This window comes from Pseudomonas sp. R11-23-07 (assembly GCF_003852295.1).
Taxonomy (GTDB): domain Bacteria; phylum Pseudomonadota; class Gammaproteobacteria; order Pseudomonadales; family Pseudomonadaceae; genus Aquipseudomonas.
Window position 1 is genome coordinate 4,398,187 of sequence record NZ_CP027761.1, and the last position, 114,537, is coordinate 4,512,723.

Below are 114,537 nucleotides of genomic sequence, written 5' to 3' on the forward strand. Positions count from 1 at the left end.
CGTTTCTGCCAGTCGGCCTTGATCTGGGCGATCTGTTCAGGGGTCGGATTGTCGAGCGAGGCCACTTCCACTTCCCAGTTGCCGCCCAACAGGATGTCGGTACCACGACCGGCCATGTTGGTGGCGATGGTCAGCGCGCCGGGGCGACCGGCCTGGGCGATGATCTCGGCTTCTTTTTCGTGGAACTTGGCGTTGAGCACCTTGTGCTCGATGCCTTCCTTGTTGAGCAGGTTGGACACGTGCTCGGACGTCTCGATGGTCGCGGTACCCACCAGGATCGGACGGCCCTTGGCCAGGCCGTCCTTGATGTCATTGATGATCGCCGCGTATTTCTCTTCGGCGGTCAGGAACACCAAGTCGTTATAGTCTTTACGCGCCAGTGGCTTGTTCGGCGGGATGACCACCACCGACAGGCCATAGATCTGATGGAATTCGAACGCTTCGGTGTCGGCCGTACCGGTCATGCCGGACAGTTTGTTGTACAGACGGAAGTAGTTCTGGAACGTGGTGGACGCCAACGTCTGGCTTTCGGCCTGGATGTTGAGCATTTCCTTGGCTTCGATGGCCTGGTGCAGGCCTTCGGACAAGCGACGACCGGGCATGGTACGGCCGGTGTGTTCGTCGACCAGGACGACCTGGCCGTCCTGGACAATGTATTCGACGTTGCGGTGGAACAGCTTGTGGGCGCGCAGGCCGGCATATACGTGGGTCAGCAGGCCCAGGTTGTGAGCCGAGTACAGGCTTTCTCCTTCGGCCAGCTCACCGATCTGGGTCAGCATTTCTTCAACGAACTGGTGGCCGGCCTCGTTGAGTTCGACCTGGCGGGTCTTCTCGTCGATGGTGAAGTGACCTTCTTTGGTCACCACGCCTTCGACTTCCTCGATGTGCTGCTCAAGGCGCGGGATCAACTTGTTGATCTCGGTGTACAGGCGCGAGCTGTCCTCGGCCTGGCCGGAGATGATCAGCGGGGTACGGGCTTCGTCGATGAGGATGGAGTCGACTTCGTCGATCACGGCAAAGTTGAGTTCGCGCTGGAATTTTTCATCCATGCTGAACGCCATGTTGTCGCGCAGGTAGTCGAAACCGAATTCGTTGTTGGTACCGTAGGTAATGTCGCAAGCGTAGGCGGCGCGCTTTTCTTCGGGCGGCTGGAACGGCGTCACTACGCCGACGGTCAGGCCGAGGAATTCATACAGCGGGCGCATCCAGTTGGCATCCCGGCGAGCCAGGTAGTCGTTCACCGTCACAACGTGCACGCCCTTGCCGGACAGTGCGTTGAGGTAAACACCCAGGGTTGCCACCAGGGTCTTGCCTTCACCGGTACGCATTTCGGCAATCATGCCTTCGTGCAAGGTCATGCCGCCGATCAACTGGACGTCGAAGTGGCGCATGCCCATGACGCGCTTACCGGCTTCACGGGCGACCGCAAAGGCTTCGGGGAGCAGCTTGTCGAGGGTTTCACCTTTGGCTATGCGGGCCTTGAACTCTTCGGTCTTGGCGCGCAATTGCTCATCCGACAGGGCAACCATCTGCTCTTCGAAGGCATTGACCAGCTGCACCGTCTTGAGCATGCGTTTGACTTCGCGCTCATTCTTGCTTCCAAAAAGTTTCTTTAACAAAGGCGCAAACATATCGGCAGGTTCTTCCACACATAGGGATGGAGGGCGCACCGTGAGTGGCCCGAGCAGCCCTCACGGCCGCATGCGAACGCGCATTCTACCCGGAATCGTGGGTGAGGAAAGTGGCGTTGTTCCCCGATGCGGGCACGGCGCTGTGAGAGGGCTTGTTTAAAATAAGGGCTTTTGGCGGAACTTCAACCCATGAAAGGCAGAAGTTACTTATTGATTTCATGAGAAAAGCCCTGCCCTTGCAGGGTCTCGGGGCTCACCGGCGCTTTCTGCTAAGATGACGGCTCTGTTACTTTAGGTGTCTAGACATGGCATTTCGCCCTCTTACAGCCCGCGCTCCCGGCGTGTTGCTTCGCGAAGCCAAGCCGCTGAAAGCCATCTTTGGCCACGCGCAACGCCTGGCGCATTTGCAACGCCTGCTCGAAAGCCAGCTGCAACCGGCCGCACGCGAACATTGTCATGTGGCGTCCTGGCGCGAAGGCAACTTGCTATTAATTGTCACTGACGGGCATTGGGCCACCCGTTTGCGTTATCAGCAAAAACGCTTGCAGCGCCAATTGATGGTGTTTGATGAGTTTGCCGGTCTGACGCGCATCCAGTTCAAAGTGCAGCCGCCTACCGTGCTGCGAAGCCCGGCCGGGCATACGCTGGACCTGTCGGAACAGGCAGCCGAAACCCTCCAGGCCACCGCCGAAGGGATCAGCGATCCGGGTTTGCGCGCGGCACTGGAGCGGCTGGCCGCCCATGCCAGGCCCAAACCCTGAGCCTTACTTGCGCTTGCTGCCGCCCAGCAACGAGCCCAACAAGCCGCGCACCAACTGCCGCCCCATCTGATTGGCGGCTTGCTGCATGGCGGATTTCAGCGCCTTGCCTGCCGTGGTGCCCAGGAAAGCACCGGCTTTGTCGGTGAAGCTGGGTTCTTCGGTCGCCGGCTTGGCCTCCTCGGTCGGCCCCAAGTCTTTACGCGCCATCAGCACTTCGTAGGCTGACTCGCGGTCAATCGGCTTGTCATAGCGGCCCTGCAACGGCGAACTGGCGACCAATGCCGCACGTTCGGCCTCGGTGAGCGGCCCGATCCGCGACTGTGGCGGTGCGACCAATACGCGCTGGACCACCTCCGGCGTGCCTTTTTCCTGCAAGGTACCCACCAGCGCCTCACCGGTGCCCAACTCGGTCAGCACCGCCAAGGCATCGAATGTCGGGTTGGGGCGGAAACCGTCCGCCACCGCCCGCAGGGATTTTTGCTCTTTGGTGGTGAATGCGCGCAGGCCATGCTGGATACGCAGCCCCAGCTGCGCCAGCACCGTGTCAGGCAAATCTCCCGGAGACTGAGTGACGAAGTACACCCCCACCCCTTTGGAGCGAATCAACCGCACCACCTGCTCCAGACGGTCCTGCAACGCCTTGGGCGTATCGGCGAACAACAGGTGCGCCTCGTCGAAAAACAGCGCCAGCAGCGGCTTTTCGGCATCACCGCGCTCCGGCAACTGCTCGAACAGCTCCGCCAACAGCCACAGCAGGAACGTGGCATAGACCTTCGGCGCGTCATGCACCAGGCGGCTGGCGTCCAGCAGGTGGATACGGCCGCGCCCGTCGCTGGCGGGCTGCAGGATGTGCTCGAGCTGCAGGGCCGGCTCGCCAAACAGGGCTTCGGCACCCTGCTGCTCCAGCACCGCCAGGCGCCGCAACAACGCCTGACTGGAACCGGTGGTCATCAACGCCGCATCGTCGCCCAGCAGTTCAGGGTGATAACGCAGGTGGTTGAGCAGTGCCTTGAGGTCTTTCAGGTCCAGCAGCAACAGGCCTTCACGGTCGGCCACCTTGAAGGTCGCGTACAGCGCCGATTGTTGGCTGTCGGTGAGTTCCAGCAGGCTGCCGAGCAACAACGGGCCCATTTCGCTGATGGTCGTGCGCAATGGATGACCGGACTGCCCGTGGATATCCCACAACGTAACCGGATAAGCCTTCGGTGCGTAATTAAGGAAGGGCATCCCGGCAATGCGTTCGGCGACTTTGCCCTGGGGATTGGCCGCTGCGCCCAGGCCGCACAGGTCACCCTTGATGTCGGCGGCGAATACCGCCACGCCGGCATCACTGAAGGCTTCCGCCAGGCGCTGCAAGGTGACGGTCTTGCCGGTGCCCGTGGCGCCGGCGATCAACCCATGCCGGTTGGCCAGGCGCATGGGCTGGGCGATGGGCTGGCCGTCTGGGCCGGCACCGATAAGCAGTTGTGTGGAGTCAGGCATTTCGTCACCTTTGGTTAATCTTTAATGCAGCCAGGTCGATACAGACACTGTGAGACCCACAAAATCTAAAAACAGGACAGATATTTCCCACAGAGCCCCCTGGCGCCAGCACCAGAAGTATCACACCTTTTTTTGACGCTGCCATTTTTGCGCATCCCCTAAAGACGCGCCTCGGATATCAAGACCTTAGCGGACCCTACAAGCCATGAATAAAAACCTGCGCTTCAGCCATAAAATTTTGCTTGCAGCCTCCCTTATCGTCATCGCCGCCTTCGCGTTATTTACCCTCTATAACGACTACCTCCAACGCAACGCGATCCGTGACGACCTCGATAATTACCTGCATGAAATGGGCGACGTCACCGCCGGCAGTATTCAGACCTGGCTCACCGGGCGCATCGCCCTGGTAGAAAATGCCGCGCAGAATATTGCCCTCAACCCCGAACCATCGGTGGTTGCCAGCCTGCTGGAACAGAAAGCGCTGACATCGTCGTTCATGGCAACCTACGTCGGCGACAGCCAGGGCACCTTCACCATCCGCCCTGACACCAAGATGCCCGACGGTTTCGACCCGCGCGTTCGCCCCTGGTACAAAGGCGCCCAGACCAGCAACGGCTCGACCTTGACCGAACCCTATATCGACGCGGCAACGGGGCAACTGATTATTTCCATCGCCACTCCGAGTGCCAAGGCCGGCCAGAGCATCGGCGTGGTGGGCGGCGATCTGAGCCTGCAAACCCTGGTGGACAACATTGGCGCGCTGGATTTCGGCGGCATGGGTTACGCATTTCTGGTCAGCGCCGACGGCAAAGTACTGGTGCACCCGGACAAGGCCCTGGTGATGAAGACTCTGGCTGACGTGTACCCGAAAGACACACCGAAGATCAGCGCTGCCTTCAGCGAAGTGCAGGCCAATGGCAAGACCAATATCGTCACGTTCACCCCGATCAAGGGCCTGCCTTCGGTGAACTGGTACCTGGGTATTTCGGTGGATAAGGCCAAGTCGTTCGCCATGCTCAGTGAATTTCGCACCTCGGCGGTCATCGCTACCATCATCGCCGTGGTGATCATCATCGCCTTGCTGGGCATGTTGATCCGCGTATTGCTGCAACCGCTGCACGTGATGACCCGGGCCATGCAGGACATCGCCGACGGCGAAGGCGACCTGACCCGACGCCTCACCATCCAGAACAACGACGAGTTCGGCACTTTGGGTACTGCGTTCAACCGTTTCGTGGAGCGCATTCATACCTCGATCCGCGAGGTGTCGTCGGCTACCGAGCAAGTCAATGAAGTGGCACTGCGGGTGGTCAGCGCGTCCAACTCGTCGATGGTCAATTCAGACGAACAGGCCAACCGCACCAACAGCGTCGCCGCGGCCATCAACCAACTGGGTGCTGCCGCCCAGGAAATCGCCCGCAACGCCGCGCAAGCCTCCAATCAGGCCAGTGATGCACGGCATTTGGCCGAAGACGGCCAGCAGGTGGTCGAGCGCAATATCAAGGCAATGACCCAGCTGTCGACCATGATCAGCGCCTCCAGCACCAATATCGAGGCGCTGAACAGCAAGACGGTGAATATCGGCCAGATTCTTGAAGTGATCACCAGTATTTCCCAGCAAACCAACTTGCTCGCGCTCAACGCTGCCATCGAAGCCGCGCGTGCCGGTGAGGCCGGCCGCGGCTTCGCGGTGGTGGCCGATGAAGTGCGCAACCTGGCGCATCGCACCCAGGAATCGGCGCAACAGGTGCAGAAGATGATCGAGGAGTTGCAAGTCGGCGCCCGGGATTCGGTGAGCACCATGAGTGAAAGCCAGCGCCACAGCCAGGACAGCCTGGAGATCGCCAACCTGGCCGGCGAGCGCTTGAACAGTGTGACTCAGCGCATTGGCGAGATCGACGGCATGAACCAGTCCGTGGCCACCGCCACCGAAGAGCAGACCTCGGTGGTGGAGTCGATCAATATGGACATCACCGAAATCAACACCCTCAACCAGGAAGGCGTGGAAAACCTGCAATCGACTCTGCGCGCCTGCTCGGACCTCGAACGGCAAGCCGCACGCTTGAAGCAAATGGTGGGCAGCTTCCGCATCTGAGGCGATGGTGGGAGGGGGCTTGCGCCCTCCCACAGCCAATCCCGATCGAACATCTATCCTTAGCTCAGGTCCACGTTAAGAGAGCAATGGATCGGAGGGATGTTCATCGTGCATATCGCTGACATAACCATGTTCTACGCCCCGGCCAGCGGTGGCGTACGCACTTATCTGGACGCCAAGCACCGGCGCCTGGCGCTCAAGCCCGGGATTCGCCACAGCCTGTTGGTGCCTGGCGCCCATTTGAGCGAGCGGGACGGGATTTTCGAGGTGCCGGCACCACCGCTGCCCTTCGGCAAAGGTTATCGCTTCCCCCTGCGCCTGGCGCCTTGGCGAAACGTCCTGCACGATTTACAGCCTGATCTGATCGAAGTCGGCGATCCGTACCTGACCGCCTGGGCCGCCCTCGACGCACGGCGCCAGCTGGATGTGCCAGTCATCGGTTTTTACCACTCCGATCTACCGCTGCTGGTGCGTAACCGCATGGGCGCCTGGTTTACCCCCAACGTCGAAGCCTATGTCAGCAAACTCTATGGGAATTTTGACCGAGTACTGGCCCCCAGCCAGGTGATGGCCGACAAACTCACCGGGCTTGGGGTGAAAAACGTCTTCGTACAACCCCTGGGCGTCGACCTGCAAACCTTCACCCCCGCCGTGCGCGACCCCGGCCTGCGCGCCGAACTGGGGATTGCTGAAGACACCCGGCTGCTGATTTTCGCCGGGCGTGGTTCCAAGGAGAAAAACCTGCCGGTGCTGCTCAATTGCATGAAACGCCTGGGTGAGGGTTACCACTTGTTGCTGGTGGGCTCCGGCATGCCGGCCAGCGTGCCGGACAACGTCACCGTAGTCGATGGCTTCGTACCGGCCAATCATGTTGCCCGCTTGATGGCCAGCGCCGACGCGTTGTTGCACGCTGGCGACCAGGAAACCTTCGGCCTGGTGATTCTGGAAGCCATGGCCTGTGGTATCCCCGTGATCGCCGTTGCGGCGGGCGCCTTCACTGAGATCGTCGACGAGCGCTGTGGCCTGCTCTGCGCGCCCAACAACCCCAAGGCGATGGCCGATGCGGTACGCGAACTGTTCGGCGCCGACAGTCGCCGCCTCGGGGAACAGGCTCGGCGCCATGTCGAACAGCAGTACGCGTGGGATGCGGTGGTGGACAGCCTTTTAGGGCACTACCACGCCGTGCTGGGCACGCACAAACCGATGCTCGCCCATGGCTGAACGTTCGGTCATGCTGGTGCTGCACGATGTGGCGCCGAACACCTGGGCCGATTACCGGCCTTTTGTCGAGGCCGTCGATGCCATCGGCAATATCCCTATCACTTGGCTGGTCGTCCCGGACTTCCATCACCATAACGCCCTGGGCGCCCACGGTGACTTCCGGCGCTTGCTTGATAGTCGCGTAGCCAGAGGCGATGAACTGACCTTGCACGGTTACTACCACTGCGACGAACAACCCCGGCCGCGCACGCCAAAAGAATGGTTCATGCGACGCATCTATACCCATGAGGGCGAGTTCTACCAGTTGTCCGAGGCCGAGGCGTTGCAGCGCCTGACTGACGGCATTGAGGTATTCCAGCGCAATGAGTGGCCGCTGAAAGGGTTTGTCGCACCCGCCTGGCTGATGAGCGAAGGCACCCGGCTGGCGTTGCGCCAGTTGCCGCTCGGCTATACCAGCGACCCGCAGCATTTGTATCGGCTGCCTGACTTCACACGCATCCATGCCCCGGGCCTGGTGTGGAGCGCGCGCAGTGCGTGGCGCCGTGGCCTGTCCAAAGTGCTCAGCGACCGCCGCGAACAGCGCTGGCAGACGGCCCCGGTGATTCGGCTCGGCTTGCACCCCGTGGACATGCGCCACGGGTTTTCCCGTCATTATTGGCTGCAAACCCTGCAGCGCCTGCTCGACGACGGACGCACGCCACGGACCAAGGCCGCCTGGCTGTCGACGCTGCCATGCGCCGACTGATCTGGCTGGTGCTGGCGCTGATAGTCGCGCTGGTGATTCCCGTGTGGCTCGGGGGCGGCGAAACCGTTGCGCGCCTGCGGCAGTTCCCCCTGCCCCAGTTACTGGCGATGTTTGCCATGATCATCGGCTGCTGGTTGATCAACAGCCTGCGCCTGCGCTTGTTGCTTGGCGAACAGCGCGGCCGGTTGGGATGGCGTAAAAGCCTGGGCGTGGTGATATCGACCGAGTTCGCGATGTGTGCGACGCCTGGGGGCAGCGGCGGGCCACTGACGTTGATGGGCCTGCTGGCACGCAATGGCATACGACCCGCCCACGGCAGCGCGGTGTTCGCCATGGACCAACTGAGCGACTTGCTGTTTTTTCTCTGCGCACTGGTGGGCATCGTGCTGTATGCGCTGTTCCACAGTCTCAGCCCGCGCCTGGAATGGCTGCTGGGGCTCAGTGCCGTGTCGATGGTGGGTGGCGTCGTCGTTGGCCTGCTGGTGGTGCGCTTTCATCGTCGGCTGATTCGCCTGGCCGGGTTGGCACTCAAAGCCTTGCACGTGCGTGTCAGCACCCGTCGGCGCTGGGCTCGCCGGTTGCTGCGCTTCCTGGCGGCATTCACCCAAACCCTGAAATTGCCCTGGCACACGCTGCTCGGGGTGTTTGCGCTGACCAGCCTGCATTGGCTATTACGCTATAGCGTGTTGTACCTGGCGCTGCGCGGCCTGGGGGGTGATGTGCAGTGGGCCTGGAGTTTCCTGATCCAGATGCTGTCGTTGACCGCAGGGCAATTCAGCCTGTTGCCAGGCGGGGCCGGGGCGGCGGAGTTGACGTCGGCGGCATTGCTGGCGCCGATGGTGGGCAAATCCACGGCGGCGGCGGCAATTCTGATCTGGCGGGCAGTGACCTACTACTTCTATCTGCTGGCCGGTGCGCCAGTGTTTTTGCTGATGGTGGGCAAACCGCTGCTCAAACGTCTTTTTCAGGGGCAGGAGGCGCCTTCTCAGGTGCCTGTAACTGCTCCCACAACTGGGCAGCGCCAGGAAAGTCAGTACCATCATCGGCACCCAGCGCGTCCGGGTCGTAGCGACTCAGACACCCCTCGCCCAGGGTAGCCGGTGGCCTGGAAGTCGCCTTATCGAGTGGGTCGGTCATGGTCGCGTCCTGAAATAAAAAAGGGCCCGAAGAGTTTTACTCCCGGGCCCCCGCTTATTCAATCAACACGCGTCGATCAGAACACCACGGTCTTGTTGCCGTGCACCAACACGCGATCTTCCAGGTGATAACGCAGGCCGCGCGCCAGCACCATCTTCTCGACGTCACGCCCGAAACGCACCATGTCTTCGATGCTGTCGCTGTGGCTGACGCGTACCACGTCCTGCTCGATGATCGGACCGGCGTCCAGTTCCTCGGTGACGTAGTGGCAGGTCGCTCCGATCAGTTTCACGCCGCGCAGGGACGCCTGGTGATAAGGCTTGGCCCCCACGAACGAAGGCAGGAAGCTGTGGTGAATGTTGATCACCTTCCCGGCATATTCGCGGCACAGTTCCGGCGGCAGGATCTGCATGTAGCGCGCCAGCACCACCACATCGGCGTTGTGCTGCTTGACCAGGCGCGACACCTCGGCGAACGCGGGCTCCTTGTCCTGCGGGTTGACCGGCACGTGGTAATACGGGATGCCGTGCCATTCGACCATGCTGCGCAGGTCATCATGGTTGGAGATCACACAGGCGATCTCGCAATCGAGCTCATCGCTGTGCCAGCGGTGCAGAAGGTCCGCCAGGCAGTGGGATTCACGGCTGGCCATCAGGACGACACGTTTTTTCTGCTCCGTGTCGGTGATGTGCCAGGTCATCGAAAACTCTTCGGCGATCGGCGCAAACGCCTCACGAAAGGCTTCCAGACCAAAAGGCAATGTATCGGCACGAATTTCGTGACGCATGAAGAACCAACCGCTGAGATCATCCGAGTGATGGCTCGCCTCGGTGATCCAACCGTTATGAGAAGCCAGAAAGTTACTGACCTTGGCAACGATGCCTACCCGGTCCGGGCAAGCAATCACCAGCCGAAAAGTGCGCATTAGGGGGAAACTCCAGAACTTCGCAAAGGCCGCCATTCTAGCGATTGCGCAGAAAAACTGCAGTACTCCTTGCGGCTTATTCTGAGCCCCGGCCGTGGCAACAGCCCTTAATAGCGTAAGGTTTTACCACCGCTATATGTACGTGCACGGCTAAGCTCAGCACTTAGCCGCATTAAGCTGATTATTCTCAGCCACTCACCTGATAATTAACTCGACTGCAGCGCATTGCCACAAACATTCAATGTAATTCACATAAATAGCTGCTTAAATGTTTACTTGGTGAAATTGCCTGACTATTATTAGGCCACTCACCCTGTCAATCAGCGTTCTACATAAGGTAGTCCACATGTCCCTGATCAACGAATACCGCGCCACCGAAGAAGCTATCAAAGAGCTGCAAGCCCGTTTGAAGAACCTGTCGCAAGACGACAAGCTGAAAACCGAGCTGGAATTCGAAGGCAAACTGCGCACCCTGATGGGCGAATACTCCAAATCCCTGCGTGACATCATCGCACTGCTGGATCCGGAATCGAAAGTTAAAGCACCTCGCGGCGCTGTGAAAACTACCGGCACCAAACGTGCTCGCAAGGTCAAGCAATACAAAAACCCGCACAACGGTGAAGTGATTGAAACCAAAGGTGGCAACCACAAGACGCTGAAAGAGTGGAAAGCCAAGTGGGGCGGTGACGTGGTTGAAGGTTGGGCGACCCTGCTGGGCTAAGCCTGGTCGGCGTCACACCCGATACGCGATACATTAAAAACGCCAGCTTGCTGGCGTTTTTTATTGTCTGGATGTTTTGCAGTTATGCAGCTACAGACTCAGGCGAGCCGCTAAAGAGTCGGCATAGTCTTGCCATTCACCCAGTACCTGGCACTGAAACGCTGTCGCATTGTTTTGCAACTCCTGGCGCGCCGCCTTAAATGCCGACAGGGTATTGGGTGCGCCCCACACCGGGTCTGACAAACGTTGCTGACAGAAAAGTCTCCAGCGCTGTTGTTCCTCATTGTTCAAGGTTTCAGGAAAGTTACGCGCGCGGTAGCGAAATAATAATTCCGGCAACCGATGATCATCGAAAGGCCATTGCTGACGCCCTAGTTGCAGCGGCTCTGCCAGGCGAACTTGTTCACATAAGCGTCGGTCACGGTCGCCGATAAAACCCTCGTAGAGCTGCTGCTCCGGATCGGCATTCGGCGCAAATTCCTCCTCGGCGTAAACGCTCGCCAACTTGTCACGCCAAACTTCCTGTGCGTCAGTTAGTCGCAGCGCCCGCGCCTGATAAACGTCCATATCCAATTGCAGGCGCTCGCGATCTTGCGCGCGAAGCACCTTCAAGGGCGCGACGACCGGGCAGCGGTTGATGTGCAGCAACTTCAGGGGCACCGGCAGCTCACCTTCCGCCAGTTCATCACGCCGCGTATAGAGGCGCTTGCGCAACGTGTCGGCATCCAGTTCGAGCAGGCCCTGCGGGTCGAGCCCCAGGTCACAGACAATCAATGCATTGCGATTGCGCGGGTGCCAAGCCAGAGGCAACACTACACCGAGGTAATGGCGCTCGGCGCTGAAGCGTCCGGAAATGTGCACCAGCGGCTGCAGCAATCGCACCTCGTCCATCACCCGTTGCTTGCTGCGCAGCTGGAACAGCCATTCATACAGTCTGGGTTGTTTCTCCCGCACCAATCGCGCCAGGGCAATAGTTGCACGCACATCAGACAATGCATCGTGGGCCTGGCCGTGGTCGATGCCATTGGCTTGGGTCAAGCGCTCGAGCTTGAGCGTCACGCGCCCGTCCTGCTCGGGCCACACAAGCCCTTCCGGGCGCAGGGCATAGGCGGTACGCATCACATCGATCAGATCCCAGCGGCTGTTACCGCCTTGCCATTCGCGCGCGTAAGGGTCGAAAAAGTTGCGGTACAGGCTGTAGCGCGTCATTTCATCGTCAAATCGCAGGGTGTTATAACCCGCGCCGCACGTACCGGGGGCAGACAGTTCGGCATGCACCCGCGTCATGAAATCCGCTTCGGCAAGGCCCTTCTGCGCCAGGACCTGCGGCGTGATACCGGTGATCGCACACGCCGCCGGGTGGGGCAGGATATCGTCGCCTGGCTGGCAATAAAGATTGATCGGCGGACCGACCTCGTTGAGCTCGAGGTCGGTACGAATGCCGGCCACCTGCAGCGGGCGATCGCTGCGTGGGTTGATCCCGGTGGTTTCGTAGTCGTACCAGAAAATAGAGGTCACGGGCTGTTCCTGTGCTGAAGACCGGCAAAGTCTAGGCGCTGCAAGGTGTCAGGGGCCAGCGATACCTTACTGGACAAACATCCAGCAAAAGCTTGAAGGGTTGCTTCCAGCCTCGACACTGCTAGCATCCGTCTCTCTCAGTCGCTTTGCACTGCCAAGGATCGCAATGCCAACAGCTCCTCTGGATACCTGCTACCAGATCGAGACCCCCGAGGGTATCGACCTGCCCTTGCGCCCTGCCGGCCTGCTGCCAAGGGCCGTGGCCTTTGCCTTCGACCTGCTCGTGCGCGGCGTGATCATGAGCGTCCTGCTGGTGCCCCTGGCGCTGCTTGGCAACCTCGGGCTCGGCTTGGGCTCCCTGCTGCTGTTCCTGGTCAGCTGGTGGTACATGGTGCTGTTCGAAGTGTTCAATCAGGGCTGCTCTCCCGGCAAGCAGGTCATGGGCCTGCGGGTGGTACAGGACGACGGCACCCCCATTGGCTGGTCGGCGTCGCTGATCCGCAACCTGCTGCGCTTTGTCGACATGCTGCCCTTCGGCTACTTCTTCGGCGCCATCAGTTGTCTGCAACATCCACACTTCAAGCGCCTCGGCGACCTGGCAGCGGGTACGCTGGTGGTCTACCGCGATCAGGCGTCGGCCCGCCCGCGCATCCCTCAGGCAGCCGCCCTGCGCCTGCCCTTCGCACTGGAGCTGAGCGAACAGCGGGCCATACTCGGTTTCGCCGAACGCCAGGCTGAATTGTCTGCCGAGCGGGTCCATGAACTGGCTGCCATCCTCGCCGCGCCCTTGCAGGTGTCTCCGGCTCGCGCCGTGGAGCAACTCAACGGTGTGGCCCACGGTTTGTTGGGGCCGACATGAAGCAGAGCCTTTTTGAAAGCCGCCACCAGCAGCAATGGCAAACCTTCGCCGAACTGCTCAAACAGGTAGAGCAAGGCAAAGCCTGCGAGGCAACCGACTTCCCTTATCAATATCGACGCCTGTGCCAGCACCTGGCCCTGGCCCAGGCGCGCGGCTATAGCAGTTACCTAGTGGACCACCTGCAACAACTGGCGCTGCGTGGTCACCAACAACTGTATCGCCATCGCAGTCAAACGACAGCCAATATACTGGCGTTCATCCTCGCCGGTTTTCCGCGCCTGGTACGCGAACAATGGCGCTTCGTACTGATTGCCAGCCTGTTGTTCTTCGGTAGCCTGCTGGGCATCGGGTTACTGGTGTACCTGTTCCCCGAGCTGATCTACAGCATCGTCAGCCCGCAACAAGTGGCCGAGATGCAAAGCATGTACGACCCCGCCGCCAGCCGCCTGGGGCGCGCGGCCGAACGGGCTTCCAGTGAAGACTGGATGATGTTTGGCTATTACGTGATGCACAACATCGGCATCGCCTTCCAGACCTTTGCCGCCGGCTTGCTGTTCGGCCTGGGCAGCGTGTTCTTCCTGGTATTCAACGGCTTGATCATCGGCGCGGTTTCCGGGCATCTCAGTGAAATCGGCTACGGCCAGACGTTCTGGTCGTTCGTGATCGGTCATGGCGCCTTCGAACTCAGCGCCATCGCACTGGCCGGTGCAGCAGGCCTGCAACTGGGTTGGTCGCTGATCGCGCCCGGGCCCCTGGCACGTAGCGAATCCCTGCGCCTGGCGGCCCGCAAAAGTGTGCAGATGCTATGCGGGGTCATGTTATTGCTGCTGATCGCAGCATTCATCGAAGCCTACTGGTCATCCACCACGAGCATTGCGCCCTGGATCAAATACCTCGTGGGCAGCGCACTTTGGCTGTTCGTGGCCGCCTATCTGATCTTCGCCGGCAGGACTCGCCATGCGCCTGACTGACTCCAGCGTGGTCATCCGCCCCCGCACCTCCTGGGAAGCCATGGACCTCGGCGTACTGATGGCCCGGGAACATCGTCTATTGCTGATGAGCAGCTGGGCGCTGGTCAGCCTGCCGGTGTTCGTGCTGCTCACTGCGCTGCTGTGGCAGTACCCGTCCTACGCTATCTTCTTGTTCTGGTGGCTGAAGCCGGCCTTCGAGCGCTTGCCGCTGTACATTCTTTCCAAGGCGCTGTTTGGTGAAACGCCAAGCCTGAAACAAGCTGTTCGCCAATGGCCGCGCCTGCTCAAGGGGCAACTGCTCGCCAGCCTCACCTGGCGCCGGCTGAGCCTGAGCCGCAGCTTCGTGATGCCCGTGAGCCAGCTTGAAGGCCTGGAGGGTCAAGCGCGTCAACAGCGCCTGGGCGTACTGCAACAGCGCAACGCGGGTGGCGCGCGCTGGCTGACGATCATCGGGGTGCACCTGGAAATCGGCCTGTGGTTCGGTTGCATGGCGCTGTTCTATCTATTCATCCCGGAGCAGGTCGAACTGGATTGGGACTGGCAGCGGCTGGCATTGGCGACCGGCCCGCAGGGTCTATGGCTGGAGCACCTGAGTAATGCCTTCTATGCGCTGATCCTGGTGTTCTGGGAACCCATCTACGTCGCCTGCGGTTTCAGCCTGTATCTCAACCGTCGCACCGTCCTGGAGGCTTGGGACCTGGAGCTGGTGTTTCGCCGATTGCGCCAACGCCTGAGCAGTGTCGCGCCGCTGTTGCTGCTGGTCGTCGGGCTGACGCTGGCGCAACTGAGCCCAATGGCGATGGCGGATGAACCGGCTGATCCAAAGCCGCTCAGCACCCAGGCGGCCAGCCAATCGATCAAGGCATTACTGGAAAAACCGCCGTTCAAGAATCCGCAAACCGTCACCCGCTATCGTTTTGGCGAAGAAAAACCCGCCACTGCCCCCAAAGCCCAGGGCGGCGACGGTAAGCTACCTGGCTGGCTCCAGCACTTGCTCGACAACCTCAACAGCAACACCTTCAAGCACGTGGCCCAAGGCCTGGAGATACTGCTATGGGGCTTGCTGATCGGCGGGCTGGCCTGGGTGGTGTGGCGCTACCGTGAATGGCTGCGCACGTTTGTCAGCCGCAGGCGGCAACCTCGCCCCAACGCCGCAAAACCTGCGCCTGCCCAGTTATTCGGGTTGGAGCTGGGGGTCGAGACGTTGCCCGACGACATCGCCAGCACCGCCGAACAACTGTGGCCCACCCAACCGAGGGAAGCCCTTGGCCTGCTGTATCGCGGCCTGCTCAGCCGGCTGCTGCATGAGTTCAACCTGCCGCTCAAAAGTGCCGACACCGAGGGCCAGGTACTGGAGCGCGTCCATCAGTTGCAGCAACCGCAGTTGCTGGCATTCAGTCACGAGTTGACCCGGCACTGGCAAAACCTCGCCTATGGCCACCGGCTGCCTCCCGGCGCAGCCCAGCAAAAGCTCTGCAGCGACTGGCGCGCACTCTTCAGTGGGGGGGCCAGCCAATGAAGCGACCCTTACTGTGGATGGCCCTGCTGCTGGCTTGCCTGTTGGGAGTGGGCGGTCTGTATGCCTGGCACAAGGCAATTCCCTATGAGGAGGTTGTGGATCACGGCCCGGCGCCGGACGCGCTGGCTAATCCTTACCTCGCGGCCGAGCATTTCCTGGGCCAGCAAGGTTTGACGGTAGCGCATGCCAACGGCCTTGAGCGGCTTGCCGACCTGCCTGCCCCAGGCCATAGCCTGCTGTTGCTGGGAGAACGCGGCAACATGACCCCACGCCAGGTCGAACAGTTGCTGGCCTGGGCCAAAGCCGGGGGCCACCTGCTACTGGTGGCCGAAGCGTTATGGGATGAAGAAACCGGCAAAAGCGGCGACCTGCTGCTTGATCGTCTCGAGCTTCGCCAGGCCTTGAGTGATGACTTCGACGAGCCGGCGCCACCGCGCAAAAAGAGCGCGCCAGACCTCACCAAACTGTATGTCGACAATGAAACCAAGCCGGCCTATTTCAGTTTCGATACCGACTTCAACCTTATCGACCCCCGGCACCTTGCGCAGTTTTCAGCCAACAGCGCCAAGTCCAGCCACCTGATGCAACTGGACCTGGGGCTGGGCCGCGTCACGGTGATCACCGACAGCGACCTGTGGAAAACCCCGAGCATCGGCAAACACGACAACGCCTGGCTGCTGTGGTACCTGAACCAGGGTACCGACGTCACGCTGCTGTTCAACAGCGACGTGGACAACCTGTTTACCCTGCTGATCCGTTACTTCCCCCAGGCCCTTGTCGCGCTTGTTGCACTGATTGCCCTGGCCCTCTGGCAAGCCGGCATGCGCCAGGGCCCGATTCGGGCACCCGTGCCCAAGGCGCGTCGACAGCTGCAAGAGCATTTGCGCGCCAGCGCCGACTTCCTGCTACGCCGCAACGGCCAGGGTGCATTACTGCAGGCCTTGCAGCACGACCTCCTGCGCACCGCCCGACGACGCCACCCCGGCTTTGAACACCTCGACACGGCAGAACAATGCCAGGTGCTGGCACTTCTGACGCGACAACCTTCCCCTATCATCAGCCAGGCACTCGGCGCACCTGCGCTGAAACGGCTGTCCAGCGCCGACTTCAGCCGACAGGTGGCGTGCCTGCAAACCCTCAGGAATGCCCTATGAGCGACTCTCCAATGGCCACAGCCCTGAACGCCGAAAAAAACGTTCAATACGCCAGCCAACAGGCCCAGGCCCTGCGCGTTGAATTGCGCAAGGCAGTCATTGGCCAGGACGCGGTGATCGATGACGTACTCACCGCATTGATTGCCGGTGGCCATGTGTTGCTCGAGGGCGTACCCGGCCTTGGCAAAACGTTGCTGGTGCGTGCGCTGGCCCGTTGTTTTGACGGTGATTTCGCCCGCATCCAGTTCACCCCGGACCTGATGCCCAGCGATGTCACCGGCCACGCGGTGTACGACCTGCAGACCGAACAGTTCAAGCTGCGCAAGGGGCCGTTATTCACTCACCTGCTGCTCGCCGACGAAATCAACCGCGCCCCGGCCAAAACCCAGGCGGCACTGCTCGAAGCCATGCAGGAGCGCCAGGTCACCCTGGAGGGCGAGGCATTGCCCATCGGCGAGCCGTTCATGGTGCTGGCCACCCAGAACCCCATCGAGCAGGAAGGCACCTACCCATTGCCCGAAGCCGAGCTGGACCGCTTCATGCTCAAGGTGCGCATGGACTATCCCGAGGCGCAACAGGAAGTGGATATGGTGCGCGAAGTGACCCGCTCGTCCAGGGCCGACATGCTCGATGTGCAGCCTTTGCGCACCGTGCTGCAAGCCGAAGACGTGGTGCAGATGCAGCAGATTGCCAGCGGCATGCCTCTGGATGAACAGGTCCTCGACTATGCCGTGCGCCTGGCGCGGGCGACGCGCAGTTGGCCGGGCCTGACCATCGGTGCCGGTCCACGAGCGTCTATCGCCCTGGTTCGCGGCGCCCGTGCGCGGGCGCTGTTGCGCGGCGGCGAATTCGTGATCCCGGATGACGTCAAGGGTTGCGCCCTGGCGGTACTGCGTCACCGAGTGCGTCTTTCGCCGGAGCTGGATATCGATGGTTTGGAGGTGGACCAGGTGATCAAGCAGTTGCTCGACCAGATCGCGGCCCCCAGGCAGTAACGCCGGCATGAAACCGACCCGTCTGCTCCTGACCTGGCTGGGTGTTCTGATGGCCCTCGATATCCTGCTGGGCGCGTCGGCGGCGTTGCAGTTCAAGGTGCCTGATACGTTGCACGCAATCGCCTGGGGCCTGCTGTTGGCCCTGCTGTTGCTGGCGATGCTGGATGCCATGCGCTTGCGCCGCCGCCCTTCGGCACGTGTACAGCGGATGTTGCCCGGTAGCCTGGCGCTGGGGCGCTGGGGAGAAGTGCGCCTGTCACTGGAACACGATTATCCACAGCCGCTGACCGTGCTGGTGTTCGATCACGTGCCCGAAGGACTGGTAGTGGATAACCTGCCGCAATCCATCTCACTGCGCCCCGGTGAGCGCGGCGAGTTGGGCTATCGCGTGCGCCCCCTGCGACGTGGGCATTTCAATTTCAGCCGCTGCGAAATCCACTTGCCCAGCCCCTTGGGGCTGTGGTCGGCGCGACGCTGGATCGAAGCCTCGGATGCCACTCGCGTGTATCCGGACTTCGCGCGTTTATCCGGTGCCCGGTTGCAGGGTGTGGATAACTGGCTGAGTCAACTGGGCGTACGTCAGCACCAGCGGCGCGGACCAGGCCTGGAGTTTCATCAATTACGCGAATTTCGCGACGGTGACAGCCTGCGTCAGATCGACTGGAAAGCCACGGCACGCCAGCGCACGCCGATTGCCCGCGAGTATGAGGATGAGCGCGACCAGCAGATTGTATTCATGCTCGATTGCGGCCGACGCATGCGCAGCCAGGACGACGAGTTGTCCCACTTCGACCACGCGTTGGACGCCTGCCTGTTGCTGAGTTATGTCGCCTTGCGCCAAGGCGATGCAGTCGGGCTCTGTACCTTTGCCAGCGACCAGCCGCGTTACTTGGCGCCGGTCAAGGGCAGCGGCCAATTGAACGTCTTGCTCAATGCCGTCTATGACCTGGAAAGCACACGCCAGACCGCTGACTATGAAGCCGCCGCCAGCCAATTGCTTGCTCGGCAAAAGCGCCGCGCCTTGGTGATCGTGGTGACCAACCTGCGCGATGAAGACGATGAAGCACTGATGAGTGCCATCAAGCGGATCGGTCGACACCATCGGGTACTGGTCGCCAGTCTGCGAGAGGAAGTACTCGACCAACTGCGCCAGGCCCCGGTACAAACCCTACCCGAAGCACTGGCTTACAGCGGCGCGATTGACTACCTCAACATGCGCAACCAACTGCATGATCGCCTGGGCGCTCATGGGTTGTCGGTGTTGGATAGCCTGCCGTCAGAGTTGGGCGCCGCGTTGGTGACACGTTACCTGCACTGGAAAAAAGCCGGGGTGTTCTGACGGCAAGCGCACGGCCACGGTAGACACAGGTCCCCCATGGCCGACTGCAGATGATAGTCAAACGGGGGCCTGTAAAGGATCGAAACTGAAGTAATGCAACAAGGCGCTGATCAGTTGCGCGTATTCTTCGCACGCCTGACGCACGCGGAACCCCGAGTCGTAATGCTGCGGGTTGACATCTTCACGGCTCCACAAACAGGTCGCGGTAAGGTCAACAGCCTGGAACTCGCCGTCCGGCCCTGGAATCTTCAGGCGCAGCTCAAAATCTGCGCCGATCATCATTGGCAACTGACTGATCAGCATCAGCCCTTCTTCAGAAACGTCGCCCAGATAGCCGATTGGCTTGTCCGTAAGCCGATTGAACACCTGCAGGAAATAAGGTAGCTGATGCCGTTCGATCCGTCGTTCGATAAACATGGTGAGGTCGCCATCCAATAAAGCCAGTGATTCGGAACAAGCCCATCGCTCGCTCTCCCTGGATATCGGTGTGACAAGAAATCGTTGCCACGAGACAGCTGCCGAATCCGGGCATTACATTCTTTTGAACAGAAAGTTGTACAAACATCTATTCAAAGAATAACCCAAGACTGGAAAGAGGCCAGTTATGAAGCGACGAATGCCATCATAAAGACGCCGGCCGTGGTTGCGCCGCGGTCACGCCAGAGAAATGCCCCAGCTGGCGCAGGGTATCGAGCCGGGCTTGGGCTCGGTAAGCGTACTCGCTTGATGGGTATTGGCTGATGATGAATTGGTAGGTTTGCGCAGCATCGACGAACAGTTTCTGGCGCTCCAGGCACTGCCCGCGCAACATCGAAACCTCGGGCTGCACATAGCGGCGGGTGCGGCTTTCACGGTCTACCTGGGACAATTCCAGGGTGACCCGTGCGCAGTCACCCACCCCATAGGCGCGGTAAGCGTTGTTCAAATGATGGTCCATCGACCAGCGGGTGCAGCCGACAACACTGACGGCCAGGGCAGCAACGAGCAAAATTCGCATGGGGTTCTCCTGTCTTGTGCAGTGTATCGACCTATCGTCCAAAATCTTCAAGGGCGTTCACCTTTCCACTGCAGCAAAAACAAGCCGATCGTCGATAAGTAGTGCAAACGAACAATGACTACAACGAAAGAGCATAGTAGCCTTCCCCAGCGCTTGAACTCAGGAGTCTGTGCATGTCCGTCCGTCGTACCAAAATCGTCGCCACCCTTGGCCCGGCCAGCAACTCGCCGGAAGTCCTCGAACAGCTGATTCTGGCTGGTTTGGACGTTGCCCGTCTGAACTTCTCCCACGGCACCCCGGACGAGCACAAGGCTCGCGCCAAGCTGGTGCGGGACCTGGCCGCCAAACACGGCCGCTTCGTGGCGCTGCTGGGTGACCTGCAAGGCCCGAAGATCCGTATCGCCAAATTCGCCAACAAGCGGATCGAGCTGAAGATCGGTGACAAATTCACCTTCTCCACCAGCCATCCGTTGACCGAAGGCACCCAGGACGTCGTAGGCATCGACTACCCGGATCTGGTCAAGGACTGCGGCGTCGGCGACGAACTGCTGCTGGACGACGGTCGCGTGGTAATGCGCGTCGACACCGCTACCCCGACCGAACTGCATTGCACCGTGATCATCGGCGGCCCGCTGTCCGACCACAAAGGCATCAACCGTCGCGGCGGTGGCCTGACGGCACCGGCCCTGACTGAAAAAGACAAGGCCGACATCAAGCTCGCCGCCGAAATGGAAGTCGACTACCTCGCCGTGTCCTTCCCGCGCGACGCCGCCGACATGGAATACGCGCGTAAACTGCGCGACGAAGCCGGTGGTACCGCCTGGCTGGTGGCCAAGATCGAACGTGCCGAAGCCGTGGCTGATGACGAAACCCTTGACGGCCTGATCAAGGCTTCCGACGCCGTCATGGTTGCCCGTGGCGACCTGGGCGTGGAAATCGGCGATGCCGAGCTGATCGGTATCCAGAAGAAGATCATCCTGCACGCACGCCGCCACAACAAAGCGGTGATCGTTGCGACCCAGATGATGGAGTCGATGATCCAGAACCCGATGCCGACCCGCGCCGAAGTGTCCGACGTGGCCAACGCCGTGCTCGACTACACCGACGCCGTGATGCTCTCGGCTGAAAGTGCCGCTGGCCCGTACCCGCTGGAGGCCGTCCAGGCCATGGCGCGTATCTGCGTCGGTGCTGAAAAGCACCCCACCAGCAAGACCTCCAGCCACCGCATCGGCAAGGTATTCGAGAGCTGCGACCAGAGCATCGCGTTGGCCGCCATGTACACCGCCAACCACTTCCCAGGCGTTAAAGCGATCATCGCCTTGACCGAAAGTGGCTATACGCCGTTGATCATGTCGCGCATCCGCTCGTCGGTGCCGATCTACGCGTTCACCCCCCACCGCGAAGCCCAGGCCCGTGCGGCGCTGTTCCGTGGCGTCTATACCATTCCGTTCGATCCGGCTTCGCTGGCCCCGAACGAAGTCAGCCAGAAAGCTATCGACGAGTTGGTCAAACGCGGCGTCGTCGAGAAAGGTGATTGGGTCATCCTGACCAAGGGCGACAGCTATCACACCACCGGCGGCACCAATGGCATGAAGATCCTGCACGTGGGCGACCCGCAGTTCTGAGTGACACGCTGAAAAAACAAAAGCCCTGCCATGAGAATGGCGGGGCTTTTTTGCATTTCAAATGCCGGTTGAGGTGTTGAACCATCAGGCCTCATCGGGGCATAGGTATCTACACAACTTTGTAGCAGCCAACAGTAACCACGATGCGAAGCGAGCCGCTCTTGATCTTGCTCTTGATCTTAAGCGCCCCGTTAAACCACGCTGGCCGGAATTCGACAGTGATTTGGGGGGTAAACCGGCAGGGATGCCGGTTTAGCCGCCCCGCGCCATGGATGGCGCGTGGCGGCGGCCCCCCAAATCGCTGTCGGATTACGGGCACACCGAGCCTAAGCGAGGTGCCGAGTGGTGGGGCAAGAGCGTTTTGCTTACTTTTGCGCTTTTCAAATCGGCATAGGGGGCGGCCATCTGGCCGCTCCCCTGCCACACCACCCGGCATGCGGGTCCGCACCGGGCGGTTCGAGAAGTTCAGGTTAACTGAGGCGGGGAAGCCCCAGCCGATCAAACCACGCGACCGTCAGAACGCTATGAATCAGCCCGGCGCTGTTGTGCCAGATCCTGTGGCTATCCACCGCTATTTGCGCAGCTAGATCCGGGGTCGCCCCCATCCTGCACAGCTCACGATAGGTCGTCCTGCCGGTCTTCCACTGCTTGAGCTGGATTGCCCTGAGTCTTCGACGTATCCATCCATCCAGCCGTTTCCACATCGCTATGGTTTGCGACAGGCAGAAATACGCCTTCCAGCCCAGTAGGTACGGCCTCAATCTTCCAATGACCTGCTCCAGGCTTCGACCGCCGTTACGCGAAGTCAATTCCCGGATGCGTTGTTTGAAAGCCTGGAGTGCCTTGTTTGTTGCCCAGCGCCTGATCTTTCCGTCGGGTGTCAGCCAGAAGCCGTACCCAAGGAATTTTCGACCGAACACACTGGCAACTGCGCTCTTGCCTTCGTTCATGCGCAACCCAAGGCGACCGTAGAGGCGTTGGAGCACTGCCATCACCCGCAGGCCGGCTTTGGGGCTGCGTACATAAACATTGGCATCGTCCGCATACCTGACGAAGCAATGACCTCTTCGTTCCAGTTCCTTGTCCACTTCATCCAGCACCACATTCGCCAACAGCGGTGAAAGCGGGCCGCCTTGCGGCGTCCCCTGCCTGTTGATCACTACGTCTTTTCCGATCAACGTCCCGCAGTTCAGGTAGGCCCGGATCAGGCACAGTACGCCCCGATCAGTCACCCTCCTGCTCAGTCGGGCGATCAGCAGGTCATGGTTGACGCAATCGAAAAACTGCTCGATATCGACATCCACCACAACCTGACGCCCCGAATGGATATATTGCTGCGCCGCCAGAACGGCCTGGTGAGCGCTGCGCCCCGGACGAAAGCCGTAGCTGTGTTCACTGAAACCAGGATCCAGCAACGGCTGGAGAACCTGCAATAGTGCCTGCTGAATGAGTCTGTCCGTGACCGTCGGGATGCCAAGCTTGCGCTCGCCACCATCCGGTTTCGGGATCAGGACCCTGCGCACGGGAGCAGGCCGGTATTCACCTGCCAGTAACTGGCTGCGTATTCCCGGCCATGCCGTTTTCAGGTGTTGCACGGTTTCGTCGATCGTCAGACCGTCCACACCCGCAACACCTTTGTTAGAACGCACCCGTTTGAGGGCAAGCAGTAAGTTTTCTTTGCTAAGGGCTGCTTGTAGCAGCCCCTCTCCTGTGGGGTTTGGATCATGTCGCGGACAGCCAGCTTCAACGCTGGACGCGCAGCTTGGAGATTCACCCTTCGCCGTCGCTTCCCGCCCCGGTTGCCCGGGCATCTGTTGCATGGCCTGCTGTATCGTCATGTCAAACCGCTTTTCTTCTCGTTTGGTCCTTCACTGCCAAGCAGCTACTACGACCTCTGCTGACTTCTCGCTCCGGCTCACACCGTCGCCCTTTCAGGCATGAGGCGAGATCTCCCCGGGTAAGAACGCCATCCTTCACCTCACAACCGCCGCATTTACGTATCCGGCCTTTAGGCCACAAGAGCTTCGCAGGCACTTGGCTGCTCGCCCTGACCGAATCCGCCTCAGATGCGATTCGTGTACCTCGGCTCGAGGTTTATGCTCCACGCTTCCTCCCCACAGTCGGTCACCCTTCTGCAGTTGCGCTTCGCTTCGTTCGCTGTGGCCAGCTTACGAGAGGACTTTCACCTCCAAGATGGCGCCCATGCCGGGCGCACAAGTGAGACGCCGTAAGGGCGGAACCCATAGCAGCCGTTACCGCAGCAACGGATATGTACTCGCCCTGATCCAGCATCCTGGTCGGCTGTCAGGCCGCCATCGGGAGCAAGTCGAATCGTCGCACCGCCCCTCCCACATTTGGATCGCGCGGCATCAGTCAGATAGCTATAGGCCGCCAGGTCGCCACGGGAGCAAGCTCCCTCGCCACAGGTTCAGGGCTACGCCAAAGTTGTGTAGATATCTATGCTCATCGGGGGCAAGCCCCCTCCCACAGGTAATCGCGTACACCCGCAAAGCATGTGCTCGACTGTCAGTCGTTCAACCACGAGGCAGGAACACATCGGCCAGCAGTTGATTGCGCGGCAGTCCTGCCAGAAACAAGCGCTTGGAAAGGGCTTCGACGCTGTCAGGATGCCCGCAGACTAAGGCCAGCGTTTGCCGCGAAATAAGCCGTAGTTGCCCCAATGCCTGGGCCAACTCATCTGCGGTCCACAACTCCACCTTAAGGTTCTGATGCTGCGCGGCCAGCGCCGTCAGGGGTTCGGCCAGGTAGTGAGCCTGGGCATCATGAGCCAGGTGAATGACGCGGATCGCACCTTGGTGATCCTGGCGCAACGCTTCACGCAACACCCCCCACAACGGACCCAGCCCAGTGCCGGAGGCCAGCAGCCACAGCGGCCGGGCTTGCCAGTCGGGATCATACTGCAGCGCCCCGCCCCGTAACTCACCCAGGTTTAAAGCATCACCGATCTTGAAGTGGCGAGCGGCATCACTGAATGCCCCGGGTTGACGGCAATCGATATGAAACTCCAGGTACGGGTCCTGCTGGGGCAAGCTCGCCAGGGAATAGGGACGTGCCACCTGCCCTGCCCACAACACCAGATGCTGCCCGGCGCGGTACCTCAGGCCACGCTCGGGTTGAAGGCGCAGGCGCAGCACCGTCGGACTCAGCCAATCCGCACCCACCACCTGTGCCGCCATGCCGTCGCGCAGCGGGTCAAAGGCTTCGACCCGAAGGTCGCCGACCACCCGACACTGGCACGCCAGGCGCCAGCCGTCCTGGCGTTGCGCCGGGCTCAACGCCTGAGGTTGCTTGTCTTCAACCTCGCCCTGGCAACGCACCAGGCAGGCATGGCAACTTCCGGCGCGGCAACTGAAGGGCACGGCCACCCCCGCCTGGTTCAAGGCGTCCAGCAGGTTGCTGCCGGTAGTCACCGGCCAATGGCGTTCGCCGACGTACAGTTCAGGCATACAAGGACTCAATCACAAGGGGCGCGCACAGGGAATCATGCCTGCGACAGTTTGACCATAGTCAGGTGTATCAGCCACCGTGCCGGGTTATACTGCCGCGCCTTTTTAGCGTCGCGCCTGCACCAGTGGCGTGCCTTGGAAAGGTGGTTTCAGCCGACCGATGCACCCTCACTGAAGCCACCTTATTGAATGTTCCCTTATAGAGGAGCGCGACTCATGACCGTGATCAAGCAAGACGACCTGATTCAGAGCGTTGCCGACGCCCTGCAATTCATTTCCTACTACCACCCCGTTGATTTCATCCAGGCGATGCACGAGGCCTACCTGCGCGAAGAATCGCCGGCCGCCCGTGACTCCATCGCCCAGATCCTGATCAACTCGCGCATGTGCGCCACCGGCCATCGCCCGATCTGCCAGGACACCGGTATCGTGACCGTGTTCGTGCGCGTGGGCATGGATGTACGTTGGGATGGCGCCACCATGGGCCTGGACGACATGATCAACGAAGGCGTGCGTCGCGCCTACAACCTGCCGGAAAACGTCCTGCGCGCTTCCATCCTTGCTGACCCGGCGGGCGCGCGCAAGAACACCAAGGACAACACCCCGGCGGTGATCCACTACTCCATCGTCCCGGGTAACACCGTGGAAGTGGACGTGGCCGCCAAGGGCGGTGGTTCCGAGAACAAGTCGAAAATGGCCATGCTCAACCCGTCCGACTCGATCGTCGACTGGGTGCTCAAGACCGTTCCGACCATGGGCGCCGGCTGGTGCCCACCGGGCATGCTCGGCATCGGCATTGGCGGCACCGCCGAGAAAGCCGCGGTGATGGCCAAGGAAGTGTTGATGGAATCCATCGACATCCACGAGCTGAAAAAGCGCGGCCCGCAGAACCGCATCGAAGAGATGCGCCTGGAGCTGTTCGAAAAGGTCAACCAACTGGGCATCGGCGCCCAGGGCCTGGGTGGCCTGACCACCGTGCTCGACGTGAAGATCATGGACTACCCGACCCACGCCGCGTCCCTGCCGGTGTGCATGATCCCCAACTGCGCCGCCACCCGCCACGCGCACTTCGTGCTCGACGGTTCGGGCCCTGCATCGCTGGAAGCGCCACCGCTGGACGCCTACCCGGAAATCGTCTGGGAAGCCGGCCCATCGGCCCGTCGCGTCAACCTCGATACCCTGACACCCGAAGAAGTGCAGAGCTGGAAGCCGGGCGAAACGGTGTTGCTCAACGGCAAGATGCTCACGGGTCGCGACGCGGCGCACAAGCGCATGGTCGAGATGCTGAACAAGGGCGAAACCCTGCCGGTGGACCTCAAGGGCCGTTTCATCTACTACGTCGGCCCGGTTGATCCGGTGCGCGAAGAAGTGGTTGGCCCGGCGGGCCCGACCACTGCGACGCGGATGGACAAGTTCACCCGTCAGATCCTCGAGCAAACCGGCCTGCTGGGCATGATCGGCAAATCCGAGCGCGGTCCGACCGCCATCGAAGCGATCAAGGACCACAAGGCCGTGTACCTGATGGCCGTGGGCGGCGCCGCTTACCTGGTGGCGCAGGCCATCAAGAAATCGCGCGTCGTCGCTTTCGCCGAACTGGGCATGGAAGCGATCTACGAGTTCGACGTGAAAGACATGCCGGTCACCGTTGCGGTGGACAGCAAGGGCGAATCCGTACACATCACCGGTCCTGCGATCTGGCAGAAGAAGATCAGTGAAAGCCTGGCGGTGGAAGTTCAGTAAGTAAGGGTGGGAGGGGGGCCTTGCTCCCTCCCACACAAGTTTCGGGCAGCCCATGCTATGGTGCTCGCCCCCACTGCGCCTGTTCATCCTCGTATGATCGCAATCCCTCGCCCCCTGCGCCTGACCTTCTATTCCCTGCTGATCGTCGCCGGTGCGGTGCTGGCTGCGGCTCTGGCCACGCGCCATGCCGAACGCCAGGCCTTGGTGGACGACGCCGCCCGTGCCAATCAACAGCTGGCGCTGTATGCCAACTCGCTGCACACCCTGATCGAACGCTACCGTGCCCTGCCCGCCGTGCTGGCGCTGGACTCGGAGATGATCAACGCCTTGAAAGGCCCGCTGGATGCCGCCACCCAGGACCTGCTCAACCGCAAGCTGGAACGCATCAATGGCGCCGCCCAGTCTTCCACCCTCGAATTGATGGACCGCACCGGCCTGGCCGTGGCCGCCAGCAACTGGAACCTGCCCACCAGTTATGTGGGGCACAACTATGCGTTTCGACCGTATTTCAGCCAGACCCTGAGCCAGGGCACCGGGCGCTTTTACGCGGTGGGGGTGACCACCGGCATACCGGGTTACTTTCTTTCCAGCGCCGTGGTCGACGAACACGAGCAGTTCCTCGGCGCCATGGTGGTCAAGCTCGAATTCCCTGAGCTTGAGCGTGAATGGGCCCAGGGTAACGACCTGTTGCTGGTCAGCGACGCGCGCGGGATCGTGTTCATCGCCAACCAGCCGGGCTGGCGCTACCGCAACCTGCGTGCGCTGTCGGCCAGCGACCTGGCCGAACTCAAGGCCACCCGCCAATACGACAAGAAACACCTGCAGCCGCTGGAGACCAGCACCTTGCAGCGCTTCGGCGACAACAGTCACCTGATGCGCGTCAACGGCCCCGACGGCAACGCCAACTACATCTGGGAATCGCTGCCGCTCAAAGCCGAAGGCTGGACCCTGCACCTGCTGCGCAAACCTCAGTTCCCGTTTGAAGACCAACGCAACGCCGGCCTGGCCGCCGCCGGATCCTGGCTGGCATTGGTGTTCCTCGTGCTGTTTTTGAGCCAACGCTGGCGCCTGGCGCGTCTGCGTCAACGCAGCCGTGAAGAGCTCGAGCAATTGGTCGAGGAACGCACCCGGGCCCTGCGCACCGCCCAGGATGGCCTGGTGCAGTCGGCGAAGCTGGCGGCACTGGGGCAGATGTCCGCTGCCCTCGCCCATGAAATCAACCAACCGCTGACCGCCCAGCGCATGCAATTGGCGACCCTGCGGCTGTTGCTCGACCACGGCCGCGTGGACGATGCCTACAAGGCACTCACACCGCTGGATGACATGCTCACCCGCATGGCCGCGCTGACGGGCCATCTCAAGACCTTCGCGCGTAAAAGCCCCAGCGGCCTGCGCGAACGCCTGGACCTGGCCACCGTGGTCGATCAATCCCTGCACCTGCTCGACGCACGCTTGCGCGATGAAGCCATCGGCGTGGTGCTGGACCTGACCCGCCCCGCGTGGGTACGCGGCGACGCGATCCGCCTGGAACAAGTGCTGATCAACCTGCTGCGCAATGCCCTGGATGCCATGGCCGACAAGCCGCGCAAACGCCTGGAAATCCGCCTGCACGCCGACCAGCAGCTCTGGCAGTTGAGCGTCAGCGACAGCGGCGGCGGGATTGCCGAAGAACACTTGAACAATGTCTTCGACCCCTTCTTCACCACCAAGCCGGTGGGTGACGGGCTCGGCTTGGGGCTGGCGGTGTCCTACGCTATCGTGCATGAACTGGGCGGACGCCTGATCGCCGGCAACCGGGGCGACGGCGCGATATTTACCCTGACCTTGCCTGTCGCGCTGGAGACGCCCGACCTATGTTGAACGCGGTGATTGTGGTGGATGACGAAGCCAGCATTCGTACGGCCGTCGAACAATGGTTGAGCCTGTCCGGGTTTGCGGTGCAGTTGTTCAGCCGTGCCGAGGAATGCCTGGCGCAGTTGCCCAGGGACTTTCCCGGCGTGATCCTCAGCGACGTGCGCATGCCCGGCCTCAGCGGCCTGGAGCTGCTGGCCGAAGTGCAGCGGCGCGATGCCGACTTGCCGGTCATCCTGCTCACTGGCCACGGCGACGTGCCGATGGCCGTCGAAGCCATGCGCGACGGCGCCTACGACTTCCTGGAAAAACCCTTCAGCCCGGATGCGCTGCTCAATAGCCTGCGCCGCGCGTTGGATAAACGCGGGCTGATCCTGGAAAACCGCCGCCTGCATCGCCAAGCCGATCATCGCGCCCAGCTGGAATCCAGTCTGCTCGGGGTATCCAAGAGCCTGCAAACCCTGCGACGCCAGGTGCTGGACCTGGCGACGCTGCCGGTCAATGTGTTGATCCGCGGTGAGACCGGCAGCGGCAAGGAGCTGGTTGCGCGCTGCCTGCATGATTTCGGCCCGCGGGCGAAAAAGCCGTTTGTCGCGCTCAACTGCGCAGCGATCCCCGAGCAGCTGTTCGAAGCCGAGCTGTTCGGCCATGAAAGCGGCGCATTCACCGGCGCCCAGGGCAAGCGGATCGGCAAACTGGAATACGCCCATGGCGGCACGCTGTTCCTCGATGAAATCGAAAGCATGCCCTTGGCCCAGCAGGTAAAACTGCTGCGCGTGTTGCAAGAGCAGAAGCTGGAGCGCCTGGGTTCCAATCAGAGCATTCATGTGGATTTGCGCATCATCGCGGCCACCAAGCCGGACCTGTTGGAAGAGGCCCGCGCCGGGCGCTTTCGCGAAGACCTGGCGTATCGTCTCAACGTCGCGCAACTGCGCCTGCCGCCGCTGCGCGAGCGCCGCGAAGACATTCCGCTGCTGTATGAACATTTTGCCCAGGACGCTGCCCAGCGCCTGGGACGCAGCGCCGAACCGCTAAGCGGCCCCGCGCTGGGACGCCTGCTCAGTCATGACTGGCCAGGCAACGTACGCGAACTGGCCAACGCGGCCGAACGCCAGGTGCTGGGGCTTGGCGAGCCGGAACCGGAGGGCATCGAGGCCGGGCAATCCTTGGCGGCGCAGCAGGAAGCCTTCGAGGCGCATTGCCTGAAAGCTGCGCTGACCCGGCATAAAGGCGATATCAAGGCGGTGCTGGCCGAACTGCAACTGCCGCGCCGGACCCTCAATGAAAAGATGCAGCGGCATGGGTTGGCAAGGGAGATGTTTCTCTAGCGGCCTTCCGATCGCCATCGGGGGCAAGCCCCCTCCCACAGTGGACCGCGTTTATTCAGGAACAATGAGGTCAAAATGTGGGAGGGGGCTTGCCCCCGATGGCGCCAGCAGCCATAAGCGGATTTCCGCTCACCACCTGAAAACCATCAGCAACATTCCGCTCAAAAAAATCCTGAAACCCTTCTAAACCGGGCCTTCACCCACCTGGCACAGCTTCTGCTACAGCCCAAGCCAGGCAGTGCTCAGGCACGCTCCATAAAAACAACTAGATGAAGGATCCTTCAATGGATAACTCCAACACCTTGCCTCTGGGGTCGGCGGCTGCGCCGGCAAAAGAACGCACAACCTCCAGCCGGATCAGATCGATCTTCAGCGGCTCCGTCGGCAACATGGTCGAGTGGTACGACTGGTACGTCTACGCCGCTTTCTCGTTGTACTTCGCCAAAGCCTTCTTTCCCAAAGGCGACACCACCGCCCAATTGCTCAATACCGCCGCGATCTTCGCCGTGGGCTTTTTGATGCGCCCGATCGGCGGCTGGCTGATGGGCCTGTACGCCGACAAGGTCGGGCGCAAGAAAGCCCTGATGGCCTCGGTCTACCTGATGTGCTTCGGCTCACTGTTGATTGCCCTGAGCCCAGGCTATGAAATCATCGGTATCGGTGCGCCCATCCTGCTGGTGTTTGCCCGCCTGCTGCAGGGGCTGTCGGTCGGTGGCGAATACGGCACCTCCGCCACTTACCTCAGCGAGATGGCGACCAAGGAGCGCCGTGGTTTCTATTCCAGCTTCCAGTACGTCACCCTGATCTCGGGCCAGCTCATCGCCCTGGCGGTGCTGATCGTGCTGCAGCAAGTGCTGACCACCGAGCAACTGTATGCCTGGGGCTGGCGCATCCCGTTCGCCATCGGCGCGCTGTGCGCAGTGGTTGCGCTGTACCTGCGGCGCGGCATGGAAGAAACCGAGTCGTTCACCAAGAAGGAAAAAGCCAAGGAAAGCGCGATGCGCACCTTGATGCGCCACCCCAAGGAACTGCTCACCGTGGTCGGCCTGACTATGGGCGGCACCCTGGCGTTCTACACCTACACCACCTACATGCAGAAATACCTGGTGAACACCGTCGGCATGAGCATCTCCGACTCCACCACCATCTCAGCGGCGACGCTGTTCCTGTTCATGTGCCTGCAACCCCTGGTGGGCGGCCTGTCGGACAAGATTGGCCGTCGACCGATCCTGATCGCCTTCGGCATCCTCGGTACCCTGTTCACGGTGCCGATCCTCACCACCCTGCACACCATCCAGAGCTGGTGGGGCGCGTTCTTCCTGATCATGGCGGCGCTGATCATCGTCAGCGGCTATACCTCGATCAACGCAGTGGTGAAAGCCGAGCTGTTCCCGACCGAAATCCGCGCCTTGGGCGTAGGCCTGCCGTATGCCCTGACCGTGTCGATCTTCGGCGGCACCGCTGAATACATCGCGCTGTGGTTCAAGAGCATCGGCATGGAAACCGGCTATTACTGGTACGTGACCGCGTGTATCGCGGTGTCGTTGGTGGTCTATGTGACCATGAAGGACACACGCAAACACTCGCGCATCACCACCGACTAACTGGATGATGAGATAAAACCTGTGGGAGGGGGCTTGCTCCCGATAGCGGTGGGTCAATCAATATATTACTGACTGACACCCTGCTATCGGGAGCAAGCCCCCTCCCACATTGGGTATGATGTTTGCCCCGAAACCGAGAGCAGAACTGGCCCATGTCCGACGATATCCACTTCTACGAACCCGCCAACGGCCACGGCCTGCCCCATGACCCGTTCAATGCCATCGTCGGCCCACGCCCGATCGGCTGGATCTCATCCCACGACCGCGAAGGCCGCCTGAACCTGGCGCCCTACAGTTTCTTCAATGCGTTCAACTACATTCCCCCGATCATTGGATTTTCCAGCGTGGGGCGCAAAGACAGCCTGAACAATATCGAGCAGACTGGCGAGTTCGTGTGGAACCTGGCGACCCGCCCACTGGCCGAGCAGATGAACCAGAGTTGCGCGGCCGTTTCGCCGGACGTGAATGAATTCGAGTTGTCCGGCCTGACGCCGGTGGCGTCGAAAGTCGTCGGCGTACCGCGAGTAGGCGAGAGCCCGGTGTCGTTCGAATGCAAGGTGACGCAGATTATCCAGCTGCAACGCGCCGACCAGCAGTTGGTACCCAGCTGGCTGGTGCTGGGCGAAGTGGTCGCGGTGCACATCGCCAAATGGCTGCTCAAGGACGGGATCTACGACACCGCCGCCGCCGAGCCGATTTTGCGCGGTGGCGGCCCGGCGGATTATTTCCAGCTGGGGCCGGAGGCGCTGTTCAAGATGTACCGCCCAGGCGCCACAAAGCCCTGACTGAAATGCAATAAACATGTGGGAGGGGGCTTGCTCCCGATAGCGGTGTGTCAGTCAACTAATGTGTAGCTGATACACCGCTATCGGGAGCAAGCCCCCTCCCACATTTGGATCGTCGGTGGTCTTTAGTTGGAGGCAGTTGCCCAGGCAAGTTGACCGTCTGCGTCCACATCGACCAGGCATTCAAGCTGCACCGCCGCCGCATCATCGGCGTCGGAAGCCGTCTTGAACGTCTGCCCATCGAGAATCTTGTGAAAACGCGGTGCGCCCATGCCGTCCAGTGCCTTGACGGCGACGGCGGCGCTGTAGCCGCCCTCTCCCGGTACTACGGCGGAAACGGCTTCGTGGCGGGCGAATTGTTTACGTGCCATGTTTGAACGTCCTGGCCAATGAAAAGTCGGCCATTCTAACGTTCTAGCCGGCCAGTTGCAGGTACTCGCCGTAGGCTTTGACGGCGGATGCATCGGTGAAGGTCTGGAAGTCCATGCTGCGCACGACCATGTCGTTCAGCAACTCGGTGAAGATCATCAGGGCCGGGGAATTGAAGTAGGCGCTCATCGCCTGCTCGCTGCTCCAGAAGCCCGAGATCAGCCATACATCGGGGTCGGTCTGGGAATGCTGCACGGTAAATTGCAGGCAACCCTGGGCCTGTCGGCCCGGTTCGATCAAACTGCTCAAGCGTGCACCGAGTTCGGTGCTGTACCCGGTACGGGCACGGACAAAGGCCATATGGCTCGCGGGAATGGGGGTGGACATGTTCGACTCTCCCGTTGAGAAGTGATGCTCGGCAAGCACTGTGAGGGCGTGTTGCCACAGGATCAAAGATAGCGGCGCCGGTGTGGGCACGGTTAGTCAATTCCTGCAGGCTTATTGCACAATCCTGCGAGAAGCGTAGGCAGGACGTTCCAGCGCTGGATTTATTCCAGCCCCGAACGGCATATTTCAGGGAGATGACAGCCGCCTTGCTTGCCTGATTCACGCTAAGCCGCAGGATCAGGCAAGGATTGTGCAGAATCGACGTAACACTTTTTGAATACCCACCACTAAGCTGAGCACCATTCAACCAGTGTGTAGAGGACGCCCCATGTCGTCGCCCGACCTCAAGTCCATGCCCCTCGATGCCGAGATGGAAAAGCAGCGTGCCGAACTGGCCAGCATCGTGCACCGCCATACCTGGGAAGATGGCTCCTACGGCACGGCGATCACTTCGCTGTACCTGAACCGCCACAACACGCCGCGTGACTTCATGCCGGTGCTGGTGGAGCCGGCACTGTGCATCCTCGCCAGTGGCAGCAAGGAAGTGCGCCTGGCCGACGAAATCTTTGCCTACGACCCCCTCAATTATCTGGTGTTCTCGGTGGCCATGCCGGTGGCCGGGCGAATTATCGACGCCACCCCCGAAGACCCCAACCTGTCGGTTCGCATCAATATCGACCCGGCCCAGCTCACTGCACTGATTGCCGAAGCCGGCCCGATGGGCGTGCCGTCACGTCCGACATCCCGAGGCATGTACGTCGACCGCATCGACCATCAATTGCTTGATGCCGTGCTACGCCTGACCCGCCTGCTGGATACGCCCAAAGATATCGCGATGCTCGCCCCGCTGATCAACCGCGAAATTCTCTACCGCTTGTTGCGCGGGCCCCAAGGCTATCGCCTGTATGAAATTGCCGTGGCCAACAGCCAGAGCCACCGGGTGAGCCAGGCGATCAAGTGGTTGAACGGCAACTACGAACAGCCGCTGCGAATCGATGACTTGGCGCGGGAAGTGAACCTGAGCGTCTCGACCCTGCACCACCGTTTCAAGGCGATCACCGCCATGAGTCCGCTGCAATACCAGAAACAACTGCGCTTGCAGGAAGCTCGGCGGCTGATGATTGCCGAAGGGCTGGAGGCCTCGGCGGCGGGGTATCGGGTGGGATATGAAAGCCCGTCGCAGTTCAGCCGGGAGTACAGCCGGTTGTTTGGCGCGCCGCCTTTGCGCGACTTGGCCCGGTTACGCCAAAGCATCTGATGCAATGAAGATCAAAATGTGGGAGGGGGCTTGCTCCCGATGGCGGTGTATCAGCTACACATCAGCTGACTGACACACTGCTATCGGGAGCAAGCCCCCTCCCACATTGGGTCCTGCGTATGTTCAGTCGAGGCCGCGGGGCAGCTGCAGGGTCACCCGCAACCCACCCTCGCGCAAATTCTGCAAACTCACCTCACCACCATGGCTATGGGCGATATTGCGTGCAATCCCCAACCCCAGCCCATAGCCCTGCTGCTGCCCGGCCAGGCGAAAGTGCGGTTCGAACACCTGCTCCAACCGCTGTTCCGGCACGCCGGGGCCTTCGTCGTCCACATGCAGGATGAACTCGGCGCCATCGTCCTCGATGTGCAAATGCGCGTTCTGCCCGTATTTCAGTGCGTTGTCGATCAGGTTGCCGATGCAGCGCTTGAGCGCCAGCGGCTTGCCCGGATAGGTGGTCAGGGCCTGCCCATGCTGGGTCACCCGCCCATTGCCGTTGGGCGCAAGGTAGGGTTCCACCAGGCATTCGAGCACGTGGTTGAGGTCCACCGGCTGGATGTTCTCGTGGATATCGGTGTCTTTCACGCATTGCAACGCGCCCTTGACCAGCAATTCCAGCTCATCCAGGTCGCGGCCGAATTTGGCTTGCAGGTTTTCGTCTTCGAGCAATTCCACGCGCAGGCGCAGGCGTGTGATGGGTGTGCGCAGGTCGTGGGAAATCGCGCTGAACAGCTGGCTGCGCTCGGTGAGGTAACGGCTGATGCGCTCACGCATTGCGTTGAACGCACGGCCGACTTCCACCACTTCACTGCCGCCGCCTTCGGCCACCGGCTCAACATCCGCCCCCAGGGACATGTCCCGCGCCGCCCGCGCCAGGCGCTTGAGCGGGCGGCTCTGCCAATGCACCAGCAAGCCGATGAACAGCAGCAGGAAACCGCTGGTCAACACGATAAACCACACCTGCTGGGCTGGCAGGCCTTGCTCTTCAAGGCTGGTATAGGGTTCGGGCAACAACGAGGCGATGTACAACCATTCACCGGGAGCGAGCTGGATCTGGGTGACCAGCACCGGCGGGTTGACCGGCTCGAGGGTCAGCGCGTAGTGAGCCCAGGAGCGCGGCAGTTCGTCGAGCTTAAGCCCGGCATTGAAAATGCGCAGGTCTTCGGCGCTGACGAATTCCACCGAGATATGCACATCGGCGCCGAGGGTCTGGCGCAGCACGTCGTCCACGGCCACCAGCACCGCCTGCTTGCGCGGGGTTTCGGGCAATACCTGCATATCCAGCGGGCGATCGTTGAGGGTCACCACAAAACGCGTGCCGCCCATGCTGCGCAACTGGTCGAGCACCAGCGGGCGATAGGCCACTGGTAATGAACGGAAGTAACTCACGCTGGCGGTCATCGAATGCGCCAGGCTACGGGCAGCCGTCACCAGGCCTTCAAGCTGGGTAGCGCGCAGTTGCGACACCCAAATCACGCTGGATAACGCCTGGGCAAACAGCACCGCCAACAGGGTCAGCAGTAACATCCGCCCCAGCAGCGAACGCGGTACCGGGATCCGCCGGCGTAGTTCACGCAGACGTTCAGTGGGCATTGCCGGCAACCACGCTGGCTGCCAGTTGATAGCCGCTGCCGCGCACGGTGCGGATCAGACGGGGTGGTTTTTCGGTATCGCGCAGACGTTGGCGCAGGCGGCTGACGGCCATGTCGACAATGCGGTCCAGCGGCATCAGGTCGCGGCCCCGGGTGGCGTTGCCGATGGTGTCGCGGTCGAGGATCTGTTGCGGGTGGTCGAGAAACAACTTGAGCAAGGCAAAGTCGGCGCCGGAGAGGATCACCTCTTCGCCGTCCACGTGAAACAGGCGATGGCTGATCATATCCAGGCGCCATTCATCGAACGCCAACACCTCGCCGCCATTGCTGCGCTCCTGGCCGAACTGGCAGCGCCGCAGCAGCGCCTTGATCCGCGCCTGCAGTTCGCGGGGGCTGAACGGCTTGCCGATATAGTCATCGGCGCCCAGTTCCAGGCCGATCACGCGGTCGGCTTCGTCGGAACTGGCGGTGAGCATGATGATCGGCACCTGCGCCTGGCGCGGGTGCTGGCGGATCCAGCGGCAAAGACTGAAACCGTCTTCATCGGGCAACATCACATCCAGGATGACCAGGTCGCACGGCGCCTCGTTCATCGCCTGGCGGAACCCCGCGCCATCAGCCACGCCACGGACCTGGAAGCCGGCGCGACTGAGGTAGGTTTGCAGCAATTCGCGGATTTCCTGGTCGTCGTCGACGAGGAGAATCGATTTACTGATTACGCTCACGGGGTCCTCCTTGTTGTTATGAGGCCGTCACAGCCTAAGCAAATGCCTGCTCAAGCGCCACACCCGCACCGGTCAAGCCGGAATACGGCGCGGTCACCAGCCACACCGGGATGCCTTTGAAGTAGTCACTCATGCAGCCTTTGTCGGCAAAACTCCTGGCGAAACCGCTGCGGATAAAGAAGTCGGCAAACCTCGGTATCACCCCGCCCACGATATACACACCGCCACGCCCGCCCGTGGTCAGCACATTGTTGCCGGCCACTCGGCCCAGCCAGATGCAGAACTGGTCGAGCACTTCCAGCGCCACCGGATCGCCCGCCAGGCCCGCCGCCGTGATGGCCTCGGGCGTGTGCAGCACCGGGGTGTGCCCGTCCACCGCACAGATCGCCCGGTACAGGCGCGGCAAACCGCCACCGCTCAACGCGGTTTCAGCGCTGACGTGGCCGATCTCGCTGTAGATGTGTTGCCACAACTGCGTTTCACGCGGGCTGCTCAGGGGCAGGTCGACATGGCCGCCCTCCCCCGGCAACGCCGCCCAACGGCCTGCGCCGAGGTCCAGCAAGGTACCGACGCCCAGGCCGGTGCCCGGGCCGATCACCACGGCCGGGCGCAACGGCTCCGGGATACCTTCGCACACCACGCGAAATTCATCGGGCTGCAAGCGGGTCATGCCCAGGGCCATGGCCGAGAAGTCATTGACCAGCAGCAGTTCGTCTACCTGCAACGCCTGGCAGAAAGCCGTCTTGCTCAAGCGCCAGTGATTGTTGGTGAACTTGAATTCATCGCCGCTCACCGGGCCGGCCACCGACAGGCACACCGCGCCAATGTCACCCAGCGCCAGGCCTACCTCCCTGAGATAGACCTTGATGGCCTCCTCAGGGCTTGCGTGATCCACCGTGGCCTGCACGCGGATCGAATGCAGTGCCTGATCCCGCCACAACGCAAAACGGGCGTTGGTACCCCCGATGTCACCGACCAGCGCTAACTTCACTTAAGCGTCTCCAAGGCACAGGTAAAGGCGCTGGCGCCTTGCTCTGCGGAGCTTGCGGCCAAGCGCATGAATGCAAACAACTCGCGACCGGCGCCCACGTTATTGCCCAGCAGGCCCGTGGCCGGCGTGCGCGCGGCAAATTCTTCGGCGTCCACCTTAAGCTCCAGGGTGCCGGTAACGCCATCGACGCGAATGATATCGCCATCCTGGACCCGCGCCAGCGGCCCGCCGCTCTGGGCTTCGGGGTTGACGTGGATCGCGGCGGGAATCTTACCCGAGGCGCCGGACATACGCCCGTCTGTCACCAGGGCGACTTTGAACCCACGGTCCTGCAACACGCCAAGGAACGGCGTCATTTTGTGCAATTCGGGCATGCCGTTGGAGCGCGGGCCCTGGAAGCGCATCACCGCGACAAAGTCTTTTTCCAGCTGGCCTGCCTTGAAGGCATCGGCCAGGTCCTGTTGATCCTGGAACACCACCGCCGGCGCTTCGACCACTTGGTGCTCGGGCGCTACTGCCGAGACTTTCATCACGCCACGGCCGAGGTTGCCTTCCATCACCCGCAGGCCGCCTTCCGGCGAAAACGCACGGGCCACGGGGCGCAGGATGGTTTCATCGAGGCTTTCGATGGGGCCGTCGCGCCAGATCAGTTCGCCGTCGACCAGGAACGGCTCCTGGGTGTAACGGCTCAAGCCCTTGCCCGCCACGGTGTTGACGTCCTCGTGCAGCAGGCCGGCTTCGAGCAGTTCGCGGATCAGGAACGACATGCCGCCCGCCGCCTGGAAGTGGTTGATGTCAGCCTTGCCGTTCGGGTACACGTGCGACAGGGTCGGCACCACTTCGGAGAGGTCGGCCATGTCCTGCCAGGTCAGGATGATGCCCGCCGACATGGCGATGGCCGGCATGTGCAGGGTGTGGTTGGTGGACCCGCCCGTGGCGTTGAGGGCGACGATGGAATTGACGAGTGACTTCTCGTCGACGATCTCGCCGATCGGCGTGAAATTACCGTTGGCCTTGGTCAGGCGTGTGACCTGGTGCGCGGCCTCGCGGGTGAGTGCATCGCGCAGCGGCGTATACGGGTTGACGAACGAAGCGCCCGGCAGGTGCAGGCCCATCACTTCCATCAACAGTTGGTTGGTATTGGCGGTGCCGTAGAAGGTGCAGGTGCCAGGGCTGTGGTAGGACTTCATTTCCGATTCCAGCAGCTCTTCGCGGGTGGCCTTGCCTTCGGCGTAGCGCTGGCGCACATCGGCTTTCTGCTTGTTGGAGATGCCCGACGGCATTGGCCCGCCGGGCACGAAGATCATCGGCAGGTGGCCGTAGCGCAGCGCGCCCATCATCAGCCCGGGGACGATCTTGTCGCAGATGCCCAGCATTAACGCAGCGTCGAACATGTTATGGGACAGCGCGACCGCCGTGGACATGGCGATCACTTCACGGCTGAGCAGGCTCAGCTCCATGCCCGGCTCGCCTTGGGTCACGCCATCGCACATGGCGGGCGTGCCGCCGGCGAACTGGCCGACCGAGCCGACTTCGCGCAGGGCTTTCTTGATTTGTTCAGGGAAATGTTCGTACGGCTGATGCGCCGAGAGCATGTCGTTATACGAAGAAACAATTGCCACGTTGGCGGCATTCATCATGCGCAGGCTGTTTTTGTCTTCGGTGCCGCAACCGGCCACGCCGTGGGCGAAGTTGGCGCACTGCAGCTTGCCGCGCATCGGACCGTCGCTGGCTGCGCCGCGAATGAGCGCAAGGTAAGCCTCGCGGGTGGCGCGGCTGCGGGCGATAAGCCGTTCGGTGACCTCAAGGACGCGGGGATGCATGTATAGAACTCCAGGCTAACGGATGTGGCGACCTGAGTGTCTATGCTGATCAAACGCCCGCAGCGCATGGATGGCAGGCAGTCGTTTGGATCATCGGACCAGTTGATTCAGGTCACTCGTTGTAGATTGAACAAAATATTGCCACTAAAAAGGCTTGTTTTCTATTTTTATGCGAATAATCTTGTAATTCTTACAACAAATCGACGATAGGCACTTTCCAATGACTCTACGTATCGCAATCAACGGTTTTGGCCGTATCGGCCGTAATGTTCTGCGCGCACTGTATACCCAAGGCTACCGCCAGGATTTGCAGATCGTCGCCATCAATGATCTGGGCGACAGCTCGATCAATGCCCACCTGCTCAAATATGACACCGTGCATGGCACATTCGAAGCAGAGGTCGCCCACGATCAGGAAAGCCTGACCGTCAATGGCGACCGGATCGCCGTGAGTGCCATTCGCAACCCGGCCGACCTGCCGTGGGCCGCGCACAAGATTGACGTGGTGTTCGAATGCACCGGCCTGTTCACCGATCGTGACAAGGCCGCCGCCCATATTAGCGCCGGTGCGCGCAAGGTGATCATCTCTGCCCCGGCCAAGGGCGCGGATGCGACCGTGGTCTACGGCGTAAACCATGACATTTTGCGTCAATCGCACCAGATCATCTCCAACGCGTCGTGCACCACCAACTGCCTGGCGCCGGTGGCCCAGGTGCTGCACCGCGAACTGGGCATCGAAAGCGGCCTGATGACCACGATTCACGCCTACACCAACGACCAGAACCTCACCGACGTCTACCACACCGACCCGTACCGTGCGCGTTCGGCCACCCAGAACATGATCCCGAGCAAGACCGGCGCCGCTGAAGCCGTCGGCCTGGTATTGCCGGAACTGGCGGGCAAGCTGACCGGCATGGCGGTGCGCGTGCCGGTGATCAACGTGTCGCTGGTGGACCTTACCGTGCAGCTGAAAAAAGAAGCCACGGCCGATGAAGTCAACGCGCTGTTGAAGCACGCCAGCCAGCACTCGAAGATCCTCGGCTACAACACCCTGCCGCTGGTTTCCAGTGACTTCAACCATAACCCGCTGTCATCGATCTTCGATGCCAATCACACCAAGGTGAGCGGCAAGTTGCTTAAAGTGCTGGCCTGGTATGACAACGAGTGGGGCTTCTCGAACCGGATGCTGGATAACTGCCTGGCGCTGTGTAACGCCGAGTAATCCCATTTGGAATGGGGCTCGTGTGGGAGGGGGCTTGCTCCCGATGGCGGTGTGTCAGTCAGCCTGTTCATGACTGATACACCGCTATCGGGGGCAAGCCCCCTCCCACATTTGAGCGGTGCAAGGCTGCAGAAATAGCCACTTGCCATTTCAGTTGATGATAAGCATTATCATTAACTGCAAATCGGTCTGGTATCACTGTGAGCCAATCTCGCTTCAACCACGTCTTTCTCACCCAACGGGTGATTCTGCTGCGCACGCTGCAACGCATGGTGAATAACCACAGCACCGCCGAGGACCTGTTGCAGGAAACCTACCTGCGCGTGACCCGGGCCCTGAGCGAGCGGCCGATCGACCACCTTGAACCCTTCGTCTACCAGACCGCGCGCAACCTGGCGCTGGATCATTTGCGTTCGCGCAGGATCCAGGCCCGCACCCTGCAGGAAGATGTCCCGCTGGATATCCTGCAAAGCGTTGCCGCCCCGATCAGCACACCCGAAGACGCGACTCAGGCCGAGCAGTTGCTCGAGCACCTGAGCGTCAGCCTGGGCCAGTTGAGTGCTCGCCAGCAGCGGATCTTCATCCTCAGCCGCCTGCACGGTTGCAGCTACCAGGAAATCGCCGATCAGCTGCAGGTGTCCTTGAGCACCGTACAAAAGGAACTGAAGTTGATCATGGCCATCTGTGTAGGTGTGGCCGAACGGCTGGATCAGCCTTAAGCTTCACGCCGACAGAAGTGTCGATCCAGGCTGTAGGAAAAATGAATAGAACGTGGCGAAGACCCGAGGAACACCGTGACGGACCCGAATAAACTGCGCCCCCACGAGCTGGCTCACGAGGTGCTGCAAGACACGGCCATGGACCAAGCGCTCGATTGGCTGATCGCCTTGCAGTGCGCGCAACCCGGCCAGCAAGCGGCATTTCAAGCCTGGCTGGCCGAGGACCCCGCGCACGCCCACGCCTTCAGCACAGCCCAGGCCGCCTGGGGTAGCGCGCCCGTGCACAGCGCCGCCGTGGCTCTGGCCGCGCCACGCAAACCGAGCGCCTGGCGCCGGATCAAACCGCATTGGAAACCCTTGGCCACCGCCGCCGTGCTGCTGCTCGGTCTGTTCAGCTTCAGCAACCTGCCGGTACGCCTGCAGGCCGACCACCTCACCGTGGTCGGTGAACGCCAGCGTCTGCAACTGGACGAGGGCGCCAACGTATTGCTGAACACCAATTCGGCGTTTTCCAGCCGCATCAAGGACCACCAACGCATCGCCCGCCTCTACCAGGGCGAAGCATTTTTCGACATCGCCCCCAGCCGTGGCCTGCCGCTGGAAATCGACGCCGGCCCGGTGCGCGCCAGCGTGCGCGACACCGCGTTTGCCGTGCGCTATCTCGACGGCGAAGCCCAGGTGCAAGTGCAGCGCGGTGATGTCGACCTGAGCAACACCGTCGACGACGCCCGGGTGCGCCTGAGGGCCGGTGAAAGTATCCGCATCGGCCCCAAAGGCTTTGGTCAGCCGGCCAAGCTGGACGCCGGCAAGGACCTGGCCTGGGTCCAGGGCCGGCTGGTGTTCGAAAACTGCCCGATGGGCGAAGTGCTGGCGGAGCTGCGTCGCTATTATCCGGGCTGGATCGTCAACACCAACGACAGGCTCGCCAGTGTCGCCGTCACCGGTAACTATCGGCTCGACCAACCGCTGGACGTGGTGCGTTCCCTGGCCCACATCACCTCGGCCAAGCTGTCGGAATACCCGGCGCTGGTGATCTTGAACTAAATGAGAATTATTTTTACTCGATGCTGAACGGCGATACGTCTCGTTATAGCCAATGCAACTGATTCCTATTTGGTTCGGTTCGCAACTATAAGATTCGTATCTCCGGAGCGCTCTCGATGTCCTCTCGTTTCAACCGCCGGTCTTGTTCGCCCGTCCTGTCTCTGCTGACCGCCGCCATACTGATGGCCGGCGTGCCGGCAATGGCCGCCACTGCCGCCGAACCCGCACCGCGCAGCCAAGGCACCTACACCTTCAGCATCGAACAGCAACCCCTGGTGTCGGCGTTGAACGCTTTCACCGGTGTGACCGGCTGGCAAGTCGGGCTGCCGGCTGAGTTGGGCCAGGGTGTGTCGTCCCCTGGCGTGCGCGGTACGTTGTCGCCGGAGAAGGCGCTGGAACGGCTGTTGGTGGGGACCAACCTGAGCTATCGCAAGCTGGGCAACAACAACATCGTCCTGGAGAAACGTGCCGCCGGCAGCGCCCTCAACCTGCAGCAGGTAACCATCAGTGCCACCCGTACCGAGCAGGATGTGAACAGCGTACCGAGCATGGTCAGCGTGCACGACCGCCAGGAACTGGACCGCCAGAACGTCAACACCACCCGTGAGCTGGTGCGCTACGAACCGGGCGTGTCGGTGGGCGGCGCCGGTACGCGCTCGGGCAGTGCCGGCTATAACATTCGCGGTATCGACGGCGATCGCATTCTGACCCAGGTCGACGGCGTGGAAGTGCCCGACAACTTCTTCAACGGCCCCTACGCCAAGACCCGGCGCAACTACGTCGACCCGGAAATCGTCAAGCGCGTGGAGATCCTGCGCGGGCCGGCCTCGGCCCTGTACGGCAGCAGCGCCATTGGCGGCGCGGTGAGCTATTTCACCCTCGACCCGGATGACATCATCGCGCCCGGCCAGGACGTCGGCGCCCGCCTGAAGACCGGCTACAGCTCCGCCGACGAAAGCTGGCTGACCTCCGCCACCGTCGCCGGCCGTGTGCAGGACGTCGACGGTTTGCTGCACCTGAGCCAGCGCAACGGCCACGAAACCGAGTCCTATGATGGCAACAACGCCACCGGCCTGGCCCGCACCGGCGCCAACCCGGAGGACGCACGCACCACCAACGTGCTGGCCAAACTGGGTTGGAATTATGGCGACGCTAACCGCCTGGGCCTGACGTACGAGAAGTACAAGGATGATCGCGACATCAACCTGAAGAATGCGGTGGGCGGCCCGTTCATTGGTGGGCGCGGCTTCAACCTTTACCGTGACCGTCGCGGCAACGACACCATTACCCGTGAACGTTTCGGCCTGGAAAACAGCTTCGCCCTCGACTCGCCGATGGCCGACCGCATCAAGACCAGCCTCAACTACCAGATCGCCAAGACCGACCAGACCACGGCTGAAATCTATCAGTCGGGCCGTCGTGTACTGCGCACCCGCGACACCCTGTACGAAGAAAAGCAGTGGGTCTTCGATGCGCAGCTGGACAAGGCCTTCAGCCTTGGCGACACCGAGCACCAGGTGACCTACGGCACCACCCTCAAGCAGCAGAAAGTCACCGGTTCGCGTGAAGGCAGCGCCACTTGCCTGGCGGTCGGCAGCGGCTGCACCGCCATTGGCGCGCCCAGCCCGTCGGCCGGCGACAGCGTGAAGAAATCCAGCGACTTCCCCGACCCGACCATCAACACCTATTCGCTGTTCGCCCAGGACCAGATCAGCTGGAATAAATGGACCTTCCTGCCCGCCGTACGCTACGACTACACCCGGCTCAAGCCCAAGCTGACCGAGGAATTCCTCAGCACCGTGAACCCCACCGGTGAATATGCGGTCGACGGCAAGGACAAAACCTGGCACCGCGTCACGCCCAAGTTCGGCCTGACCTACGCCCTGACCGATCAATACACCTGGTTCGGCCAATACGCCGAAGGTTTCCGCACACCTTCCGCCAAAGCGCTGTACGGCCGCTTCGAAAACCTCAATCTGGGCTACACCGTGGAGCCCAACCCCGACCTCAAGCCGGAAACCAGCAAGGGCATCGAAACCGGACTGCGCGGCAAGTTCGACGAGGGCTCGTTTGAAATCGCGGTGTTCTATAACAAATACCGCGACTTCATCGACGAAGACAACGCGGTGGTCGGCGGCACCGTCGAGCAGTTCCAGGCGGTGAATATCAAACGCGCCACCATCAAGGGCGCCGAAGCCAAGGGCCGCCTGAACCTGGATGCCTTCGGTGCGCCGAAAGGCCTGTATACCCAGGGAGCGGTGTCCTACGCCCATGGTCGCAACGACGACAACGGCCAGCCGCTCAACAGCGTCAACCCGCTCAAGGGCGTCTTCGGCCTGGGCTACGATCAGGACAGCTACGGCGGCCTGCTGAGCTGGACCCTGGTGAAAAAACAGAATCGCGTCGATAGCAGCACCTTCCACGCCCCGGACGGCGACACCAGCGGACCGTTCAAGACGCCGGGGTTCGGCATTCTCGACCTGAGCGCTTACTACAAGGTCTCCCACGACGTGACCATCAACGGCGGCGTCTACAACCTCACCGACAAGAAGTACTGGAACTGGGACGACGTGCGCAGCTACGACAGCGTCGGCGAAGCCGCGGTGACCGGCCCGGCCAACCTCGATCGCCTGACCCAGCCGGGTCGCAACTTCGCGATCAATGTGATCTGGGACATCTGACGCCGCCCGCTGCATCTCGCCGCGATGATCGAGCGGCGAGATGCGGAATTTTTACTGTGCCGCGTCTTCCTGTTCGTCTAGTTGATAACCGCTCTCTTCAGAGCCAGAAAGGCGCTTCCCTTCTCAAGGACTTTTTCATGACCGCTTCTCCTACCGCAGAACGTCCAAGCCTGCGCTCCCAGCGCCTGAACCAGATCACCCACGCGCCACACACCAGGCTCGACGCGTTGGTAAAGGCCCACGCCCCGTTTGCAACCCAGGCCAACTTCGCCCGCTTCGTGGTGGCGCAGTACCTGTTCCAATCGGAGTTGGTGGCGCTGTACAACGATGCCGAACTGAACCGGATCATCCCCAACCTGGCCGAACGCTGCCGCGCAGACGCCGCCAGACTCGACCTGGGCGACCTCGACACCGACGTGCCGCCCCCAGTTGCCGGGGCGGTGAACAACCCGGGTGTGGCCGAAGCCCTGGGCTGGCTGTTCGTCTCCGAAGGCTCCAAACTGGGCGCTGCCTTCCTGATCAAACGTGCCGTGGGCCTGGGCCTGAGCGAAACCTTCGGCGCCCGTCACCTGGGCGAGCCGGCGGGCGGCCGTGCCGAAGGCTGGAAAAGCTTCACCCGCACCCTCGATGCAATGCAATTGAGCGCCGAGGAAGAAGCCGCCATGGATAAAGGCGCCATCGATGCGTTTGTGCGCTTCACCGTCTTGCTGGAACAGGCGTACGCTAGCGCCCCTGAACTGGCCTGATTGCGACTTGATCCTGAATTGAAATGCAATCAACTGTGGGAGGGGGCTTGCTCCCGATGGCGGCGTATCAGTCGACACATTCAGTGACTGACACGCCCTCATCGGGAGCAAGCCCCCTCCCACACTTTGACCCTATTTCAAGCTGATTTCTTGTGACCTCCTGATTGCACACACCATGACCGGCAAAACCCAATCCACCTCGAAAATCGCGCAGATCCTCTACGGCCTGCTGGCCTATGTCAGCCTGGGGATCGGCTTGGTGGCGATTGTCATACCGGGTTTGCCCACCACCGAATTCATCCTGCTTGCCGCCTGGGCCGCGACCAAAAGCTCGCCACGCCTCAGCGCCTGGCTGGAAAACCACCGCCTGTTCGGGCCGATCCTGTTCAACTGGCGCAATGGCAAGATCATCGCGCGCCGGGCCAAAGTCAGCGCCACCGTCAGCATGTTGCTATGCGCCGCCCTGATGCTGGTGATGCTCGATCATGGCTGGCCGATCTACCTGGCAATCGCCGGCATGAGCCTGGGCAACCTGTGGATCTGGTCACGCCCCGAGCGGCTTGCACGGCCCGTATAACGCTGTGTGTAGGGGTTTTCCTACCGCTTATCGCCTGTCACTCATGAATTGATTTGTTACGCCGATGTTTCAGACATGGCGCCGAATGGACTTGGCTCTGCGCATCTCAACAAGTCCATTTGTGAGTGAACCTATGTTCGACACCCTCTCTATCCGCTTGAAAATCGTGCTGCTGTCCGGCCTCTGCCTGTTAGGGGTGATCGCACTGGTGGTCGGCATCAATATCTACACCACCAACCAGAACGATCAGTTAGTCAGCGACTCAAGCTCACAAATGCTGACTGCCAGCGTAGAACAGCTGCTGCAAGCCAAGGCGGCCGAACAGTCCGTGCAGTTGCAGAAGACCTTCAACGAAAACCTGCTGGTGGTCACCGCTCTCGCCGATCAAGTCAAAGACCTGCGCACCCTGGGGGCCAAGCGCTCGCTGGACGCGGGTGCCCTGCGCGAAGACATGAACCAGAGCGTAAAAACCGCTTTTGAGCGTAACACCAAGGTGCTGGGCATCTGGCTGTCGTTCGAACCCAACGGACTGGATGGCAAGGACAGCGAGTTCATCGACGACAAAGCGCGCGTCTCCAACGAAAAAGGCCGCTTCTCCAGCTACTGGAGCCGGGCCGGCGGCGACAGCCTGAACACGATCATGGTTGAAGATGACCTGACGAAAACCAGCCTCAACCTCAGCGGCACGCCCTACAACATTTGGTACACCTGCCCACGAGACACTCGGACTACGTGCCTGTTGGACCCCTACGAAGACACGGTGGCCGGCAAACCCGTGCTGATGACCACCATCTCCCTGCCTTTGATCGTGGATGGCAAGGTTATCGGCGTCGTCGGTGTCGATATCGCCCTCAACGCCCTGCAAGCGGTCACCGATGCGGCGCAGAAAGACCTGTTCAACGGCGCGGCGCACTTGGAGGTGCTGTCCAGCACCGGCCTGATCGCGGCCTACAGCGGTGAACCGGCCAGAGTGGGCAAGAACCTGATCGACACGCTAGGCGCCGAAGGCAAGGAGATCGTGCAGCTGCTCGCCAGCGACCGCCCCATGATCCGCGAGCAGGACGAGACCATTCGCGCCGTGTACCCCGTCAAGCCGATACCCGACGCCAAATCCTGGGGCGTGGTGATCAAACTGCCCAAAGCGGTGATGCTGGCCGATAACGTGAAGCTGCAAGGTGTGCTTGATGACGCACAGGCCACAGGCACCCTCAAGGCCTTGCTGGTAGCGGCTGCCGCCGCCCTGGTAGGCCTGCTGCTGATCTGGCTGACGGCCACCGGCGTAACCCGCCCGATCAACAGCGTGGCGGCCATGCTCAAAGACATCGCCAGCGGTGACGGCGACCTTACCCAGCGCCTGGCCTACAGCAAAAAAGACGAACTGGGCGAGCTGGTGAACTGGTTCAACCGCTTCCTCGACAAGCTGCAACCGACCATCGCGCAGATCAAACAAAGCATCACCGAAGCGCGCGGCACTGCCGACCAATCCTCGGCCATTGCGCGCCAGACCAGCGAAGGCATGCAGGTGCAATTTCGCGAAATCGACCAGGTGGCCACCGCGTCCAACGAGATGAGCGCCACCGCCCATGACGTCGCCAACAGCGCCTCCAACGCCGCCAGCGCGGCACGCGGTGCGGATCAGTCGGCCCGCGAAGGCATGTCGATCATCGAACAAAGTACTCGTGATATCACCACGCTTGCTGAAGAAGTCAGCAAGGCCGTCGGCGAAGTCGAAGCGTTGGCCGTCAACAGCGAACAGATCGGTTCAGTCCTGGAAGTGATCCGCAGCATCGCCGAACAGACCAACCTGCTGGCGTTGAACGCGGCGATCGAAGCGGCGCGCGCCGGGGAAAGCGGACGTGGTTTTGCGGTGGTGGCCGATGAGGTGCGTAACCTGGCCAAGCGCACCCAGGATTCGGTCGAGGAAATTCGCCTGGTGATCGAACGTATCCAGAGCGGCACCCGTGGCGTGGTGGCGACCATGCATTCGAGCCAGCACCAGGCCCAAAGCAATGCCGGGCAGATCCACCAGGCCGTGCAGGCCCTGGGCAAAATCAGCGACGCGGTGACGGTGATCAGCGACATGAACCTGCAAATCGCCAGCGCCGCCGAACAGCAAAGCGCGGTGGCAGAAGAGGTCAATCGCAACGTCTCCGCGATCCGAACCGTCACCGAAACCCTCACCGGCCAAGCCACCGAATCGGCAGCCATCAGCAGCCAGCTCAATGCTTTGGCCAGCCAGCAAATGAAGTTGATGGATCAGTTCAAGGTCTAAATAACACCACACCTCACTGTGGGAGGGGGCTGGCCCTCGCTCAATCCTTTCCCAGTGTTGGTATCGCAATGCGGCTACTGGACTTGACTTCACGCAAAGCCAGGCTGGACTGGATGGACGCAATCCCCACCTGACGCCTGAGCACCTGCTCGACGAAGTCGCTGTAGCTATCAAGATCCTTCGCCAACACCTGCAACACATAATCGGCATCGCCAGTGATCTTGTGACAGGCCAACACCTGCGGTAATTGCGCAATCACTGCCTCAAAGGCGTCGGGCGCATGGTCGGCGTGGGTCGAAAAACGGATATGCACAAACGCCATGATATCCAACCCCAGCATGCGTCGATCAAGGTTGGCTTGATAGCTCGTTATGACGCCCGCCTCCTCCATTCTCTTACGCCTTCGCCAACAAGGCGTCAGGCTTGACGACAGTCGTTCACTGAGCTCGGCGTTGGAAATACTCGCATCCTCCTGCAGCAGCTCAAGGATAGCGAGGTCGGTTTGGTCGAGGCTGATGCGTTTGGAAATTTTTTTCTGCATAACGCCATTCCTGAGTAAAAACACCCGATAAATCTACTAATCATCGAAAACAAAGCAAAGAAATCGCCTCCTGGCCAGAACAGAATATTTGCACTGGCTCACATTAACGGATGCGCAGAATGTTTACAGTTTTTAGTGATTCCCACCGTTTGCACCACGGCACAGAATTAAAAGACGGCGTACTCAAACCGTCGTTCGAACAGCCCAGTCGAGCCGATACCGTCCATGACCGCGTCAAGCAGGTCGGCCTTGGCCAGATCATCGAACCGCGCGCATTTGACCGATCGTGCTACGTCAACGCGCACAGCGAGCGCTATGTCAGTTTTCTGGAAAGCGCGTGGACACAATGGTGCGCAACCGGACGTACTCACGATGCTTTGCCGCTGGTATGGCCCGTGCGCGACCTGGCCAATGATCAAGTACCGACCTTCATCGACGGCAAGCTGGGTTTCTACGCCATGGATGCCGGCTCCCCGATTACTGCAACCACCTGGCAAGCCGTAAAAACCAGTGCCGATATCGCCCTCACCGGCCTTGCCCTGATCGATGAAGGCCACGACAGCGCTTTCGCACTGTGTCGCCCGCCGGGACATCACGCAGCGCGCGAATACATGGGTGGCTACTGCTACCTCAATAACGCGGCCATTGCCGCACAGCAAGCCATTACCCAAGGCGCCAAACGTGTCGCGGTATTGGATGTCGATTTTCATCATGGCAATGGTACACAGAACATTTTTTACGACCGCAGTGACGTGATTTTCGTCTCGCTGCATGGCGAGCCGGCCGTTTCCTATCCCTACTACTCAGGCTTCAGCACCGAAGTCGGCGCCGGCCTCGGCGAGGGGTTCAACCACAACTACCCCTTGCCCAAAGGCACCACCTGGGAAAGCTACTGCAACGCCCTGCTCCATGCCTGCAAGAAGCTCCAGCACTTTGCGCCAGAGGTGCTGGTGATTTCACTGGGAGTCGACACATTCAAGGACGATCCCATCAGCCACTTCCTGCTGGAAAGCGAGGATTTCATCGGGATCGGAGAGCTTATTGCCAGCGTTGGCTGCCCCACCCTGTTCGTGATGGAAGGGGGTTACATGGTCGATGAAATCGGCATCAACGCCGTCAACGTGCTGCACGGATTCGAGAGCAAACGCAACTGAGCCATTCCTCGCTCAACGGCCTTCAATTCTGCAACGGAGAATAAAAACATGACGCTGTTTATAGATGTCGATGATGCTGCACGCCTGTTCACCCAAGTAGGCATCCGACGCGCTATCCGCGACATGGCGACCTACATCAACGCCGACTACGCACGCTGGTCGCAATTTGATAAATCGCCACGCACCGCCAACCACTCGGCAGCAGGTGTCATCGAACTGATGCCCACCGACGATGGCCAGCAGTATTCATTCAAATACGTGAACGGCCACCCGCACAACGGCCAGCAGAACCTGCTGACGGTCATGGCCTTCGGTGTTCTGGCCGAGGTGCAGAGTGGCTATCCCACCCTGCTCAGCGAACTGACCTTGACCACCGCCGTGCGTACCGCCGCAACGTCCGCGCTGGTGGCGCAATCGCTGGCTCGCTCGAATGCGACCTCGATGGCTCTCATCGGTAACGGTGCCCAGAGTGAATTTCAGGCGCTCGCTTTTCATGAAATGTTGGGCATCAGCGAAATCCGCATCTTCGATATCGATCACGACGCGTCCCTCAAGTTGAAGCACAACCTCGCGATGTTCCCGGACATTGAAGTCATTCTGGCCAGCTCCGTGAAGGAAGCGGTCAAAGGCGCGGATATCGTCACCACGGTCACCGCCGACAAAGCCTATGCAACGATTCTGACCCCCGACATGATCGAGCCCGGCATGCACATCAATGCGGTCGGCGGTGACTGCCCGGGTAAAACCGAACTGCATGCCGATATCCTGCGCAAAGCTCGGGTCATCGTCGAATTCGAGCCGCAAACACGCATTGAGGGCGACATTCAGCAACTGGAAGCCGATTCCCCCGTGATCGAATTTTTCCGGATTGCGCAGGGCGAAGTGGCCGGACGCGAAAACGATGTGCAGGTGACTGTCTTCGATTCGGTGGGCTTTGCCCTGGAAGACTTTTCGTCACTGCGCTACCTCAATGATCTGGCTCAGGCACAGCAAATCGGTCAACGCATCCACCTGGTACCGACGCCGGCCAACATCAAAAATCTCTTTCAACTGCTGGATCCGCAACCGGCCAAAGCCTCGCGTCTGCGCACCGTCAACTGATCGGTAATGACCGCCCCCAGCCACTTGGCGAGGGGGCCATTCACCCTCCAGGCATGTCTGTGATTGGCCGCTGCCTTTCTAACAAGAACGCCCGACACCTACTTTCTGCCAAAACTCAAAAACATAAAATCAAGAGGTTTTGCAATGAAATCGAATCCCTCCGGGCTGCTTGAACAGCCCGCGCTGCAGCGCACGCTGAGCAATCGTCACATCCAGTTGATGGCCATGGGCGGTGCCATCGGTACCGGCCTGTTCATGGGCTCCGGGAAGATCATCGCCCTCTCCGGGACGTCGATCATCCTCATCTACATGATCATCGGACTGTTCGTGTTTTTCGTCATGCGTGCCATGGGCGAAATGCTCCTGTCCAACCTCAACTTCAAAACTTTCGCCGACTTCGCCGGTGCCTACCTCGGCCCGCGCGCGGCATTCTTCCTCGGCTGGTCGTACTGGCTGAGCTGGAGCGTGGCGGTGATTGGCGATGCCGTCGTGGTCGGCGGATTTTTCCAGTATTGGTTTCCCGACGTACCGGCGTGGATACCCGCCGTCGGGATGCTGGCGACCCTTTTCGCGCTCAACGTGTTGACGGTCAGGTTGTTCGGTGAGGTGGAGTTCTGGTTCGCAATCATCAAGATTATTGCGGTGGTGACCCTGATCAGCGTCAGCAGCGTGCTGATTGCCAACTCCTTCGTTTCCCCCAGTGGCGTCACCGCGTCCCTGAGTCACCTGGTGGATAAACAGGCGGCGTTCCCTAACGGCTTGTTCGGCTTCTTCGCCGGCTTTCAAATGGCGATTTTCTCCTTCGCTGGCACCGAGTTGATCGGCACAGCCGCCGCCGAAACTCGATCTCCGGAGAAAACCCTGCCCAAGGCAATCAACTCGATTCCGCTGCGGATCATCTTGTTCTACGTGCTGGCCCTGATCTGCATCATTGCTGTGACGTCCTGGCAGCAGGTGTCTGCAATCAAGAGCCCCTTTGTCGAGCTGTTTCTTGTAGCAGGGTTCCCCGCAGCAGCCGGTATCGTCAACTTTGTGGTACTGACTTCTGCGGCATCATCGGCAAACAGCGGCGTATTTTCATCGAGCCGTATGCTGTTCGGGTTGGCCAACCAAGATAACGCACCACGAGTATTCCGACGGCTATCGAGTAACAGCGTGCCTCTGTTAAGCCTGGCGTTCACGACGTTGCTGATGCTGGTGGGTGTATTGGTGCTGTTCGTCGTTCCGGAAGTCATGACAGCATTTACTATCGTCTCTACCGTGTCGGCGATCCTGGTGATTTTCACTTGGTCGACGATCCTTGCGTCTTATATTGCCTATCGCAAAAAACGCCCTGACCTGCATGAAAAGTCGGCTTACAAGATGCCTGGCGGGGTGCCGATGGCCTGGTTTTCCCTGGCGTTCCTGGGCTTTGTGCTCTGCCTGCTGGCGTTGCGACCTGATACCCGTATCGCCCTGATGGTCATGCCGGGATGGTTCGTGTGGCTGGCAATTGCTTATCAGTTGACTCGCGCCTTGAAGCCAACGTCTGACGCTGTTCCTGGCAGGCAGAACGCGACAGTCGCGCAGCCCTAGTGAAACTCGGACTCACCAAGGGCTGCCTGGTATGTACCCGCGCTATCGGGAGCCAACCCTAATACTTGTAGGAGCGAGCTTGCTCGCGAAAAACGCCCAGACAACGCGTTCATTCTGGATAAACGGGTGGGCCCTGAGTTCTTCGCGAGCAAGCTCGCTCCTACAAAAACCTTAGAGACCGGTCCAGGCTTGGACGAACGGAGTCAGGTCTTCCTTCGGCGCGGTGCGCGGCGGGTTCTGGGGGGTGCCCAGGTAGAGGAAGCCAATCACTTCCTCGCCGGGTACCAGCCCCAGGCCTTTGGCGACGTGGGCCGAGTAGGACAACTCACCCGTGCGCCACACCGCGCCAATTCCCTGGGCGTAGGCCGCCAGCAGAATGCCGTGGGCCGCGCAGGCGGCTGCCAGCAGTTGTTCGGATTTGGGCACCTTGAAGTGCTCCTGCAGACGGGCAATCACCACCACTACCAGCGGCGCGCGCAACGGGCCGTTCTGGGCTTTGTCGATGGCGGCTTGCGGGGCGTCGGCATCCTGCAGGCGCGCAGCTTCGGCGAGCAGCGTGCCCATCCGCTCACGGGCCGTGCCTTCCACGGTGAGGAAGCGCCACGGGCGCAGTTGGCCGTGGTCGGGCGCGCGCATGGCGGCGGCGAACAGCACGTCGCGCTGCTCCTGGGTCGGCGCCGGTTCCAGCAAACGCGGCACGGAAACACGGTTGAGCAAAGCGTCGAGAGCCTGCATTGGCCACCTCCAGAAAAAAATGTGCGCTCATTCTAGCGGAATGAATCGGGATGCCACCAAACGATAATTGCTCTTATTCAAACTGCCCCGCCCTGTTAGACTTTGCCCCCACATTTTCCGCCTTCGTTCAGGAAACTCGATGTTCCGTTCGCTACTTCACCTGTGCGCAGCGTTGATGGCCCTGGGCCTGACCGCCTGCGACGACGCCCCGCAGTTTACCCAGGCCGAGCCGGGTGAAGCGCGCGCCGGCGGTGCCACCACGGTGAACAAGCGCGACCAGAACGCCTTCTCCCTGCCCTCAGCCAACCTGGCGCCCACCCGCCGCCTGGACTTCAGCGTCGGCAACAGTTTCTTTCGCAGCCCCTGGGTGATCGCGCCCTCGACCACCACCGCACGTGACGGCCTGGGCCCGCTGTTCAATACCAACGCGTGCCAGAACTGCCATATCAAGGACGGCCGGGGCCACCCGCCGCTGGCCGATGCGCCCAATGCCGTGTCGATGCTGGTCCGCTTATCTATCCCGGATGCTGCACCTTACGCCAAACTCATCGAACAGCTCGGCGTAGTGCCCGAGCCGGTCTACGGCGGGCAACTGCAGGACATGGCCGTGCCCGGCGTGGCGCCGGAAGGCAAGGTGCGGGTCGATTACACACCGGTCAACGTCCAGTTCAAGGACGGTACGGTGGTCGAGTTACGCAAGCCCGACCTGCAGATCACCCAGCTCGGCTACGGCCCGATGCACCCCGACACACGTTTCTCTGCACGCATCGCCCCGCCGATGATCGGCCTGGGGCTGCTCGAAGCCATCAGCGACGCCGATATTCTGCGCAACACCGACCCGAAAACCGCTGACCGTGAGGCCATCGTCGGCCGGGCGAATCGGGTGTGGGATGACGCCGCGCAAAAAACCGTGCTGGGGCGATTTGGCTGGAAAGCCGGGCAACCCAACCTCAATCAACAAAATGTTCACGCGTTTTCTGGTGATATGGGCCTCACCACCTCCCTGAGACCCTTCGATGACTGCACCGACGCCCAAGTCGCCTGCAAACAGGCACCAAACGGCAACGGCCCCGAAGGCGAGCCGGAAGTCAGCGACAACATCCTGCGCCTGGTGCTGTTCTATACGCGTAACCTCGCCGTGCCGGTGCGCCGCGACGTCGATGCGCCGCAGGTGCTGGCCGGCAAAAACCTGTTTTACCAGGCCGGCTGCCAGGGCTGTCATAAGCCGACGTTCACCACGGCCGCCAACGCCGCCGAACCTGAGCTGGCCAATCAAGTGATCCGCCCCTACAGCGACTTGCTGCTGCACGACATGGGCGAAGGGCTTGCCGACAACCGTACCGAATTCAAGGCCGGTGGCCGCGACTGGCGTACCCCGCCGTTGTGGGGCATCGGCCTGACGCAAACCGTGAGTGGTCACACCCAGTTCCTGCATGACGGCCGCGCCCGCAACCTGCTCGAAGCCGTGCTCTGGCATGGCGGGCAAGCGCAAGCGGCGCAGCAGCATGTGTTGTCGTTCAACGCCGAGCAGCGCGCCGCGTTGCTGGCATTTCTGAATTCTCTATAAGCTTTGCCCCAATTACAGAAGGGAGCTCGACATGTTCCGTCCCAAGTTGTTGTTCACCAGCCTGGCCGCCCTCGCCCTCGGCGCCTGCTCGCCCCAGGACCCGCAAGCGGTGACTTCGGCGGCCATCGCCAAGCAAGTCATCCTGCCCACTTACAGCCGCTGGGTTGAAGCCGACCGCCAACTGGCCGTCAGCGCCCTGGCCTACTGCCAGGGCAAGGAAAGCCTGGACACCGCCCGTGCCGACTTCCTCCACGCGCAAAAAGCCTGGGCCGAGCTGCAACCGCTGCTGATCGGCCCGCTGGCTGAAGGCAACCGCGCATGGCAAGTGCAGTTCTGGCCGGACAAGAAAAATCTGGTGGGTCGCCAGGTCGAACAGTTGGTCGCCAGCCAGCCACAGATCGACGGCGCCGCCCTCGCTAAATCCAGCGTGGTGGTGCAAGGCCTGTCGGCCTACGAATATATCCTCTACGACGCCAAGCCTGACGTCGCCGACGAAGCCCAGAAAGCCCGTTACTGCCCGCTGCTGATGGCCATCGGCGAACGCCAGAAAGCCCTGGCCGAAGAGATCCTGGCCAGTTGGAACAGCACCGACGGCATGCTGGCGCAGATGAGCAAGTTTCCGAACCAGCGCTACGCCGATTCCCACGAAGCGATTGCCGACCTGCTGCGCGTGCAAGTGACCGCCCTGGATACCCTGAAGAAAAAACTCGGCACGCCGATGGGCCGCCAGACCAAGGGCATCCCGCAACCGTTCCAGGCCGATGCGTGGCGCAGCCAGTCGTCCCTGCAGAGCCTGGAAGCCAGCCTCGCGGCGGCCCAGACCGTATGGGTAGGCGTCGACAACAAAGGCCTGCGCGGCCTGTTGCCGGCCGATCAGAAAGCCCTGGCCGACAAGATCGACGCCGCGTATGCCGCGTCATTGAAACTGTTCGCCAGCAACCAGCGCTCCCTCAACGAACTGTTGAACGATGACGCCGGGCGCCAGCAGCTCAATGATCTCTACGACAGCCTCAACGTGGTCCATCGCCTGCATGAAGGCGAGTTGGCCAAGGCGCTGGGCATCCAACTGGGCTTCAACGCCAACGACGGTGACTGATGATGCTCAGGCGACAGGCTTTGGCGGTAGGCAGCGTGCTGCTCAGTGCATTGACGTTGGGCGGCTGGACGCTGTTCAAGCAGAAAGACAAGAGCCCCCTGCTGCTGTCGGCGCGCGATGACGCCGACGGCAAGCACTACGCCGTCGGTTATCGCCTGGACGGCACGCAGGTGTTCGCCACCCAGGTCGGCCAGCGCTGCCACGACATCGTCAACCACCCGACGCTGCCGATCGCGCTGTTCGTCGCCCGCCGCCCGGGCACCGAGAGTTACCTGGTAGACCTGCGTGACGGCGCGCTCCTGCAGACCATCACCTCGAACCCCAATCGCCACTTCTATGGGCACGCGGTGATCCACAAGAGCGGTGACTGGCTGTACGCCACCGAGAACGACACGTCCGATCCCGGCCGTGGCTTGCTCGGGGTGTACCGGTTCGAAGGCGAGCGGCTGGTGCACAGCGGGGAAATCTCCACCCATGGCATCGGCCCGCACCAGGTCTCCTGGATGCCCGATGGCGAAACCCTGGTGGTGGCCAACGGCGGCATTCGTACCGAAGCCGAAAGCCGCGTGGAGATGAACCTCAATGCCATGGAGCCGAGCCTGGTGCTGATGCACCGCGACGGCAGCCTGATCAGCAAGGAAACCCTGGGCCAGCAGATGAACAGCGTGCGCCATATGGGAATCGCCAGCGATGGCACCATCCTCACCGGGCAGCAGTTCATGGGGCCGTCCCAGGAGCGCTCCGAGCTGCTCGCGATCAAGCGTCCGGGCCAGCCATTCGTGGCCTTTGCAGTGGCCGATGCGCAGTTGCAGGCGATGGGGCACTACACCGCCAGCGTCGCGGTGCACAGTGAGCTGCGGCTGGTGGCGTTGACGGCGCCGCGTGGTAATCGGTTTTTTATCTGGGACATGGACAGTGGCGAGTTGCGCCTGGACGGCCCGCTGCCCGATTGCGCCGGGGTCGGCGCGGTGGCGGACGGCTTTGTCGTGACCTCGGGCCAGGGGCGCTGCCGCCTATACGATTGCCGTCAGAAACAGCCGGTAGCGACGCCGCTGACCTTGCCTGCAGGGTTATGGGATAACCACCTGCACCTTATGACGTAACCCCCCGCCTCGATCTCAAGGCTCCTGCGCCGACGCCAAGGAGCCTAGCCGCCGACAACCACCAACGCCTGGCACATCGCCTACGCAGTCTGTGGAATTGCTTCTCATCCGAGAGACTTGTCCCACAACAACTTGCGAAGCTACCCCTTATCCCCTTCCTTGTTCTGACGAAGACTGCGGCGCTCAGCGCAGTGCCGCCTGGTCGTGCGTGCTCGCGCTTCGTTAACCCTGCACACGTCTTCACAAGGACTCCATTATGACCATGCCGGGCCGCCGGATGATTATCATGCTCAGCCTCGTTCTGTCAGTCGTGCTGATGCTCGCCGGCTACAAGACGTACTGGGTTTATCAGCAACTGCAGCTTTTGCATGGGCCAACGCCACCCGTCAGTGTGGCGACGTCCAATGCCTTTGAAATCCCCTGGCAGCGCCAAATGCCTGCCGCGGGCACGCTCAAGGCGTTGCAAGGTATCAACCTGAGCACTGAGGTGCCCGGTGTCGTCACACAGTTGCACTTTGAGTCAGGGCAAAGGGTCGAGGCTGGACAGACCCTGCTGCAGCTCGAGCACCAAACCCAACAGGCAGAGTTGGACGTGGCAAAGGCCGACCAGCGCCTGGCCCGTCAGAACTTTGAGCGCGGTCGAAAACTGGTGGACATCAGCGCCATCTCCAAAGGCGAATTCGATCGGCTCGGTGCTGAACTCAACCGCAACACTGCCCTCGTTGCACAGCGCACCGCAGCGCTGGAAAAGAAACACATCACCGCCCCTTTCACCGGCACCATCGGCATCCGCCAGGTCAACGTGGGTGATTACCTGCAAAGTACCCAGGTTATCGCCAGCCTGCAGGACACACGCCGCCTTTACGTGGACTTTTATGTGCCCGAGCAAGCCGTTCAACTGATCAGGATCGGGCAGCCGGTTCAGGTTGAGGTCTCGGCACGCCCAGGCACCTTCAGCGTCGCCGAGGTGAGCGCCATCAACCCGATCGTCGATGACAGCACGCGAAATGTGCTGGTGCGCGCGACGCTGCCCAACCCACGCGACGACCTGCTCCCGGGAATGTTCGCCCATTTACGGGTGCTGCTGGACGAACCGACTGCGCAAACCGTGATCCAGGAAAGTGCGATCGCCTTCAACCCTTATGGTCAGTACGTTTACGTGATAACCCGAGGCAACAACGGCGAGCCGCAGGCCCCCGATACCGGCGATACACCGCAACTGATAGCCGAGCAGCGCTTGATCGAAACGGGCGAGCGTCGCAATGGCCTGGTGGTGGTTTCCAAGGGGTTGAACAAGGGCGAACAGGTGGTCACCGCCGGCCAGCTCAAACTGAAACACGGCACCCCCGTGCGTATCAGTATTGACCGAAGCCAGCCGGATGGGCGACCGATGCCACATCAGGAGGGCGCACAATGACCTTCACCGACCGGTTCATCCGTCGCCCGGTACTGGCCGTGGTGGTCAGTCTGTTGATCGTGCTGCTGGGCTGGCAGGCCTACGAAAAACTGCAGCTGCGCCAGTTTCCGCAGATGCAGAACGCGCTGATCACTGTCACCACCGTCGCCCCGGGTCTGAGTGCGCACACTATCCAGAGTTACATCACACAACCCTTGCAACAAAGCCTGGCCAGCGCACAAGGCATCGACTATATGACGTCTTCCAGTCGCCAGAATATCTCGATTATCTCTATCTATAGTCGGCTCGACGCCGACAGTGACCGCTTGTTCACCGAGCTGCTGGCCAAGTCCAATGAAGTCAGGAACCAGTTGCCCAGCGGGATTGAGGATCCGGTGCTGAGCAAAGTTGCAGTGGACAGCACCGCGCTGATGTACCTGAGTTTTTCCAGCAAAACCATGAGCAATGCTCAGATCACGGACTACCTGCAGCGCGTGGTCCAGCCGCGACTGGTGACACTGCCGGGCATGGCGCAAGCGCAGATCATCGGCAGCCAGAGCTTCGCCATGCGCCTGTGGCTCGACCCGATAAAACTCGCAGGGTTTGGTCTGAGCGCCGCTGACGTGACCCAGGCAATCAGACGCTACAACGTACAATCTGTCGCGGGGGACCTTACCGGCGAATATGTCGTCACCAGTGCGACCACCAACACTGAACTGCAATCGGCCGAGGGGTTCAGTGCGATTCCCGTGAAAACCGACGGCGACAATCAGGTGCGCCTGGGAGACGTCGCACGCGTGGAGCTGGGCTCGCAAAATTACGACAGTTTCAGCACCTTCAATGGCACCCCTGCGGTTTATATCAGTATTCAAGCCACACCCGACGCCAACCCCCTGGAGTTAGGCAAGCGTGTCCGCGAACTGATCCCACACCTGCAATCGCAGCTCCCGCCCGACTTGCATTCGGATATCGCTTACGATTCGACGCTTTACATCAATGCCTCGATCGACCAAGTGCTGTCCAGCCTGGTAGAAGCCGTACTGATTGTAGTGTTGGTGGTGTTTTTGTTCCTGGGCTCCTTGCGCTCGGTGATCATTCCCGTCATCACCATTCCGCTGTCGCTGATTGGCACCTTGTTCCTCATGCAGCTGATGGGCTATTCCATCAACGTCCTGACGCTGCTGGCCATGGTCCTGGCGATCGGCCTGGTGGTCGATGACGCCATCGTGATGATGGAAAACATTCACCGCCACATCGAACAGGGTAAATCCCCACTTGAGGCCGCGATCAAGGGGGCAAGAGAGGTTTGCATCCCGGTGGTGTCGATGACCATCACGCTGGCCGCAGTCTATACACCCATCGGTTTCATGCAGGGCCTGACCGGGGCGCTGTTCAAAGAGTTTGCCCTGACCCTGGCCGGCGCTGTGGTGATTTCCGGGATCGTGGCGTTGACGCTGTCACCGATGATGTGTGCCATTTTGCTTCGCCCTGAAACACAGCCACAGGGCCTGACGCGGGTGCTGGACCGATTCTTCAACGCGTTGAAAACGCGCTATCAGCGCCGTCTGCACCAGATCATGCAAGCGCAGTCCGTAGTAGTGGTATTCGCCGCGCTCGTACTCTGCCTGATCCCAGTCATGCTCACATTCACCCTCTCGGAGTTGGCGCCCGACGAGGACAAGGGCCTGATTTTTATCCTGTCCAATGCGCCCCAACCGACCAACCTGGCGTACCTGAACCGCTACACCCAGGACTTTATCGAACCGTTCAAAACCTTTCCCGAATACCAGGCATCCTTCCAGATCAACGGCCTGGACGGCGTACATTCAGGCGTTGGCGGCTTCCTGCTCAAACCCTGGGAGGAACGTGAACGTACACAGATGAGCGTCCTGACAACCTTGCGTGAAAAACTCGACAACAACCCCGGCCTGCAAGTCTTCGCGTTCAACCTGCCTTCCTTGCCAGGCACAGGTGAAGGGCTGCCCTTTGGCTTTGTCATCAGCTCCCAGCAGGACCACAACTCGATGATCGGCGTGGCCGAGCGCATCAAACAACGCGCGATCGACTCAGGAAAGTTTGCCTACGTGGATATCGACCTGGCCTTCGACCGACCTGAAGTAACGGTCGAAATTGACCGGACCAAGGCCGCCCAGATGGGCGTGTCCATGGAGGATCTGGACCTGACCTTGAGCACCCTGCTGGCTGAAGCGGAAATCAACCGATTCAGTATTGACGGTCATCTCTACAAAGTGATTGCTCAAGTGGAGCGCAGCTATCGGGACAACCCAGCCTGGCTGAGCCAGTACGCAGTCAAAAACGCCAAGGGTCAATTACTGCCCTTGTCGACGCTGACCACAGTCTCCAGCCCACAGGTTCGGCCACGGCAGTTGAATCAGTTTCAACAGCTCAATTCAGTCACGGTGTCGGCCTTTCCGATTGTGGGTATGAGCAACGCACTGCAGACCCTGCAAACCATCGCCCAGGAGGAGGCGCCAGCGGGCTATACCTTCGATTACCGCAACGCGACACGTCAGTTCGTGCAGGAGGGAAATGCGCTATGGGGCACGTTTGGCCTGGCGTTGGCATTCATCGGCCTGGTATTGGCGGCGCAGTTTGAAAGCCTGCGCGATGCCCTGGTGATACTGGTGACGGTACCGCTGTCGGTATGCGGTGCATTGATCGCACTGTTTCTGGGTTGGTCCACCCTGAATATCTACACGCAAATCGGGCTGGTCACGTTAATCGGCTTGATCAGCAAGCACGGCATCCTGATCGTCGAGTTCGCCAATCAACTGCGCAAGGAAAAAGGCCTGTGTGCGCGCGCTGCGGTCGAACAAGCGGCTGCGATCCGCCTGCGGCCGATTCTGATGACGACGCTGGCAACGGTAATGGGCGTCGTCCCGCTGATTTTTTCCAGCGGTGCGGGTGCGGTCAGTCGGTTCGATATCGGCATGGTGATCGCCACCGGCATGTCGATTGGTACCCTATTCACCCTGTTCGTCCTGCCGACGGTGTACACGGCGCTGACCAAAGCTGACAACGTGCCCCTTCAATAGCGTGATCGGTGAGTGCGCCTTCAGTTCACTGCAGTGACTTGCGCTCACCCGATTGCCCCCGCTGAGTCCCAAAAAAAAGGGCCTCGCATCGCGAAGCCCTTCCTGGGGGGTTCAATCGTTTCAACTCTGCGGCCTCATCGCTTGAGACATCCCGAACATGAATAACAGCAATTCATGATCGGGCTTGGCCGCCACACTGACCTTGGCGACACGTGGCTGCAGGCATAGCCCACCGCCTTGCGCCGCACTGAGTACCTGTGTGCGAGGCTGTTCCCACGCAGCCAGGGCGAGGGCTGCAATGCCCAACGCCCCGACCAGGAACACACCTCGTGCTATTTCTAGCTTCATTTGGTTAAACCCTTGATAGCGCTGCCAAACGCCGTCTCATAAAAGTAGCTGAGTTTTTTCCAGTCGGTGTCGTTCCACGACGAATGGCGGCGCAATTGCAGCATGTCGTGGGAGGCGGCCCGATAAGCGGTCAGACGCTGGCGACATTTTTCAAAGTCCAGCAACGCCACTTCCACGGTCACCGCATCGCCCTCGCCGGTGACCCGTACGAAGATGTGCTTGATATACAGGCAACCATGCTGCCAGCGCCCTTTGTGCATGCGCGCCAGGGTCCCGGCCAGCTCCTTGAGCAGGCGTTCATGCACCTCCTCGCCGTATTGCTCGCGACCACCGGCGGCGTACCAGTTTTCGATCTCGTCGAAACCGTCCAGCGAAGCGGTCACCAGTAAGGCTTTCCATTGATGTTCGGGGTCGCGTCGCGCCTCGCAGAACACCATCTCCGGCACCCGTACATCGAGCAAGCGCAGGCCCCTGAGCGCATCACGTTCACGCAACACGGTCGGACGTCCAAACGGATGCAGCCAACTGCGGTAGATGTGGCCGGTCTGGCGCTTGCAGTAGAGCAAACGGCCATTGGCACTGACCACCCGCTGTACGCCACTTTCACCGCCACGCCGACGATTGGGCTCTTCTACCCATTCGCCCTGCTGGCGCCAGAAAAAATCAAATCGTTCTTCGGGAGCTACATGACTGCCGACTACGCACTCAACTGCCATCCTGTTACCTCTTACGCAATACATAGACTCGCCACATGGCGTAGAGCGGCATGAAGTCCAGGGATTCCTGAACCCGGAAACCGGCCTGCTCGAATTCTGCCTCGACAGTAGCAGCCGGTAACACAAACCGGTTTTGGTAACCTTCCTGCTCACCTTTCTTACGACGACGCACTTCGGCGCGCTTACGCTTCCAAGCCTTGAAATTGCCATCCACCCACAGCGAGATAATCACGCTGTCACGGGTAACACGTTGAAACTCCCGCAGTATTGTCATCCTGTGCGCTGGGTCACCGATGTGGTGCATCAAGCGCATGCAGAAAATACTGTCGACCGAATTATCTGGCAAATCGATATCAAAGGCAGATGTCTGCAAAGGACGTACCCGTTTCACCACTTCCGGGGGTTGGGCCACCGTGGCGACCTTCAACATCGACGCCGAATTGTCGGCCCCGATAATCACGCGGTTGGGTTTCTCGGCCAGCAACGGCCAAAACCGGCCAGCACCACACGGCAGGTCTAACACCAGGCTTGGCTCACCGGCCATGGCCAGCGCCGCGCGCGCCAGCTGCTCGTCGCGTTTGTGGGACCACCGGCGGGCCAGATTGTCCTGATGCTTGAGCAAATAGCGGTGAGCGTGGTTATCGTCGTACTTTTCAGAAAACTCTAACTTGATCGGCGAAGGCATCTTACATCTCCAATTACTGATGCCTACAACCCTAAGCAGCGAACTGTGATCAACAAGTCAACTCGTTGTGAAAAACTTGTCCTGTCCAATTGCATACATTTCAAGACTTTACAGAAACATTCAGTAGCATCGGGCCATCTTCGCTGAAAAACCGGCGTCGTGCAGCAGCAAATTGTCAGACTAAGCGGTCAGGTTTTGACTTGATCCAATTCGACATGAAAACGGCAACCATTGGGCTCCATGGTGCTCAGGGTCACGCTCCAGCCCTGGTTCTCACAGATGCGCTGCACCAGCGACAAGCCCAAGCCCAGCCCCTCGCCGCGCTTCTCGCTGCCCCGCACAAACGGCTCGAACATCGCCTCACGCTTGTCTTCAGGAATGCCCACGCCGGAATCCTCCACCACAAAACCGCTGGGCTCCAGGGTGAGGCGGATAAACCCTTGCTCGGTGTAATGCAGTGCATTGCGCAACAGATTGCCCATCACCGCATGCAGGAAGGTGGTGTTGTAGCGGGTATCCAGCGGATTGCCTGGGCAGTAGATCAGTTCAAGGCCCTTTTGCTCGATGGGCCCGCGCCAGATCCCGAGCAGGTCCTCAGCCACCTGTGTCAGGTTGACCTGGGCCGACATGGCGGCATCGTCATGCTGGGCACGGGCCAGCATCAGGAAGGTCTGCACCAACTCGCGCATTTCTTCACAGGCCCGGGCGATTCGCTGGACCTGGTTGCGCCCCCGTTGATCGATTGCCGGGTTCTCCAGCAGCAGCTCGCAGGAACTGGCCAGCACCATCAAGGGTGTGCGCAATTCATGGCTCACATCGCTGGTAAACAACTGCTCGCGAGACAGCGCCTGGCGCAAGCGACCCAGGGTGGCATCGAACGCCACCGCCAACTCGCCCACTTCGTCGGCCGCATAATCCGGTGCCAGTGGCGGCGCAAGCCCGAGCAACTGGTCGCGATGGCGCACCTGGCGCGCCAGCCGTACCACCGGCGCCATCACCTTGCGCGCCAGCACCCAGCCGAGAAACACCGCCAACGCCAGGCTGAGCACGAAGCCCACCAGCACCACGGCAAACAGGACGCGCTCGCGCTCTTCGAAATCGCTCTGGTCCTGCAGCAGCACATAACGCCGGCCATCGATCACCTCGACCATGGCGTGGTATGACAGCGACTCGCGAAACACTTCATGAAAGCCTGGGTCCAGATGCCGCAGGTCCTTGGGCAGCTCGAAATCGCCGGGGCCGCCGCTGAAATAAAACAACTGGTCAGGCTCCGGCCGGTGTCGCCAGTCTTCCATGCTGTCCATCAACAGCAGCCGTTGCAGATCGCCGCCCAGGCCCGCCGAAATCAACTTCTCTTCCACCAGGTGCACCGTCGCGACGATGCCCATGGCGAAAGCCCCCGCCACCAACGCGCTCATCAAGGCAAAGGCGATGATGATCCGCTGGGCAAGGCTTTGCTTAAACTCCATCACGGCCCTCGGCGAGGCGATAACCCACACCGTGCACCGTTTGCAGCAGCGGCTTGGCGAAAGGTTTGTCGATCACTTGGCGCAATTGGTGGACGTGGCTGCGCAAGCTGTCGCTGTCCGGGCAATCATCGCCCCACAAGGCTTCTTCGAGAATTTCCCGACGCAATACGTGCGGGCTTTTCTGCATCAATACTGCCAGCAGCTTCAGGCCGACCGGGTTGAGCTTGAGCATGCGCCCTTCGCGCGTGACCTCCAGGGTGTCGAGGTCGTAATGCAGGTCGCCCACTTGCAACACACGCCGCCCGCCACCCTGGGCCCGGCGCAGCACCGCTTCGATGCGCGCGGCCAGTTCGGACAAGGCGAACGGCTTGAGCAGGTAGTCATCGGCCCCGGACTTGAAGCCCTGCAGCCGGTCATCCAACTGGTCGCGGGCGGTGAGCATGATCACCGGGGTGTCGCGGCGTGCATCTTCACGCAGGCGTTTGCACAGGGTGTAGCCATCGATGCCGGGCAGCATGATGTCGAGCACGATCAAGTCGTAATGCTCGGTGGCGGCCAGGTGCAGGCCCGACAAACCGTCCTGCGCACAGTCCACTGTGTAGCCTTTGAGCCCCAGGTAATCGGCCAGGTTGGCCAGAATATCGCGGTTGTCTTCAACCAATAAAATTCGCATGGGCAGTGTCTCCGTACGCGGTAACGGCCGTGTTGGCTCGCGCAGCTTAAGGCCAAGTGCGGCTCAGGGATAGAGCGGCGAGGCCCGTCGATAAAGGTTTTCAACTGATTGGGCAGCCAAACGAGTTTTTCACTATAGCTTCACAAACTGACTACAGTGTCAGCGTGAAGATCGCCGCCATTGATAAAAGGAAATTTGACATGGGGCTCCCCAAAACCGCGCCTGTGCGCTATTTGCTGTTGATAACCGGCGCCTGGCTGGTTGTTTTCCTGCTCACCCGTAGCGTGCTGCTCATCACTCACCTGGATGAAGTCGGCGGTAACCTGCTGCCGGTGTTCGGCGTGGGTCTGCTCTACGACCTCGGCTTCCTGGCCTATGCGGCGTTGCCGCTGGGGCTGTACCTGTTGCTGTGCCCGCCGGCGCTGTGGCGCCGTCGCGGTCATCGCTGGTTCCTGCAAGCGCTGCTCACGGTGAGCCTGTTCGCGATGCTGTTCACGTCGGTGGCCGAATGGCTGTTCTGGGATGAATTCGGCGTGCGCTTCAACTTCATCGCCGTTGATTACCTGGTGTATTCCGACGAGGTGTTGAACAACCTGCTGGAGTCCTACCCGATCGGCAAGCTGCTCAGCCTGCTGGCGATGCTCGCGCTGATCCTCAGCGTGGCCCTGCGCAAGCCCTTCAACGCCGCGATGGCCGCGCCCCTGCCGGCGCTGCGTGGCCGGTTGGTGAATGCCGTGGCCTTGCTGGTGGTCGCCGGCCTCAGCCTGCAATTGATCAGCCAGGACAGCCCGCGCACCCAAGGTGGCAACGCCTACAACAACGAACTGGCCAGCAATGGCCCCTATCAGTTCTTTGCCGCGTTCCGTAACAACGAACTGGACTACACGCAGTTCTACAAAAGCCTGCCAACCGATGTCGTCGCCAAGCAATTGCGCGCCGAACTCAGTGAGCCCAACGCCCGTTTCATCGACCAGGACCCCCTGGATATCCGCCGCGCCATCACCAACCCAGGCACGCTGCGCAAGCCCAATATCGTGCTGGTCACCATCGAAAGTTTCAGCGCCAAATACATGGGCAGCAACGGCGACGAGCGCCACCTCACGCCCAACCTCGATGCGCTGCGCCAACAGAGCCTGTACTTCAATAACTTCTATGCCACCGGTACGCGTACCGACCGTGGCCTGGAAGCCATCACCCTGGCAGTTCCTCCTACGCCTGGGCGCTCTATCGTCAAGCGCATCGGCCGCGAAAGCGGTTTCGCCAGCCTGGGGCAGCAGCTTTCCGCCATTGGCTACGACAGCGTGTTCGTCTACGGCGGGCGCGGTTACTTCGACAACATGAATGCGTTTTTCAGCGGCAATGGCTATCGCGTCGTCGACCAGAGCAGTGTGCCCGAAGCGCAAATCTCGTTTAAAAACGCCTGGGGCATGGCCGACGAGGACCTGTACAAACAAACCCTGAATCTGGCCGATGCCGACTACGCCAAGCAGCAGCCGTTTTTGCTGCAGTTGATGACCACCTCCAACCACCGTCCCTACACCTATCCGGACGGGCGTATCGATATCAAATCCGGCAAGGGCCGTGACGGCGCGGTGAAATACACCGACTACGCCATCGGCCAGTTCCTCGACGCCGCGCGTCAGAAGCCCTGGTTCGATAACACGATCTTCGTGTTCGTCGCCGACCACACCGCCGGCAGTGCAGGCAAGGAAGACTTGCCCATCACCAACTACCAGATCCCCCTGTTCATCTATGCACCGAAGCTGATCGACGCCCGGGAAACCGCGCAACTGGCCAGCCAGATCGACCTGGCGCCCACGCTGCTGGGCTTGATCAACCTGAGCTACGAATCGACGTTCTTCGGCCGCAACCTGTTGCAAGACAACCCGCTGCCACCGCGCGTGGTGGTCGGCAACTACCAGCACCTGGGCCTGTTTGACGGCACGAACCTGGCGATTCTCAGCCCGCGCAAAGGCCTGCGTCGGCATGACCAGGCGCTGGGGGACAGCCAGGAACTGCGCGTCGGCAGCGACGACCCGTTAATCCAGCGGGCGATCACCTATTACCAAGCCGCCAGCTACGACTACAAGCAACAACTGCTGAGTTGGAGAGCCCCCAAGGAAGAGGCCCCAGCCCTGAGCACACGCTAATCAAAACGTCCCGTGCGGGTGAGTACGGGACGTTTTTTACCAAGGTCCGTCATGAAGCCCCCCGCCTCCCTACCCGTTTCTAAACCGCTTAATTTTTGGCTGTGTCTGGGCCTCCCCGTCGGCGCCGCATTGGTCTTGCTGCTTCTGCAGCTGACCTCGCTGGACATGGACCTGGCCAAACGCTTCTACGATGCCGAGCAAGGCGGCTTCATCGGCCGCTATAGCTTCTTTCTCGAAGACATCCTGCATGATCGCGCCAAGCAACTGGTGATCCTGTTTTCGGTACTGGCGATTCTCGGGCTGGTCGGCAGCTTCATCCTGCAGCGACTCAAGCCCTACCGCCGCGAACTGGTCTGCCTGGTGCTGTCCCTGGCAATGGCGACGGCTTTCGTGGCGCCGTTGAAGACCATCACCGCCGTGCAATGCCCCTGGAGCCTCAAGGAATTCGGTGGCCAGGAAATTTACAGCGAACTGCTTAGCCCTCGCCCGCCGACCGATAAACCCGGTCGCTGCTGGCCCGGCGGACATGCGGCAACCGGGTTTGCCTTGTTCGCCTGGTTTTTTGCCCTGCGCGATCGCCGGCCACGCATGGCGCGCAACGCGTTTATCTTTGCGCTGGGCTTGGGCAGCGTGTTTTCAGTGAGCCGCATGCTGCAAGGGGCGCACTTTTTTTCCCACAACGTGTGGACGGCGATTTTCTGCTGGCTGATCTGCCTGGGCATGTATTGCCTACTGTTGTACCGGCCATCGAAGCCCGCCACGTCCCGTTGACGGCTTGCGCAACACCCATAAAAAAACCCCGCCTGCATCGCTGCAGGCGGGGTTTTTTAACTAGCCGGGTAAGGCTGGCTTACATCATGCCGCCCATACCACCCATGCCGCCCATGTCTGGCATACCGCCGCCAGCGCCTTCAGCCTTAGGCTTGTCGGCGATTGCAGCTTCGGTGGTCAGAATCAGACCGCCGATGGAGGCTGCCGCTTGCAGCGCGGAACGCGTCACCTTGGTTGGGTCCAGGATGCCCATTTCGATCATGTCGCCGTAGACGCCAGTCGCAGCGTTGTAACCGTAGTTACCTTTGCCGTTCTTGACTTCGTTGACCACAACGCTTGGCTCATCGCCGGAGTTGGCAGCGATCTGGCGCAGCGGTGCTTCAACGGCACGACGCAGTACAGCGATACCGACGTTCTGGTCAGCGTTGTCGCCGGTCAGGTTGGTCAGGGCTTCCAGAGCACGGATCAGCGCAACGCCACCGCCAGGTACCACGCCTTCTTCAACGGCTGCACGGGTTGCATGCAGGGCGTCTTCAACGCGGGCCTTCTTCTCTTTCATTTCGACTTCGGAACCGGCGCCAACCTTGATCACTGCAACGCCACCGGACAGCTTGGCCAGACGCTCTTGCAGTTTTTCACGGTCGTAGTCCGAGGAAGTTTCGGCTACCTGAGCGCGGATCTGAGCGATACGCGACTCGATGTCACCTTCAACGCCAGCACCGTCAACGATGATGGTGTTTTCCTTGGAGATGGTCACGCGCTTGGCGCTACCCAGGTTTTCCAGGGTGGCGCTTTCCAGGCTCAGGCCGATCTCTTCGGAGATAACGGTACCGCCGGTCAATACGGCGATGTCCTGCAGCATGGCCTTGCGACGGTCGCCGAAGCCTGGAGCCTTGACGGCTGCAACCTTGACGATGCCACGCATGTTGTTCACAACCAGGGTCGCCAGGGCTTCGCCTTCAACGTCTTCGGAAACGATCAGCAATGGGCGGCCGGCTTTGGCAACGGCTTCCAGCACTGGCAGCATTTCGCGGATGTTGGAGATCTTTTTGTCGACCAGCAGGATCAGCGGGCTGTCCAGCTCGGCAACCATGGTGTCTGGCTTGTTGACGAAGTACGGGGACAGGTAGCCACGGTCGAACTGCATGCCTTCTACAACCGACAGTTCGTTTTCCAGGCCCGAGCCTTCTTCAACGGTGATCACGCCTTCTTTGCCGACTTTTTCCATGGCTTCGGCAATGATGTCGCCGATGGAGCTGTCGGAGTTGGCGGAGATGGTACCTACCTGAGCGATAGCCTTGGTGTCAGCGCATGGCTTGGACAGGTTTTTCAGCTCGGCAACGATGGCGATGGTCGCCTTGTCGATACCGCGCTTGAGGTCCATCGGGTTCATGCCGGCAGCAACGGCCTTGTAGCCTTCGTTGACGATGGCCTGAGCCAGTACGGTCGCGGTGGTGGTGCCGTCACCGGCGTCATCGTTGGCACGGGAGGCAACGTCTTTGACCAGCTGCGCGCCCATGTTTTCGAAACGGTCTTCCAGTTCGATTTCTTTGGCGACGGAAACGCCGTCCTTGGTGATGGTCGGAGCGCCGAAGCTCTTCTCGATGATCACGTTACGGCCTTTCGGGCCCAGGGTCGCTTTTACTGCGTCAGCCAGGACGTTGACACCGGTGAGCATTTTTTTGCGGGCGGAGTCGCCGAATTTAACTTCTTTAGCAGCCATGATCGATATTCCTTAAATACTTTGGAGTAAACGGGAAAATGAGCGGGGAAATCAGTCTTCCAGTACGGCGAGAATTTCGTTCTCAGCCATTACCAGCAAGTCTTCGCCGTCGATTTTCACAGTGTTGCTGCCGGAGTAAGGGCCGAAAACAACCTTGTCACCCACTTTCACGGCCAGCGCACGTACTTCACCGTTTTCCAGAGCCTTGCCTGGACCCGCAGCAAGAATCACACCGTGGTTGGCTTTTTCAGCAGCCGAACCTGGCAGAACGATCCCGCCGGCGGTTTTCTTTTCTTCTTCACTGCGACGGATGACGACGCGGTCATGCAGAGGACGAAGCTTCATTGTCGATCTCTCCTAATTGTGTTTTTCATCGGCCGGTATCAATTCCGGCGGGTTAAATTCCGGCGGTGCCGGTCGCGGCTCGCTGGGCGAACCGCGGAAGTCTGTCTAGTGTCACCACCAGAAACCTTGCGGTGACCGTTACATAAGGGCGCCCAGGCTTATTACAAGGGCCAGCGCAGTAAATTTTTTGTGTTTGCCCAAGGATGAAATGCAACACGGCACCCGAAGGTGCCGTGCCGGTGAAGCGGTTATTTGTTGTCGCGGTGTTCGAATTCGCCTTCGATCACATCGCCTTCACGCCCCAGGGGCTGGCGCGGGGCCGGGCCGCCACGGGGTTGCAGGTCGTCGGCAAAAGCACGCTGGCGCAGGGCCGCTTCTTCGGCACGCTGGCGCATCTTGCCGGCCAGCAATTTGCGTGTGACCGGCAGCAGCATGACCAGGCCCACCACGTCGCTGATGAAACCCGGCAGGATCAACAGGCCACCGGCCAGGGCCATCATCAGGCCTTCGAGCATGGTCTGGGCGGGCAGCTCGCCGCGGTTCAGGCTTTCACGGGCACGCAGTGCCGTCGCCAGCCCGGCGACGCGCAGCACCAGCACGCCGAGCATCGAGCCGAGAATGATCAGCAGCAGTGCCGGGAAAAATCCGATCGCACCGCTGACTTGAACGAATACGAACAGCTCCAGCACCGGAAACAATAGAAAAAGCAACAAAAAAGGGCGCATCAAATGGTTCCTCAACGCAAGAATGCCTTGCTAGTTCACCTTAGATGACGTCGCCTTTTCGTGAATTCAAGCACTAACGTCTGATTTTTTCGGCCAGGATCCGGCGTGAGCCAATGAAACCAAGGCTTCGCGTACTTGTGTCGGCGTGTTGCAAGGTTCGCCAAACGGCAGCCAGTGCAGGGCTTGGCCGATACGCAGGTGCATGCCTTCGCTGTCGATGCCGGCCAGTTGCGCAGGCTCGGTCGTCGGTAAACCGGCAAGGTTGACGTAATGGGCGATGGCCTTGGCGTGATCGCTGTTCATGTGTTCGATCATGCTGCGTTCGGCGTTGCCCGCGAACGGATTGGCCAAGGTCAGGTGGTCGACCCAGTGGATCGCGCCGAACCCGCCGATATACCGGTGGCGCACCGGCTGGAGCACCCAGAAATCGAAATCGTGGGCCTTGTGGTAGTTGGCCGACTCGGGGAAGTAACGGTAATAGCGCTCGGCGGCGGCTTCGATCGCAGCGGCGTCGTCGAGTTTTTCGGCTTGCGCCAGGTAGGTCAGGCGCCCGACGGCCTGCACATCGTCAGCTTCGCGCTCACCCACCAGCAACGAACACTTGGGGTCGTTCTGCAGGTTGTGGGTGTGCTGGGCGATGCGACTGATCAGGATCAGCGGGCGGCCCTGCTCGTCGAGGCAGTACGGCACGACCGAACCGAAGGGAAAACCGGGCATGGCTTTGGATTGTGTGGCCAAGGCCCCACGGTATTCCTTGAGCAACAGCTCTCGGGCGTTCCTGGCAACGTGCGCGCTCAATGTATGACTCCTGGGTTGTTTCGCCGCCCATGGCATATGGGAATGGATCTCAACACAAGGTAATCAATATCTGCGCAGGTTGCCAGGGTGCTCGATGCCGCGTTACCAGGCCACGCCAAACCCTGCGGTGTAGCGGGTCTTGCTCAAGCTGCTGTCGGAGTCGCCGCTGATGACGTCGCGCTCGGCCTTGAGATTGAGCGAGGCCCATTCGGTGACCTTGTAGCGCAGGCCCATCTCGGCATCCAGGGCATACTCGGCCGGACCGTCGATCGGCTTGCCCAGCTCACCGTTGGTGAAGAATTCCACGGTCTTGCCTACCAGGTAGCGGTTGTAGTTCCACTTCATGGCCAGGGAATAGAAGTTGTCCTTGCCGCCATCGGCGTATTCGTAATCGGTGCGGTTGATCAGCGAGCCGAGGGAGAACGCGCCCAGTTCATCGTCCCAGAACTGATAGCCCGGGCCGGTACCGACGGTGCGTTGGCGCGCCAGGTCTTCGACCTTGTCGCGCTTGTAGGTCAGGCGGCCCTGCCAGAACCAGTGCTCGGTGATGAAGCGGTCCAGATCGTATTCCAGGGCCCAGTTATCGGTGGTGGTGACGTCGTCCTGGAATTCGCGGTTGTACTCGCCCTTGCCGGTATGGCGCCACTGGCCGTGACGGGCCGAGGTCTTGAAGTCGACGTCGTAGTCGTTGGTGTCTTTGTCGGCGCGCTTGTAGTCCAGCGCCAGGTCGATGTTGCCCTTCCACACCAGGTCTTCGATCACAGGCTTGGGCTTGAGGATCTGCTGGATACTGGCCAGGTCCACGGTCTTGGGTGCTTCGCCGTTGGCCAGCACGACTTTGCCATCCTCCGCAGCCTTGAGGGACTTGGCCTTTTCACCACTATAGGCGTCCTGCTTGACCAGCAACTCCTGGTCGCTCTCCAGGGTTTTCACCTGCTTCCAATCCACCGGGATGGCGCCCCCGTAGCTGGTTTGGATCAGCAACTTGCCACCGTCGAAAACTTTGATCTTGCCGGTCAGGCGGTCACCGTTCTTCAACCAGACGGTATCGGCGAGCAGGGGCGTGGAAGCACTGAGGACAGCGAGGCACAGCAGGGTTCTGGACAACATAAGCAGATACGGGGCTCGGGGTTGGCGAAAAGAAGGGGCTATCGTCGTGGATAGCCTGAACTGACTCAACTATTTATAGTGAGTTCCATGCTCACCCCCAAGTTTACAGACGTTTCTTACAAAAACACCGACGTTCTCAACGGATAGCCCCACAGTGAATGAACCTGCCGACACCCCGCAAAGCCCCGCCGACATACGCCGCACCGCGCTTTACCTGACCTTGGCGCAAGTGCCGACAGGTTGCGTCGTAAGCTACGGCGAGTTGGCGCACCTGGCCGGGTTGGGGCGCGCCGCACGCTGGGTCGGGCGTACCCTGAGCCAGCTTCCCGCAGACACCCGACTGCCCTGGCATCGGGTGCTGGGTGCCGGTGGTCGGATAAGTCTGCCGGTGGGCAGCGCCTCAGGTGACGAGCAACGTGCGCGTTTACGCAGCGAAGGTGTCAGCATCCTGAACAATCGCGTTGATATTCAGCGCCATGGCTGGCGCCCGGTAGAGCACAGCGGTTAGAGTGCGCGCTTTGTTTCCGCAAATCTGAGGCAGACTCCAGCCCATGCCCCGTAAAACCTGGCGCGCCGCGCTCGCCGCCTATGCCAGCCCCTCGACGTTAGTGCTGTTGTTGCTCGGTTTCGCTGCCGGCATGCCTTATATGTTGGTGTTCTCGACGCTTTCCGTGTGGCTGCGTGAAGCGGGTGTGGCCCGTGAGACCATCGGTTATGCAAGCCTGATCGGGCTGGCCTACGCCTTCAAGTGGGTCTGGTCGCCGCTGCTCGACCAATGGCGCCTGCCATTGCTCGGGAAACTCGGGCGCCGGCGTTCCTGGCTGGTGCTTTCCCAATCGCTGGTGATCCTCGGATTGATCGGCATGGGCTTTTGTGACCCGCAAAAACACTTGTCCTGGCTGATTGCCATTGCCGTCGTCGTTGCCTTCGCCTCGGCCACCCAGGACATCGCCGTCGATGCCTACCGCCTGGAAATCGCCGACGACAGCCGCCAGGCCGCCCTGGCCGCCAGCTATATGTCCGGTTATCGCATCGCCGCCCTGCTGGCCACGGCCGGTGCGCTGTTCTTTGCCGAAGGCTTCGGCTCCACCGGTTTCAACTATAAGCACTCGGCCTGGACCGGCACCTATGTGCTGTTCGGCGTGTTGATGGTTCCGGCCCTGCTCACCACCCTGTTGATGCGCGAACCCAACGTGCCGCTGCGCACCCAGTTGCAGGCCGGGCGCTATAGCTTCGTGCATCAGTTGGCGTCAGTGTTCGTGCTGATTGTGCTGCTGGTGTCGGTGCCTGCAATGTTTACCCAGCTGTACAACACGGATTTCGCCAGCGTGCTGTTCCAGGGCGTGAGCCTGTGGGAACTGCTGATGGAAGACCGTGCCTTCCTGCGCGCTATCCTTTATATCCTGCTCACCGCCCTGTGCCTCTCGGCCATGGGCCGCCGTGGCCTGGCGCCGGTGCTGACGCCGGTCAACGACTTTATCCTGCGCTACCGCTGGCAGGCGTTGCTGCTGCTCGGGTTGATCGCCACCTATCGCATGTCCGATACCGTCATGGGCGTGATGGCCAACGTTTTCTATATCGACCAGGGTTTTACCAAGGACCAGATTGCCGGGGTCAGCAAGATCTTCGGCCTGATCATGACCCTGCTCGGCGCCGGCATGGGCGGCCTGTTGATCGTGCGGTTCGGGATTCTGCCGATCCTGTTCATCGGTGGCGTGGCCTCGGCCGGCACCAACCTGTTGTTCGTGATGCTCGCCGACATGGGCCCCGACCTGCAGATGCTGATCGTCACTATTTCCCTGGATAACTTCAGCTCCGGCCTGGCCACCTCTGCGTTTGTCGCCTACCTGTCGAGCCTGACCAACCTCAAGTTCTCCGCCACCCAATACGCGCTGCTCAGCTCGATCATGCTGTTGCTGCCGCGCCTGATCGGCGGGTACTCGGGGGTGATGGTGGAGAAGTTCGGCTATCACAGCTTCTTCATGATCACCTGCCTGCTGGGGGTGCCGACGTTGTTCCTGATTGCCCTGCACTGGTTCCAGGAGAATCGGCGCGCCCAGTTGAATCCCCCGCAAGAAGACTGACACGGCTCGGTCAATGTGGGAGGGGGCTTGCTCCCGATGGCAGCGTGTCAGTCAGTACATCTGACACTGACACACCGCTATCGGGAGCAAGCCCCCTCCCACATTGAACCTCCCACAGTCAGTCAGATCCCTGCGCAATGTCACGCCTGTACTCCAGCAGCAACCGCCCGTACAATCCCAAGTCATTTCAAGTCCAAGCAACCGACAACGGCCTACCATGCGTACCAGTCAATATTTGCTCGCCACACAGAAAGAAACGCCTTCCGACGCGGTTGTGATCAGCCATCAGCTGATGCTGCGCGCCGGCATGATCCGCAAACTGGCCTCCGGCCTGTACACCTGGCTGCCCATGGGCTTGAAGGTGATGCGCAAGGTCGAAGCCATCGTTCGTGAAGAAATGAACGCTGCCGGCTCTCTGGAAGTGTTGATGCCGAGCACCCAACCGGCTGAACTGTGGCAGGAATCCGGACGCTGGGAAGAGTACGGCCCCGAGCTGCTGCGCTTCAAGGACCGACATGGCCGCGATTTCTGCGCCGGCCCGACCCATGAAGAAGTCATCACCGACCTGATGCGCAACGAGTTGAGCAGCTATAAACAGCTGCCTCTGAACCTGTATCAGATCCAGACCAAATTCCGTGATGAAATCCGCCCACGCTTCGGCTTGATGCGCGGCCGTGAATTCATCATGAAGGACGCCTATTCGTTCCATGCCGACCAGGCGTCCCTGCAGGCGACCTACGACCGCATGCACCAGGCCTACTGCAACATCTTCACGCGCCTGGGCCTGAAATTCCGCCCGGTTGAAGCGGACAACGGCTCCATCGGCGGCGCCGGCTCCCACGAATTCCACGTGTTGGCCGAATCCGGCGAAGACGACATCGCGTTCAGCAACGGTTCCGACTACGCGGCAAACATCGAGAAAGCCGAAGCCATCCCACGGGAAACCTCGCGCCCAGCGCCAGCCGAAGAACTGCGCCTGGTCGATACCCCGGACACCAAGACCATCGCGGCCCTGGTGGAAAAATTCGATCTGCCGATTGAAAAGACCATCAAGACCCTGATCGTGCGCGCCGAAGAAGAAGGCAAGCTGATCGCCCTGGTGATCCGTGGCGACCACGAGCTCAACGAAATCAAGGCGGCCCAGCAACCTGGCGTGGCCAGCCCGCTGGTCATGGCCACCGATGCCGAACTGCGCGACGCCATTGGCGCCGGCGCCGGCTCCCTCGGCCCGCTGAACCTGCCGCTGCCGATCATCATCGACCGCTCGGTCGAGCTGATGAGCGACTTCGGGATCGGTGCGAACATCGACGACAAGCACTACTTCGGCGTGAACTGGGAGCGTGACCTGCCGGTTCCGACCGTAGCCGACCTGCGCAACGTCGTGGCTGGCGACCCAAGCCCGGATGGCAAGGGTACCCTGGAGATCAAGCGCGGCATCGAAGTCGGGCACATCTTCCAGCTGGGCAACAAGTACAGCAAGGCGATGAAGTGCGAAGTGCTGGGCGAGAACGGCAAGCCGATCACCCTGGACATGGGCTGCTACGGCATTGGCGTGTCCCGCGTGGTCGCCGCTGCCATCGAGCAGAACAACGATGAGAAAGGCATCATCTGGAGCGACGCCCTGGCGCCGTTCCAGGTTGCGCTGGTGCCGTTGCGCTATGAAACCGAGCAAGTGCGCGAAGCCACCGACAAACTGTATGCCGAACTGACGGCCGCCGGTTTTGAAGTGCTGCTCGATGACCGGGACAAGAAAACCAGCCCGGGCATCAAGTTCGCCGACATGGAACTGATTGGCATCCCCCACCGGATCGTGGTCAGTGACCGCGGCCTGGCCGATGGCAATCTGGAATACAAGAGCCGGACCGAAGCCGAGGCCCAACCGTTGCCGGTGGCTGACGTGCTGTCTTTCCTTCAGGCGCGTATTCGTCGCTGAAAACCAGATCAAGAGAAGTCATGTTCAAGCGAAACACCAGAGCCCTGGGGGGCGCCGCCTTGTGCGGCGCCCTGCTGGTCAGCGGCTGCGCCAACCAGATGTCGCAACGCAGTGAGCACGAGGAGCGGGTCGAGCGTAAGTTGCTCGACCACAGCCTGCAGATCGATGTAGGTGAGCCCAAAGTGCTGGAGCTGCCGCAACGTCGGGTTCGAATTCACGAGCAAAAGACCTTTGAAGTCACCGAATTCGAAGTCACTCGGCGTTACGACCGCTACACGCCCTATCAGCCCTGGCGCAAACTCTACGAGATGCCCCTGGGTGCCGTGGCGCTGGTGGCTGGTGCGGGGGCCAATGTGGTGAACATCTTCGCCCTCGGCAACCTGCCCGCCAGCATGACCCGCGATTGGCTGAGCTACGGCGTGGACGGCATTAACCCGTTCATGAACGTGCAATCCCACGGCCGTGCCCAGCAGAACCTCGCGGGCATCGATGAAGTCCAGCGTGACAAGCGCCTGGAGTATTCGAGCCTGCCCTGGAGCGAACGCCCGGTACAGGTCACCGCCGGCAAACAGCCCCATGAACTGACCACCGACCGCGACGGCGTCCTGCGCCTGAACCTGTTGGACAGTCCGTTTGCCGAACAGGACCTGAACCGCATCACCACCTTGAAGATCAGCGTGGAAGACGGCCAGGACGACGTGCACACGGATTCGACCCTGGCGATCAGCAGCACCCTGCGCGGAAAATTGCTGGAAGCCCATGGCCTGATCTACGACGACTTGGAAGACGACGAAGTCAACCAGTGGGTACACCGGGTCAAGCGCCTCTCGGAGCTGGGCCTGGAAGAAGAAGCCAGCGAACTGGAGCAAAGCCTGATTGAACTGACGCGCAATGACCCGGAGTTGCAGCAGGAATTCTTGCAGGCGCTGGCCAAGGACGCCGGGCGGCTGGTCGCAGACCCTGGCGCACGCTGAAATCTGAAGCCTGCTGGAGATCAAATGTGGGAGGGGGCTTGCCCCCGATAGCGGTGTGTCAGTGTCAGATGTACTGACTGACACACTGCAATCGGGAGCAAGCCCCCTCCCACATTTGCTCCGGTGTCTACCAGGAAAACTCGAGCTGTTCGTTACCGCTGCTCAAATCCAGCAAGCGCACGCCAATCCCCAACAACCGCACCGGCTTCCCACCCCGGTTGAACGCCTGGGTCATCAGCTGTTGATAACTCTCCAGGTCCCGCCCTGCCCCGGCCTGCTCCAAAGTGGTCTGGGTAAAGTCATGAAACTTGACCTTCACGAACGGCTTGCCCGCCCGGTAGCTGCTGTCGATACGCGCCATGCGCCCGGCCAGGGTGTCCATGAGTTCGGGCAGCTTTGCCAGGCAGCTTGAAAGATCCGGCAAGTCCACATCGTAGGTATTTTCCACGCTGATCGATTGCCGCCGACTGTCGTTCTGCACCACGCGGTCATCGATCCCACGGGCGAGGCTCCAGAGGCGCTCACCAAAACTGCCGAATTCGCGCACCAGCGCCAGCTTGTTCCACTCCCGCAATTGCAGGCAATCTTCAATGCCCAGGCGCGCCAGCTTGTCGGCAGTGACCTTGCCGACCCCATGCAACTTACTCACCCGCAACTGGGAGACGAAATCTTCGACCTGATCCGGGGTAATCACAAACAGGCCGTTGGGTTTTTTCCAGTCGCTGGCGATCTTGGCCAGAAACTTGTTGGGCGCCACGCCCGCAGACACGGTGATGTGCAATTGATTGGAGACACGCCGCCGAATGTCCTGGGCGATGCGCGTGGCACTGCCGCCAAAGTGCGGGCTGTCGGACACGTCGAGATAGGCTTCATCCAGCGATAATGGCTCGATCAAATCGGTGTAGTCGCGAAAGATCGTCTGGATTTCCTTCGATGCTTCTTTATAGGCATCCATGCGCGGCTTGACGATCGTCAGGTCCGGGCACAACTTCAACGCGTGACGGGATGACATCGCCGAGCGCACCCCATACGCCCGCGCTTCGTAATTGCACGTAGCGATCACCCCCCGCCGGTCTGCCGAGCCGCCGACAGCTAGGGGTTTTTGCGCCAGGCTCGGGTCGTCGCGCATCTCGATGGCGGCGTAGAAGCAATCACAGTCGACGTGGATGATTTTGCGCTGCGTCATATAAACGGGGTGTGGACCAACGGACGGCCAGTATCGCATTCACCCCTGTATATAGCACCAGTAGTTTGAATCTTCTGTCTGAGCGGTACGAAATATCGCAGATGAATTTGTTTTCTCAATCGAATTCGGCCCTCCAATAGAGCTGAAAGCCTCGGCCCGACTGGCTCCGCGCCCCTACCACGTTCGCCTTGGAGAGCTAACCGATTGAACCACAAGCGCTTTTCTTCCATTTTCGGGTTGACACGCTCGCGTTCCTCTGTAGAATGCCGACACACAGACGCGGGATGGAGCAGTCTGGTAGCTCGTCGGGCTCATAACCCGAAGGTCGTCGGTTCAAATCCGGCTCCCGCAACCAAACATCAAAAAAGGCTACTCGAAAGAGTGGCCTTTTTTGTGCGCGCCTGTTTTACCTCCCTCCCCTGTAGGAGCGAGCTTGCTCGCGAAAAACTTCAACACACCGCTGGCTACCTGAAGCGCTGCGTTATCCTTGACGCCTTTCGCGAGCAAGCTCGCTCCTACAATGAAAGCGGCAAGGCCTTGATTTTGAATAAATCACCGTTAATTTGAGTCATCGAGTCATTAACGGTTGACACCTCGTCGCTGGACTGTAGAATGCCGCCCACAGACGCGGGATGGAGCAGTCTGGTAGCTCGTCGGGCTCATAACCCGAAGGTCGTCGGTTCAAATCCGGCTCCCGCAACCAAACATCAAAAAAGGCTACTCGAAAGAGTGGCCTTTTTTGTATTCGATGAAAAAGTTCTTCTGAAACAATGGCATGGCATCTTTCATGAAACCGTAGACGGTTTGCAGAGTCCATCCCATTGCACGCTATGCTCGATGCTCAAGCGCTACCTTCTACGACCAATGGCCGCAGTCGCCCCACTCGGTGATCCGCGTTAATATTTGTAATTATTTTGTCCATAGGGATTGGTAACTTGGCTGGATACCTCCATCCTGTCGCGCACAATCCACGAGGTGATTGATGCGCGCCAACTCGTCTGAACCACATGACACTGTCACAGCGGAACAACCGATCGCTCCCACCCGTTTGCGTTGGCTGGATCTGTTGAGCAAATACCGTCAGCCCATCGGCCTGGCCGTTACGTTGCTGCTGTTTGCAATTGCCCTGATCGCCTGCCGACACCTGCTGTTGGAACTCGACCTCTACGCGCTCCACGACTCGATCCTGGAGGTGCCTAAACCGGCCTTGCTCGGCGCGTTCGCGGCAGCGGTGGCCGGCTTCATCATTCTGTTGGGCTATGAATTTTCCGGCGCACGTTACGCCGGCGTGAAACTGCCGGCCAAGACCCTGGCTCTGGGCGGCTTCACTGCCTTTGCCATCGGCAACGCCATTGGCCTGTCGATGCTCTCGGGCGGCTCGGTGCGCTATCGTTTATATGCACGCCACGGCATTGGTGCGTCGGAAGTCGCCCACATGACCGTGTTCGCCAGCCTGGCGCTGGGCTGTGCGCTGCCGCCACTGGCCGCGTTGGCCACGCTGAGCAACCTGCCGGCGGCATCGACCTACCTGCATTTACCGCAGAGTCTGCTGGGCGGTGTCGCCGGTGCGGTGCTGCTGTTGTCGGCCATGCTGTGCATCGGCATCTATCGCCGTCGCCTGCCGGAACAACCCTACCCGGATAACCTGCTGGTCAAGGCCGGGCGCCGCACCCTGCGCCTGCCTGGCCGTCGCCTGACGTTCCTGCAACTGGTCATCACCGCGCTGGACGTTGCCGCCGCAGCCGCTGTCCTTTATATGCTGCTGCCCGAAGCACCGCCTTTCGGCCCGTTCCTGTTGGTGTACCTGCTGGCCCTGGCCGCCGGCGTGCTCAGCCATGTACCGGGAGGCGTGGGGGTTTTCGAGGCGATCCTGCTGGCGGCCTTCGCCGACACCCTCGGCGCTGCGCCACTGGCTGCTGCCCTGCTCTTATACCGGATGATCTACGTGGTGTTGCCGCTGTTGATCGCCTGTATCTTCCTGCTGATCAACGAGGCCCAGCGCCTGTTCCAGACTCAGCAGAGCCTGCGCGTCGCATCCGGCCTTGCGGCACCGGTGCTGGCCGTACTGGTTTTTTTGTCCGGCGTGGTCCTGCTGTTTTCCGGCGCCACGCCGGAGATCGATTCACGCCTGGAAAACATCGGCTTCCTGATTCCCCACCGCCTGATTGACGCGTCGCACTTCGGTGCCAGCCTGATCGGCGTGCTGTGCCTATTGCTGGCCCAAGGCCTGCGTCGACGTTTGTCAGCCGCCTGGATGCTGACCATGGTGCTGCTGCTGGTCGGCGCCCTGCTCTCACTGCTCAAGGGCTTCGACTGGGAAGAAGCCAGCCTGATGACCATGACCGCCGTGCTGCTGGCGATTTTCCGGCGCTCGTTCTACCGCGCCAGCCGCCTGACCGAACTGCCCTTCTCGCCGCTGTACCTGGTGGCGAGCGTCTGCGTATTGGGCGCGTCGATCTGGCTGTTGCTGTTTGCCTATCAAGATGTGCCTTACAGCCATCAACTCTGGTGGCAGTTCACCCTCGATGCCAACGCCCCGCGCGGCTTGCGTTCCTTGTTGGGTGCTGCCGTATTGCTGGTGATCGTGTCGCTGACCTGGCTGCTGCGTACCGCGCGCCCGGTGATCCACCTGCCGACCCCGGATGAGCTGGAACGCGCCAGCAAGATCCTGATGGCCTCTTCCCAACCCGACGGCGGCCTGGCGCTGACCGGCGACAAGGCGTTGCTGTTCCACCCCAACGATGAGGCGTTCCTGATGTACGCCCGTCGCGGGCGCAGCCTGGTGGCGTTGTATGATCCAATCGGCCCGACTCAACCGCGCGCCGAGATGATCTGGCAGTTCCGCGACCTGTGCGACATTCACCACGCACGGCCGGTGTTCTACCAAGTACGCGCCGAGAACCTGCCGTACTACATGGATATCGGCCTCACCGCGATCAAGCTGGGCGAAGAAGCCCGGGTCGACCTGAAACGCTTTGACCTGGAAGCCAAGGGCAAAGAGATGAAGGATTTGCGCTACACCTGGAACCGTGGCACCCGGGACGGCCTGTCCCTGGAGATCTGCGAACCGGGTACGGCGCCGATGGATGAATTAAAAGTTATCTCGGACGCCTGGCTTACCGGTAAGAATGTGCGTGAAAAAGGCTTCTCCCTGGGCCGCTTCAGCGACGACTACCTCAAGCACTTTCGGATCGCGATCATTCGCTTCGAAGGGCGCCCGGTGGCCTTCGCCAACCTGCTCGAGACGTACAACCATGACCTGGCCAGTCTCGACCTGATGCGCGCCCATCCGGACGCGCCGAAGCTGACCATGGAGTTCATGATGGTCGGCCTGATTCAACATTATAAGAACCACGGCTACGCCCGCTTCAGCCTCGGCATGGTGCCGTTGTCGGGCCTGCAACCACGGCGTGGCGCGCCACTGACCCAACGCTTGGGCTCGATGGTGTTCCGCCGTGGCGAGCAACTGTATAACTTCCAAGGTTTGCGCCGCTTCAAAGACAAGTTCCAGCCTGACTGGGAACCCCGTTACATGGCCGTGCCCGCAGGACTTGATCCGCTGGTGGCACTGGCCGATACCGCCGCCCTGATCGCGGGCGGCTTGACTGGATTGGTGAAACGCTGATGATTCGACGCTCCTGGCGGTATGTATTGGCCTTTGTTGTGCTGCTCGCGCTGATCCTGGGCGGCGGCTATTGGTACTGGAACCGCCCTGCCCCACAGCCGACCCTGGAGCAATTGCCCCAGGCCGACGGTTCGATGATGACCCGCGTGACCCCGGCCAGCGCCGCCAAAGCCCGCGTGGCGGTAGCCGTGATGGCCGACGAAACCCTCACCGACAGCCAATTGGTCGCCCTGAGCCAGGGCGGCTCGGCGCAGATCGTGCAAGTGGTGCTGCCTAAAGATGACTGCACTCTGCAGGAGCAAGCGCTGCAAAGCGCCCTGGCCCAGCTTAAAGGCCCGGCGACCCTGGTCAGCGGCATCGGCCCTGGCGCGGCGCTCGCCTGGCGCTGGCTGGCCACACAGACCGACGACAAGGCCAACGCCATCTCCGTCGGCTTCGCCCTGAAACAGGAAGGCTGCAACGACCCGCTGCCGAAAACCGCCGCCCATGGCAACTGGCTGGTGGCATGGAACGACAACCCTGACGATGAAAGCGCCAGTTTCGTACGCGACACACCGCGTGCCACTACCAGCATCAGCGACTACGACATTCATTACCCGCAAGTGCTGAACAACGAGTTGCGCAAGCAACTGGTAGGTTCGGACAACGGCGGCCTGGCGATTCCGGTGGTGGAAGTGCCGGCAGGCCAGGCCAAGGACACCGTGACCCTGTTCCTCTCCGGTGACGGCGGCTGGCGTGACCTGGACCGTGACGTGGCCGGCGAGATGGCGAAGATCGGCTACCCCGTGGTCGGCATCGACACCCTGCGCTACTACTGGCAGCACAAGACCCCGGAACAAAGCGCCAAGGACCTTACCGAGCTGATGCAGCACTACCGGCAGAAATGGGGCACCAAGCGCTTCGTGCTGACCGGTTATTCGTTTGGCGCCGACGTCCTGCCGGCCATCTATAACCGCATGCCGGCAAACGAACAGCAACGGGTCGACGCGATCATCCTGCTGGCCTTCGCCCGCACCGGCAGCTTTGAGATTGAAGTGGAAGGCTGGCTGGGCAACGCCGGCAAAGAAGCCGCTACCGGCCCGGAAATGGCCAAGCTGCCAGCGGACAAAGTGGTGTGCATCTACGGCGCCGAGGAAGTCGACGAGAGCGGCTGCACCGACAAGACCGCCGTGGGCGAAGCCATCAAGCTGCCCGGCGGGCATCACTTCGATGAGAACTATCCGGCGCTGGCCAAGCGGCTGGTGGATATCATCGTCAAGCATCAGGCCAAAGCCGAATAAGCAGTACACAAAACCAAATGTGGGAGGGGGCTTGCTCCCGATAGCTGACTGTCAGTCAATGATGCTGTGACTGATCCACCGCTATCGGGAGCAAGCCCCCTCCCACATTTGTATCCCGGTGTCAGTTGGATCTAACGCGGTTCGATATGCGCAATCATCAACTGCACCGTTTCATTCCCACGATACTCATTCACGTCCAGCTTGTAGGCCAACTCCACCCAACGCACCGTCGGGTTCGGCCAGACTTCACGGTCGACCCCAAACGCAATGCCATCGAGCTTCACCGAGCCACATTCGCTCTTGAGCACCACCTTCAAGTGCCGCTCGCCGACCACCCGCTGCTCCACCAACTGGAACACGCCGTGAAACAATGGCTCGGGAAAGTGCTGCCCCCACGGGCCGGCATGGCGCAGTGCGCGGGCCAGTTCCAGGTGAAACTCTTCCACCGCCAGGGTGCCGTCGGAGAGCAGCCGACCGGTGAGGTCTTCTTCGCGCAGTTGCCGACGCACTTCGGCATCGAAGGCTTGGGCAAATAACGGAAAATTCGCTTCGGGCAGGGTCAGGCCAGCCGCCATCGCATGACCACCGTACTTGGCAATCAGGCTGGGATGCTGGCTGGCAACCACCGCCAGCGCGTCACGGATATGAAAGCCCTGTACTGAACGCCCAGAGCCCTTGAGCAGGCCATCACCGGCATCGGCAAAGGCGATGGTGGGACGGAAATAGCGCTCTTTCATGCGCGACGCCAGGATCCCGATGACCCCTTGGTGCCACTCCGGGTCGAACAGGCACAAGCCGTACGGCATCGATTCGACCGGCAAATCCTTGAGCTGGGCCAGGGCTTCGCGCTGCATGCCTTGCTCGATGGATTTGCGGTCCTGGTTCATGCCGTCCAGTTGCGCGGCCATTTCCCGTGCGGCGGCAATGTCCGTGGTGAGCAGGCATTCGATGCCCAGGCTCATGTCGTCCAGGCGCCCGGCCGCATTCAGGCGCGGGCCCAGGATAAAGCCGAGGTCGGTGGAGGTGATACGGGCATGGTCGCGCTTGGCCACTTCAAGGATTGCCTTGATCCCCGGCCGCGCTCGACCGGCACGAATACGTTCCAGGCCCTGATGGACGAGGATGCGGTTGTTGGCGTCCAGCGGCACCACGTCGGCAACGCTGCCCAGGGCCACCAGGTCGAGCAACTCACCGATGTTCGGCTGTGGGCTGTTGTCGTACCAGCCCAGGCTGCGCAAGCGCGCGCGCAGGGCCATCAACACGTAGAAGATCACGCCGACACCGGCCAGCGCCTTGCTGGGGAAGGTACAGCCCGGCTGGTTCGGATTGACGATCGCGTCCGCCGCCGGCAGTTCATCGCCCGGCAAGTGGTGATCCGTCACCAGCACCTTCAACCCCGCCGCCTTCGCCGCCGCCACGCCCTCGACGCTCGAGATGCCGTTATCCACGGTGATCAGCAACTGCGGCTCGCGCTGCAGCGCCACCGCCACGATCTCCGGCGTCAGGCCGTAGCCATATTCGAAGCGGTTGGGCACCAGGTAATCGACGTGGGCCGCACCGAGCAAACGCAGGCCCAGTGTGCCGACGGTACTGGCGGTGGCGCCGTCGGCGTCGAAGTCACCGACGATCAGGATGCGCTGGCGCTGCTCCAGCGCCGTCACCAGCAGGTCGACGGCGGCATCAATGCCCTTGAGCTGCTGATAGGGAATCAACCGCGCCAGGCTCTTGTCCAGCTCGGCTTCCGATTGCACCCCGCGCGCGGCGTAGAGACGGGTCAGCAAAGGTGGCAATTCACCGAGGAAAGGCAGGACGGCGGGCAAGGGACGGGGTTCGATACGCATACGGTGGGGATAACTTCTCTACTGATACAAGGGTTAAAACGACAATTCAAACGCTATAAAGATTAAATGTGGGAGGGGGCTTGCTCCCGATAGCTGAGTGCCAGTCAATGATGTTGTGACTGATCCGCCGCTATCGGGAGCAAGCCCCCTCCCACATGTTCAATCACGTCCGCCAACCAGCCATTCCAGCTGCACTTCATGCTGGCCACGGTCATCGGTGACGAAGATCGTGCCTTCGCTGATCATCACATCCCACTTGATCACGCGCGGCATGTCCTTGGCCAGAACCTCAAGGATTTCCTGGGGCACGGCAGCGATGTGCACGTTTTTCAGATTTTTCGCCACCGGCACGACCTTGCCTTCCCACACGCGCAGGCTGCCATACGCCAGCAGGCTGGTACGTTCGGTACGGCGCGAGCACCAGGTCAGGCGGTCGGCATCCGGCTGGCCGACTTCGATCCAGTGCAACACCCGGTCATCCAGGCTCTTTTCCCACAGGGCCGGCTCGTCGACGTCCGACAAGCCACGGCCGAACGCCAATTGCTCGTTGTACCAGAGGGCGTAGGCCAGCAGGCGCACGGTCATGCGTTCTTCGGTTTCCGAAGGGTGGCGGGCGATGGTCTGCTTGACGCTCTCGTACACCGAACGGTCAAGGTCGGTGAGGTTGAGTTCGAATTTGTAGGTCGTGGACGGCTGGGCCATGAACGGGCTTCTAGGACAAGGAAAGGCGACCAGTCTAACCGATGGCGAGGTCATTCAACGAATACTGCGCGCCAGCCATGACCCGTTTGCGTTCGCAGGGCGCGCTGTGCCAAATCCCAGGCAAAAAGAAACCCCGAGGAGTGGGGAGACAACTCGGGGTTAAACGTGATCTACAAAGACCAGTACAACAAGCCACAAACACCGGAGCACAATGTTTGCTCTTGCTGTTACAAACTCTGACCGGCCGTGTTGTAGGAAGTTTCGAAGGATAAATAATTCTTCATGCGCAGACCGGGTTTCGTGTCATGGCGGCATTTCGCAAGGCTGCGATGACCGAGGGCTCGAGTCGACCTTCAGCGATTTTCAAATCGCGCAGCAGACAATCCACCACATCCACCAGCGCGCGCTTGTCGGTCAGCTGAGCGCGGTTGACTTCGCGCTCGACCATGATGGGGCCGCCGGGGTTCTTCACGGTCACCAGGCATTCGCCCTGCACACCAGAGGTGGTCAGCGTAACCAGATAAGGGCTCAGTGCTTCTTCGAGCAATAGGCTGATACTTTCCATCTCGATCACCACTCAATAGTTCGGGAACAATCGTTTCAACGGGTGCTGCATCTCTCCTAAGTGACTGGTCGTAACGTAGGAAAGTTCGCTTTTTCGTCTTTCAAGGATTGTGCGGGGATGACGTATCCAGCATGCGCTTGCAACATGACAGGTAAAAAACGGCAGCACATAACTGCTTACGCAATGGGTTGCGGTTTTGGGGTAAGCCGAGCGCGCAGGCGAGGAGTGAATCCTATACTCGGGTGAGCGCTGTTCACCCTGCCGTGCGGGCAGAGTGCATGTCATGAGACCCTTATCACGAAGGATGAAGAGGATGCTGGAACACAATGAACAACAAGCGTCGATCGAGAAAATTCACGCGGACATATCACGCATCTATGCCGAACAACGCAAGTTCAATGCTGAAGTCCACAAGATAACCCGTGAGATCTTCTGGTACCCCGTGGGCATCGCAATAGGCTTCTTTACGGCTGTTGGCACGGTAATGGCGCTGGCCCATAAGCTACTCACGTAGATGATATTACTGGCGGGCCTGCCAGAAACAAAAAAACGCCGCTGACCCTGGGAAGGGAAAGCGGCGTTTTTGTCTATGCGGTGCGCCTTACAGCGGCTTACCCCGATTGCCATGCTGGCTGACAAACGCCTGCACCGCCTTCAGGTCGTTGGCCAACACCGTGTAACGCTCTTCCCGTTCGAACAGATCAGTCAGGTGCTTGGGCAGCTCCAAGGCCTTGCCGACACCGGCCTGCTCCACCGCTTCCGGGAATTTGACCGGGTGCGCGGTGCCCAGGATCACCATCGGGATATCCAGGCTGCGACGGCACTCGCGGGCGGCCTTCACACCGATGGCGGTGTGCGGGTCGAGCAGCTCGCCGGTCTGGGCGTAGACTTCAGCGATGGTTTCGCACGTCTGCGCGTCGTCCACTGCCAAGGAGTCGAACAGCTTGCGGGTTTCGGTCCAGCGCTCTTGCTCGACGCTGAAACCGCCACCTTGCTTGAAGCTGTTCATCAGCTCGGCCAGCGCCGCGCCATTGCGACCGTGCATGTCGAACAGCAGGCGTTCGAAGTTCGACGAGACCATGATGTCCATCGACGGCGACAGGGTGGCGTGCAGGGTTTCCTTGACGTACTGGTTGCCGCTCATGAAGCGGTGCAGGATGTCGTTGCGGTTGGTCGCGACGATCAACTGATTGATCGGCAGGCCCATGTTGCGTGCCAGGTAGCCGGCGAAGATATCGCCGAAGTTGCCGGTCGGCACCGAGAACGACACCGAACGCGCCGGCCCGCCCAGCTGCAGGGAAGCGTGGAAGTAGTAGACGATCTGGGCCATGATCCGCGCCCAGTTGATCGAATTCACCGCCACCAGGCGGGTGCCTTTGAGGAAGCTCTGGTCGGCGAAGCTGTTCTTGACCATTTCCTGGCAGTCATCGAAGTTGCCGTCGATGGCGATGTTGTGGATGTTTTCACCAAACAGGGTGGTCATCTGGCGACGCTGCACTTCCGACACACGCTTGTGTGGGTGCAGGATGAATATGTCGACGTTTTCGCAGTGCTTGCACCCTTCGATGGCCGCCGAGCCGGTGTCGCCGGAGGTGGCGCCGATGATCACCACGCGCTCGCCGCGTTTCTCCAGCACGTAGTCCAGCAGGCGACCGAGCAATTGCAGGGCAAAGTCCTTGAACGCCAGGGTGGGACCGTGGAACAGCTCAAGCACCCATTCGTTGCCGCTCAGCTGGCGCAGGGGCGCGATGGCGCTGTGGGAAAATACGCCGTAGGTTTCTTCCAGGATCTTCTTGAAGTCCGCATCCGGAATGCTGCCGGTGACGAACGGGCGCATCACCCGGAACGCCAGTTCGTGGTACGGCAGGCCGGCCCAGGAAGCGATTTCTTCCTGGGTGAAGCGCGGCAGGTTTTCCGGCACGTACAGGCCGCCGTCGGTGGCAAGGCCTGCCAGCAGAACGTCTTCGAAATTCAGGGCCGGTGCCTGGCCGCGGGTGCTGATGTAACGCATAGGAGGCAAACCTTCGGTTTGGGCTTCAAGCTTCAAGCTGCAAGCTGCAAGTCAAGAGCGAATAGGCTCTTACTTGCAGCTTGCAGCTAATAGCTTGCAGCTGAATTAATTCAAATGTTCGACGCGGATACGGACGACCGGCCCAACCACGCCTTGGAGAGCTTCGAGGGCTCGGATGGCATCGTTGATATGCTGCTCGAGCACGCGGTGGGTCAGCAGGATCATCGGCACCTGGCCGTTCTGCTCCTCGACTTCCTTCTGCATGATCGATTCGATGTTGATGCCGCGCTCCGACAGGATGCTGGCCACCTGGGCCAACACGCCCGGATGATCCTGGGCCTGGATGCGCAGGTAGTAGGCACTTTCGCAGGCTTCGATCGGCAGGATCGGGTGGGCCGACAGCGAGTCCGGCTGGAAGGCCAGGTGCGGCACGCGGTTTTCCGGGTCGCTGGTCATGGCGCGAACCACGTCCACCAGGTCGGCGATCACCGATGAAGCGGTCGGCTCCATGCCGGCGCCGGCGCCGTAGAACAGCGTGGAACCGGCGGCGTCACCGTTGACCATCACCGCGTTCATCACGCCATTGACGTTGGCGATCAGGCGGTCGGCCGGGATCAGTGTCGGGTGCACACGCAATTCGATACCGGCCGGGGTGCTGCGCGCCACACCGAGGTGCTTGATGCGATAGCCCAGGGCTTCGGCGTAGTTCACGTCGGCGGTGGTCAGCTTGGTGATGCCTTCGGTGTAGGCCTTGTCGAACTGCAGCGGGATACCAAAGGCGATGGACGCCAGGATGGTCAGCTTGTGGGCCGCATCGATGCCTTCCACGTCAAAGGTCGGGTCGGCTTCGGCGTAACCCAGGGCCTGGGCTTCGGCCAACACGTCTTCGAAGGTACGGCCCTTCTCGCGCATTTCGGTGAGGATGAAGTTACCGGTGCCGTTGATGATGCCGGCCACCCAGTTGATGCGGTTGGCAGACAGGCCTTCACGGATCGCCTTGATCACCGGGATGCCACCGGCCACCGCCGCTTCGAAGGCCACGATCACGCCCTTCTCACGCGCCCTGGCGAAGATCTCGTTGCCGTGCACGGCGATCAGCGCCTTGTTGGCGGTGACCACGTGCTTGCCGTTGTCGATGGCCATTAGCACCAGCTCGCGGGCCACGGTGTAGCCGCCCACCAGCTCGATGACGATATCGATTTCAGGGTTGGTGGCCACGGCGAACACATCGTGGGTAATCGCAATACCGGTCGTTTCGAACTGAGGCTTTGGCGAACGCGTGGCAATCTGCGCCACTTCAATCTCGCGCCCTGCACGGCGGGAAATTTCTTCAGCGTTACGCTGAAGTACGTTGAAGGTGCCGCCACCGACGGTCCCTAACCCACAGATGCCTACTTTGACCGGTTTCACTGAAGAACTCCCCATGAAACGGCCGACTCAAGGTCGGCCGTGGAACACAGCCGCACAACTGCGGCTCTCAATTAATGGCCCGCCGACGGTTCGGCGGGCCATGCTCGTCAAAGGCTCGACGATAAATGCTTACTTGGCACCCAGTGCCAGTTTGGCAACTTGTGGTGCCGGCTGGTAGCCCGGAATTACCTGGCCGTCGGCCAAAACGATGGCCGGTGTGCCGTTCACGCCGATCGACTGGCCCAGGGCGAACTGCTTGGAAACCGGGTTGGCGCATTTGGCCGCCTTGATTTCCTTGCCGTCGACCATCTTGTCCATAGCCGCCTTCTTGTCGGCCGAGCACCAGACCGCTTGCAACTGCTCATCACCCGGCGAGCCCAGGCCCTGGCGCGGGAACGCGACGTAGCGCACTTCCACCCCCAGCTTGTTCAGCGCAGGCACTTCGGCGTGCAGCTTGTGGCAGTACGGGCAGGTGGTGTCGGTGAACACCGTGATGTGGGTCTTGGTTTCACCGATGGCCGGGTACACCACGGTTTCAGCCACGGGAATACCGTTGATCAGCTTCGACACGCCAAGGCGCTCGGCTTTCTCGGTCAGGTTGACCGGCTTGCCGTCCTTGAGCTGGAACAGGTAGCCCTGAACGATGTACTGGCCGTCAGCACTGGCGTACAGCACGCGGCTGCCCTTGAGCTTGACTTCATACAGGCCGGCCATCGGGCTGGCGCTGATGCTTTCGATGGGAGTGTCGAGCTGCAGGTTGACCAGACTCTTGCGAATGGCCTGCTCGGCTGCGTCATCAGCGACGGCAAAGGTGGAAACCAACGCAATGGCTGCGGCGGCAATAATCTGGGTCAAGCGCATGGGAACTCCTGAAGGCAGATGCAGGGACGGTGCAGGTACGCCGATTGGAAAATGGGGGTGTGACCGTCGCCTTGGCGAACCGACAAAGCCTACCACAGTTGGGCCGCAGGGCAGCCCGTGGCAGGGTAAATTGGGATTTTTCAGCCGCGCGGATGGTGCTTGGCGTGCATATCCTGCAAGCGCGCCCGCGCGACATGGGTGTAAATCTGCGTGGTGGACAGGTCACTGTGCCCGAGCAGCATCTGCACGACACGCAAATCCGCGCCATGGTTGAGCAAGTGCGTGGCGAATGCATGGCGCAGAGTGTGCGGCGACAGCGTCTTGCCGATCCCGGCTACCTTGGCCTGATGCTTGATGCGGTGCCAGAAGGTCTGGCGGGTCATCTGCTCGCCGCGCAGGCTGGGAAACAGCACATCACTGGGGCGGCCGCCGAGCAATTCGTTGCGCGCATCGCGCATGTAACGCTCGACCCACACAATCGCTTCCTCACCCATCGGCACCAGGCGCTCCTTGCTGCCCTTGCCCATCACCCGCAACACACCCTGGCGCAAGTTGACCTGCTCCAGGGTCAGGCTGATCAACTCGGTCACCCGCAGCCCGCAGGCGTAGAGCACTTCGAGCATGGCGCGATCGCGCTGGCCGATGGCTTCACTGAGATCCGGCGCGGCCAACAGAGCCTCCACATCAGTTTCCGACAACGATTTAGGAAGAGGCCTACCTAATTGCGGCATATCGACTTGTAGAGTTGGATCGATCGCGATGAGTTTTTCACGCAACAGATAGCGATAAAAGCCGCGCACACCGGAGAGAAATCTCGCGGTGGATCGCGGCTTGTAATGTTGCTCGAGGCGCCAGGCCAAGTGATCGAGGATCAGCTCTCGCCCGGCATTGATCAACTCCAGGTTTTTCTCCTGCAACCAACCATTGAACAGGGCCAGGTCGCTGCGGTAAGCCTGGCGAGTGTTGTCCGACAGGCCTTTTTCCAACCAAAGGGCGTCAAGGAAGCGGTCGATCAGCGGGTGGTCAATGGCAGGCATGGTTACTCAGGCGACGCGGCAAGGGGCTTGGCGCCATTTTATTTAGTGAACTGTGGCAAGGGCCACCAGTCTTTCATAGCCCGCTACTTCTAGGAACAGGAAGCTTTAATGAACGAACAACAGATCTTGTTGGCTTTCGGCGGTATCGGTGTGGCCGCGCTCGGCTGCCAATGGCTGGCCTGGCGCCTGAAGTTGCCGGCGATTCTGTTTCTGTTATTGAGCGGAATTCTGGCGGGGCCGGTACTCGGCTGGCTCGACCCGCAGGAAATGTTCGGCCCATTGCTGATGCCATTAGTGTCGCTGGCCGTCGCATTGATCCTGTTTGAGGGCAGCCTGACGCTGCATCTGTCGGAATGGAAGGAAATCGGCAGCGTGGTGCACCGACTGGTGACCCTCGGCGCGCTGACGACCTGGGCGGTGATCACCCTGGCAACCCACTGGCTGTTGGGTTTCGACTGGCTGCTGGCGCTGCTGTTCGGCACCCTGACGCTGGTCACAGGCCCGACCGTCATCGTACCGATGCTGCGCGTGGTACGCCCCAAGGCGTCCATTGCCAACATCCTGCGCTGGGAAGGCATTGTCATCGACCCCATCGGTGCGCTACTGGCCGTGGTGGTCTACAGCTTTATCATCGCCAGTGCCTCGGGCGATGGCCTGAGTCACAGCCTGCTGACCTTTGGCGGCGTCATCCTCTGCGGCAGCCTGTTCGGGATTGTCGGGGGCTGGGTGCTGGGCCTGGTCATGCGCCGCCAGTGGTTGCCGGAATACCTGCATAACCTGGCCACCCTGGCGGCGGTGCTGGGGGTGTTCATCGCCTCCAATCAGGTCATGCATGAGTCCGGCCTGCTGGCGGTGACCCTGATGGGCATGTGGATGGCCAACATGAAGGGGGTGGACGTGCGTCACATCCTGCACTTCAAGGAGAACCTCAGCGTACTGTTGATTTCCGGCTTGTTTATTCTGTTGGCGGCGCGCCTGGACCTGAACGCATTGATCGCCCTGGGGCCGTTCGTACTGATTCTGCTGCTGATCATTCAGTTCATTGCGCGCCCGCTGAACGTTGCAGTGTCGACCGTCGGCTCGAAACTGAACTGGCGCGAGCGCGCACTGCTGGCCTGGATCGCCCCGCGCGGGATTGTGGCCGCGGCGGTGTCGGCCATTTTTGCGATTCGCCTGGATGAGGCCGGCCACGAAGGTGCGTTGTTGCTGGTGCCGCTGACATTTGCGGTGATTATCGGCACGGTAGTGCTGCAAAGCGCGACTGCGCGTCCTCTGGCCCGCTTGCTGAAAGTAGCCGAGCCCGCGCCAAGCGGCTTTCTGATCGTCGGTGCGAACGGCCCGGCACGCATCCTCGGCAAAGCCCTGCAACAGCTTGGCAGCCGAGTGCTGCTGACCGATTCGAGCTGGGAAAACATTCGCGCCAGCCGCATGGAAGGGCTGCCGACCTACTTCGGCAACCCGGCATCACAGCATGCCGAGTCGCACCTGGACCTGGTCGGTCTCGGGCATTTGCTCGCGCTTTCCCCTTCCGGCGAGTTGAATACGTTGGCAACCATGCGCTTTCGTCATGACTTCGGGCATCGCCTGTTCGCCTTGGCCAACAGCCAGGAAAGCCGCCGCACCGACAAGCACCGGGCCAGCGGCGAGCATCGCGGGCACTTGCTGGGCAGCCAGCCGCTGAGCTACACCAAGCTCGCCAGCCTGTTGGGGCAAGGCGCCGAACTGTATACCACCCACCTGACCGATGGGTTTGGCTGGAGCGATTATCAGGCACTGCACGGGGAACGGGCGACACTGCTGTTTGCCCGCGATAGCAGCGGCTGGGTGCATGTGGTCACGCCAGAGAGCGATATGAAACCGCTGGCGGGATGGACATTACTGGCAGTCATTCAGCCTGGTCAGGCCTAGCAGGGCGCACTGCACAAATCGCAGGCACAAAAAAGCAGCCCGTAGGCTGCTTCTTTCTGCATCGGGAAGCTGGACTTAAGCCAGTTTTTCCTTGATGCGAGCTGCTTTACCGGACAGGTCACGCAGGTAGTACAGCTTGGCTTTGCGTACGTCACCGCGACGTTTCACAGCCATGCTGTCGATCTGCGGGCTGTAGGTCTGGAAAGTACGCTCTACGCCAACACCGTTGGAGATTTTACGAACAGTGAAAGCACTGTTCACACCACGGTTACGCTTGGCGATTACCACGCCTTCGAACGCTTGCAGACGCGAACGGTCGCCTTCCTTCACTTTCACCTGAACGACAATGGTGTCGCCCGGGGCAAAGGTAGGGATCTCTTTGGTCATCTGCTCTGCTTCGAGTGCAAGGATGATTTTGTTAGTCATGCTGTGCTCCTAAGGTAAGTCAATGGACCTACCATCGATACGTTGTTAACTATCGTCCCGCGCGAGGATGTATTCCTCGAGCAGCTTCTTCTCTTCTCCAGAAAGCGAGCGGCTTTCCAGAAGATCGGCGCGTCGTTCATAGGTCCGACCAAGGGACTGCTGTAAACGCCAACGCCGGATGTGTGCGTGATTGCCACTTAGCAATACGTCGGGAACACGCTGATCCGCATACACCTCCGGACGGGTGTAGTGCGGGCAATCCAGCAAACCATCCGTGAAGGAATCTTCCTCCGCAGAGTCCGCATGCCCTAAAGCTCCAGGCAGCAGTCGTGTAACCGCATCTATCAGGACCATCGCCGGCAGCTCACCGCCAGACAGGACATAGTCCCCAATCGACCACTCTTCATCGACATGAGCTTCAATAAACCGCTCGTCAATGCCTTCATAGCGGCCGGCAATCAGGATCAGTGCTTCCTCATTTGCCAGTTCGCGTACCGCAGCCTGTTTCAGCTGACGGCCTTGAGGGGACAGGTAAATTACCTTCGCCTTCTCCCCGGCGGCGGCCTTGGCCTCAACCAACGCGTCTTCCAGGGGCTTGATCTTCATCACCATGCCCGGACCACCGCCAAATGGGCGATCGTCCACAGTGTGATGCCGATCCGTCGTGTAGTCTCGCGGGTTCCAACAGGTAAGCTGCAACAGCCCCTGCTTCACCGCCCGACTGGTGATGCCGTACTCGCTGATGGCGGAAAACATCTCGGGAAACAAACTGATCACTTCAATGCGCAAAGTAGCCACGCTTAGAAGTCCGCGTCCCATTCCACCTTCATCTCGCCCGCTGCCAGGTCGACGGCCAACACGCACTGCCCGGTATAGGGCAACAGGCGTTCGCGATCATCCAGGCTGCCAGCGCAAGGCTTGACCACCATTACATCATTGGCGCCGGTTTCCAGAAGATGATCGATTTTCCCCAGCAATTGCCCGAGTTGATCAATAACCTTCAGACCTTCCAGCTGGTACCAGTAGTACTCGCCGTCGGTCAATTCAGGGAACAGGTTGCGCGGCACGCAGATCTCATAACCGGCCAGAAGACGTGCTTCTTCACGATCATCAAGACCCTTGAGCTTTGCGACCAGGAACTTGTCGTTCCCGCGTCCACTGACCAGCTCGACCTGTTTCACACTACCTTCGCGCTTGAGCGTCCAGGTTTTGTACTGCAACAGGTTTTCAGTCGGATCAGTAAAGGAATACACCTTCACTTCGCCGCGAACGCCATGAACAGAGTAAATCTTGCCGATAACGATCAAATCATCAGCAACAGCTGGCGTCGCGTTCATATTGCTCAGGCTGCGGCCTTAGCCGAGTCCTTCAACAACTTTGCAACGCGCTCGGATGGCTGTGCACCAACGCTCAGCCAGTAGGCTACGCGCTCTTGGTTCACGGACAGACGAACTTCTTGACCACGAGCAACAGGGTTGAAGAAACCAACCTGTTCCTTGTGCGAACCGTCGCGCGGGTTGCGGCTGTCGGTTACGGTCAAGTGGTAAAACGGGCGCTTTTTGGAGCCGCCAAGGGCAAGACGGATTGTTAGCATGTGAACATCGTTCCTGTAGTCGGTGCTGCAAATCTAAATGCACAGCGGGCATAGGTGCCCGAAAGGCCGCATATTCTAAGGAATATCCGGACTTTTGCAAATGTCTTTTTCCGGCGCCTATCAGCGTGCCATTCAGATCTGCTATAGAGCCGTCGGTTAAAACGGCAAGTCAGCGCCCGCCAACGGCGGGTTTGCTGGAGATCCCACATCCCTGTGGGTCGGAGCGCAAGCCAAGGCTTGTGCTCGAATACTTTACATTTTCGGCATACCGCCGCCGGGCAACATACCGCCCATGCCGCGCATCATCTTGGCCATGCCGCCCTTGGCGGAGAATTTCTTCATCATCTTCTGCATCTGCTTGTGCTGCTTGATCAAGCGGCCGATGTCCTGCACCTGGGTGCCGGACCCCATGGCGATCCGACGCTTGCGCGAACCGCTGATCAGCTCAGGGTCGCGGCGCTCGGCCGGGGTCATGGAGTTGATGATGGCTTCCATCTGCTTGAACTGCTTCTCTGCCGCGCCCTGGGCGTTACCCATTTGCGCCAGGTTCACGCCGCCGATGTTCGGCAGCTTGTCCATCAGGCCGCCGAGGCCGCCCATGTTCTTCATTTGCTGCAGCTGGTCGCGGAAGTCTTCGAGATCGAAGCCCTTGCCCTTCTTCAGCTTTTTGGCCAGTTTGTCGGCCTTGTCTTTATCGAGCGTGGCTTCGGCCTGTTCGATCAGGCTGAGCACGTCGCCCATGCCGAGGATACGCGAGGCGATACGCTCCGGGTGGAACGGTTCGAGCGCTTCGCTCTTCTCGCCCATACCGATGAACTTGATCGGCTTGCCGGTAATGGCGCGTACCGACAGCGCGGCGCCGCCACGGGCGTCGCCGTCGACCTTGGTCAAGATCACGCCGGTCAGCGGCAGTGCGTCACCGAAGGCCTTGGCGGTGTTGGCGGCATCCTGGCCGGTCATGGCGTCGACCACGAACAGCGTCTCGACCGGGTTGATCGCGGCATGCAGCGCCTTGATCTCACCCATCATCTCCTCATCGATGTGCAGGCGACCGGCGGTATCGACGATGACTACGTCGATGAATTTCAGCTTGGCTTCTTTAATAGCCGCAGTGGCGATATCAACCGGCTTCTGGCTCAGGTCCGACGGGAAGAAAGTCACGCCCACTTCGCCCGCGAGCATTTCCAGCTGCTTGATCGCGGCCGGACGGTAGACGTCGGCCGACACCACCATCACCGACTTCTTCTTGCGCTCTTTAAGGAAGCGCGCCAGCTTGCCGGCGGTGGTGGTCTTACCCGCGCCTTGCAGGCCGGCCATCAGCACAACGGCCGGTGGCACGGCGCTGAGGTTCAAATCTTCGTTGGCCGCGCCCATCAGGCTTTCGAGTTCGGCCTGGACGATCTTCACGAACGCCTGGCCCGGGGTCAGGCTGCGCGACACTTCAGTGCCGACCGCACGCTCCTTGACCGAGTTGACGAAGTCCTTCACCACCGGCAAGGCCACGTCGGCCTCCAGCAACGCCATGCGCACTTCACGCAGGGTGTCTTTAATATTGTCCTCGGTCAGCTTGGCCTTGCCGGTTACGTGGCGCAGCGTCTGCGAGAGACGGTCAGTCAAGTTTTCAAACATGCGCGATCCTTTCAGGCCCTATTCATCGAAATGCATTGGTAGACCGAGGTAATGGCGGCCCAGGCTGTGGTAAATCGCTATTAAAAACAGCGCTCGGCGAGCCTGCGGCGTGGGCAGGTCGCGGATTATAGCGAAGACTGCGTCCATGCACACCCGCTGTCTGGCCCAGGAGTCTTTCGTGCAGCGCAGGTGTGTGCCAAACTCAGCGCCTTTCGGGCTTGCCTATCAGGATTTATGCTCCCCTTGTCACCCAGTTTGCTACCCAGCCTCGCCGCCGCCATCGTGTATGCCGCTGCGACTCTCTATCAGGGCTCTCGTCTGGCCCAAGGCACTAAAGCGGACAAACGTCTGCTGGTCGGCCTTGGCGTGCTGGCCCTGCTGGCCCATGCGGCCAGTCTGTTCACCCACCTGCTGACCCCGGTTGGCCTGGGCCTGGATTTTTTCAGCGCCGCCAGCCTGATCGCCGCCGCCGTGATCGCACTGACGCTGCTGGCGTGCTACCGGATTCCGGTCGAAAACCTGCTCGTTCTTTTATTCCCGCTGGGCATGCTCACGGTGCTGCTGGCGCAGTTCGCGCCCACCGGCACCGTCCAGGTGATCGATGAAGAGCCGGGCATCCTCGCGCATATCCTGCTGTCGATCCTGGCCTACGGCATGTTCACCATCGCGGTGTTCCAGTCGCTGCTGGTGCTGTTGCAAGACCACCAGCTCAAGCACAAGCACCCGTCGGGGCTGATCAAGAACTTCCCGCCGCTGCAAACCATGGAAAGCCTGCTGTTCGGTTTTCTGTGGGCCGGCTGGACCTTGTTGTCGCTATCGCTGATTTCCGGCTGGCTGTTCGTCGAAAACCTGTTCGCCCAGCATCTGGTGCACAAAACCTTGCTGGCCTGCCTGGCCTGGGTGGTGTTCAGCGTATTGCTGTGGGGCCGCAACCGCCTCGGCTGGCGCGGGCACAAGGCCATCCGCTGGACCCTGGCCGGTTTCTGCCTGCTGATGCTGGCCTATTTCGGCAGCAAGCTGGTTCGCGAATACATCCTGCATATCTGACGGGCGGCGATCATGGACAACTTGCCCCTTGGGCCGATGCTCGCCGTAATTGCCCTGCTGATTTTATGGGCGGCACTGTTTACCGCCATCGAAGCCGCGCAACAACACCTGCTGGCCCTGCGCCCCGGCACACGCCAGGGCGACAAGGCCGCCGCGCGCCTGAGCTTCCCGCGCCACAGCCTGATCCTGTGCAACAGCCTGTGTCGCGCAGCCGTCGTGATTCTCTGCACGCTGCTGGCGATCTATGCCTGGGCCCAGAACGGGCCGTGGCTCGGCTGGCTGATCTCGTGCGCGTTGCTGCTGATCCTCGCCGACTACCTGCCCCGCGCCCTGGCTACCCGTTATCCGCAGGCCATACTGGGCTTCGGTAACGCCCTGCTGGGCGTGCCGCTGAAAATCCTCTATCCCGCCGCCTGGCTGCTCAATGGCATCAGCCTGCTGTTGCTGCGCCCGTTCGCGCGCAAGCCGGGCATAGTGAAAAAGAGCGACGAACCTTCGTCCGACCACGACGACGAGCCGCAGCACGACGCCGACCAAGAGCGCATGCCCAGCATGCCGGGCATCCATGCCCTGGACAACATCACCGTCAACGACATCCTGGTGCCGCGCAGCGACGTGGACGGTATCAACCTGGATGACACGATCGAAGACATCATCGAGCAACTGCGCACCTCCCAGCGCACGCGGCTGCCGGTGTTCCACAGCGATATCAACCAGGTCGAAGCGGTGCTCAACACCCGGCAGGTCCAGCATCTGCTGCCCGATGCCAGCCTAACCAAGGAAGCGCTGCTCGCCGCCTGCCACGAACCCTACTTCGTGCCGGAGAGCACGCCTCTGCAGCTGCAACTGCTGAATTTCCACAAGCAGCAGCGGCGCCTGGGCATGGTGGTGGACGAGTACGGCGAAGTGCTGGGCATCGTGACCCTGGAAGATATCCTCGAAGAAATCGTCGGCGAATTCGAAAGCGACCAGGCGGTGGATAACCCCCATGTCGAAGCCCAACCCGATGGCCGCTACATCATCGACGGCGCTGCCTCGATCCGCGAACTGAACAAAAGCCTGGGCTGGCACCTGCCCAGCGACGGCCCCAAGACCCTCAACGGCCTGGTGACCGAAGCGCTGGAGACTATTCCGGACTGCGCGGTATGCCTGAAAATCGGCCGCTACCGCCTGGAAATCCTCGAGACCGAGGACAACCGGGTGAGCAAGGTGCTGATCTGGCATACCAGCCACGTGCCAATAGCCGCATAACCCTCCTGACACACAAAAATCCAATGTGGGAGGGGGCTTGCCCCCGATAGCAGAGTGCCAGTCACTGCATCAGGTGACTGATACACCGCTATCGGGGGCAAGCCCCCTCCCACATTTGAATTGTGGCGCTCCAACCACTTGTTGTAATTCCAAACCCCTTCCTATAATCCCTGCGGCTTACCCAAGCCCCCGCCCGACCGCGTGCTACCCGCACTCAGCGCGTCCAGGCAGCGCTTTACCCTGTCCGAGCGGTGTTTGCTCCCATCCCGAGCCACCCCGCGCACAACCCTGATCCATGGGTGTTCGACCAATAATAATCCGCGTCCAAACGCGCAATGACCAATCCGGGATACTGCCATGAGCACCACGTATAACGAGGCCGCAACCGCCGCCCCGACCAACTCGACGGCCCGTGTGGCCACCGCGAGCATCGTCGGCACCGCCATTGAGTTCTACGACTTCTATATCTACGCCACGGCTGCGGCACTGGTCATCGGCCCGGTGTTCTTCCCGCAGACGTCCGGCACCGCACAGATGCTCGCGTCGTTCCTCACATTCGGTATCGCGTTCATAGCACGCCCACTGGGTTCGGCGCTGTTCGGCCACTTTGGCGACCGTATCGGCCGCAAGTCGACGCTGGTGGCCTCCCTGCTGCTGATGGGCGTGTGCACGACCCTGATCGGCTTGCTGCCAGGCTACGACAGCATTGGCGCCTGGGCACCGATTCTGTTGTGTGTATTGCGCTTCGGCCAAGGCCTGGGCTTGGGCGGGGAATGGGGCGGCGCGGCATTGCTGGCGACCGAGAACGCCCCCAAGGGCAAGCGCGGCTGGTTCGGCATGTTCCCGCAACTGGGCCCGTCGATCGGGTTCCTGGCGGCCAACGGCTTGTTCCTGATCCTGGCCATGAGCCTGAACGACGAGCAGTTCCGCAGCTGGGGCTGGCGCATTCCGTTCATCCTCAGCGCGGCGTTGGTGATGGTGGGCCTGTACGCACGGCTCAAGCTGCACGAGACGCCGGTGTTCGCCAATGCCGTGGCCAAGGAAAAACCGGTGAAAGTGCCGCTGGTGGAACTGTTCAGCCAGCATTGGCTGCCGGTGCTGCTGGGCGCTGCGTCGATGGTGGTGTGCTATGCGCTGTTCTATATCACCACGGCGTTTTCCCTGAGCTATGGGGTGTCGACCCTCGGCTACAGCCGTGAAACCTTCCTCGGTCTGTTGTGCTTCGCAGTGCTGTTCATGGGCCTGGCGACGCCGCTGGCAGCGCTGGCCAGCGACCGCTACGGGCGCAAGCCGGTGCTGATTGTCGGCGCGGTCCTGGCAATCCTGTCGGGCTTTACCATGGAGCCGCTGCTGACCCACGGCTCAACCTGGGCCGTGGCGCTGTTCCTGGCGCTGGAGCTGTTCCTGATGGGCGTGACTTTCGCGCCGATGGGCGCGCTGCTGCCGGAACTGTTCCCGACCCGCGTGCGTTATACCGGCGCGTCGGCGGCGTATAACCTGGGTGGGATCGTGGGGGCGTCGGCCGCGCCGTTCTTCGCGACCAAGCTGGTGGCGATGGGCGGGCTGAGTTATGTCGGTGGGTATGTGTCGGCGGCAGCGTTGCTTAGTCTGATTGCTGTGCTGTGCCTGAAAGAGACGCGGGATAATGATTTGAACAAGGTGGCCTGACTGATCGTTCCCACGCTCTGCGTGGGAATGCAGCCCAGGACGCTCTGTGTCCCAAAGCATGACGCAAAGCGTCACAAGAGGCATTCCCACGCGGAGCGTGGGAATGATCAAGCTGAGGTTACAGCTCTACAACTACAGCCTTGGAAGCACGGGTCGCCTTGGCTCGAGCCGCTTCAATCGACTCATCCCGCGCCAACGCCACGCCCATGCGGCGCTGACCATTGACCTCAGGCTTGCCAAACAGACGCAACGCCGTATCCGGCTCGCTCAAGGCCGCGCCGAGGTTGGCGAATGCCGTCTGCGTCGACTGCCCTTCCACCAGGATCACCGCCGACGCCGAAGGCCCGAACTGACGGATCAATGGGATCGGCAGCCCCAGGATGGCGCGAGCGTGCAGCGCAAACTGCGACAGGTCCTGAGAGATCAGGGTCACAAGGCCGGTGTCATGCGGGCGCGGCGACACTTCGCTGAACCACACCTGATCACCCTTGATGAACAGTTCCACGCCAAACAGACCACGACCACCCAGGGCCTCGGTCACCGCTTTGGCAACCCGCTCGGATTCGGCCAGGGCAATCGGGCTCATGGCTTGGGGCTGCCAGGATTCCTGGTAGTCGCCCTTCTCCTGCCGGTGGCCCACGGGCGCACAGAAAGTGGTGCCACCGATGTGGCGCACGGTCAGCAGGGTGATTTCGTAGTCGAAGTCGATAAAGCCTTCGATGATCACTCGGCCTTTACCCGCACGGCCGCCTTCCTGGGCGTAATCCCAGGCTTTGCGCACATCGTCCGCGCTGCGCAGCAGGCTCTGGCCCTTGCCCGAGGAACTCATCACCGGCTTGACCACGCAGGGAAAGCCCAGGTCTTGCACGGCCTTGCTGTAGTCCTCGAAGGTGTCGGCGAAGTGGTACGGCGAGGTCGGCAGGTCCAGCTCTTCGGCGGCCAGGCGACGGATGCCTTCGCGGTTCATGGTCAGCGATGTGGCACGCGCGGTCGGGATCACGGTGAAGCCTTCGGCTTCCAGCTCGACCAGGGTAGCGGTGGCGATGGCTTCGATTTCCGGCACGATGAAGTGCGGCTTCTCCGCCTCGATCACGGCGCGCAATGCGGCGCCATCGAGCATGTTGATCACATGGCTACGGTGCGCAACCTGCATGGCCGGCGCATTGGCGTAGCGATCCACGGCAATCACTTCAACGCCCAGGCGTTGCAGTTCGATTACCACTTCCTTGCCCAGCTCACCGCAGCCACACAGCAAAACGCGGGTCGCGGTTGGCGACAATGGAGTTCCGATTCGGGTCATCTCAGGTCCTCAGGGGAGCGGATCAGGGGGAGAAAGGCCGGCATTTTACATGAACTGCACACGTTGGCCTCAATTGGCGACGGCGCGCCGGCGGATGCGCCAGGCCATGATCAGCCACACCACGGTGACACCGGCGAATTTCGACACCAGCGCCGTGCCCGCCACGGCCGGCGTCAGCGCACCGATCAAGCCGAAGAAGATAAACGTATCGAGGGGAATGCTCAGCGCCGAACTTATCCACAGGCGGTCGTGCAGCGGGCGCCGGGTGATGCTGAACACCAGCCAGTCGATGCACTCGGACACCGCAAAGGCCGTGGCGCTGGCCAAGGCGATGGATGGGTCGGAGGTGATATACGACAGCACCAGCGCCGCCAGCATGGCGATGATCGCGCCGTGGCCGAAGCGGGTTTGCACCATGTCCCGCAGGATAAACACCAGGCCGCCCCAGGCGGACCAGATGACGTCCAGGTGCGGCGCGGTGGAAAAGGCGAAGTTGATCAGCACGACGCTGCTGATGTAGGCGATCAGGAAGAGCATGGAGGATGGGGCCTGTAGATAAGATTTGGAAATGTGTTGTTTGGGAGGGCCTCATCGGGGGCAAGCCCCCTCCCACACTTGACTGTGTTCACCGATCAAAATGTGGGAGGGGGCTTGCCCCCGATAGCAATCGATCAGCCACCCGAGCGCTTAGGCATCATCCACACCACCCCACTCGCCACCGCCCGCTCATGACACAACCCCAGCACCGCCCGGCGCTCGGCATTGCCCATGCGGCTCCACCGCGTAATCTCATCCACGTTGCGCTGGCAGCCGATGCAAATATCGTCATCATCCAGCGCGCAAATGCTCACGCACGGCGAGGCGACCGGGCGTTCAACCGCACTCATTCTGCCTGCTCGACCAGGTCACGCGCATACCGCTGCGCGTTATGCACATAGTGCGCGGCACTCGCTTCAAGCATGCGCTTCTGCGCCTCGGTCAGTTCACGCACCACCTTGCCCGGCGAGCCCATCACCAGCGAGCCATCGGGAATTTCCTTGCCTTCGCCGATCAGCGAATTGGCGCCGATGATGCAATGTTTGCCGATCTTCGCGCCGTTGAGGATCACTGCGTTGATGCCGATCAGGCTGTAGTCGCCCACCGTGCAGCCGTGCAGCATGGCGTTATGGCCGATGGTCACGCCGGTGCCGAGGGTCAGTGGGTAGCCCATGTCGGTGTGCATCACGCTGCCATCCTGCACGTTGCTGTTCTTGCCGATCAGGATCAGTTCGTTGTCGCCACGCAATACCGCGTTGAACCAGACGTTGGCGCCCTCCTCCAGCCTGACCTTGCCCACCAGCGTGGCATTGGGCGCCACCCAGCTCTGTGGATGGGTCTCGACGCAGGCATCGCCCAGGCGGTATTTCATGGTTTTCCCTCACGGCTTGCCATTCAAACGACGGCTTAGATATTGATGAAGCTCTTGGGTGGCTGGTGCAGGCTGATCTTGGCATCGTCATAGAGCAGGTTGATCAGCTCGACGATCATGATTGCCGTCAGGCCCCAGATTTTGTATTCGCCGAACCGATAGCTCGGCACATACCAACTGCGGCCCTGGTAGTCGATGCGGTGGGTGTGCTCGCGCGGGTCCTGGCGGAAAAAATCCAGCGGCACGCTGAATACCGCTGCGATCTCGGCGTCGTTGGCCAGGTATTCGACGTAGTCGGGGATGACGCCCACGTACGGCGTTACGCGGATGCCGTGCAGGGAGATCAACGGGCTCAACGGCCCGATGACTTCGACCAGCCCCGGCGGCAGGCCGATCTCTTCTTCGGCTTCGCGCAGGGCGGTAAAAATCAGGTCCGGGTCTTCGGGGTCGCGGCGCCCGCCGGGAAAGGCCACTTCGCCACCGTGGGTCGACAGGCCGCTGGCGCGCAGGGTCAGGATCAGCTCGGGTTCGTCACTGCGGGTAATGGGTACCAGCACCGCGGCCTCGGGGAAACGCCCGTCAGTCTCCAGGGTGTGGGGAGTGTGATTGCTTACCCGGCGAAGTAGCTCGTCCAGCATGAGTCATCTCGGTCTGTTGGCTACCTTGCATCATGCACCAAAGCGGGCGGGCGCCCAACCCCAAAACCAGCGGCATGTCGCTAAACGACAACTTGCAGCGCCCTGCCTGCCAAGCCAAGATAGGCCCACTCTCCAGGAACCCCAGCATGAACTTCTGCAGCCAGTGCGGTAAACCGGTTACCCAACGCATCCCCGAAGGCGACGCACGCCTGCGCTATGTCTGCGATCACTGCGCGACCATTCACTACCAGAACCCCAATATCGTCGCCGGTACCCTGCCGGTATGGGGCGACAAAGTGCTGCTGTGCCGCCGCGCCATAGAGCCGCGCCTGGGTTACTGGACCCTGCCCGCAGGCTTTATGGAAAACGGCGAAACCGTGGCCCAGGCCGCCATGCGCGAGACCCTGGAAGAAGCCTGCGCCCGCGTGCGCAACCTCAGCCTCTATACGCTGATTGACGTGCCGCACATCAGCCAGGTGCATATTTTCTATCGCGCCGAGCTGGTCGACCTGGACTTCGCCGCGGGCCAGGAAAGCCTGGAAGTGAAGCTGTTCGCCGAAGCCGATATCCCTTGGTCCGAGCTGGCTTTCCGCACGGTCGGGCGTACCTTAGAATGCTTCTTCGCTGACCGTCGGCAACAGCTGTTCCCGGTGCGCAGCGAGTCGGTGCCACCCCTGTCCAAGCCCGCCCAATAACAAGCCGGCCACTCATCGCCAAAGGGAAACCGTTTCAATGCGTTGGTTGCTTGCTCTTCTCTGCCTGTCGTTCGCTACCCTGTCCTCGGCCTCCACGGTGGAAACGCTCGGCGGCAAAACCGTCGAAAAAGTCCTGGTGCTTAAATCCGCCCACCAGTTGCAGCTGATCAACGACGGCAAGCCCCTCAAGACCTATCGCATTTCCCTGGGTAAAAACCCCAAGGGCCACAAGCTGTTCGAGGGCGACCGCCGCACGCCCGAAGGCCTCTACTGGATCGACTGGCGCAAGACCAGCGAGCGCTTCAATCTGGCCATGCACATCTCCTACCCCAATATCAGCGACGCCGCCCGCGCCCGCCGCGAAGGGGTCAAACCGGGCAGCATGATCATGATCCACGGCACCCCGGACACCGAGGATTACCCGGAACAGTGGTTCCACACCCTGGACTGGACCGACGGCTGCATCGGCATGCGCAATGTGGATATGCGTGAGGTCTGGAGCCTGGTCAAGGACGGCACCCTGATCGAGATTCGGCCCTGATCTGCGACCACTCGTAAAATAATTCGAAAATATTTCCTGCCCCGAGCAGCACCTGCCGGTGAATACCAGTTCACCGTGCGGGCTGCGCCGTCGTGCGCGCTATGAAGACCTTTCTAATACCACTTTGTGCCAGGCACCGTTGCGGTGCCTTAATCCATTGAATGCACCGTTGTGGCTGCATTGACATGGTATTTAAGTGGTATTAATTTTCGACCCATACCGGGCGACAACACTCCAATAACCGCATCGGAAACCTGACAGATGAATCCCATTCTGGCCCTGCGCCCCGACGACAAACAATCCACGCCGCTGTACCTGCAATTGGCGCGCAAGCTCGAAGCGGCGATCCATGCCGGCCAGTGGACATCCGAGCAAGCCCTGCCGTCGGAGCGTGCGCTCAGCGAGCAGTTGAGCATTTCTCGAGTCACCGCCCGCAAAGCGCTGGAAGTGCTGTTTGAGCAGGGCCTGATCCGCCGCAGCCAGGGCTCCGGCACCTTTATCACGCCACGCCTGGAACAGCCGCTGTCGCGTCTGTCGGGGTTCAGCGAGATGCTGCGCCTCAAGGGCTTTGTGCCCGGCTCCCAATGGCTTGAACGCGACATCACCCCGCCGACCCATGAAGAACTGATCCGCCTGTGCCTGTCGACCAATGACAAAGTGGCGCGTCTCAAGCGCCTGCGCAAAGCCGACGACACGGTCATGGCCATTGAAATGACCGCTGTTCCCGCTTCGGTGCTGCCACAGCCGCAGGCCTTGGGCAGCTCGCTGTACGAATACTTCGACAGTATCGGCAAGCCCATCGTCCGCGCCCTCCAGCATGTACAGGCGATCAACGCATCGGATGAATTCGCCAAGCTGGTGGGCATCGCCCCCGGCACCGCCATGCTGCTGATGACCCGGGTCGGCTACACGCTGGATAACACCCCCATAGAAATCACCGACACCTATTGCCGCAACGACTACTACGACTTTGTCGCAGAGCTGCGTAGGTAAGACTTGCCGCCGCGTCGCGGCTTTAGAGAACTGCCCATGTCCGAAGACAACATCCTTACGCCCAGCGGCTGGATCCGCGGCCGCCTGGTGCACGAGCACGGCAAGGTCGTCGCCATCGAAGGCACGCCTTGCAATCCGGCCGACAACGACCTGCCCTACCTGCTGCCCGGCTTTATCGACCTGCATGTGCACGGCGGCGGCGGCAAAGACATCATGGAAGGCGTCGAGGCCTTCGAGACCATCACCCGCACCCATGTGCGATTTGGTACCACCTCGCTGCTGGCCACTACCATGACCGCGCCGGTCGACGAAATCTCCCGCGTACTCGGCCAGCTCGGCACCTTCTGCGCGCAGCGTCCTACCGGCAGCGCTCGCGTGCTCGGGGTACATCTGGAAGGCCCCTACATCAATCCGGGAAAACTCGGCGCCCAACCCAACTTCGCCCACACCGCCTTGATGGCCGAAGTTGAAGCCTACCTGCGCCTGGCGCCGATCCGGGTGATTACCATCGCGCCGGAAATCGCCGGCCACGACGCTCTGATCCGCGCCCTCAGCCAACGCGGCGTGCGCATGCAGATCGGCCACACCCTGGGCAGTTATGAAGAAGGCGTGGCCGCCCTCGCCGCCGGCGCCACCAGCTTTACCCATTTGTACAACGCCATGAGCCCGCTGCATCACCGCGAGCCGGGCATCGTCGGCGCCGCGCTGGCCCACGCCACCTACGCCGAGTTGATTCCCGACCTGCTGCACGTACACCCCGGTGCCATGCGCGTGGCGTTGCGCTCGATCCCGTGCCTGTATTGCGTCACCGACTCCACCGCCGCCGCCGGCATGCCCGATGGCGAATACAAGCTGGGCAGCCACACCGTGACCAAGTGCCTGGGCGGCGTGCGCCTGGCGGACGGCACCCTGGCCGGCAGCACTCTGACCATGGACCAGGCGCTGCGCAACCTGGTGAAGATCGGCCTGCCGATCAGCGAAGCCTCACAACGCCTGTCGCAATTTCCTGCGGACTACCTGGGCCTGGAAGAACGCGGCCGCCTGCAACCCGGCAGCTTTGCCGACTGCGTGCGCCTGGACCGCTCCCTGACACTCACCGACGTAATGGTCGAAGGAGAAGCCATTGACTTCAAAAATGCTTGAAGAGGCGCTGGCCTCCTGTGACGCCGTCGCGGCGCAACTGCAACGCCTGGAGCCGATACTCGAAGACGTCGCCGGTCGCCTGCGCCGCCAGCCGCCGCAAGTGGCAATGACCGTTGCGCGGGGCAGCTCGGACCATGCCGCCAGCTACTTCGCCTACCTGGCCATGCAGCATGTGGGGATTCCGGTGGCGTCGTTGCCGATGTCGGTGGTGACCTTGTTGCAGGCGCCGATGAAAGTCAGTGGCCAGGTGGCGTTTGGTTTCTCGCAATCGGGGCAAAGCCCGGACCTGGTCAACAGCCTGCGCCTGTTGCGCAAACGTGGGGCCTTGAGCATCTCGATGGTCAACGCCGAAGACTCGCCGCTGCAAGCCGCCTGTGAATTCCATGTGCCGCTGTGTGCCGGGCCGGAACTCAGCGTGGCCGCCACCAAGAGCTTTATCGCCACGCTCAGCGCCAGCGCGATGCTGGTCGGCCACTGGAACCAGGAAGCCGACCTGCTGCAAGCCTGCAACGCACTGCCCGACGGCCTGCGTGACGCGGCCAAACAGGATTGGCGCGCAGCCATCGAGGCGCTCAAAGGCAGCCAGCGCTTGATGGTGATCGGCCGTGGCGCCGGTTTTGCCGTCGCCCAGGAAGCCGCGCTCAAGCTCAAGGAAACCTCGGCGATCCAGGCCGAAGCCTTCAGCAGCGCCGAAGTGCGCCACGGGCCGATGGCCTTGATCGACGCAGACTACCACTTGCTGGTGTTCGCCCCACGCGGCGCCGAGCAGGCCGGCCTGCTGACCCTGGCCGCCGATATGCGCCAGCGCGGCGCCCGTGTGTTGCTGGCCGCGCCGGACGATGTTGCCGAACGCGACCTGACCCTGAGCCGCGCAGAACACCCGAGCCTGGACCCGATCCTGGCCATCCAGAGTTTTTACGTGATGGCGGCAGGCCTGGCGCAGGCCCGGGGCATGAACCCCGACCAGCCCCGTCACCTGAGCAAAGTCACTCGCACTCACTGAGTCGATTGCCGTGTTTTCCTGATGAGTACCGTGCCCATGTCCAACAACAATAACCGACTGACCCTTAGCGCCCCCTTGAGTGGGCCGGTGCTGGCCCTGGGCAGCGTCCCCGACGAAGTGTTCGCCAGCGGCGCCATGGGCGACGGTATTGCCATCGATCCGTTGAATGACTGCCTGCACGCGCCGTGTGACGGGGTGATTATCCACGTCGCCCGCACCGGGCACGCGCTGACCCTGCGCGCCGACAACGGTGCCGAAGTGCTGATGCATGTCGGCATCGACACCGTGGAACTCAATGGCGAAGGTTTTGCCTTGCTGGTGAAGGAAGGCGCGCGGGTGAGCCAGGGCCAGGCGCTGGTGCAATTTGACCTGGACCGCATTGCGCGCCAGTGCAAGAGCCTGGTGAGCTTGATCATCCTGACCAACAGCGACCGCTTCGAACTGACGCCCTGCCCGCTCAGCACGGTCAAGGTCGGGGAGCCGTTGATGCAGGTGACGCTGCGTTCGGGCGCCCCCGTTCAAGCGGCTGTGGATAACTCCAGCGCCGAAGCCAGCGCCAGCGTTCGCGTCACCCATCGCGGCGGTTTGCATGCGCGCCCTGCTGCGCTGATCCGCAAGACCGCCCAGGGTTTCAGCAGCCAGGCGCACCTGCACTTCGCTGACAAGTCGGCGTCGTGCGACAGCCTGATTGGCTTGATGGGCTTGGGCATTGGCGAAGGTGACGAAGTACGCGTGACCTGCCGTGGCAACGATGCCGATGCGGCGCTGCAAGGGTTGATCGCGGCGTTGTCCGTGGCGATCCGCGAAGATCACCACGCTCCTGCAGTGGCGGCCGTACCACGTCGCGTCAGTGTGGAAACCGATGTGTTGCAAGGCGTGTGCGCAGCCCCCGGCCTGGTGTGCGGCCCGCTGTTTCGCCTGACCGGCATCGAGCTGCCGGAAGACACCGGTAACCATTCGGCCGACGAACAAAAGCAGCGTCTCGACACGGCACTGGAGCAGGTGCGCGGCGAAATCCGCAGCACCCTGGACCACGCCCGCCAACGCAAGAACGTCGACGAAGAAGAGATCTTCGCCGCCCACCTCGCGCTGCTGGAAGACCCGGCATTGCTGCAAGCCGCTGCCGACGCCATTGCCCAGGGCAGCGCCGCCACCCATGCCTGGCGCGATGCGATCCAGGCCCAGTGCGCGGTATTGCTGGCACTGGGCAAGCCCTTGTTCGCCGAACGCGCCAACGACCTGCGCGACCTGCAACAACGCATATTGCGCGCATTGCTGGGTGAAGCCTGGCACTTCGAATTGCCCGCCGGATCGATTGTCGGCGCCCATGAACTCACCCCCTCGGACCTGCTGCAACTGAGCAAGCAGCAAGCCGTGGGAATCTGCATGGCCGAGGGCGGCGCCACGTCCCACGTCGCGATTCTGGCGCGGGGCAAAGGCTTGCCTTGCGTGGTGGCGCTGGGTGCCGAGCTGCTCGAGGTGCCCCAGGGCCAGCGCGTGGTGCTGGACGCCGCCAATGGCCGCCTGGAACTGGCGCCCAGCGATGCTCGCCATGCTGAAGTCCATCAGATTCGCGATGCGCAGAAAGTCCGCCGCCAGCAGCAACAGGCCCAGGCCCGATTGCCGGCGCGCACCCTCGATGGCGTGAGCATTGAAATCGCCGCCAACGTCGCCTCCAGCGCCGAGGCTCAACTGGCGTTTGAAAACGGCGCCGACGGCGTCGGCCTGCTGCGCACCGAATTCCTCTTCGTCGACCGCCGCACTGCGCCGGATGAACAGGAGCAGCGCCAGGCTTATCAAGCCGTGCTGGATGCCATGGGCGACAAGTCGGTGATCATCCGCACCATCGACGTGGGCGGCGACAAGCAACTCGATTACCTGCCGCTGCCTGTCGAAGCCAACCCGGTGCTGGGCCTGCGCGGTATTCGCCTGGCCCAGGTGCGCCCGGAACTGCTCGACCAGCAACTGCGCGCGTTGCTGCAAGTCAGCCCGCTGCAGCGTTGCCGCATACTGCTGCCGATGGTCAGCGAAGTGGATGAGCTGCTGCATATCCGCCAGCGCCTGGATCAATTGTGCGAGGAGCTGGCACTGACCCAGCGCCCCGAACTGGGCGTTATGATCGAAGTGCCCGCCGCTGCGCTGATGGCTGAGCAACTGGCCGAGCATGCGGACTTCTTGTCCATCGGCACCAATGACCTGTCCCAGTACACCCTGGCCATGGATCGCGACCACGCGGGCCTCGCCGCCCGCGTCGATGCGCTGCACCCGGCTTTGCTGCGGCTGATCGCCCAGACCTGCGCCGGTGCGGCGAAACATGGGCGCTGGGTCGGCGTATGTGGCGCACTCGCCTCCGACCCATTGGCCACGCCGGTGCTGGTCGGCCTGGGCGTCAGCGAGCTGTCGGTGAGCCCACCGCAGATCGGCGAAATCAAGGACCGCGTCCGCCACCTGGACGCGGCGCAATGCCGGCAATTGAGCCAAGGGTTGCTCGACCTGAGCAGCGCCAAAGCCGTTCGCCACGCCTGTCAACACCACTGGCCGCTGAGCTGACAACAACAAGAATAGGGAGACACGCCATGTATCAACATTTCATCGAAGGCCTGCAACGCCTGGGCCGCGCACTGATGCTGCCGATTGCGATCCTGCCGATCGCCGGCCTCTTGCTGCGACTGGGCGACACCGACTTGCTCAACATCGCGGTGATGCACGACGCCGGGCAGGCCATCTTCGCCAACCTGGCGCTGATCTTCGCCATCGGCATCGCCGTCGGCTTTGCCCGCGACAATAACGGCACGGCCGGCCTGGCCGGGGCGATTGGTTATCTGGTGATGATCTCCACGCTCAAGGTGATGGACACCTCCATCAACATGGGCATGCTCGCCGGTATCGCCAGTGGCCTGATGGCCGGTGGGCTGTATAACCGTTTCAAGGACATCAAGCTGCCGGAGTACTTGGCGTTCTTCGGCGGGCGACGGTTTGTACCGATTGTCACCGGGTTTTCGGCAGTGGGATTGGGGGTGATCTTCGGGCTGATATGGCCGCCGATCCAACACGGCATCAACAGCTTCGGCGTGTTGCTGATGGAAAGCGGCAGCCTCGGCGCGTTCGTGTTTGGCGTGTTCAACCGCCTGCTGATCGTCACCGGCCTGCACCACATCCTCAACAACATGGCCTGGTTTGTGTTCGGCAGCTTTACCGACCCGGTGACGGGCGCGGTGGTGACGGGCGATCTGACTCGATATTTTGCCGGCGATCCGAAGGGCGGCCAGTTCATGACCGGCATGTTCCCGGTGATGCTGTTCGGCTTGCCCGCCGCGTGCCTGGCGATGTACCGCAACGCCCTGCCGGAGCGCCGCAAGGTGATGGGCGGGATCTTCCTGTCGATGGCCCTGACCTCGTTCCTTACGGGGGTGACCGAGCCGATCGAATTCGCCTTCATGTTCCTCGCACCGTTCCTGTATCTGCTGCATGCGCTGCTGACCGGCCTGTCGATGGCCATTACCAACCTGCTGAACATTCACCTGGGCTTTACCTTCTCCGGTGGCTTCATCGACATGGTCCTCGGCTGGGGCAAGTCCACCAATGGCTGGCTGGTGATACCGGTGGGCCTGGCCTATGCGGTGGTCTACTACACCGTGTTTGATTTCTGTATCCGCCGCTTCAACCTGAAAACGCCTGGCCGTGAAGACATTCAGGTGGTGCAGACCGAAGCTATGACCGACAACCAGCGCGCCGGTGCCTACATTCGCGCCCTGGGCGGTGCCGCCAACCTGCTCAGTGTCGGTGCTTGCACCACGCGCCTGCGCCTGGACATGGTGGACCGTAACAAGGCCGTGGACGCCGAGCTCAAGGCCCTGGGTGCGATGGCGGTGGTTCGCCCCGGTAACGGCGGCAGCTTGCAGGTGGTAGTGGGGCCGATGGCTGACAGCATTGCCGACGAGATCCGCCTGGCGATGCCGACCTCCGGCAATACGCCGGCCCCGGTCGTGGCTACGCAACCTCAAACCTCGACCGTCGCAACCGCTCAGGCCGAGCAATGGCTGAACGCCTTGGGTGGCAGCGACAATGTGC

The 114,537-nt window shown here is 61.0% G+C and carries 98 protein-coding genes, 2 tRNA genes and 2 pseudogenes (2 of these 102 cut by a window edge); 58 read left to right on the plus strand and 44 right to left on the minus strand.

From position 1 onward, the window contains the following. A protein-coding gene (gene secA / locus C4J84_RS20185) for a preprotein translocase subunit SecA (protein ID WP_124368176.1) crosses the window boundary here: on the minus strand, nucleotides 1-1,631 show its 5' portion. Its footprint begins 1,105 nt before the window's first position; 1,631 of the gene's 2,736 nt are visible here — the first part of the coding sequence; its start codon is at nucleotides 1,629-1,631; its stop codon lies off the left edge, out of view. A gap of 305 nt (nucleotides 1,632-1,936) precedes the next feature. Here secA and C4J84_RS20190 point away from each other — a divergent pair, with 305 nt between their 5' ends. Next, on the plus strand, nucleotides 1,937-2,392 hold the full coding sequence (locus C4J84_RS20190) for a DUF721 domain-containing protein (RefSeq protein ID WP_124371704.1): 456 nt from the start codon (nucleotides 1,937-1,939) through the stop codon (nucleotides 2,390-2,392). 3 nt (nucleotides 2,393-2,395) lie between these two features. Here the strand turns inward: C4J84_RS20190 and C4J84_RS20195 are convergent, their stop codons facing one another. Then, nucleotides 2,396-3,874 (minus strand): helicase HerA-like domain-containing protein, encoded by a 1,479-nt coding sequence (locus tag C4J84_RS20195; protein ID WP_124371705.1) that lies wholly within the window; start codon nucleotides 3,872-3,874, stop codon nucleotides 2,396-2,398. 205 nt (nucleotides 3,875-4,079) lie between these two features. On the opposite strand from C4J84_RS20195, the pseudogene C4J84_RS26800 reads away from it, so the two are divergent. The 5 genes and pseudogenes from C4J84_RS26800 to C4J84_RS20215 all read left to right on the plus strand — a co-directional run. Continuing rightward, nucleotides 4,080-5,111 (plus strand): annotated as a pseudogene (locus C4J84_RS26800) (cache domain-containing protein); the annotation flags it as partial. Between the two features lie 93 nt (nucleotides 5,112-5,204). Next, nucleotides 5,205-5,969: a methyl-accepting chemotaxis protein gene (locus tag C4J84_RS26805; RefSeq protein WP_372237509.1), complete on the plus strand. Its 765-nt coding sequence runs from the start codon at nucleotides 5,205-5,207 to the stop codon at nucleotides 5,967-5,969. A gap of 108 nt (nucleotides 5,970-6,077) precedes the next feature. Beyond that, nucleotides 6,078-7,190: a glycosyltransferase family 1 protein gene (locus tag C4J84_RS20205; protein WP_164487802.1), complete on the plus strand. Its 1,113-nt coding sequence runs from the start codon at nucleotides 6,078-6,080 to the stop codon at nucleotides 7,188-7,190. Further along, the gene (locus C4J84_RS20210) at nucleotides 7,183-7,935 is read left to right on the plus strand and encodes a DUF2334 domain-containing protein (protein WP_124371707.1); all 753 of its coding nucleotides are present in this window, start codon (nucleotides 7,183-7,185) and stop codon (nucleotides 7,933-7,935) included. The genes C4J84_RS20205 and C4J84_RS20210 overlap by 8 nt, the downstream gene beginning before the upstream one ends. Beyond that, nucleotides 7,923-9,032: a lysylphosphatidylglycerol synthase transmembrane domain-containing protein gene (locus C4J84_RS20215; protein WP_124371708.1), complete on the plus strand. Its 1,110-nt coding sequence runs from the start codon at nucleotides 7,923-7,925 to the stop codon at nucleotides 9,030-9,032. The genes C4J84_RS20210 and C4J84_RS20215 overlap by 13 nt, the downstream gene beginning before the upstream one ends. A 116-nt stretch (nucleotides 9,033-9,148) precedes the next feature. On the opposite strand, the gene purU is transcribed toward C4J84_RS20215, so the two are convergent. Continuing rightward, complete coding sequence (purU, locus tag C4J84_RS20220) at nucleotides 9,149-9,997, minus strand: formyltetrahydrofolate deformylase (protein WP_124371709.1); 849 nt, start codon at nucleotides 9,995-9,997, stop codon at nucleotides 9,149-9,151. Between the two features lie 346 nt (nucleotides 9,998-10,343). On the opposite strand from purU, the gene mvaT reads away from it, so the two are divergent. Beyond that, a complete protein-coding gene (mvaT, locus tag C4J84_RS20225; protein ID WP_003175830.1) occupies nucleotides 10,344-10,718 on the plus strand; it encodes a histone-like nucleoid-structuring protein MvaT in 375 nt (124 codons plus the stop codon). Nucleotides 10,719-10,808: 90 nt separating this feature from the next. Here mvaT and sbcB read toward each other — a convergent pair whose 3' ends face one another. Then, the gene (gene sbcB, locus C4J84_RS20230; protein WP_124371710.1) at nucleotides 10,809-12,236 is read right to left on the minus strand and encodes an exodeoxyribonuclease I; all 1,428 of its coding nucleotides are present in this window, start codon (nucleotides 12,234-12,236) and stop codon (nucleotides 10,809-10,811) included. Between the two features lie 166 nt (nucleotides 12,237-12,402). On the opposite strand from sbcB, the gene C4J84_RS20235 reads away from it, so the two are divergent. From C4J84_RS20235 to C4J84_RS20260, 6 genes are read left to right on the plus strand one after another with little or no spacing between them, the layout of a single operon-like run. Next, nucleotides 12,403-13,095 (plus strand): RDD family protein, encoded by a 693-nt coding sequence (locus C4J84_RS20235; protein WP_124364204.1) that lies wholly within the window; start codon nucleotides 12,403-12,405, stop codon nucleotides 13,093-13,095. Further along, nucleotides 13,092-14,066: a stage II sporulation protein M gene (locus tag C4J84_RS20240; RefSeq protein WP_124371711.1), complete on the plus strand. Its 975-nt coding sequence runs from the start codon at nucleotides 13,092-13,094 to the stop codon at nucleotides 14,064-14,066. The genes C4J84_RS20235 and C4J84_RS20240 overlap by 4 nt, the downstream gene beginning before the upstream one ends. Then, nucleotides 14,053-15,585: a DUF4129 domain-containing protein gene (locus tag C4J84_RS20245; protein ID WP_124371712.1), complete on the plus strand. Its 1,533-nt coding sequence runs from the start codon at nucleotides 14,053-14,055 to the stop codon at nucleotides 15,583-15,585. Before C4J84_RS20240 ends, C4J84_RS20245 begins: the two co-directional genes overlap by 14 nt. Further along, complete coding sequence (locus tag C4J84_RS20250) at nucleotides 15,582-16,739, plus strand: DUF4350 domain-containing protein (RefSeq protein ID WP_124371713.1); 1,158 nt, start codon at nucleotides 15,582-15,584, stop codon at nucleotides 16,737-16,739. The genes C4J84_RS20245 and C4J84_RS20250 overlap by 4 nt, the downstream gene beginning before the upstream one ends. Then, nucleotides 16,736-17,734, plus strand: coding sequence for a MoxR family ATPase (locus tag C4J84_RS20255; protein ID WP_124371714.1), 999 nt, complete (start codon nucleotides 16,736-16,738; stop codon nucleotides 17,732-17,734). Before C4J84_RS20250 ends, C4J84_RS20255 begins: the two co-directional genes overlap by 4 nt. 7 nt (nucleotides 17,735-17,741) lie before the next feature. Continuing rightward, nucleotides 17,742-19,073 (plus strand): DUF58 domain-containing protein, encoded by a 1,332-nt coding sequence (locus C4J84_RS20260; RefSeq protein ID WP_124371715.1) that lies wholly within the window; start codon nucleotides 17,742-17,744, stop codon nucleotides 19,071-19,073. A 57-nt stretch (nucleotides 19,074-19,130) separates the two neighbouring features. Here C4J84_RS20260 and C4J84_RS20265 read toward each other — a convergent pair whose 3' ends face one another. Together C4J84_RS20265 and C4J84_RS20270 are read right to left on the minus strand one after the other, a co-directional pair. After that, on the minus strand, nucleotides 19,131-19,490 hold the full coding sequence (locus C4J84_RS20265) for a PilZ domain-containing protein (RefSeq protein ID WP_124364210.1): 360 nt from the start codon (nucleotides 19,488-19,490) through the stop codon (nucleotides 19,131-19,133). Nucleotides 19,491-19,695: 205 nt separating this feature from the next. Then, entirely contained in the window at nucleotides 19,696-20,070 is a 375-nt protein-coding gene (locus C4J84_RS20270; RefSeq protein WP_124364211.1) for a tol-pal system YbgF family protein, read from the minus strand. 173 nt (nucleotides 20,071-20,243) lie between these two features. Here C4J84_RS20270 and pyk point away from each other — a divergent pair, with 173 nt between their 5' ends. After that, a complete protein-coding gene (gene pyk, locus C4J84_RS20275) occupies nucleotides 20,244-21,695 on the plus strand; it encodes a pyruvate kinase (RefSeq protein ID WP_124371716.1) in 1,452 nt (483 codons plus the stop codon). Between the two features lie 470 nt (nucleotides 21,696-22,165). Here pyk and ltrA read toward each other — a convergent pair whose 3' ends face one another. Both ltrA and C4J84_RS20295 read right to left on the minus strand, forming a co-directional pair. Beyond that, nucleotides 22,166-23,533 (minus strand): group II intron reverse transcriptase/maturase, encoded by a 1,368-nt coding sequence (ltrA, locus tag C4J84_RS20285; protein ID WP_124370008.1) that lies wholly within the window; start codon nucleotides 23,531-23,533, stop codon nucleotides 22,166-22,168. A gap of 696 nt (nucleotides 23,534-24,229) precedes the next feature. After that, a complete protein-coding gene (locus C4J84_RS20295; protein ID WP_124371717.1) occupies nucleotides 24,230-25,162 on the minus strand; it encodes an iron-sulfur-binding ferredoxin reductase in 933 nt (310 codons plus the stop codon). 216 nt (nucleotides 25,163-25,378) lie between these two features. Between C4J84_RS20295 and C4J84_RS20300 the strand changes: the two genes are divergently transcribed. The 5 genes from C4J84_RS20300 (at nucleotide 25,379) to C4J84_RS20320 (ending at nucleotide 32,470) form a co-directional block, all read left to right on the plus strand. After that, nucleotides 25,379-26,902, plus strand: a complete 1,524-nt coding sequence (locus tag C4J84_RS20300; protein ID WP_010208051.1) for a fumarate hydratase — start codon at nucleotides 25,379-25,381, stop codon at nucleotides 26,900-26,902. Nucleotides 26,903-26,995: 93 nt separating this feature from the next. Next, nucleotides 26,996-28,762 carry an ATP-binding protein gene (locus C4J84_RS20305; protein ID WP_124436006.1) on the plus strand — a complete coding sequence of 589 codons (1,767 nt, stop codon included), beginning with the start codon at nucleotides 26,996-26,998 and terminating at the stop codon, nucleotides 28,760-28,762. Next, entirely contained in the window at nucleotides 28,756-30,081 is a 1,326-nt protein-coding gene (locus C4J84_RS20310) for a sigma-54 dependent transcriptional regulator (RefSeq protein ID WP_124405164.1), read from the plus strand. The genes C4J84_RS20305 and C4J84_RS20310 overlap by 7 nt, the downstream gene beginning before the upstream one ends. 284 nt (nucleotides 30,082-30,365) lie before the next feature. After that, on the plus strand, nucleotides 30,366-31,685 hold the full coding sequence (locus tag C4J84_RS20315) for an MFS transporter (RefSeq protein WP_124368195.1): 1,320 nt from the start codon (nucleotides 30,366-30,368) through the stop codon (nucleotides 31,683-31,685). Between the two features lie 152 nt (nucleotides 31,686-31,837). Next, nucleotides 31,838-32,470 carry a flavin reductase family protein gene (locus C4J84_RS20320; protein ID WP_124371720.1) on the plus strand — a complete coding sequence of 211 codons (633 nt, stop codon included), beginning with the start codon at nucleotides 31,838-31,840 and terminating at the stop codon, nucleotides 32,468-32,470. A gap of 125 nt (nucleotides 32,471-32,595) precedes the next feature. On the opposite strand, the gene C4J84_RS20325 is transcribed toward C4J84_RS20320, so the two are convergent. Together C4J84_RS20325 and C4J84_RS20330 are read right to left on the minus strand one after the other, a co-directional pair. Then, nucleotides 32,596-32,841, minus strand: coding sequence for a hypothetical protein (locus C4J84_RS20325; RefSeq protein ID WP_124371721.1), 246 nt, complete (start codon nucleotides 32,839-32,841; stop codon nucleotides 32,596-32,598). Between the two features lie 43 nt (nucleotides 32,842-32,884). Further along, complete coding sequence (locus tag C4J84_RS20330; protein ID WP_124368198.1) at nucleotides 32,885-33,226, minus strand: antibiotic biosynthesis monooxygenase family protein; 342 nt, start codon at nucleotides 33,224-33,226, stop codon at nucleotides 32,885-32,887. A gap of 328 nt (nucleotides 33,227-33,554) precedes the next feature. Between C4J84_RS20330 and C4J84_RS20335 the strand changes: the two genes are divergently transcribed. Continuing rightward, nucleotides 33,555-34,484, plus strand: coding sequence for an AraC family transcriptional regulator (locus C4J84_RS20335; RefSeq protein ID WP_124371722.1), 930 nt, complete (start codon nucleotides 33,555-33,557; stop codon nucleotides 34,482-34,484). Nucleotides 34,485-34,607: 123 nt separating this feature from the next. On the opposite strand, the gene C4J84_RS20340 is transcribed toward C4J84_RS20335, so the two are convergent. From C4J84_RS20340 to edd, 4 genes are read right to left on the minus strand one after another with little or no spacing between them, the layout of a single operon-like run. Then, entirely contained in the window at nucleotides 34,608-36,077 is a 1,470-nt protein-coding gene (locus C4J84_RS20340; protein ID WP_124364220.1) for an ATP-binding protein, read from the minus strand. Next, a complete protein-coding gene (locus tag C4J84_RS20345; RefSeq protein WP_124371723.1) occupies nucleotides 36,067-36,801 on the minus strand; it encodes a response regulator in 735 nt (244 codons plus the stop codon). Before C4J84_RS20345 ends, C4J84_RS20340 begins: the two co-directional genes overlap by 11 nt. 34 nt (nucleotides 36,802-36,835) lie before the next feature. Continuing rightward, nucleotides 36,836-37,792 (minus strand): glucokinase, encoded by a 957-nt coding sequence (locus C4J84_RS20350; RefSeq protein WP_124371724.1) that lies wholly within the window; start codon nucleotides 37,790-37,792, stop codon nucleotides 36,836-36,838. Next, on the minus strand, nucleotides 37,789-39,615 hold the full coding sequence (gene edd, locus C4J84_RS20355; protein WP_124364223.1) for a phosphogluconate dehydratase: 1,827 nt from the start codon (nucleotides 39,613-39,615) through the stop codon (nucleotides 37,789-37,791). Before edd ends, C4J84_RS20350 begins: the two co-directional genes overlap by 4 nt. A 220-nt stretch (nucleotides 39,616-39,835) precedes the next feature. Between edd and gap the strand changes: the two genes are divergently transcribed. The 8 genes and pseudogenes from gap (at nucleotide 39,836) to C4J84_RS26815 (ending at nucleotide 48,876) form a co-directional block, all read left to right on the plus strand. Continuing rightward, the gene (gap, locus tag C4J84_RS20360; protein ID WP_124364224.1) at nucleotides 39,836-40,837 is read left to right on the plus strand and encodes a type I glyceraldehyde-3-phosphate dehydrogenase; all 1,002 of its coding nucleotides are present in this window, start codon (nucleotides 39,836-39,838) and stop codon (nucleotides 40,835-40,837) included. A 200-nt stretch (nucleotides 40,838-41,037) separates the two neighbouring features. Further along, nucleotides 41,038-41,556, plus strand: a complete 519-nt coding sequence (locus C4J84_RS20365) for an RNA polymerase sigma factor (protein WP_124368204.1) — start codon at nucleotides 41,038-41,040, stop codon at nucleotides 41,554-41,556. A 75-nt stretch (nucleotides 41,557-41,631) separates the two neighbouring features. Next, nucleotides 41,632-42,600, plus strand: coding sequence for a FecR domain-containing protein (locus C4J84_RS20370; RefSeq protein WP_124436007.1), 969 nt, complete (start codon nucleotides 41,632-41,634; stop codon nucleotides 42,598-42,600). 116 nt (nucleotides 42,601-42,716) lie between these two features. Continuing rightward, complete coding sequence (locus C4J84_RS20375; RefSeq protein ID WP_124436008.1) at nucleotides 42,717-45,281, plus strand: TonB-dependent receptor; 2,565 nt, start codon at nucleotides 42,717-42,719, stop codon at nucleotides 45,279-45,281. Nucleotides 45,282-45,418: 137 nt separating this feature from the next. Beyond that, nucleotides 45,419-46,027 carry a biliverdin-producing heme oxygenase gene (locus C4J84_RS20380; protein ID WP_124436009.1) on the plus strand — a complete coding sequence of 203 codons (609 nt, stop codon included), beginning with the start codon at nucleotides 45,419-45,421 and terminating at the stop codon, nucleotides 46,025-46,027. A 175-nt stretch (nucleotides 46,028-46,202) separates the two neighbouring features. Next, nucleotides 46,203-46,604, plus strand: coding sequence for a YbaN family protein (locus C4J84_RS20385; protein ID WP_124405170.1), 402 nt, complete (start codon nucleotides 46,203-46,205; stop codon nucleotides 46,602-46,604). A gap of 451 nt (nucleotides 46,605-47,055) precedes the next feature. After that, nucleotides 47,056-48,018 (plus strand): annotated as a pseudogene (locus C4J84_RS26810) (HAMP domain-containing protein); the annotation flags it as partial. 102 nt (nucleotides 48,019-48,120) lie between these two features. Next, complete coding sequence (locus C4J84_RS26815) at nucleotides 48,121-48,876, plus strand: methyl-accepting chemotaxis protein (RefSeq protein ID WP_372238023.1); 756 nt, start codon at nucleotides 48,121-48,123, stop codon at nucleotides 48,874-48,876. 40 nt (nucleotides 48,877-48,916) lie between these two features. On the opposite strand, the gene C4J84_RS20395 is transcribed toward C4J84_RS26815, so the two are convergent. Continuing rightward, nucleotides 48,917-49,417, minus strand: a complete 501-nt coding sequence (locus tag C4J84_RS20395; RefSeq protein ID WP_124371729.1) for an Lrp/AsnC family transcriptional regulator — start codon at nucleotides 49,415-49,417, stop codon at nucleotides 48,917-48,919. A gap of 119 nt (nucleotides 49,418-49,536) precedes the next feature. Between C4J84_RS20395 and C4J84_RS20400 the strand changes: the two genes are divergently transcribed. The 3 genes from C4J84_RS20400 (at nucleotide 49,537) to C4J84_RS20410 (ending at nucleotide 53,247) form a co-directional block, all read left to right on the plus strand. Continuing rightward, nucleotides 49,537-50,571: a histone deacetylase family protein gene (locus C4J84_RS20400; RefSeq protein ID WP_124436346.1), complete on the plus strand. Its 1,035-nt coding sequence runs from the start codon at nucleotides 49,537-49,539 to the stop codon at nucleotides 50,569-50,571. A gap of 48 nt (nucleotides 50,572-50,619) precedes the next feature. Beyond that, the gene (locus C4J84_RS20405; RefSeq protein WP_124436011.1) at nucleotides 50,620-51,672 is read left to right on the plus strand and encodes an ornithine cyclodeaminase; all 1,053 of its coding nucleotides are present in this window, start codon (nucleotides 50,620-50,622) and stop codon (nucleotides 51,670-51,672) included. A 144-nt stretch (nucleotides 51,673-51,816) separates the two neighbouring features. Next, nucleotides 51,817-53,247 carry an amino acid permease gene (locus C4J84_RS20410; protein WP_124436347.1) on the plus strand — a complete coding sequence of 477 codons (1,431 nt, stop codon included), beginning with the start codon at nucleotides 51,817-51,819 and terminating at the stop codon, nucleotides 53,245-53,247. 171 nt (nucleotides 53,248-53,418) lie between these two features. On the opposite strand, the gene C4J84_RS20415 is transcribed toward C4J84_RS20410, so the two are convergent. Beyond that, nucleotides 53,419-53,982, minus strand: a complete 564-nt coding sequence (locus tag C4J84_RS20415; protein WP_124430395.1) for an NAD(P)H nitroreductase — start codon at nucleotides 53,980-53,982, stop codon at nucleotides 53,419-53,421. Between the two features lie 139 nt (nucleotides 53,983-54,121). On the opposite strand from C4J84_RS20415, the gene C4J84_RS20420 reads away from it, so the two are divergent. The 5 genes from C4J84_RS20420 (at nucleotide 54,122) to C4J84_RS20440 (ending at nucleotide 62,200) form a co-directional block, all read left to right on the plus strand. Beyond that, nucleotides 54,122-55,549 carry a di-heme oxidoredictase family protein gene (locus tag C4J84_RS20420; protein WP_124436012.1) on the plus strand — a complete coding sequence of 476 codons (1,428 nt, stop codon included), beginning with the start codon at nucleotides 54,122-54,124 and terminating at the stop codon, nucleotides 55,547-55,549. 31 nt (nucleotides 55,550-55,580) lie between these two features. Continuing rightward, nucleotides 55,581-56,645 (plus strand): imelysin family protein, encoded by a 1,065-nt coding sequence (locus tag C4J84_RS20425; RefSeq protein WP_124364232.1) that lies wholly within the window; start codon nucleotides 55,581-55,583, stop codon nucleotides 56,643-56,645. A gap of 2 nt (nucleotides 56,646-56,647) precedes the next feature. Beyond that, nucleotides 56,648-57,748, plus strand: a complete 1,101-nt coding sequence (locus C4J84_RS20430) for a DUF1513 domain-containing protein (protein WP_124369017.1) — start codon at nucleotides 56,648-56,650, stop codon at nucleotides 57,746-57,748. A gap of 262 nt (nucleotides 57,749-58,010) precedes the next feature. After that, nucleotides 58,011-59,165, plus strand: a complete 1,155-nt coding sequence (locus tag C4J84_RS20435; RefSeq protein ID WP_124372469.1) for an efflux RND transporter periplasmic adaptor subunit — start codon at nucleotides 58,011-58,013, stop codon at nucleotides 59,163-59,165. Further along, nucleotides 59,162-62,200: a multidrug efflux RND transporter permease subunit gene (locus C4J84_RS20440; RefSeq protein WP_124436013.1), complete on the plus strand. Its 3,039-nt coding sequence runs from the start codon at nucleotides 59,162-59,164 to the stop codon at nucleotides 62,198-62,200. Before C4J84_RS20435 ends, C4J84_RS20440 begins: the two co-directional genes overlap by 4 nt. Before the next feature lie 120 nt (nucleotides 62,201-62,320). On the opposite strand, the gene C4J84_RS20445 is transcribed toward C4J84_RS20440, so the two are convergent. The 5 genes from C4J84_RS20445 to colR form a co-directional block, all read right to left on the minus strand. Further along, nucleotides 62,321-62,548 carry a hypothetical protein gene (locus tag C4J84_RS20445; RefSeq protein WP_124364233.1) on the minus strand — a complete coding sequence of 76 codons (228 nt, stop codon included), beginning with the start codon at nucleotides 62,546-62,548 and terminating at the stop codon, nucleotides 62,321-62,323. After that, nucleotides 62,545-63,264, minus strand: coding sequence for a lipopolysaccharide kinase InaA family protein (locus tag C4J84_RS20450; protein WP_124436014.1), 720 nt, complete (start codon nucleotides 63,262-63,264; stop codon nucleotides 62,545-62,547). Before C4J84_RS20450 ends, C4J84_RS20445 begins: the two co-directional genes overlap by 4 nt. A 4-nt stretch (nucleotides 63,265-63,268) precedes the next feature. Continuing rightward, nucleotides 63,269-63,949, minus strand: coding sequence for a class I SAM-dependent methyltransferase (locus tag C4J84_RS20455; protein WP_124364235.1), 681 nt, complete (start codon nucleotides 63,947-63,949; stop codon nucleotides 63,269-63,271). Between the two features lie 188 nt (nucleotides 63,950-64,137). Beyond that, complete coding sequence (locus tag C4J84_RS20460) at nucleotides 64,138-65,418, minus strand: HAMP domain-containing sensor histidine kinase (protein WP_124368216.1); 1,281 nt, start codon at nucleotides 65,416-65,418, stop codon at nucleotides 64,138-64,140. Continuing rightward, complete coding sequence (gene colR / locus C4J84_RS20465) at nucleotides 65,408-66,091, minus strand: two-component system response regulator ColR (protein ID WP_124364237.1); 684 nt, start codon at nucleotides 66,089-66,091, stop codon at nucleotides 65,408-65,410. Before colR ends, C4J84_RS20460 begins: the two co-directional genes overlap by 11 nt. Nucleotides 66,092-66,291: 200 nt before the next feature. Between colR and C4J84_RS20470 the strand changes: the two genes are divergently transcribed. Then, nucleotides 66,292-68,241: an LTA synthase family protein gene (locus tag C4J84_RS20470; RefSeq protein ID WP_124371735.1), complete on the plus strand. Its 1,950-nt coding sequence runs from the start codon at nucleotides 66,292-66,294 to the stop codon at nucleotides 68,239-68,241. Between the two features lie 51 nt (nucleotides 68,242-68,292). After that, on the plus strand, nucleotides 68,293-69,012 hold the full coding sequence (locus C4J84_RS20475; RefSeq protein ID WP_124371736.1) for a phosphatase PAP2 family protein: 720 nt from the start codon (nucleotides 68,293-68,295) through the stop codon (nucleotides 69,010-69,012). Nucleotides 69,013-69,091: 79 nt separating this feature from the next. Here C4J84_RS20475 and groL read toward each other — a convergent pair whose 3' ends face one another. The 5 genes from groL to C4J84_RS20500 form a co-directional block, all read right to left on the minus strand. Further along, nucleotides 69,092-70,735: a chaperonin GroEL gene (gene groL / locus C4J84_RS20480; protein WP_057723897.1), complete on the minus strand. Its 1,644-nt coding sequence runs from the start codon at nucleotides 70,733-70,735 to the stop codon at nucleotides 69,092-69,094. A gap of 51 nt (nucleotides 70,736-70,786) precedes the next feature. Further along, complete coding sequence (locus C4J84_RS20485) at nucleotides 70,787-71,080, minus strand: co-chaperone GroES (protein ID WP_124364240.1); 294 nt, start codon at nucleotides 71,078-71,080, stop codon at nucleotides 70,787-70,789. A 248-nt stretch (nucleotides 71,081-71,328) separates the two neighbouring features. Beyond that, entirely contained in the window at nucleotides 71,329-71,805 is a 477-nt protein-coding gene (locus C4J84_RS20490) for an FxsA family protein (protein ID WP_124364241.1), read from the minus strand. Between the two features lie 66 nt (nucleotides 71,806-71,871). Next, a complete protein-coding gene (locus C4J84_RS20495; protein ID WP_124436015.1) occupies nucleotides 71,872-72,603 on the minus strand; it encodes a HugZ family protein in 732 nt (243 codons plus the stop codon). Between the two features lie 102 nt (nucleotides 72,604-72,705). Next, nucleotides 72,706-73,713, minus strand: coding sequence for a DUF481 domain-containing protein (locus C4J84_RS20500; RefSeq protein WP_124408068.1), 1,008 nt, complete (start codon nucleotides 73,711-73,713; stop codon nucleotides 72,706-72,708). Nucleotides 73,714-73,867: 154 nt separating this feature from the next. Between C4J84_RS20500 and C4J84_RS20505 the strand changes: the two genes are divergently transcribed. From C4J84_RS20505 to C4J84_RS20520, 4 genes are all read left to right on the plus strand, one after another. Further along, nucleotides 73,868-74,221: an MGMT family protein gene (locus C4J84_RS20505; protein WP_124405180.1), complete on the plus strand. Its 354-nt coding sequence runs from the start codon at nucleotides 73,868-73,870 to the stop codon at nucleotides 74,219-74,221. A gap of 43 nt (nucleotides 74,222-74,264) precedes the next feature. Next, nucleotides 74,265-75,797 carry an AmpG family muropeptide MFS transporter gene (locus tag C4J84_RS20510; RefSeq protein WP_124368222.1) on the plus strand — a complete coding sequence of 511 codons (1,533 nt, stop codon included), beginning with the start codon at nucleotides 74,265-74,267 and terminating at the stop codon, nucleotides 75,795-75,797. A 217-nt stretch (nucleotides 75,798-76,014) separates the two neighbouring features. Beyond that, a complete protein-coding gene (locus tag C4J84_RS20515) occupies nucleotides 76,015-77,730 on the plus strand; it encodes a proline--tRNA ligase (RefSeq protein ID WP_124436016.1) in 1,716 nt (571 codons plus the stop codon). Nucleotides 77,731-77,750: 20 nt separating this feature from the next. Further along, the gene (locus C4J84_RS20520) at nucleotides 77,751-78,704 is read left to right on the plus strand and encodes a hypothetical protein (RefSeq protein ID WP_124436017.1); all 954 of its coding nucleotides are present in this window, start codon (nucleotides 77,751-77,753) and stop codon (nucleotides 78,702-78,704) included. Between the two features lie 127 nt (nucleotides 78,705-78,831). On the opposite strand, the gene dinB is transcribed toward C4J84_RS20520, so the two are convergent. Continuing rightward, the gene (gene dinB / locus C4J84_RS20525) at nucleotides 78,832-79,890 is read right to left on the minus strand and encodes a DNA polymerase IV (protein WP_124371739.1); all 1,059 of its coding nucleotides are present in this window, start codon (nucleotides 79,888-79,890) and stop codon (nucleotides 78,832-78,834) included. 278 nt (nucleotides 79,891-80,168) lie between these two features. On the opposite strand from dinB, the gene C4J84_RS20530 reads away from it, so the two are divergent. From C4J84_RS20530 to C4J84_RS20545, 4 genes are all read left to right on the plus strand, one after another. Continuing rightward, nucleotides 80,169-80,245 (plus strand) — tRNA-Met (locus C4J84_RS20530). Between the two features lie 271 nt (nucleotides 80,246-80,516). After that, nucleotides 80,517-80,593: transfer RNA gene (locus C4J84_RS20535), tRNA-Met, on the plus strand. A 279-nt stretch (nucleotides 80,594-80,872) separates the two neighbouring features. Continuing rightward, on the plus strand, nucleotides 80,873-83,515 hold the full coding sequence (gene mprF / locus C4J84_RS20540) for a bifunctional lysylphosphatidylglycerol flippase/synthetase MprF (protein WP_124371741.1): 2,643 nt from the start codon (nucleotides 80,873-80,875) through the stop codon (nucleotides 83,513-83,515). Continuing rightward, nucleotides 83,515-84,795 (plus strand): virulence factor family protein, encoded by a 1,281-nt coding sequence (locus C4J84_RS20545; RefSeq protein WP_124436018.1) that lies wholly within the window; start codon nucleotides 83,515-83,517, stop codon nucleotides 84,793-84,795. Before mprF ends, C4J84_RS20545 begins: the two co-directional genes overlap by 1 nt. Nucleotides 84,796-84,926: 131 nt before the next feature. Here the strand turns inward: C4J84_RS20545 and recJ are convergent, their stop codons facing one another. The 3 genes from recJ to C4J84_RS20560 form a co-directional block, all read right to left on the minus strand. Next, entirely contained in the window at nucleotides 84,927-86,636 is a 1,710-nt protein-coding gene (recJ, locus tag C4J84_RS20550) for a single-stranded-DNA-specific exonuclease RecJ (RefSeq protein WP_124368226.1), read from the minus strand. A 159-nt stretch (nucleotides 86,637-86,795) separates the two neighbouring features. After that, nucleotides 86,796-87,338 carry a YaeQ family protein gene (locus C4J84_RS20555; RefSeq protein WP_124368227.1) on the minus strand — a complete coding sequence of 181 codons (543 nt, stop codon included), beginning with the start codon at nucleotides 87,336-87,338 and terminating at the stop codon, nucleotides 86,796-86,798. Between the two features lie 280 nt (nucleotides 87,339-87,618). Continuing rightward, complete coding sequence (locus C4J84_RS20560) at nucleotides 87,619-87,903, minus strand: DUF3509 domain-containing protein (RefSeq protein ID WP_124436019.1); 285 nt, start codon at nucleotides 87,901-87,903, stop codon at nucleotides 87,619-87,621. 313 nt (nucleotides 87,904-88,216) lie between these two features. Here C4J84_RS20560 and C4J84_RS20565 point away from each other — a divergent pair, with 313 nt between their 5' ends. Next, nucleotides 88,217-88,417 (plus strand): hypothetical protein, encoded by a 201-nt coding sequence (locus C4J84_RS20565; protein ID WP_057723913.1) that lies wholly within the window; start codon nucleotides 88,217-88,219, stop codon nucleotides 88,415-88,417. An 87-nt stretch (nucleotides 88,418-88,504) separates the two neighbouring features. Here the strand turns inward: C4J84_RS20565 and thrC are convergent, their stop codons facing one another. From thrC to xerD, 4 genes are all read right to left on the minus strand, one after another. Continuing rightward, nucleotides 88,505-89,914, minus strand: a complete 1,410-nt coding sequence (thrC, locus tag C4J84_RS20570) for a threonine synthase (protein ID WP_124436020.1) — start codon at nucleotides 89,912-89,914, stop codon at nucleotides 88,505-88,507. Between the two features lie 105 nt (nucleotides 89,915-90,019). Beyond that, nucleotides 90,020-91,324, minus strand: a complete 1,305-nt coding sequence (locus C4J84_RS20575; protein WP_124364255.1) for a homoserine dehydrogenase — start codon at nucleotides 91,322-91,324, stop codon at nucleotides 90,020-90,022. A gap of 129 nt (nucleotides 91,325-91,453) precedes the next feature. Next, nucleotides 91,454-92,185: a thioredoxin fold domain-containing protein gene (locus C4J84_RS20580; protein WP_057723916.1), complete on the minus strand. Its 732-nt coding sequence runs from the start codon at nucleotides 92,183-92,185 to the stop codon at nucleotides 91,454-91,456. 140 nt (nucleotides 92,186-92,325) lie between these two features. After that, entirely contained in the window at nucleotides 92,326-93,222 is an 897-nt protein-coding gene (xerD, locus tag C4J84_RS20585; RefSeq protein WP_124368231.1) for a site-specific tyrosine recombinase XerD, read from the minus strand. A gap of 108 nt (nucleotides 93,223-93,330) precedes the next feature. Between xerD and C4J84_RS20590 the strand changes: the two genes are divergently transcribed. Then, entirely contained in the window at nucleotides 93,331-95,130 is a 1,800-nt protein-coding gene (locus C4J84_RS20590) for a sodium:proton antiporter (RefSeq protein ID WP_124371744.1), read from the plus strand. Between the two features lie 75 nt (nucleotides 95,131-95,205). Here C4J84_RS20590 and rplS read toward each other — a convergent pair whose 3' ends face one another. The 5 genes from rplS to ffh form a co-directional block, all read right to left on the minus strand. After that, entirely contained in the window at nucleotides 95,206-95,556 is a 351-nt protein-coding gene (gene rplS / locus C4J84_RS20595; RefSeq protein ID WP_003175895.1) for a 50S ribosomal protein L19, read from the minus strand. A 45-nt stretch (nucleotides 95,557-95,601) separates the two neighbouring features. Then, nucleotides 95,602-96,375, minus strand: coding sequence for a tRNA (guanosine(37)-N1)-methyltransferase TrmD (gene trmD / locus C4J84_RS20600; protein WP_177412756.1), 774 nt, complete (start codon nucleotides 96,373-96,375; stop codon nucleotides 95,602-95,604). Beyond that, nucleotides 96,357-96,893, minus strand: a complete 537-nt coding sequence (gene rimM / locus C4J84_RS20605) for a ribosome maturation factor RimM (RefSeq protein WP_124364258.1) — start codon at nucleotides 96,891-96,893, stop codon at nucleotides 96,357-96,359. Before rimM ends, trmD begins: the two co-directional genes overlap by 19 nt. Nucleotides 96,894-96,898: 5 nt before the next feature. Then, entirely contained in the window at nucleotides 96,899-97,150 is a 252-nt protein-coding gene (rpsP, locus tag C4J84_RS20610) for a 30S ribosomal protein S16 (RefSeq protein ID WP_003175899.1), read from the minus strand. 252 nt (nucleotides 97,151-97,402) lie between these two features. Further along, nucleotides 97,403-98,779, minus strand: a complete 1,377-nt coding sequence (gene ffh / locus C4J84_RS20615; RefSeq protein WP_124364259.1) for a signal recognition particle protein — start codon at nucleotides 98,777-98,779, stop codon at nucleotides 97,403-97,405. A gap of 234 nt (nucleotides 98,780-99,013) precedes the next feature. Here ffh and C4J84_RS20620 point away from each other — a divergent pair, with 234 nt between their 5' ends. From C4J84_RS20620 to C4J84_RS20630, 3 genes are all read left to right on the plus strand, one after another. Then, nucleotides 99,014-99,826: an inner membrane protein YpjD gene (locus tag C4J84_RS20620; protein ID WP_124364260.1), complete on the plus strand. Its 813-nt coding sequence runs from the start codon at nucleotides 99,014-99,016 to the stop codon at nucleotides 99,824-99,826. Between the two features lie 12 nt (nucleotides 99,827-99,838). After that, on the plus strand, nucleotides 99,839-101,077 hold the full coding sequence (locus C4J84_RS20625; protein ID WP_124430411.1) for a transporter associated domain-containing protein: 1,239 nt from the start codon (nucleotides 99,839-99,841) through the stop codon (nucleotides 101,075-101,077). 357 nt (nucleotides 101,078-101,434) lie between these two features. Continuing rightward, complete coding sequence (locus C4J84_RS20630) at nucleotides 101,435-102,745, plus strand: MFS transporter (RefSeq protein WP_124436021.1); 1,311 nt, start codon at nucleotides 101,435-101,437, stop codon at nucleotides 102,743-102,745. 118 nt (nucleotides 102,746-102,863) lie between these two features. Here the strand turns inward: C4J84_RS20630 and purT are convergent, their stop codons facing one another. The 5 genes from purT to C4J84_RS20655 all read right to left on the minus strand — a co-directional run bounded on the left by purT (nucleotide 102,864) and on the right by C4J84_RS20655 (nucleotide 106,091). After that, a complete protein-coding gene (gene purT / locus C4J84_RS20635) occupies nucleotides 102,864-104,045 on the minus strand; it encodes a formate-dependent phosphoribosylglycinamide formyltransferase (RefSeq protein ID WP_094951941.1) in 1,182 nt (393 codons plus the stop codon). Between the two features lie 69 nt (nucleotides 104,046-104,114). Next, entirely contained in the window at nucleotides 104,115-104,582 is a 468-nt protein-coding gene (locus C4J84_RS20640) for a VUT family protein (protein WP_124368235.1), read from the minus strand. Between the two features lie 134 nt (nucleotides 104,583-104,716). After that, the gene (locus C4J84_RS20645; protein WP_124436022.1) at nucleotides 104,717-104,932 is read right to left on the minus strand and encodes a DUF1289 domain-containing protein; all 216 of its coding nucleotides are present in this window, start codon (nucleotides 104,930-104,932) and stop codon (nucleotides 104,717-104,719) included. Beyond that, the gene (locus C4J84_RS20650) at nucleotides 104,929-105,453 is read right to left on the minus strand and encodes a gamma carbonic anhydrase family protein (protein ID WP_124405187.1); all 525 of its coding nucleotides are present in this window, start codon (nucleotides 105,451-105,453) and stop codon (nucleotides 104,929-104,931) included. Before C4J84_RS20650 ends, C4J84_RS20645 begins: the two co-directional genes overlap by 4 nt. 35 nt (nucleotides 105,454-105,488) lie before the next feature. Next, nucleotides 105,489-106,091 carry a CoA pyrophosphatase gene (locus tag C4J84_RS20655; protein WP_016971944.1) on the minus strand — a complete coding sequence of 201 codons (603 nt, stop codon included), beginning with the start codon at nucleotides 106,089-106,091 and terminating at the stop codon, nucleotides 105,489-105,491. 146 nt (nucleotides 106,092-106,237) lie between these two features. Between C4J84_RS20655 and C4J84_RS20660 the strand changes: the two genes are divergently transcribed. From C4J84_RS20660 to nagE, 7 genes are all read left to right on the plus strand, one after another. Beyond that, a complete protein-coding gene (locus tag C4J84_RS20660) occupies nucleotides 106,238-106,786 on the plus strand; it encodes an NUDIX hydrolase (protein WP_124420757.1) in 549 nt (182 codons plus the stop codon). A gap of 37 nt (nucleotides 106,787-106,823) precedes the next feature. After that, the gene (locus tag C4J84_RS20665; protein ID WP_124371751.1) at nucleotides 106,824-107,327 is read left to right on the plus strand and encodes a murein L,D-transpeptidase family protein; all 504 of its coding nucleotides are present in this window, start codon (nucleotides 106,824-106,826) and stop codon (nucleotides 107,325-107,327) included. 261 nt (nucleotides 107,328-107,588) lie between these two features. Next, nucleotides 107,589-108,320, plus strand: a complete 732-nt coding sequence (locus tag C4J84_RS20670; RefSeq protein ID WP_124364270.1) for a GntR family transcriptional regulator — start codon at nucleotides 107,589-107,591, stop codon at nucleotides 108,318-108,320. A gap of 36 nt (nucleotides 108,321-108,356) precedes the next feature. Further along, on the plus strand, nucleotides 108,357-109,463 hold the full coding sequence (gene nagA / locus C4J84_RS20675; protein ID WP_124371752.1) for an N-acetylglucosamine-6-phosphate deacetylase: 1,107 nt from the start codon (nucleotides 108,357-108,359) through the stop codon (nucleotides 109,461-109,463). Further along, on the plus strand, nucleotides 109,456-110,466 hold the full coding sequence (locus C4J84_RS20680) for an SIS domain-containing protein (protein WP_124372470.1): 1,011 nt from the start codon (nucleotides 109,456-109,458) through the stop codon (nucleotides 110,464-110,466). Before nagA ends, C4J84_RS20680 begins: the two co-directional genes overlap by 8 nt. Before the next feature lie 36 nt (nucleotides 110,467-110,502). Continuing rightward, nucleotides 110,503-113,016, plus strand: a complete 2,514-nt coding sequence (gene ptsP, locus C4J84_RS20685) for a phosphoenolpyruvate--protein phosphotransferase (RefSeq protein WP_124371753.1) — start codon at nucleotides 110,503-110,505, stop codon at nucleotides 113,014-113,016. A 26-nt stretch (nucleotides 113,017-113,042) separates the two neighbouring features. After that, nucleotides 113,043-114,537 carry the 5' portion of an N-acetylglucosamine-specific PTS transporter subunit IIBC gene (gene nagE, locus C4J84_RS20690; protein WP_124371754.1) on the plus strand. 212 nt of this gene lie beyond the right edge of the window, so the window shows 1,495 of its 1,707 coding nt (coding positions 1-1,495); its start codon is at nucleotides 113,043-113,045; its stop codon lies beyond the right edge, outside the window.

What these genes read in the sequence shown, in the direction of transcription:
- C4J84_RS20265 (WP_124364210.1), bottom strand. Translation starts at nt 19,490, where the DNA reads ATGTTTATCGAACGACGGATCGAACGGCATCAGCTACCTTATTTCCTG.
- C4J84_RS20655 (WP_016971944.1), bottom strand. Translation starts at nt 106,091, where the DNA reads ATGCTGGACGAGCTACTTCGCCGGGTAAGCAATCACACTCCCCACACC.
- C4J84_RS20545 (WP_124436018.1), top strand. Translation starts at nt 83,515, where the DNA reads ATGATTCGACGCTCCTGGCGGTATGTATTGGCCTTTGTTGTGCTGCTC.
- C4J84_RS20500 (WP_124408068.1), bottom strand. Translation starts at nt 73,713, where the DNA reads ATGTTGTCCAGAACCCTGCTGTGCCTCGCTGTCCTCAGTGCTTCCACG.
- C4J84_RS20460 (WP_124368216.1), bottom strand. Translation starts at nt 65,418, where the DNA reads ATGGAGTTTAAGCAAAGCCTTGCCCAGCGGATCATCATCGCCTTTGCC.
- rimM (WP_124364258.1), bottom strand. Translation starts at nt 96,893, where the DNA reads ATGAACGCGACGCCAGCTGTTGCTGATGATTTGATCGTTATCGGCAAG.
- mprF (WP_124371741.1), top strand. Translation starts at nt 80,873, where the DNA reads ATGCGCGCCAACTCGTCTGAACCACATGACACTGTCACAGCGGAACAA.
- C4J84_RS20240 (WP_124371711.1), top strand. Translation starts at nt 13,092, where the DNA reads ATGAAGCAGAGCCTTTTTGAAAGCCGCCACCAGCAGCAATGGCAAACC.
- groL (WP_057723897.1), bottom strand. Translation starts at nt 70,735, where the DNA reads ATGGCTGCTAAAGAAGTTAAATTCGGCGACTCCGCCCGCAAAAAAATG.
- trmD (WP_177412756.1), bottom strand. Translation starts at nt 96,375, where the DNA reads ATGGGACGCGGACTTCTAAGCGTGGCTACTTTGCGCATTGAAGTGATC.
- C4J84_RS20215 (WP_124371708.1), top strand. Translation starts at nt 7,923, where the DNA reads ATGCGCCGACTGATCTGGCTGGTGCTGGCGCTGATAGTCGCGCTGGTG.
- C4J84_RS20665 (WP_124371751.1), top strand. Translation starts at nt 106,824, where the DNA reads ATGCGTTGGTTGCTTGCTCTTCTCTGCCTGTCGTTCGCTACCCTGTCC.
- C4J84_RS20305 (WP_124436006.1), top strand. Translation starts at nt 26,996, where the DNA reads ATGATCGCAATCCCTCGCCCCCTGCGCCTGACCTTCTATTCCCTGCTG.
- C4J84_RS20250 (WP_124371713.1), top strand. Translation starts at nt 15,582, where the DNA reads ATGAAGCGACCCTTACTGTGGATGGCCCTGCTGCTGGCTTGCCTGTTG.
- purT (WP_094951941.1), bottom strand. Translation starts at nt 104,045, where the DNA reads ATGACCCGAATCGGAACTCCATTGTCGCCAACCGCGACCCGCGTTTTG.
- C4J84_RS20630 (WP_124436021.1), top strand. Translation starts at nt 101,435, where the DNA reads ATGAGCACCACGTATAACGAGGCCGCAACCGCCGCCCCGACCAACTCG.
- C4J84_RS20565 (WP_057723913.1), top strand. Translation starts at nt 88,217, where the DNA reads ATGCTGGAACACAATGAACAACAAGCGTCGATCGAGAAAATTCACGCG.
- C4J84_RS20490 (WP_124364241.1), bottom strand. Translation starts at nt 71,805, where the DNA reads ATGCGCCCTTTTTTGTTGCTTTTTCTATTGTTTCCGGTGCTGGAGCTG.
- C4J84_RS20255 (WP_124371714.1), top strand. Translation starts at nt 16,736, where the DNA reads ATGAGCGACTCTCCAATGGCCACAGCCCTGAACGCCGAAAAAAACGTT.
- thrC (WP_124436020.1), bottom strand. Translation starts at nt 89,914, where the DNA reads ATGCGTTACATCAGCACCCGCGGCCAGGCACCGGCCCTGAATTTCGAA.
- nagA (WP_124371752.1), top strand. Translation starts at nt 108,357, where the DNA reads ATGTCCGAAGACAACATCCTTACGCCCAGCGGCTGGATCCGCGGCCGC.
- C4J84_RS20380 (WP_124436009.1), top strand. Translation starts at nt 45,419, where the DNA reads ATGACCGCTTCTCCTACCGCAGAACGTCCAAGCCTGCGCTCCCAGCGC.
- C4J84_RS20620 (WP_124364260.1), top strand. Translation starts at nt 99,014, where the DNA reads ATGCTCCCCTTGTCACCCAGTTTGCTACCCAGCCTCGCCGCCGCCATC.
- C4J84_RS20420 (WP_124436012.1), top strand. Translation starts at nt 54,122, where the DNA reads ATGTTCCGTTCGCTACTTCACCTGTGCGCAGCGTTGATGGCCCTGGGC.
- C4J84_RS20680 (WP_124372470.1), top strand. Translation starts at nt 109,456, where the DNA reads ATGCTTGAAGAGGCGCTGGCCTCCTGTGACGCCGTCGCGGCGCAACTG.
- C4J84_RS20415 (WP_124430395.1), bottom strand. Translation starts at nt 53,982, where the DNA reads ATGCAGGCTCTCGACGCTTTGCTCAACCGTGTTTCCGTGCCGCGTTTG.
- C4J84_RS26815 (WP_372238023.1), top strand. Translation starts at nt 48,121, where the DNA reads ATGCAGGTGCAATTTCGCGAAATCGACCAGGTGGCCACCGCGTCCAAC.
- C4J84_RS20425 (WP_124364232.1), top strand. Translation starts at nt 55,581, where the DNA reads ATGTTCCGTCCCAAGTTGTTGTTCACCAGCCTGGCCGCCCTCGCCCTC.
- C4J84_RS20590 (WP_124371744.1), top strand. Translation starts at nt 93,331, where the DNA reads ATGAACGAACAACAGATCTTGTTGGCTTTCGGCGGTATCGGTGTGGCC.
- C4J84_RS20400 (WP_124436346.1), top strand. Translation starts at nt 49,537, where the DNA reads ATGTTTACAGTTTTTAGTGATTCCCACCGTTTGCACCACGGCACAGAA.
- recJ (WP_124368226.1), bottom strand. Translation starts at nt 86,636, where the DNA reads ATGCGTATCGAACCCCGTCCCTTGCCCGCCGTCCTGCCTTTCCTCGGT.
- C4J84_RS20510 (WP_124368222.1), top strand. Translation starts at nt 74,265, where the DNA reads ATGCCCCGTAAAACCTGGCGCGCCGCGCTCGCCGCCTATGCCAGCCCC.
- C4J84_RS20580 (WP_057723916.1), bottom strand. Translation starts at nt 92,185, where the DNA reads ATGCGCTTGACCCAGATTATTGCCGCCGCAGCCATTGCGTTGGTTTCC.
- C4J84_RS20270 (WP_124364211.1), bottom strand. Translation starts at nt 20,070, where the DNA reads ATGCGAATTTTGCTCGTTGCTGCCCTGGCCGTCAGTGTTGTCGGCTGC.
- C4J84_RS20330 (WP_124368198.1), bottom strand. Translation starts at nt 33,226, where the DNA reads ATGTCCACCCCCATTCCCGCGAGCCATATGGCCTTTGTCCGTGCCCGT.
- C4J84_RS20340 (WP_124364220.1), bottom strand. Translation starts at nt 36,077, where the DNA reads ATGCCCACTGAACGTCTGCGTGAACTACGCCGGCGGATCCCGGTACCG.
- C4J84_RS20260 (WP_124371715.1), top strand. Translation starts at nt 17,742, where the DNA reads ATGAAACCGACCCGTCTGCTCCTGACCTGGCTGGGTGTTCTGATGGCC.
- C4J84_RS20210 (WP_124371707.1), top strand. Translation starts at nt 7,183, where the DNA reads ATGGCTGAACGTTCGGTCATGCTGGTGCTGCACGATGTGGCGCCGAAC.
- pyk (WP_124371716.1), top strand. Translation starts at nt 20,244, where the DNA reads ATGTCCGTCCGTCGTACCAAAATCGTCGCCACCCTTGGCCCGGCCAGC.
- C4J84_RS20335 (WP_124371722.1), top strand. Translation starts at nt 33,555, where the DNA reads ATGTCGTCGCCCGACCTCAAGTCCATGCCCCTCGATGCCGAGATGGAA.
- colR (WP_124364237.1), bottom strand. Translation starts at nt 66,091, where the DNA reads ATGCGAATTTTATTGGTTGAAGACAACCGCGATATTCTGGCCAACCTG.
- rplS (WP_003175895.1), bottom strand. Translation starts at nt 95,556, where the DNA reads ATGACTAACAAAATCATCCTTGCACTCGAAGCAGAGCAGATGACCAAA.
- C4J84_RS20235 (WP_124364204.1), top strand. Translation starts at nt 12,403, where the DNA reads ATGCCAACAGCTCCTCTGGATACCTGCTACCAGATCGAGACCCCCGAG.
- edd (WP_124364223.1), bottom strand. Translation starts at nt 39,615, where the DNA reads ATGCATCCCCGCGTCCTTGAGGTCACCGAACGGCTTATCGCCCGCAGC.
- C4J84_RS20555 (WP_124368227.1), bottom strand. Translation starts at nt 87,338, where the DNA reads ATGGCCCAGCCGTCCACGACCTACAAATTCGAACTCAACCTCACCGAC.
- C4J84_RS20300 (WP_010208051.1), top strand. Translation starts at nt 25,379, where the DNA reads ATGACCGTGATCAAGCAAGACGACCTGATTCAGAGCGTTGCCGACGCC.
- C4J84_RS20320 (WP_124371720.1), top strand. Translation starts at nt 31,838, where the DNA reads ATGTCCGACGATATCCACTTCTACGAACCCGCCAACGGCCACGGCCTG.
- C4J84_RS20485 (WP_124364240.1), bottom strand. Translation starts at nt 71,080, where the DNA reads ATGAAGCTTCGTCCTCTGCATGACCGCGTCGTCATCCGTCGCAGTGAA.
- dinB (WP_124371739.1), bottom strand. Translation starts at nt 79,890, where the DNA reads ATGACGCAGCGCAAAATCATCCACGTCGACTGTGATTGCTTCTACGCC.
- xerD (WP_124368231.1), bottom strand. Translation starts at nt 93,222, where the DNA reads ATGCCTGCCATTGACCACCCGCTGATCGACCGCTTCCTTGACGCCCTT.
- C4J84_RS20455 (WP_124364235.1), bottom strand. Translation starts at nt 63,949, where the DNA reads ATGCCTTCGCCGATCAAGTTAGAGTTTTCTGAAAAGTACGACGATAAC.
- C4J84_RS20560 (WP_124436019.1), bottom strand. Translation starts at nt 87,903, where the DNA reads ATGGAAAGTATCAGCCTATTGCTCGAAGAAGCACTGAGCCCTTATCTG.
- C4J84_RS20295 (WP_124371717.1), bottom strand. Translation starts at nt 25,162, where the DNA reads ATGCCTGAACTGTACGTCGGCGAACGCCATTGGCCGGTGACTACCGGC.
- C4J84_RS20430 (WP_124369017.1), top strand. Translation starts at nt 56,648, where the DNA reads ATGCTCAGGCGACAGGCTTTGGCGGTAGGCAGCGTGCTGCTCAGTGCA.
- C4J84_RS20625 (WP_124430411.1), top strand. Translation starts at nt 99,839, where the DNA reads ATGGACAACTTGCCCCTTGGGCCGATGCTCGCCGTAATTGCCCTGCTG.
- purU (WP_124371709.1), bottom strand. Translation starts at nt 9,997, where the DNA reads ATGCGCACTTTTCGGCTGGTGATTGCTTGCCCGGACCGGGTAGGCATC.
- C4J84_RS20640 (WP_124368235.1), bottom strand. Translation starts at nt 104,582, where the DNA reads ATGCTCTTCCTGATCGCCTACATCAGCAGCGTCGTGCTGATCAACTTC.
- C4J84_RS20450 (WP_124436014.1), bottom strand. Translation starts at nt 63,264, where the DNA reads ATGGCAGTTGAGTGCGTAGTCGGCAGTCATGTAGCTCCCGAAGAACGA.
- C4J84_RS20475 (WP_124371736.1), top strand. Translation starts at nt 68,293, where the DNA reads ATGAAGCCCCCCGCCTCCCTACCCGTTTCTAAACCGCTTAATTTTTGG.
- C4J84_RS20520 (WP_124436017.1), top strand. Translation starts at nt 77,751, where the DNA reads ATGTTCAAGCGAAACACCAGAGCCCTGGGGGGCGCCGCCTTGTGCGGC.
- C4J84_RS20670 (WP_124364270.1), top strand. Translation starts at nt 107,589, where the DNA reads ATGAATCCCATTCTGGCCCTGCGCCCCGACGACAAACAATCCACGCCG.
- C4J84_RS20310 (WP_124405164.1), top strand. Translation starts at nt 28,756, where the DNA reads ATGTTGAACGCGGTGATTGTGGTGGATGACGAAGCCAGCATTCGTACG.
- C4J84_RS20190 (WP_124371704.1), top strand. Translation starts at nt 1,937, where the DNA reads ATGGCATTTCGCCCTCTTACAGCCCGCGCTCCCGGCGTGTTGCTTCGC.
- ptsP (WP_124371753.1), top strand. Translation starts at nt 110,503, where the DNA reads ATGTCCAACAACAATAACCGACTGACCCTTAGCGCCCCCTTGAGTGGG.
- C4J84_RS20470 (WP_124371735.1), top strand. Translation starts at nt 66,292, where the DNA reads ATGGGGCTCCCCAAAACCGCGCCTGTGCGCTATTTGCTGTTGATAACC.
- gap (WP_124364224.1), top strand. Translation starts at nt 39,836, where the DNA reads ATGACTCTACGTATCGCAATCAACGGTTTTGGCCGTATCGGCCGTAAT.
- C4J84_RS20245 (WP_124371712.1), top strand. Translation starts at nt 14,053, where the DNA reads ATGCGCCTGACTGACTCCAGCGTGGTCATCCGCCCCCGCACCTCCTGG.
- C4J84_RS20385 (WP_124405170.1), top strand. Translation starts at nt 46,203, where the DNA reads ATGACCGGCAAAACCCAATCCACCTCGAAAATCGCGCAGATCCTCTAC.
- C4J84_RS20410 (WP_124436347.1), top strand. Translation starts at nt 51,817, where the DNA reads ATGAAATCGAATCCCTCCGGGCTGCTTGAACAGCCCGCGCTGCAGCGC.
- C4J84_RS20660 (WP_124420757.1), top strand. Translation starts at nt 106,238, where the DNA reads ATGAACTTCTGCAGCCAGTGCGGTAAACCGGTTACCCAACGCATCCCC.
- C4J84_RS20645 (WP_124436022.1), bottom strand. Translation starts at nt 104,932, where the DNA reads ATGAGTGCGGTTGAACGCCCGGTCGCCTCGCCGTGCGTGAGCATTTGC.
- ffh (WP_124364259.1), bottom strand. Translation starts at nt 98,779, where the DNA reads ATGTTTGAAAACTTGACTGACCGTCTCTCGCAGACGCTGCGCCACGTA.
- C4J84_RS20405 (WP_124436011.1), top strand. Translation starts at nt 50,620, where the DNA reads ATGACGCTGTTTATAGATGTCGATGATGCTGCACGCCTGTTCACCCAA.
- C4J84_RS20440 (WP_124436013.1), top strand. Translation starts at nt 59,162, where the DNA reads ATGACCTTCACCGACCGGTTCATCCGTCGCCCGGTACTGGCCGTGGTG.
- rpsP (WP_003175899.1), bottom strand. Translation starts at nt 97,150, where the DNA reads ATGCTAACAATCCGTCTTGCCCTTGGCGGCTCCAAAAAGCGCCCGTTT.
- mvaT (WP_003175830.1), top strand. Translation starts at nt 10,344, where the DNA reads ATGTCCCTGATCAACGAATACCGCGCCACCGAAGAAGCTATCAAAGAG.
- ltrA (WP_124370008.1), bottom strand. Translation starts at nt 23,533, where the DNA reads ATGACGATACAGCAGGCCATGCAACAGATGCCCGGGCAACCGGGGCGG.
- C4J84_RS20650 (WP_124405187.1), bottom strand. Translation starts at nt 105,453, where the DNA reads ATGAAATACCGCCTGGGCGATGCCTGCGTCGAGACCCATCCACAGAGC.
- C4J84_RS20315 (WP_124368195.1), top strand. Translation starts at nt 30,366, where the DNA reads ATGGATAACTCCAACACCTTGCCTCTGGGGTCGGCGGCTGCGCCGGCA.
- C4J84_RS26805 (WP_372237509.1), top strand. Translation starts at nt 5,205, where the DNA reads ATGGTCAATTCAGACGAACAGGCCAACCGCACCAACAGCGTCGCCGCG.
- C4J84_RS20195 (WP_124371705.1), bottom strand. Translation starts at nt 3,874, where the DNA reads ATGCCTGACTCCACACAACTGCTTATCGGTGCCGGCCCAGACGGCCAG.
- C4J84_RS20375 (WP_124436008.1), top strand. Translation starts at nt 42,717, where the DNA reads ATGTCCTCTCGTTTCAACCGCCGGTCTTGTTCGCCCGTCCTGTCTCTG.
- C4J84_RS20325 (WP_124371721.1), bottom strand. Translation starts at nt 32,841, where the DNA reads ATGGCACGTAAACAATTCGCCCGCCACGAAGCCGTTTCCGCCGTAGTA.
- C4J84_RS20515 (WP_124436016.1), top strand. Translation starts at nt 76,015, where the DNA reads ATGCGTACCAGTCAATATTTGCTCGCCACACAGAAAGAAACGCCTTCC.
- C4J84_RS20435 (WP_124372469.1), top strand. Translation starts at nt 58,011, where the DNA reads ATGCCGGGCCGCCGGATGATTATCATGCTCAGCCTCGTTCTGTCAGTC.
- C4J84_RS20445 (WP_124364233.1), bottom strand. Translation starts at nt 62,548, where the DNA reads ATGAAGCTAGAAATAGCACGAGGTGTGTTCCTGGTCGGGGCGTTGGGC.
- C4J84_RS20395 (WP_124371729.1), bottom strand. Translation starts at nt 49,417, where the DNA reads ATGCAGAAAAAAATTTCCAAACGCATCAGCCTCGACCAAACCGACCTC.